This is a genomic window from Devosia sp. Micro-HW1 (assembly GCF_056341075.1).
In genome coordinates this window covers 2826549-2937975 of record NZ_CP094375.1, presented here as the reverse complement: position 1 = coordinate 2937975, position 111427 = coordinate 2826549, and the positions used below count along the sequence as shown (strand labels likewise).

Genomic DNA, 111427 nt, shown 5'->3' with positions numbered 1-111427 from the left:
ATTGTAGGAGCCGGTGAGGAGGCGCACCCCCAGGCCGCCGCCCGCGGCATTGGACAGTTCGGCGACGACGGCACCGATCAGCGAAATGGCGATGCCCACTTTCATCGAGGCGAAAAGGAAGGGCATGGCGGCGGGCCAGCGCAGTTTCCAGAACACCTGCCAGGGATTGGCGTCATAGGTGCGCATCAGGTCGAGCTGGATGTTCTCGGGCGAGCGCAGGCCCTTCACCATGCCGACGACCACGGGGAAGAAGGAAAGATACATCGAGATCAGCGCCTTGGGCACGAGGCCGGTGAGGCCCACCGCGCCCAAGCCCACCACCACCATGGGCGCCACGGCAAGAATGGGAATGGTCTGGCTGGCGATGATCCAGGGCATGAGCGAACGGTCGGAGGCATCATTGTGGATGATGGCGACAGCCAGCAGCACGCCGAGCACGGTGCCGAAGGCAAAGCCGAGCAGCGTCGCCGAAAGGGTGATCCAGCCATGATAGGCCAACGAGCGGCGCGAGGTCACCTCGAGGGCCACCGTGGCATTCCAGATTTCCGAGATCACCTGATGCGGCGCCGGCAGCACCGGCTTGTCCTGCGCCCAGGTCTGCTGTGCAAATTCCAGCAAGGGCACATCGACGAGATTGGCGCGCGTGTTGAGCGTATTCTGCCAGGGCGCGTTCATATGCACGGCCATGGCGTACCAGAAGACGAGGATGGCGAGGAGGATGGTGAGGACGGGGAGGACGCGGGTCATGCTGCCGCCCCAAGCACGATGTCCCCTTCTCCCCTTGAGGGAGAAGGCGCCCGAAGGGCGGATGAGGGGTATCCAACCGCCAGGGCGGGGTGCGTGGTGAGGCACCCCTCACCCGTCTCGCGCTGCGCGCGGTCCACCCTCTCTCTCAAGGGGAGAGGGGAAAAGCGGCGTGTGCCTCTGCTGCCCACTATACCGCCCCCTCGTCGTAAGAATGCCCGGCCCTCAGCCCATCGCGAACGCGGGCCGCGATCTCCAGAAACTCCGGGGTCTCGCGGATGTCGAGGGGACGCTCCTTGGGCAGTGTCGACTCGATCACGTCCGTCACCCTTCCCGGACGGGGCGACATGACCACGATGCGGGTCGAAAGATACACCGCCTCGGGGATCGAGTGCGTCACAAAGCAGATGGTCTTTTCCGTCCGCGCCCAGAGCTTGAGCAGCTCGGAATTGAGATGGTCGCGGACGATTTCGTCCAGCGCGCCGAAGGGTTCGTCCATCAGGAGGAGATCGGCGTCGAAGGCCAGGGCCCGCGCAATGGAGGCGCGCTGCTGCATGCCGCCCGAGAGTTGCCAGGGATATTTTTTCTCAAAACCCGAGAGATTGACCAGGTCCATGGTGCGCTTGATGCGCTCGGCCTGCTGCGCCTGCGAATAGCCCATGATTTCGAGCGGCAGCGCCACGTTCTTTTCGATGGTCCGCCAGGGATAGAGCGCCGCGGCCTGGAACACATAGCCATAGGCCCGGGCCTTGCGGGCCTCTTCGGCGGTCATGCCGTTGATGGTCAATGTGCCCGAGGTCGGCTTTTCGAGATCGGCAATGGTGCGCAGGAAGGTGGTCTTGCCGCAACCCGACGGGCCGATGAAGGAAACGAAATCGCCCTTGTTGATGGTGAGATTGACGTCCGAGAGCGCCACCACATCGCCATCGCCCGTGGGAAAGGTAAGGCCCAGATGCTCGGCACGGACGACGGCGGGGCCAGTGTCCTTTGAGAATGACGTTTCAATCACGGGTTCGGACACGGGCGCTCTGCCTCTCACATGCTTTTATCTGGCCGAGGGTAGCCGGAGCTTCCAACGCTCCCCCGGTTGCTGAATTTCTCGTTGCTTTGCCTTGCAAGCGGCGTGCCGAATGGACGGCGGCTGGCGTTTGCCCGCCCCGCGCCGTCCATGCCTCCCCACGCTGCCGCTTTCTTGGTCATGGTGCCCCAATCACACGCCGGTGGCCGGAATGCCCGACCGCTCAACCTTGCGCGGCGCCACGATTTCCTTCCACTGGCTGAGCGCCCGGTTCACAGGGTTTTTCGCTTCGCGGGCGACGAACTTGCCATGGCCGGGCTCGGCCTTCACTTCGTTCTCGACGATCGACACCTTGCCTCGCGAAAGCACGAAGCGCGGCAGGCCGGTGACTTCAAAGCCTTCAAAGACATTGTAGTCGATGACCGACTGCTGCGATTTCGCCGAAATGGTCTTTTGGCGCTTGGGGTCCCAGACCACGAGATCGGCATCGGCACCGACCATGACCGCACCCTTTTTCGGGTACATGTTGAGGATTTTGGCAATGTTGGTGGAGGTCACCGCCACGAATTCATTGGGCGTGAGGCGCCCGGTATTGACGCCTGCGGTCCACAGCACCGGCAGGCGATCCTCGAGCCCGCCCGTGCCATTGGGGATCTTGGCAAAGTTGCCGACGCCGAAGCGCTTCTGCTCACTGGTAAAGGCGCAGTGGTCGGTGGCGACGCAGGAGAGCGAGCCCGCCTGCAGCCCGGCCCAGAGCGAATCCTGATGGCTCTTGTTGCGGAAGGGCGGGGACATGACGCGGCGGGCGGCATGGTCCCAGTCCGGATTGAAATATTCGCTTTCATCCAGCGTCAGGTGCTGGATCAGCGGCTCGCCATAGACGCGCATGCCCTTCTGGCGGGCGCGGCGAATGGCTTCATGGGCCTGCTCGCAGCTCGTATGCACGACATAAAGCGGCACGCCCGCCATGTCGGCAATCATGATGGCGCGGTTGGTCGCCTCGCCCTCGACTTCCGGGGGACGGGAATAGGCATGGCCCTCTGGCCCGTTATTGCCTTCGGCCAGCAACTTTGCGGTCATGGCCGCGACAACATCACCATTTTCGGCATGGACCAGCGGCAGGGCGCCGAGCGCGGCGCAGCGCTGGAAGGACGCGAACATCTCGTCGTCATTGACCATCAGCGCGCCCTTATAGGCCATGAAATGCTTGAACGAGGTAATGCCCCGGTCGACCACATCGGCCATTTCATTGAAGACCTGCTCGCCCCACCAGGTGATGGCCATGTGGAAGGAGTAGTCGGTCGAGGCCTTGCCGGTCTTGTTGTCCCACATCTGCAGCGCCTCGAGCAGGCTCTGGTCGGGATTGGGCAGGCAGAAATCGACCACCATGGTCGTGCCCCCGGCCAGCGCCGCCCGCGTGCCGCTTTCGAAATCGTCGGCCGAATAGGTGCCCATGAAGGGCATTTCGAGATGGGTATGCGGGTCGATGCCGCCGGGCATGATCAGGCACCCCGTGGCGTCCAGCACTTCATCACCCGACAGGTTCCTGCCGATCTCAACGATGACATCGCCCTCGATTTTGACATCGGCTTCGTAGCTGAGATCGGCGGTGACAACGGTGCCGTTCTTGATGACTGTGCTCATGGTATTGTTCCCTCTAGTCCTGTGGCCCCCTCATCCGTCTCGCCCTGCGGGCGAGCCACCTTCTCCCCGAGAGGGAGAAGAACGGATCGTGCCTGATTGAGAAATTGAGCGCCGGCAGACGCGCGAACGCCTCTTGTTCCTCTCCCCCTCGGGGAGAGGGTGGCCGGAGCGAAGCGGAGGTCGGGTGAGGGGGATTTTTCGATCACCCCCATAATCAGTTCGCAAACCGTGTCGCGATGATTGAGGACGTCGTCGTTCCAGAAGCGCAGCACCGAATAGCCCTCAGAATTGAGAAAGGCCGTGCGCTGTTCATCCGCTGCATTCTCGGCGTGCTGCCCACCATCAAGCTCGACAATGAGCGCCGCCTCACGGCAGGCGAAGTCAGCGATGTAGGGACCCACCGGCATCTGCCGAACAAACTTCAGACCGCGCAGACCGCGATTGCGCAAGACATACCAGAGGCGGTTTTCGGCATCTGATGCGTTGCGGCGCAACTGACGGGGGCTGGTATTCACGGAGACACCCCCTCATCCGGCGCTACGCGCCACCTTCTCCCCGAGAGGGAGAAGAATGGTCCGGTGCTTGTTCCGGCACGGAGCCCAATTCCTCTCCCTCTCGGGGAGAGGGTGGATCGGCCAAAGGCCGAGACGGGTGAGGGGGTCTTACAAGACCTCGTCATGGCTACTCCACCACCTCCGCCGTCTCCACCACCGCGTGGAACAGCACATCGGCCCCGGCCGTCGCCCAGTCCTTGGAAATATCCTCGGCCTCGTTATGGCTGAGGCCATCGACGCAGGGGCACATGATCATCGTTGCCGGCGCCACCTTGGCTGCCCAGCAGGCGTCGTGGCCGGCGCCGGAAATGACGTTCATGTGGCTGTAGCCGAGCCGCTCGGCGGCGGCGCGGACGCGGCCCACCAGGGTCGGATCAAAGGTTACCGGGTCGAAATGGCCGATGGCCTCCACCGCGCAGCCGACACCGATCTCGGCACAAATTTCTGCCGCGCGCTTTTCGATCTCGGCGCGCATGCGGTTGAGTTTTTCGATATCGGGCGAGCGGATGTCGACGGTGAAGACGACCTTGGCGGGAAGCACATTGCGCGAATTGGGGGTGAACTTCACCTGACCCACGCCGCCCACGGCGCCCGGCTGGGCCGCCATCGCCACCTCCTGCACCATTTCCATGATGCGCGCCATGGCAAGGCCCGCATTGACCCGCATGGTCATGGGGGTCGAGCCGGTATGGGCTTCCTTGCCCGTCAAAGTGAATTCGAGCCACCACAGGCCCTGGCAGTGCGTCACCACACCGATCTGCTTGTCCTCGGCTTCAAGGATCGGGCCCTGCTCGATGTGATATTCGAAATAGGCGTGCATCTTGCGCGCGCCCACCTCTTCGTCGCCGACCCAGCCGATACGCTTTAGTTCATCGCCAAAAGTCTTGCCGTCCATGTCCTGGCGGGCATAGGCGTGCTCGATCGGGATGACCCCGGCGAAGACGCCCGAGGCCAGCATGGCCGGCGCAAAACGCGCGCCTTCCTCATTGGTCCAGTTGGTGACAACGATCGGGTGTTTGGTCTTGATGCCAAGGTCGTTGAGCGAGCGCACCACTTCGAGCCCGGCGAGGACGCCGAGCACGCCGTCATATTTCCCGCCCGTCGGCTGGGTATCGAGATGGCTGCCGACATAGACCGGCAGGGCATCGGGATCGGTGCCGGCGCGGGTCATGAACATGGTGCCCATCTTGTCGACGCCCATGGTGAGACCGGCCGCGTCGCACCAGCGCTGGAACAGTTCGCGGCCTTCCTTGTCGGCGTCGGTCAGGGTCTGGCGATTATTGCCGCCGGCCACGCCCGGGCCGATTTTCGCCATCTCCATCAGGCTCTCCCAGAGCCGATCGCCATTGATACGGAAATTTTCGCCGGGAGAGGTCATTTTCGGGCTCTTGATACTGGTCGGTCAGAGAAAAGACCCCGCCGTCGCGAAGCGAGGGCGGGGTCAATTATGTTACTTCACGCTCGGGAAGCTGAATTCCGCGCCGCCCTTGATGCCGGCGGGCCAGCGGGTGGTGACGGTTTTCAGCCTTGTATAGAAATGCACGCCTTCGGGTCCGTAGATGGAATGGTCGCCGAACAAGCTTCGCTTCCAGCCGCCGAAGGAATGGTAGGCCACCGGCACCGGGATGGGCACGTTGATGCCCACCATGCCCACTTCGATCTTGTCGGCAAATTCGCGGGCAGCGTCGCCGTCACGGGTGAAGATGGCCGTGCCATTGGCATATTCGTGGCCATGGATCAGATCGACCGCGTCCTTGAAGCTGTCGCGGCGGACCACAGAGAGCACCGGCCCGAAGATTTCCTCGCGGTAGATCTTCATGTCGGGCTCGACATTGTCGAACAAAGTGCCGCCGACATAATAGCCGTTCTCGTAGCCCTGGAGCTTGAAGCCGCGGCCATCGACGACCAGCTCGGCGCCCTGCTCCACCCCGGAGTCGATGTAGCCGAGGATCTTGTCGCGGTGCATTTTCGTGACCACAGGACCCATTTCGGCGTCCTTGTCGGTGGCCGGGCCGATTTTCAGCGATTCAACGCGGGGTTTCAGCTTGGCAACGAGTGCGTCGGCGGTGTCCTTGCCCACCGGTACGGCCACCGAAATGGCCATGCAGCGCTCGCCGGCCGAACCATAGCCGGCGCCCATCAGCGCATCGGCCGCCTGGTCGAGATCGGCATCGGGCATGATGATCATATGGTTCTTGGCGCCGCCCAAAGCCTGCACCCGCTTACCGGCCTTGGTGCCGCGCTGGTAGACGTACTCGGCAATCGGGGTCGAGCCCACGAAGGAGACCGCCTTGATATCGGGATGGTCGAGAATGCCGTCGACCATTTCCTTGTCGCCATGGACGATGTTCAAGATGCCTTCGGGGAGGCCGGCTTCCATGAAGAGGTTCCAGGCCAGCATGGGCGCGGAGGGATCGCGTTCCGAGGGCTTGAGGATAAAGGCATTGCCGCAGGCAATGGCCGCCGGATACATCCACATCGGCACCATGGCCGGGAAGTTGAACGGGGTGATGCCGGCGACAACGCCGAGCGGCTGCCGGTCGGAATAGCTGTCGATGCTCGGGCCGACATTGCGCGAGAATTCGCCCTTCAGCAGTTGCGGAATGCCGCAGGCGAAATCCACGCAGTCGATGCCGCGCGCCACTTCGCCCAGCGCGTCGTCATGCACCTTGCCATGCTCTTTCGAAATCTCGCGGGCGAGATCGTCGGCATATTGATCGAGCAGCGCCTTGAACTTGAACATGACGCGGGCGCGCTTCATCGGCGTTGTATTGCCCCAGGCGACCTGCGCCTTGACGGCCGACGCGACCGCCGCGTTGAGCTCGTCCATGGTCGAGAGCGGCAGTTCGGCGCTCTGTTCGCCGGTGGCCGGATTGAAAACCGGGACGCGGCGGGTGGACGAGGAGACATAGCGCTTGCCGGCAACGGCATTTTCGATGACGTGCATCAGGGTTTCCCCTCCAATTCGGGAACGTTCATTCTAAATTCTATTCTATAGAATTTCCGTTCCATTTTAGTCCAGCGTCTTCAGAATGCCTGCCAGCTTGGTGACGATTTCGTCGATCTGGCTTTCCGAGATGATCAGCGGCGGGCTAAGCGCGATGATGTCGCCCGTGGTGCGGATAAGCAGGCCCTGCTCATAGGCCTGCAAAAAGGCCGAGAAGGCGCGCTTGGTGGGCTGGCCGTCGATCGGCTGCAGCTCGATGGCGCCGACAAGGCCGATATTCCTGACGTCGATGACATGCGGCAGGCCCTTCAAAGAATGCAGCGCCTCTTCCCACTTGGGCGCCAGCTCGGCGCCGCGGGTGAGCAGGCCCTCGTCCTTGTAGGTTTCGAGCGTGGCGAGACCGGCGGCCGAGGCCACCGGATTGCCCGAATAGGTATAGCCGTGGAAAAACTCGATCATGTGCTCGGGGCCAGCCATGAATGTGTCGTGGATCTCGGCCGAGACCATGACTGCGCCCATGGGAATGACCCCATTGGTCAGGCCCTTGGCCGTCACCATGATGTCGGGGACGACGCCGAAATAGTCGGCGCCGAACGGCGTGCCGAGGCGACCGTAGCCGGTGATCACTTCATCGAAAATCAGCAGGATGCCGTGCTTCTTGGTAATCTCGCGCAGGCGCTTCAAATAACCCGCGGGCGGGATCAGCACGCCGGTGGAGCCGGCCACCGGCTCGACGATGACGGCGGCAATGGTCGAGGCATCATGCAGTGTGACGATACGTTCGAGCTCGTCGGCCAGTTCGGTGCCATGTTCGGGCACGCCCTTGGAGAAGGCATTCTTGGCAAGGTTATGGGTATGCGGCATGTGGTCGACGCCTGATAGCAGCGTGCCGAACATTTTTCGGTTGGTGACGATGCCACCCACCGAAATACCGCCGAAATTGACGCCGTGATAGGCGCGTTCGCGACCGATAAGGCGGGTGCGCGAACCTTCGCCCTTCACCTTGTGATAGGCGAGGGCCACCTTGAGCGCGGTCTCGACCGATTCAGAACCGGAATTGGTGAAGAGCACATGATCGAGGCCATCAGGGGTGATGTCGACCAGCCGGTTGGCCAGCTCGAACGCCTTGGGATGGCCCATCTGGAAGGCGGGCGCATAGTCGAGTTCGGCCGCCTGCCTGGCGATCGCCTCGACGATTTTTGGGCGCGCATGGCCGGCATTGCAGCACCACAGACCCGCCGTGCCATCGAGCACCTGGCGGCCATCGGCGGTGGTGTAATGCATGTCCTTGGCCGCGACGAACATGCGCGGGCTCTTCTTGAACTGACGGTTTGCCGTAAAGGGCATCCAGAACGCGCTGAGATCGTTCGGCGCAACGTTGGATGAATTGGACACGAAACTCTCGCTCCCGATGTTTTTGCCCCGGTCCTCAATTGGCTCTTGACGGCGCGTCACGAACCCCGGAAATTTTGACCAGTTGGAAAAATGTTAGCATCCCTATACTTTCCCGCAAGGCGAAAATGGCCCCTCGAAAACTGAATGCCGCCGAACCCGCGCCGGGCATGGCCAAGCGCCAGCACAAGGCGGACGCCAGGAGCGCCACCAGCCATGCGCCGGCACGCCAGCGCCCGCTGACGCGGATCCAGAAGGAAAAGCAGGACATCATCCTCGAAGCCGCGCTCGAAGTGTTTTCGCTGCATGGCTTTCGCGGGGCGACCATCGACCAGATCGCGGAAGTGGCGGGGATGAGCAAACCCAACCTGCTCTACTATTTCCCGAAAAAGGAAGAGATCCACCGCCGGCTGATCTCGGAACTGCTGGTCAACTGGCTGGCGCCGCTGCGCGAATTCGACGAGACCGGCGATCCGTTCACCGAAATCCGCTCCTATATCCGCCGCAAGCTCGAAATGGCCCGCGATTTTCCGCGCGAAAGCCGGCTGTTCGCCAATGAGATGTTGCAGGGCGCGCCGCGCATCATCGAAATGATCGAAGTGGATCTGAAGACCCTGGTCGATGAAAAGGCCAAGGTGATGCTCACCTGGATGGACCAGGGGCGCCTCGCCCGCACCGATCCCTATCACCTGATCTTTTCCATCTGGGCCACCACCCAGCATTATGCCGATTTCGACGTGCAGGTCCGCGCGGTACTGGGAAAAGGCCGCAATGGCGAGGGGCGGTTCGAGGATGCCGCGCGGTATCTCGAGCAGTTGTTCATGCACGGGTTGACACCGAAGCCGAGGCCGGGGGCGAAGGGGTAGTCGCCCCACCCTTGTTTCCTCCCCACAAGCGGAGGGATTGAGGGTGGCGTGAACCCCGCGCGATGCGCCACCTTCGCCGCCCGCCACCCCACCGCCCGTCACCCCCACCGCCTGTCACCCTCGGGCTTGACCCGAGGGCTCTTCACTTGGCGATCTCCTCCCAGAGATCGCGCCAGTCAGGATTATTCTCCTCTATCAGCGCCTCTTTCCAGTGGCGGTACCAGCGCTTGAGCGACGTTTCCCGCTGGATGGCCATGCCGATCTCGCTAAACGCCTCATAATAAACCAGCCGCTTGATTTCATTGGCCTTGGTGTAACCCGCCACCAATCCTTCCCGATGTTCGTACACCCGGCGAACCAAATCATTGGTGACGCCAATATAGGTCCGCCCCCTCCGAATATCCGCCAGAATGTAGACAAATCCGCCCATCCCGACATCTTGAAGTACAGAGCCCTCGGGTCAAGCCCGAGGGTGACGTTCGGTGGGTGGGGGAGATATGTACCGGCAAGCTGAAATCGACATCATTGCGGGATCCAGCGCTAGAAGTGCCTCACTCCCCAATGCGGCCATGCGACTCGCACTGCGCCACAGCGCTCGCCGCGCCACGACGCATCCAGCGCCCACCGCGCTCCAAACACCCACCGCGCGTCACCCTCGGGCCTGACCCGAGGGCTCTTCACTTGGCGATCTCCTCCAAGAGAGCGCCGCTACCGTCCCGTGAAATCCATTTCGAAAAACACGTCTCGGCTGCTGGTGCCTTCAAATGCTGGTAGATCGCGTATCCAGGGATGTCGCTCCACTATTCCCGAGTCGATCCCGCGTTCGGCTTCTGTTGCCCTGACCTTTATCGACCGAGGCATCGGCCCACGGCCTGGCTCACCATAGAGAAGCTCCCTGATGGCCCCATCAGGGCTGACGATGACGAATGCAGGATGCAAATCAAGCTCACAGCTCCCGTCGAATTTAGAGAGATTTTGAACTGACTCTCTGAAGTCTTTTCCGCTCACGCAGCCAATAAACTGAAACCCATAAGTGCGCGTTGAAAACCAATTACTCCCCCTTCTTAACACAAACAGGGCATCCCCATTGGGCAAAGGAAAGTCTATAGCGTCACCCGCGACGTGGTACTGCGGTTCAGAAAAAGGGAGCAGCCAATCTATCACCGATACTTCCCAGACGGTGCTGCCTGCATAGCGTGAGCCGTCATACTCAAAGGTGACTTCTAGCTGATAACGACCACTACCGCTGATCGCGTAGGTCTACCAGAACCAACCAACGGCCAACAAGACGACAGCAAGAATTCCCGCCAGAATTCGCATGCCCCCGCCTCACCGTTCTCCGCCAGCCGACAGTCTTTCCGCCTGGCCGACAGCCCCGACCGTCCCCACGCGCCGCACCCCCACCTCCCCCGCGAAACAAAACGCCCCGCCTTCAAGCTCTTTCGCCTGATAGAGCGCCCTGTCCGCGAGCTTGAGCAGCGCCTCTGCGGGATGGTCCTGGCCCTTTTCGACTATGCCGAGGCTGATGCCGACGGAGACGGTGTGCCCCACGATATGCAGCGGGCGGCCGACGGTGGCGATGCAGTCGCGGGCCAGCTGGATCAGCGCCTTGCGCTGATCGCCGCGACGGGCGATGACCACGAATTCGTCGCCGCCGATGCGGGCGAGGAATTCGCCATCCCGCAGTTGCGAGGCCAGGCGCTTGCCCACGTCCACCAGCGCCAGGTCGCCGGCGTGGTGGCCGAACAGGTCATTGATGGGCTTGAAGCGGTCGAGGTCGAGCGCCAGGACCGAAAAGCGCTGTCCGGCTGCGACGCGCCGCGCCAGTTCGGCCTCGAAGGCGCGCAGGTTGGGGAGACCCGTCAGGTGATCACGCAGGGCCTGGCGCTGGGCTTCGCGGCGCTGGCTTTCGATGCGCCGGACATGGCGCAACATGAGCAGGAGACAGGCGAGGACGCCTGCGATCAGGGTCAGGATCAGCGGCACGCGCACCGGGGCATGGGTCTGCAACAGGACAAGGCCCGGCCGGTCAGAGGTCCAGACCAGAAACTGGCCGCCCCGCGGTCCGCTGAGCAGCGGAATGGATTGCGCATAGTCCTCGCGTGACGCCGCAGGCGCGATCCTGAGATCATGGAGCCCGGCTATGGCGCCAAGGGCCGCGACCGCCTCGGTCATGTCCTGGTCGGGAACATGGGGCAGGATATCGGCGATTTGCGCCGCCCGCGCCCGCTCGTCCGCCATGGACATGGCATCGGTGGTCGACATGACATGCATGACCGAAAGAAAAAGGGCGAGACCTGCCAGGAGCGCAAACACCACCGCGCCCAGCACCAGAAATCGGATGGGCCGAAGGGTCCCGGCCGGGTCGCCCTCCGGCAGGGACTGAATAAGCTCTGATCTGTTCAAGTGCGAGTGCCCCGCGTCCACCCCCATCTTTGCCCCCCAATGGTTGGCAAGAGGTTACGAGGCTTGGATTTTCCTATTCGCTGGCGGCCCGCTGCGCCATCAGGGCCAATGGCCGTCCCTCCGGATCGACCAAGAAGGCCATCCATTCCTCAAGCCCATCGTCATGGCGATGGATGAGCCGCGGCGCCTGGGTAAAGACGACGCCCCGCGCCAGCAGCGCGGCATGGGTGGCCTCGATGTCAGCCACGCGAAAATAGAGGATGGATTCGGGTCCGGTTTCCGAGGCCTGCTGCAGATAGAGCCTGAGGCCACCGAGATCGAAAAAGGCCATGCCGGGAAAGCCCATGATGAGCTTGAGGCCGAGCACGTCGCGATACCAGACGACGGCGCTGTCGATGTCGCGCACCGAGCGGGCGATCTGGCCCAGGGGCCCGAGCCCGATGGAATCGGTCATGTCGCACTCCTTTGTCCTGTTGCCACCCCAATGCTCATCGTCTCCCATCCCCTTCGTGGTGGGGCCCTGCCGTGCCGGATGCTCACACCGGTCCTTAACCCCGGATCGGGCATGGTTGGCGGACAATCAAAGGAAACGCCTCCCGTGCCCGACGTGCAAGCCCATTCGCTCAACCGCCGTGACTGGCTGTGGGTTCTGGCCATCTGGCTCGTCGCCATCGCGACGATGGTGGGCCGCAGCCTTTACGCCAATACCGGCGGCCCGCTGTTTCTCGATACCGATGATGCCATGCGCATGGTCGTGGCGCGCGATTTCCTGGCGGGCCAAGGCTGGTATGACCTCATCCAGCACCGGCTCAATACCCCCTTTGGCGCCGAAATCCACTGGTCTCGCCTGATCGACCTGCCGCTGGCGGGCCTGCTCTATGGCGCAGGGCTATTCGTCGAGCCGCACATGGCGCTGACCATAACCGGCACCATCTGGCCGCTGCTGCTGCTCTTCGTGCTGCTCTGGCTCAGTGCCAGGGTGACGCTGGAACTGGTGGGGCGCGAGGGCCTGCTGCCGGCGCTGGTCCTGCCCGTGCTCAGCCCCGCCGTGCTGGCCGAATTCACGCCCGGACGCGTGGACCACCACAATGTCATCATCCTCCTGACGCTGGCGACGCTGCTGGCCAGTCTCGTCGCCCTGCGCCGGCCCATCGGGGCGTGGCTGGCGGGGTTTCTGGCGGCCACGGCTCTGGCCGTGGCCCTCGAGGCCGCGCCGCTGGTGGTCGCGGCCGTGCTGGCCTTTGGCCTTGCCTATGTGGCCGATCCGGCGCGCAAGGCCAATCTGGCCCGTTTCGGCCTGGCGCTGGCCGGGGGGCTCGTGCTGCACCTGGGCCTCGCCCGGCCGCCCGCACGCTGGCTGGAGGCGGCCTGCGACATGCTCTCGCCGGTCTATGTGCTGGCCGGATGCGCCGTTGCCGCCGCCTACCTCGTGGTCTTTGCGCTGCCCGCGCCACGCCGCGCCTTAATCCGCCTGGTCCTTCTCGGCGTGCTGGGCGCCTTGGCCGCCGGGAGCGTCGCCCTCGCCTATCCGCAATGCTTGGCCGGGCCCTATGGCGAACTCGACCCATGGCTGCAGGACAACTGGATCGCCGCCATTGTCGAGGCCAAGCCGTGGCACGTGTCGCTGTTCGAGCTGCCGGTCTACTCCATCGTCGTCGGCCTGCCGGTCTTTCTCGGCCTCATTGCGGCGGGCCTCGCCTTCTGGAAAACGCCGGAAAGGCGACTGGGCTGGCTCACCCTGATCGTGTTCCTGGTCTGCGCCACCCTCGTCATGCTCACCCAGGTGCGGGGCGCGCGGCTGGCCGTATTACCCACCATTCCGGCCGCGGCCTGGCTGATCATCGCGGCGCGCAATCGCTATCTCAGGCATAAGGGGGTGGTGCAGGTGCTGGGCCTCGCTGGCGCCTGGCTGGCCTTTTCCGGCGTCATCATGAGCCTTGTGGTGAGCTATGCACTGACGCTGCTGCCCGAGGGGCGCGCGCAGGTGGTGAGCGAGGCGCGGGCGAGCAAATTGCCATGCCTTGTCCCGGAGAGCTTTGCCGGGCTCAACACGCTGCCCGAGGCTCGGATCATGTCGCCCATCGACCTCGGCTCGCACCTGTTGCTCGAAACCGGCCATGCGGTGGTGGCCGCGCCCTATCATCGCAACGAGGATGGGGTGCTGGACGCCTTCCGCTTCTTCAACCGTTCATCCGAGGAGGCCAGGGCCATGGCCGGGAACCGCGGCCTGACGCTGCTGGTCACCTGTCCCGCCATGCCCGAAATGCGCGGACCGGGCGTTCGGGAACCCGATACGGTGCTGAGCCTGCTCGCAGCAGGCACCCCGCCCGACTGGCTCCAGCCCATTCCCAATGAGGGACCGCTGCAGGTCTTTGCGATCAAACCCTAGGCGCGCAGGCCCAGTTCACGGCGCAACTTCTTGCTGAGTTTTGCCGCCACCAGCCGGTGCGCCTCGGTCATATAGGCCCGCACATCGTCCTCGGAGAGCGGGCTTTCGTGCGAAATCGCCACCCAGCCGGCCCGGGCGAAATAGGGGGCGGGCCGGATGCCCTGCATTTCGGTCATCAGGTCATAGGCCATGTCGGAGACCTTGAGCCAGATCTCGCCCGGATCAGCATCGAGCAGGCAGAAGATTTTTCCGCCGACCTTGGCGACCGAATCGTTGCGCCACTGACGCACCAAAGTCGCCGCCGGAAGCGTGCTTACGAAGGCTTCGAACTGCGGGCGGTGCATGATCGGCAGATAGGTCATTGATAATGCTAACAGTGTGCTAACGAATTGGGCGCCCCGGTCTTCCCGGAGCGCCCTGTTGCTCGCATGCCTTTGTCGTTACTGCGCGGCGACACCGAGGCCGATCGGGCAGCTGACGCCGGTCCCGGCCAGCCCGCAATAGCCATTGGGATTCTTGGCCAGATACTGCTGGTGATAGGTCTCGGCATAGTAGAAGGGACCAGCTTCGCCAATCTCCGTGGTGATCGGGCCCAGGCCACGGCGGCTGAGGGCCGACTGGTAGGCGTCGCGGCTTTTCGCAACGATTTCAGCCTGTTGCGGCGTCGTCGTATAGATGGCCGAGCGGTATTGCGTACCCACATCATTGCCCTGCCGCATGCCCTGGGTCGGATCGTGTTCCTCCCAGAAACTCTTCAGCAGCGTCTCGAGCGGGATCACCTTGGGGTCGTAGACGACCTTGACCGCCTCGGTATGGCCGGTGTGGCCCGAACAGACCTCTTCATAGGTCGGGTTGGGCGTGTGGCCACCCTGGTAGCCCACCGCGGTCACGGAAACGCCGGGCAGCGTCCAGAACAGCCGCTCAGCCCCCCAGAAGCAGCCAAGACCGAAATAGATCGTCTCGCTACCCTCGGCATAGGGACCCTTGAGCGGCGCGCCATTGACGAAATGCTCATTGGCGACAGGCATTTGAGTGGAGCGCCCGGGCAGTGCCTCAGCAGCGCTGGGGATGGTGGTCGGCTTTTGACGGAAGAACATGTGTTGCTCCTTTCAGCCCATTATTCGCAGGCAAAGCGGCAAAAGTTACGGCGCAGCCGCCGTTTCAGATCTGTTCCTGACGCAGGAACCGTTCACGGCGCGGGCGGCGCCCCATCAGCGCCAGCATGATCCCGGGCACGCCCAGAACGGCAAAGGCCGGGTAGGTCAGGAGGGACGTCAAGGCCACCGAAAGCAGGTCGGCAAAGAACCGGCTTGCGAAAAAGCCGGTGACAGCATCGAGGCTTCCCGGGTCCAGTTGCGTCCAGGCCTGGCCAAGGCTGGTGAAGACAAGCGTGTTGGCCGCCAAGGACTTGGTGCCGTCCACGACAAGAAAAATCAGCGCCAGGCCAATCAACCAGGTGCCCAATATTCGCAAGACCAGCCGCATTCACATTCCCTGTGCTTGTCCCGGATCAATCGAGCGGGCCCATGGTTCGTTCCATGCCAAGCAGGTCCGGTTGTGCCATGGGGCGCGCTCGCTTCACAAGATGGCGGGCAAGGATAAATCGTGCCGTTTCGGGGTCGCACAAAACATTCGGTATGGAGCCAAAGTGATCCCTTGCGCCCGCGGCCTTGATGGGTATATTGCGCCTCGCTCGCAGCGGCCCCCTCGGGAGCCGCGATCCCGGCCTTCCAGACCGGGCATGATGCGATGCGGAGAGGTGGCCGAGTGGTCGAAGGCGCACGCCTGGAAAGTGTGTAGGCGGGGAACCGTCTCAAGGGTTCGAATCCCTTTCTCTCCGCCATTCCCAAGCCATTGATATTGCTAGGGTAAAATCCGACTCAAAGGGCGGATGACAACACCCCGTCACACCGGGGCGTGTTTGTGCCTTGCTTAGGTTCACTTCATCCTTGATGCACCGGCGAGGTCCGGTTTTCCTGTTCCGAAAAATCGGTGCCGGTCGACCTGATTGATCGCCTTGGCAGTTCGGACATCCGAAGAGTATTGCGCACGTGCAATACCCTGCCCTATGGCCGAAAGTGACATTTACGAAGAAGACTTTACCCCCGTCGACCTTAACGCGCGGGCCAAACCGCTTCCCGGGGCGCCGGACTTTCTTGAAAAAGAGGTCCTGGTGGGTAGTTACGTTCCGAAGCGGCCGATCCCTGCTGGCATCCGCCGTCTCGGCTCAACTATCATGGCTTCCATGACAATCACCATTCGCATTGCTGCCGAAGCGGATATTCCCGCGATCTTTGAGGTTCGCACCAGTGTGCGGGATCACCATCTATCGGTCGAGCAAATGGCCGAGATGGGTATCACGCATGAGACGATCCGTGGGAACTTTGATCCTCCTCTAACGTCACGCTATGGCAGCAGCACTCCCGGTGCGGCGGAAGTCGGCGCTGGCTTTGAGGCGCTCGCCGTCACGCCAGCACATCTGGAACGATCCCTGATTCCAGTCCCATTGCGGCATCGGGCCAAGCAAGATGCCCATGGCCGTGAGGTCGGTGACAACCTTGGGTTGAAGCCGGCTTTCGATGTGAAGCGTGTAGTCGTCTTCGAGTGGCAACATCCGTGGCGCGTCCGACGCCGCCTGCGGGTCCATGCCGAAATCGAGGATGTGGACCAGCATCTGCGCCACCGTGGCGTAGACATTGCCGGGCGTGCCCAGGGAAAGCCACGGCTTGCCGTTCCGGAGCACGAAGGTATTGCCCAAGATATTGCGCATACGGGCGCCGAGGACGCGGAAATTGGAGAAATGGGCGCGCATCGATGTCTGCTCGTGCGAACCCATCATGAAGACGCCGTCCACCGCCATACCAGGAATGCCGCCGGACTGGATGGTGTTCATCATCTGGATCCAGTTGCCGTCGGCATCAACGATGGAGATCTCGCAAGAGCCGACCGGCGGTTTGCGACTGGCACTGTTCCAGCCGCTCGCGGCGATAGCGACGCGGCCGCGTGTGAGGCGGACATGGTCGGTCAGGTCGACATGCGGGCGGCTCGCGGCGATCAGCCTTGCCTGCTGTGCGTGATAGGCCGGATCTATCAGCACCGCGGCAGCGTCGCCGGCCACGACGGGATCATGCAGGAAGCCGCAGGCCTGTTCGGCGAGGCGCAGCGCATGGGCCATGGTGAAGAGATAGTCGGCTCCGAATGGCTCCATCTGGGCGATGCCAGCGTGGTCGAGTATCCCCAGCACCATGGCGCAGAAAGCACCCTGCCGCTCGGGCGGCGCCAGACCGACGATTTCGTAGCCCCGGTGGGTAAAGCGCAACGGGATCTGCCAGCGCGGCGGATTGGCCCTGAGGTGATCGAGGCGGACGGGCCAGCCGAGATCGTTGCCCGCCGCTATAAAGGCCTTCGCCCAGCCGCCGGTGGTGAAATAGTCCGGACCTTCGGCCGAAAGCCGCTTCATGGTTTCGGCCATGGCCGGGTTGCGCACCACCTTGCCCACGGGGGTCAGGTAACCCTGGGGCATGAACACGGCGCGGCCGGATTCGAAATAGGTGCAGAAGGGCGCGGCAAAGACGTTGACGCCATATTCGAATGAGGAGACGGGGTGCCCCTCTTCGGCCCAGTACACGGCCGGTGCACAAAGTTCGGACCAGGTCTTGCTCCCGTAACGCTCGTGCAACGCCTTGAGGCCCGGCATGAAACCGGGGATGGCTGCCTGGGGACCCGGTGCACCCTCACGAGCCCAGCCACCCACTCCATTGATGGGGCGGAAAGGCGGCAGGTCCGGCGCCAGCGTACCCAGGGCATTGAGCTGGTGGGCTTCTCCTGCATTGCCATCCCAATAGAGACAGGAAACCATACCGGCATGGCTGGTCAGGTGGGGCTCGACCACGGCCTGCACGAGGGCGGCAGAAATGGCCGCATCGGCTGCATTGCCGCCCGAAGCGAGCACACCGATGGCCGCTTCGGTGACGATCGGATTGCCCGTGCTGACCACGGCACTCCCTTCGGCCAGGGGTTTGGGGCCCTGGTCGGCGATATACTTCCCGAGCTCGCGCATGCTTATTCCCGTGGTTCCATGGCGTCACGCAACCCGTCGCCCAGAAAGTTGACGGCCAGGACGGTGCAGAGGATCATCAGGCCCGGCGGAATGGCGAGCCAAGGCGCCTGCGACAGCCAGGACGACGCACTGTTGAGCAAATTTCCCCAGGTCGGCACCGGCGGCTGGATGCCGAAACCAAGGAAGGAGAGCGCCGATTCCAGCATGATGGCGCTGCCCACCGCCAGGGTTGAAGCCACGGTGATCGGCCCGATGGCATTGGGCAGGATATGGCGGAACATCAGCCTTGGCCCGCTGGCGCCGAGCGCCCTTGCAGCCTCGACGAATTCGCGTTCGCGCAGAGCCATGAACTGACTGCGCACCAGGCGCGCCGTGCCCATCCAGATCAGAATGCCGACAATGGCGACCAGCAGCGGCGGGCTCGGCCGGAACAGGCCCGAAAGCAGCAGCACCAGCGGCAGCGTCGGGATCGACATCATCACGTCGGTGAAACGCATCAGGGCGACGTCGGGGATGCCACGGTAGAAGCCCGATATCGCGCCCACCAGCGTTCCGACAATGCCCGCGATCATGGCGCCGGCCAGGCCCACTGCGAGAGACACCCGGCCACCGTGCAGGAGGCGCGTCAACGCGTCCCGGCCCAGTTCGTCCGTTCCGAGCCAGTGTTCGGCCGACATCGGACCGGGCATGCCGAGCAGTTCAAAATCCTGATAGTCGTAGGAATAGGGCGAGATCATCGGCCCGATGGTCACAGCTATGCCGAGCACCACCAGGAAGACCGCACCGATAACGGCGAGACGGCGCTTAAGGAAGCGGCGCAGGACGCGACGCCAGTAGGTTTGCGGCGGCGCCTCGGCAATGAGGACATCTTGGGCCGTGGCATCAGTCATAGCGGATCCTCGGATCGAGCGCCGCGTAGCAGAGATCGGCGACGATGTTGGCGACGACGATGGCGAGCGATCCCATCATCATCAGGCCCATCAGCATGGGATAGTCGCGGCCGTCCATGCTTTCCATGAAGAGCCGACCTATGCCGGGCCAGGCAAAGACCGTCTCGGTGATGACGGCGCCCGAAATGATGGTTACGAAGTCGACTGCAATCACCGTCACCGCAGGGATCATGGCGTTGCGCAGGGCATGCAGGAACAGCACGGCGCGCTCACTGCGCCCCTTGGCATAGGCGGTACGGATATAGTCCTGGTTGAGGACGTCGATCATGCCCGACCGGATGAAGCGGCTCCAGCTGGCTACTGTCGCCAGCGACAGCACCGCCGCGGGCATGATGATATGGCGCAGCCGGTCGATGAACGAGCCATCGCCGATGGACTGGTAGCCGGCGGACGGTAGCCAGCCAAGCTTCACGCTGAACAGGAGTTGCAGCAGCAAGGCGAGCCAGAAGACGGGGGTCGAGATACCGGCAAAGCTCAATACGGTCACGGTGCCGTCGAGCTTGGTGCCCCGGCGGGCGGCGCTGATGATGCCGACGGGCACTGCGATCAGCAGTGAGACCAGCATGGCAAGCCCGCCCAGTTGCAAAGTCGGTCCCAGACGCAGCACGATCTCGTCGAGAACCGGGCGGCCAGTGCGGATCGAATAACCCCAGTCGCCGACCAGGATGGCCTTGAGCCAGAGGAAATACTGTACGGGAACGGGCTGGTCGAGGCCATAGCGGGCGGCGATCTGCGCCAGCGCTTCCTTACTGACGGAAGGATTTTCGGCATAGATGTCAAGCGGGCCACCCGGCGCCAACTGGATAATGACGAACAGAATGACCGAAATGCCCAACAAAAGCGGTATGGCGCCGAGCAGACGGCGAATGACGTAACCTAGGCTCATCTTGCTCCTTGGGGGCTCGGAGCCACCGGCCCTGTCGAAACAGGGCCGGCCAGCAGTTCAAGAGTCTTTGTCGAGCACTCAGCTCTCAAGATACCATTCCTTGGTGTCCACGAAATTGGTCATGTTGGTGGGGTTGGGAATGAAGTTCTTGAGCTCGACGGGTTTGGCGATGACCGAGACGCCGCCGGTGAGGGCGATGGCAGGCAGGTCTTCGGCGATGATTTTCTGCATCTCGGAAGCGGCGGCCTTGCGTTCGGCCTGGTCCAGCGTGTTTTCGAGGCGGGCGAACACTTCGTCGAGCGCAGGGTTGGAGTAGCCCTGACCGTTATTCTCGCCTTCGGTGCCGTAGAAGATCGAGTAGACCGGATCGGCCGAAGTGATCCAGCGACCATAGATCAGATCATAGCCGCCAGTGTAGCGGGCTTCGCGGTAAGCGACGCCGGTCTTGTTGTCGGCGGTGGCCTCGACGCCAATTTCCTTCAGCTGGGCAATGATCACCTGCTGCACATTTTCGTCGTCGGCGCGACCGGCCTGGACCACGAAATTGAAGCTCAGGCGCTTGCCATCTTTTTCGCGGATGCCATCGCCACCCTTGGTGTACCCGGCTTCGTCGAGGAGTGCATTGGCCGCGGCGACGTCATAGGCATATTCGGGGGTCGCATCGTCGTAGAGGTCGAAGATCGGCAGGACCAGCGACTTGATCGGGGTCGGGAAGCCGCCCTGGACACGGATCAGCGTCTCGCGGTTGATGGCATGGGCCACGGCCTTGCGGACCGCGATATCGGTCAGCAGTTCATTGCGGAAGTTGAAGTCGAGGTGCCCCCAGCTCAGCTGCGGACCGACAACGATCTCGAGACCTTCCACGCCTTCAAGCTGCGAGGCGCGGCCATAGGGCACCGACACGGCCATGTCGAGTTCGCCGCTCTGGAGCTGGGTGATCAGAGTGTTGCTGTCGGTGACGATGCGGAACACCAGGCGATCAAGGTAAGGCAGGGCGTCGCCATTCTCGGCAGTGCGCCAATAGTCGGTATTCTTGTCGAGCACGACATACTGGCCCCGCACGAATTCGGCGACCTTGAACGGGCCGGTGCCAACAGGTGTCTCGTTATAGGACGAGGTGTTCAGGTCGGTGCCTTCGAGCAGGTGCTTGGGCATAATGCCGAAGGTGAACAGGGTCGAGGCAAAGTTCGGCTTCACCGTGTTGTAGTTGCAGACCACCGTGTAGTCGTCGGGCAGGTCGATGCTGTCGATATCCTGGGTGCCGTCCTTGGATTCGGCGATGAAGGCCGGATCCTTGACTGCTTCCCAGGTGAACTTGACGTCAGCCGAGGTGAAAGGGGCTCCATCGTGCCACTTCACGTTCTCCTGCAGATGATAGGTGATGGTCATCCTGGAGCCGTCCTCGGACAGGACAATGCCGCCATTGTCGAGGGTCGGGACTTCCTTGGCGAGTACCGGCACGTAGCGCGCGTCCTGGTCAGGGGCGATCAGCCCTTCGATGACCGTGTGCTGGGCATCGGCGAGGAAGCCGGTGGAATAGGTATTCATGGTGTCGAGCTCATAAGTGAGACCGACATTGAGGGTGCCGCCGGCCTGCTGGGCCATGGTTGGCAGCACGCGCATGGTGGCAAAGGCCGTGGTGCCGGCGAGGATGCCCTGCAAGACGACGCGGCGCGATAGTTTGATAGTCATGTTTTCCCTTCCTTGATCTGCAAAAAGCTCAGTCGACGTGCCGGTTTTCCGGTCTTCAGTAACCCAGGCTGCGATCGACGACGTGCGGTATCGGCTCGTCGTTCTCGAAGCGTCGGATGTTTGCGGCCATTTCCTTGACGGCCATATGCTGATGCGTCGGCGCCGCCACATGCGGGGACAGCCGGACCTTGTTGTGGCGCCAGAGCGGGTCTTCCGAGGGCAGGGGCTCGATGCGGAACACGTCGAGCGCCGCGCCACTGAGCTTGCCGCTGTCGAGTGCGGCAATGAGATCCGCATCGACCACGTGACCGCCGCGCGCGCCATTGATGAAGAACGCGCCGTCGGCCAGTGCGTCGATGAGCCGTGTACCCACCACGTCCGCGGTCTCTGCGGTCAGGGGCAAGAGGTTGACGAGGATATCTGCGTCGCGCACGGCGTCGAGGATCGTCTCGGGGCCGGCAAAAGTGGTGGCGCCGGGGATTTCGTGTTTCGATCGTGCCCAGACGCGGGTTTCAAAGCCGAAACGCACAAAGTGCTCGGCGACGGGGCGACCAAGCGCGCCCGCGCCCAGCACCGTCACTTTGCGCTCATTGGCGAGCTTTTCGGGCTGCGGCGTCCATTCGCCCCTGGCCTGCAGATCGGCATAGAGGAAAAGGTTGCGGTGCCAAGCCAGCGCCTGCGCCAGGACCCATTCGGCCATGCCCAGGGCCAGTCCGTCGTCTACGAGGCGAACGATGGGGAGGTCATCGGGCACCTCGCCGCTGGCGAGCAGATGCTCGATGCCGGCATTGAGACTGAGGACCAGCTTGAGGCCCGGAACCGCGCGTATGACACCGGGCAGCGGGCGGCCGACGACGATGTACGGAACGTCACTGTCGCCCGCCTTGGGCTGTTCGGTCAGCACCTCGAAATCCGGCAATTCCGCACGGAAAAGTTGGGCTAAATGTTCAGGATTTCCGCGCGATGCGATGAATATGCGTTTCATGACAGGGAGCATGATGCGCCAAGCTCGCCTCATGCAATGGCCAAAAAAATTCAAATTCCACGCACTTCAACTCATGGAAACACCGTTATGGACGAAAAACCAGGAAGCACGCGCCAGGTGTGGCGCGTGCTTGCACAGGGTGCTTGCGAAATGGGCAGAAGGGGTTCAGGCAGCCGGGTTGGCGAGGTCGAGTTCGTGAGCGCGAATGCAGGCGACGCGGTGCCCGTTGTCCATTGCTTCGAGCTCCGGCACGATCTCGGCACATGGTGCGATGGCGTAGGGGCAGCGGGTGCGGAACACGCATCCCGAGGGCGGATTGATGGGGCTCGGGAGATCACCCTTGAGCGTGATGCGTTCGCGCCGCACCGTCGGATCGGGGACCGGCGCCGCGTCGAGCAGCGCGCGCGTATAGGGATGGCGGGGTCGCTCGTAGAGATCTGCCGCCGTTCCCATTTCCATGACCTTGCCCAGATAGAGCACGATGACCCGGTCACAGAGAAATTCGATCACCGACAGGTCATGCCCAATGAACAGCAGCGACAGGCCCAGCTCCTTGCGCAGGTCCTGCAGCAGATTGATGATTTGTGCCTGGATCGACACGTCGAGGGCCGAAACTGGCTCGTCGGCGACGATGAATTCAGGGTTGACCGCCAGCGCCCGGGCAATGCCGATGCGCTGGCGCTGCCCGCCGGAAAACTCATGCGGAAAACGCGCTGAAGCGCTGCGCGGCAGTCCAACCTTTTCGAGCAGGTCGCCGATGCGCTGTTCACGATCCTTGCGGGTGCCGATGCCATGCAGCATCAGCGCCTCGCCCAGGATCTGGCCCACACTCATGCGCGGATTGAGACTGGCATAGGGATCCTGGAAAATGATCTGCATGCGGCTACGGAGCGATTTGAGCTCCTTGGCCGGCATGGCGGTAACATCCTGGCCATCGAGCAGGACCTTGCCCGAGGTGGGCTCGACAAGCCGCAGCACGGCGCGGCCGAGTGTCGTCTTGCCGGACCCCGATTCCCCAACAAGGCCGACGACCTCACCCTTGCCCACGGTGAATGAAGCACCGTCAAGCGCCTTGAGCGTCACGCCTTCCTTGAACAGCGTCTTGCCGATTGGATAGTGGACCTTGAGGTCTTCGACGACGAGGAGCGGCTCAGCCATGAAGTTCGTTCCAGCGAATGCAGCGCGCCCGATGTTCGGGAACGACAGTCAAAAGGGGTGGCACGGCAGCGCGGCATTCCGGGATCACCCAGGCGCAGCGCGGGTTGAAATCGCACCCCTTGGGCGGATTGCGTGGATCCACCACGCTACCGGAAATGGTCTGGAGTCGCAGCTCCTGGCCGCGGCTGCGAGCGGCATGATCAACCACAGGCAGGCTGTTGAGCAAGCCGCGTGTATAGGGATGGCTGGGTCGGGCGAACAGTTCGCGCACCGGCGCGGTCTCGACGATGCGGCCGCCATACATGACGGCAACGCGATCAGCGACTTCGGCCACCACCCCCAGATTGTGGGTGATGAAGAGGATGCCCATGCCGATCTCGCGCTGGAGGCGCCGCATGAGTTCAAGGATCTGCAGCTGCACTGTGACGTCGAGTGCCGTGGTCGGCTCGTCGGCGATCAGGAGAGCAGGATTGCAGGCCAGCGCCATGGCAATCATGACGCGCTGCCGCATGCCGCCTGACATTTGGTGCGGATAGATTTCGGCACGGCGCTCCGGCTCAGGAATTTCGACCAGCGCCAGCATTTCGACGGCGCGGGCCCAGGCCTGCTTGCGCGTCAGGTTCTGGTGGAGGCGCGCGGCCTCGGCGATCTGGGCCCCGACCTTCTGGGTGGGGTTGAGCGAGGTCATCGGCTCCTGGAAGATCATGCCGATTTCATTGCCGCGAATGGCGCGCATGGCGTTTTCTGGCTGCTTGACGAGGTCGATGACCTGGCCGGCGCGGGTTCGGAACAGCATTTCGCCGTCGGCAATGGCGCCGATGCCCTTGGGAATGAGCCGCATGACGGACAGGCTGGTGACGGACTTGCCCGAGCCACTTTCGCCGACAAGGGCAACGGTCTCGCCCTGCCCGATGGTGAGATCGACGCCTTTGACAGCGCGGACAATACCAGTTTCGGTGGAGAACTCGGTGACAAGACCGCGGATATCGAGCAGTGGAGTGGTCTGATCCGTCATGGGTGGAGTTGCCCTGCTCTTTCCATTTCCTCGGCGATCCAGGCGAGCGGCACGTGACCGTAGCTCAGGAGACTGTCGTGGAAGCTGAGCGTGTCGCCCTTCCAGCGCTGGCGCAAGGTCTTGATGCCTTCGACGCCCAACCAGTACATGAGGCGCGAGCCCGGTAGCATGGAGTTGCGTACGACTTCGCCCTCGACGCGCGCAGCGGCAAAGCCGGCCTCGCGATAGAAATCCATGGCCTCTTGGAGGCTCCAATCTCCGAGGTGCAGCTTGATGTCGACCAGAACACTGGCGGCATTGCGACGTTCGAACTGCTTGAGGAGGAGTATTTCCTCGGGCGTGTAAAAGTCGGGAACCTCCATCAGCAGATCTTCGACATAGCACGCCCAGCCTTCGATCAGCGTGCCCGACCCCAGGAAGGCAAGGCCCAGCGCGCAATCGGTGCCGGCAATGCGGGCAATGCGCGAGGCGGCCATGCGAGCGCGGGTATTCTGCGTGTGGTGGCCGATGCTGCCGTGATGGACCGAATGGATGGCTTTCACCATCGCGGTATTGTTGCCGCGAAGGAACGCCTGTTCATCCTCGCCGGGCGGGGTGACCCAATAAACGCTACCGGCGCCGGGATTGAGGCCAGGCGGCGAGCGATAAAAGAGGAAGTAGAGCGGTTGGCTGATCTTGCGGAAGCACGGGGCCATCCAGCGATAGTCGAGATCGTATTCCTGCGCCGGGGTGACGAGTTCGGCGCCTTGGGCAACCGCTTGCACGTCCCAATCCATATAGCTGTCAAAGACGGCTTCGGGATCTGCGGGGTGGATGTCGGCGAGGCCGGCGATGATTTGCTCGGGGGTGCGGGACGGATCGATGGCGCGCGCCATCTCCTCCATCTCGTCGCCCATGCGGCGATAGGCGGCTTCCGCCATCGCCACCGCGACGCGCGGAGACATGGGAAGGCCGTGGATTTCGGCCATAAGCTGGGCGAGATAGGCCTCGCCACAGGCCGGATCGGCGTCGGGCCGAGTGTCAAGCGCGGCGGCGAAGGCTTCGAAGGCGTCAGCGGCCTGGCGTGCGGGTTCGGCCCAGTCGTCGGCGAATTCGTCGTGGAGTTTTATGTCGGTGCGCAGGAACCCGGCCATGGCCGTGGCCTCCTTTCGCGCCCGTTTTACCCAACCCTGCGGAGCCGGCACGCCATCGAGGCGTTCTGTGGCGGCGCGCAGAAAACCGGCAATGCCGTTGAGCCGTGCGATCAATGCCGCGTGGCGGATGGGCATGGACTGCGGCAAGAGCAGCGAAATGATCGAAAACGCCGCCTCGCCCGAATACCAGGCGGGGTTGTGAAGCCGGGGCCGCGTTTCGGCAGCAAGCCGCTGCATGCGCAGTTCGGCCAGCATCATGCGCCGGTCGAGCCTGTGGCCGAGATTTTCTGGCTCGCGGCTGGCTTCGAGACGCGCGAGGAGACCGTCGATTTCGGCGATTTCTTCGGCAAGCGTATCAGGACCGACTGGCGGCAGCTCGGCATCATGAGACGTATCGCCCATGAACGTCGCATCGACGGGCCTAAAACGCCAGTGATGGGCGAGGAAGTCGTCGACCACCGCTGGGTCGTATTGAGCCGTCATGCGCGTTTGCCCGGCAAATCCACCCAGCGGCGCTCGAAGTGCGCCCTGATGACCGCATCCACGATCTCCTGGCTCTTGGCGCCGTCAAAGAAGGTGCATTCCTGCGGACGATCTTCGAGGATTTCATCCACGAAGTGGCGGACGAGATTGCGATAATAGAGTTCCGGCCAGGGCGTATTGAGCGTCGTACCCGGGGGCAGCGCCGCGGGGCCGACGTCATATGGGATGAATTCGACGGCTTCTGCCTTGGCGATCTTGAGCGTTTCGGCAGTGCCGAATTCCGAGATCAGGCGAGCCACGGCGGCACCCTTGGAGCCATAGACGCGGATTTCGACCCCGGGATAGTTGCCGACGGCGACATAGGAGGTCTGGAGGAGACCCTGGGCGCCGTTGGCATATTCGACCAGCGCCACGGCGCCGTCTTCGACCTTGATCTTTTGCAGGCCCACTTCACCGCGAACGATACGCTCGGGGATGAAATTCTTCATGGTCGAGGCGACCGAGCCGAACTCGCCGCCGAGCCAGCGCATCAGGTCGATGAGGTGCGAACCATAGCCGACGATGGAGGCGGGGATCAGGGAATTGCGATCGACGCCCGGCGTAATCTGGCGCAACGGTTCCTGGGGGTCGAGCCATTGCGAATTCTGCTCGAAGCCGTGGATATGGAAGACCTCGCCGAGTGTGCCGTCATCGATCCACTTCTTGATCTGCCTGATGGCCGGCGAATAGCGGAAAGTGAACCCAAGCTTGGTGCGAACGCCCTTGGCATCCGCCCTGGCGGCCGCATCGAAAGCTGGCGCCGCCTCAGTGTGGAGCGGCTTTTCCGATAGCACATGCTTGCCGCCTTCGATGGCGAGGAGGCTCAGCGGCAGGTGCGTATGGGTCGGGGTGCAGACATCGACCATCTGCACATCCGGATCCGCGATCAGTTTTTCCGGATCGGTATAGACCTTTTTCGCGCCGTACTTCTCGCCCATCGCCTTGGCGCGGGCTGGGTCGAGATCGCACACGGCGATCAGGTCGACGCGCTCATGTGCCTTGTAGCCGGGAAGGTGTGCCTTGTCGGCCCAGGTATGCGCGCCGATGAGGCCGACGCCGAGCTTGGTGGTCATGGCAGGGTCTTTCCGATCTCGGCCGCGTAGGCCTCGAGTTCATCGTAATTGTGGAAGCCGAGCTGGCGCTTGCCGTCTTCGATTTCGTAGATCATGCCGACCATCTTTTCGTTGAGACGGGTATCGGCGCCGGCCTTTTTGCCAAACTCGATAAGCTTGCCGGCAAAGGCGCGGGTTTCGGAGGGGCGTTTGCGGTAAACGATATCCCACCAGATGCCCGAGCCCTTCTTCTTGAAATTGTGGGTCGGCTTGTTGTCCTGGTCTTTTTTGAGGAGCCAGATGGCGTGGTCGATATTGGCGAGGAGCTTCTTGGTGTCCTCCGCTGTCTTCACGCGGTAATTGGCAGGATCGAAGAAGTCGAAGGCCTGGATGTCGATCTTGTTGGCATCGGCGATTTCGAGCGCTTCCTTGACGACGGCACCGGCGAGACGGGCGTAGCGCTCGACCCCGAGCGTGTCGCGGATCTTGGCATCGGCGAGAGCCGAGAACACCACTTGGGCGGAATAGACTTCCTTGGCCCAGATCTGACCCCAGATGCGGTCCGAATACTGGACTTCGGTCAGCGCCGTGAGCGCGTCGCCGATCTGCTTGAGGCGCGGCGTCGTCTCGCCGCTCAGTTCGCCCAGCTGGATCGGCCCTTCATGCACGAACTCGATATATCCGGGGTCGACCAGCGCGCCGCCATAGTTGGGAATGGAGCCGATGACGATGTCCTTGCCCGGAAGTCCGGCTTCATCGAGCAGCGTGATCATGTCGGGCTCATTGAAGCCGTTCTGATAAGAGACGACGGCGCTGTCGGGCGTGAGCAGCGGCACGATCTGCCTGAGCGCGTCGAGCGTGTGCTGCGACTTGGTGGCGATGAGCACGACGCCGAGGTCACCCGAAAGCTGGTCGGGCGTTGCCGCCTTCACCTTGACCTTGAGATCTCCACGGACGCCATCGATGGTCATGCCATTGGCGTTGAGGGCGTCGACATGTTCTTTCCAGCGATCGACGAGGAGCACATCGTGGCCGGCTTGGGTCATATAGGCGCCGGCCAGACCGCCGATGGCGCCGGCACCGATAATGGTGAATTTCATGGGGCCCTGACCTTCTAGTTAGTTGGCGACTTGCGGGAACATCGAGAGGCTCTCGGGCGAGTTCGCGTAGGAATAAAGCGCCTTGATGAAAGCGGGGCGCTCGGCGTCCGTCACGCGTTCGCGCACCTTGCGGACGATCTCGTTGCCGGCCCAGTACGAGGAGATGAAGGGGCCGCGGAACGGATGGGCGGCCATCCGCAGGCGACCCTGCACCCAGGCTTCCTGGCCCATGGCGGTGGTGCGCAGGTAGTTGGCGACATCCTCGCGCGGCACCCCTTCCACCATCAGCATCCAGGCGGCGCTGGTCTGGGCGGCGGAGCGGACGCGGCGCAGTTCGATGTGGATGGCGTCATCGTCGTCCTCGACGAAATCGATGAGGTGCACGCCCTGGTCGCCGATACCTTCCTGCACGCAGCCGGTGATGGCGTCGGTCGTGATGAGCAGCGCGTCGGCCGCGGCTTCGCCGGCGTCGACGGCGGCCTTGGTCGAGAGGAGCTGGGTCGAGTGACCGGGATAGACTTCGTGGCAAACCAGATGCTTGAGCGCAGCACGCGTGAAGCTCAAATCGAAATTGAGGTCCATCTTGCCTTCGTTGAAGGAGCAGCGGGCGGTGTAGAACATGCCGCGAACCGGGTTGAGGACCATGTCATAGTCTCCGGTATCGAAGATCATGGCATCGGTCTTGGCCTTGGCCTTGGTCATCAGTTCGCGGAACACTGTCTCGACCTGTTCGGCCGGCACGGCGCGCGCTTCTTCCCAGGCCGCGACGCGTTCGCCGAGCGAGCCATTGACGAAACCGGAACGTTTGAGGACCGCATCCAGCTTGGCGCGGGCGTCTTCGATAACGGCAGCATCTTCCCGGCCGGCGGGGGCACCAACGAGCTGGGTGACCTTTTCTTCAAAGCTGGGGCTCGCCCCGGCCAGCATCTTGGTGGCGGTACGAACCGAGCGAATCATGCCTTCGAGGAAGACTTTGCGCGGACCGGACGGCAGGGCGGCAGCTTGCTTCTCAAGGGTATCGAGATCAGACTTGATGGTTTCAACGTCATTGTAGGCGCGCGCCGGTATGCTGTCGCCACCGAGATAGATCGGAACGAGACCCTCCCCTCCGAGGAGGCTTTTGTCAGCAGGCTGGCGCCGCTCATAGGCATCGATGCCCATGGTAATGGAAGTGAGGGCGCGACCAATCTCGAAGGAATTCATGGGTTTGGGCTCAGTGTTCGAAAATGGCGTCGGGATTGCGGAAAGACTTGAATTCCAGCGCATTTCCCGAGGGATCGAGCAGGAAGAAGGTCCCTTGCTCGCCCGGCTCACCTTCGAAGCGGATCTTGGGCTCCATGACGAAGGGATAAGAGGCGCCGCGCAGGCGATCGATCAGGCCATTCCAGGTGTCCCAGGGCAGGACCGCACCGAAATGGTGCAGTGGTACCATGTCATCGCCAACCTTGGACTTGGCCGCCGGCTTGGGGTCCGAATTCAGGTGAGCGGAAAGCTGGTGGCCGAAAAAGTCGAAATCGATCCAGTTCTCGGCCTCGCGACCCACCTTGCAGCCGATGACATCGCCATAAAAGTGTCGGGTGCTTTCCTTGTCTCTAACGGCGAAGGCCATGTGAAATGGGATCATTTGATGGGTCCAGAAGGTCAGGGATGAGTGGTGGCTTATGTGCGTCTTTTGAAAATGCTATCTGCTTGGCGTCTCGCTTCAAGGCGCATAAAGATCGCCCTTGCATGACTCTATGGAATGATAATCCGTGAAACGACGCGTTCTCCCCTCTCTCAACGCATTAAGAACCTTCGAAGCTGTCGCGCGACACAATTCCTTCACACGCGCAGCCGAGGAGCTGAACGTGACCCAGAGCGCGGCCAGTCGCCTGGTGCACAGCCTCGAGGAATATCTTGAAGTGCCGCTCTTCACGCGGCGCAGCCGGCGCATCCAGCTCACCGACCAGGGCATGTATTACAGCCGCCTGGTCAGCCGTTCGCTCGACCTGATCGAAGCCGGGACGGTCGAGCTTATGTCGTCGAAGGCAGGCAAGGGCACGCTGTCGGTGGGCATGTTGCCGACTTTCGGCACGCGCTGGCTATTGCCGCGCCTGCCATCGTTTCAGGCGCTCTACCCCGATGTCTCGGTTAATGTCGTGTCCAGCGATGGCGAGCTCGATTTTACCCGGGAGCGCATCGACATTGCCATTCGCTTCGGCCATGGCCAGTGGTCGGAGGCGCTGATTGACCCGCTGATGAGCGAGGAAATCCAGGTCGTCTGCGCCCCCGCGCTGCTCGCCGGCCGGCCGCCGCTGACGCATCCCACCCAGCTCGCCGACTATCGCCTGATCGACCATTCGACGCGGCCTGACAGTTGGGAATACTGGTTCCGCTCCATCGGCTCCGACCTGCCCGAAATCAACTGGGGACCGAGGTTGGAGCACTTTTTCATGATTATCGAGGCAGCCAAGGCCGGCCTCGGAATGGCGCTGATGCCGACCTTCCTGATCGAAGAGGAAATGAAGCAGGGCCAGCTTGTATCGCCTTTTCCCGGGCGCATCGCTGGTCCGGGCGCCTACTACATGGTGACGCCGCAGACCAAGGCCGGCCTGCCGCGTGTCATGGCATTCCGGCAATGGGTGCTGGACCAGCTGAAGTAGCAGGGCCTCCGAACCGGAACCGTCAACGCCTGGGATAGCGGTGTCTGAGCACGTCATAAACCGATCGTATGCCGTGGTCGGTTCCGCCCACGGGGCGACCCGGACGGGCCTCGGGCGCCCAAGCCATGATGTCGAGGTGCACCCATGCCCTCGCCTTCTCGACAAAGCGCCTGAGGAACAGTGCGGCGGTAATGGAACCGGCAAAGCCGCCAGTGCCGGCATTGTTAACGTCAGCAATCATCGAACTCATCATGGCGTCATAAGGGGACCACAGCGGCATCTGCCAAAGCGGGTCGTCCACCTTGATGCCGGAGGCCATCAGATCGCGGGCCAGATCATCGTCGGTCGAATAGAGTGCGGGCAATTCCGGCCCCAGTGCCACGCGCGCCGCTCCGGTCAGCGTGGCCATGTCCAGCAGCAGTTCCGGGCTCTCTTCATCGGCCAGGGCGAGAGCGTCGGCTAGGATCAAACGGCCCTCCGCATCGGTATTGCCGATCTCCACGGTCAGTCCCTTGCGCGACGTCAGCACATCTCCGGGCCGGAAGCTGTCGCTGGCGATGGCATTTTCCACGATCGGGATCAGGACGCGCAGCCGTACGGGCAGGCCGGCCGAGATGATCGCATGGGCAAGGCCGAGAACATTGGCGGCGCCACCCATATCCTTCTTCATCAGCAACATGCCGGCCGCCGTCTTTATATCGAGGCCGCCGGTATCGAAGGTGACACCTTTGCCGACCAGGGTAATCTTGGGGTCGGTTTCCTTGCCCCAGGCCAGATCCATCAAGCGGGGAGGCTGGCTGGCGGCCCTGCCAACGGCATGGATCATCGGGAAATTGGCGCCCAGCAGATCGCTACCGACCACGGCCTTGCAGGTCATGCCGCGGGCCCGCGCAAAGTCGCGGATCGCCGCGTCAAAGGCGTCGGGACCAAGGTCATTGGCCGGCGTGTTTATGAGATCGCGCGCCAGGACGGCAGCTTCCACCAGAATGTCGGCTTCTGCACAGTCGCCCCCATTTGGGGCGACGATCCGGGGTGCCGTCTCGGCGGAGCGGTATCGATCGAAGCGATAGGCCCCCAGCCGAAAGCCGATCGTGGCGAGTTGAGCATCGCCATAGGCGCCTTCCAGGTGATAGTCGCCATCGGGCAGTTTTGCCCCGGCTAGTCCCAGGACCAAAGGAGTACGATCGTCGGCATTGCCCGCGCCAAACAGCTGTCCGACCACTGTGCCATCCGGTCCGGGCAGCGCCAGCATCTGCCCGCGCTTGCCGGTAAACCCATTGGCCTTTGCCCAGGCGGCGGATGCGGTGGACAGGCCGGCAGCGGCAACCAATCCTTCCTCGACGACGACAATGGGAATGGTGCTTGGGACTGTCATGGAACCTCCGAGAGACGTCGGAGGCTAGGCACGTGAGAATGGGGTCACAACCGCATAAAAACTCCTTGTGACAGGACCCTGGGTTAAGGCAAGCCGAACTCCTGCCAATACGAAGGTAACTATCCAACGATCAACTTGGCGCGCCCATCATCCCGTTGAGCTGTAGCTGGCGTGAGGCGCATCAACGGGATGAATAGGCGCTGCGCCTTTCCCGCTCCTGCTCGGTTCGAAGCGGGAAGACCAGCCGACATGGCTGCCCCGTGCGAAATTGCGCGCCCAGGCGTGCGGCAGGCTCACCTGATCGGCGATCAAGGGCAAGGGAGACCTTCTCGATGGGCACGCTTACCATTGTTGCGCGCCATTCGGCACGCGTTTGGCGACGCGCCCAGTTCGCAGATGGGCTTTGCAAGCGGCCCGCTGATCAGGCGTCGACCGCTGGCCTGCGAGGAGTGGCGACGCCAGACCGGGTCCGGCGCCGCCAGGCGGCTAGTGCAGCAGTTTTTCCTTCTGGGCCGCAAATTCTTCATCTGTCAGCACACCGGATTCGTGCAGTTGCGCGAGCTCCTTGAGCTGTTCCATGGCCTCCATCGACATGCCGCTGGCTTCCTGCGCGGCAGGAGGTGGCTGGGTCACGTAGACCGGGGCCGCCGGCGGTGGCGTGGGAGCGGGAGCGGGTTCGGGGGTCGGCTTGGGCCCATAGCCCTGCATCTTGGCGACCCCACCCGAAACGGCGGTTGCGGTACCGGCGATCACGGCCGTCCTGGCCATGGTCCCGATCAGTCCGGGGCGCCCTACTCGTCTAATCATGGTCTATCTCCTTGCTCACGGTTCGGGCCGAACACGGCGCGAACCGTTACTCGTGTCTAATCCGCCAAGGAGCGGCTCCTTCCGCCTAAGAAAGTCGCAGCTGACATTGTCAATCTGAACCAGGATTGGGACGGCAGTGGGGCCATCCCCGAGACGTGATCGGCCGGCCTAGCCCAGCATCAGGTGGCGGATCTGGGTATAATCGATCAGTGACTGCATGGAGAGATCGGAGCCATAACCTGAATTCTTCATGCCCCCATGGGGCATTTCGGTGGCCATGACGCCGTGGGTATTGATCCAGGTGACGCCATATTCGAGCGCATTGGCGAGCTCCATCGCCGTCTCGGTCTTCTGCGACCAGACCGAGGACCCCAGCCCATATTCGGACGCATTGGCCCAGTCGAGCGCCTGGCTGTTGTCGTCAAAGGGCGTGATGGAAAGCACCGGGCCAAACACTTCCTTTTGCACGATCTCGGCCTCGATGGGCGCGGCGACCAGGGTGGGGGCAAAGAAGAAGCCCTCGGGCTCGGCGGCCTTGCCCTGCATGACATCGTAGCCGCTCGCCCGGGCGCGGGAGACGAATCCGTCGACGCGCTCCTGCTGACGGGCGCTGATTACCGGGCCGAATTCGACGTCGTCGCGCTCGGGCTTTCCATAGACCAGCGCGCCGATCATGGCTTCGAGCCTGTCGGTCAGGGGCTGCACCACGTCGCGATGGGCCAAGATCCGGCAGGCCGCGGTGCAGTCCTGTCCGGCATTGTAAAAGCTTGCCTCGCGCAGGGTATCGACCAGCTTGTCGAGGTCGGCATCGGCGCAGACGATCACCGGCGCCTTGCCGCCGAGTTCGAGATGGGTGCGCTTGATCATCGGGCCGGCGGCGGCCTGCAGCACGGCTCGGCCCGTACGGACATCGCCGGTCAGCGAAATCATCCGCACCAGGTCATGCGAGACGAGGGCATGGCCGACATCCGGACCATTGCCGGTGACAACGTTGACGACACCGGCGGGCAGGATTTCGGCAAATATCTCGCTGAGCGCCAACAGGCTCAGCGGCGTCAGTTCCGAGGGTTTTATGACCACGGCATTGCCCGCCGCAATGGCCGGCGCGATCTTCCAGGCGGCCATCAGCAGCGGATAGTTCCAGGGCGCGATCTGAGCAATGACGCCTATTGGGTCACGGCGCACAAGGCTGGTGCGGCCCGCGCCGCGATAATTGCCAGCGGCCGGGGCGGGCACGTTGCGCACCGCCGTGCCGTAGAATCGGAAGACATCGGCGACATTGGCCAGCTCGCCCGAGCGGGCAAAGCGCAGGGGCTTGCCGGCATTTTTCGACTCGATGCCAGCCAGCGTTTCGGCCCTCGCCTCGATGGCGTCGGCAATGGCGAGGAGGGCGGCGCTGCGCTCGCGCGGGGCGCGCTTCGACCAATCCTTGTAGGCCGTATTTGCTGCCTGCACCGCCTGATCGATCTGGCTGGGGCTGGCCGAGGGCACTTCGGCAAGGGGCTTGCCCAGGGCCGGCTCGAAGGCGGTTTCGGGCTTGCCCTCGCCATGGACGAAAGTGCCATTGATGAAGAGACGGGTCGAAAAACTGCTCATGCTGCGGTCTCCGCGCCCGGTGCCGGCATATATGTGGCGCGCGCTGCTTCTCCCAGATAATGCCAGAAGGCCAGATCATGCCGGCGCTGCGCGGGCTGCCATTCGGGATGCCATTGCACGGCAAAGACCGGGGCCGGCGTCGATGTCGCGGCGACCGCCTCGACCACCCCTTCAGGACCGGTGGCATTGATCACGAGGTCTTCGGCCAGCCGCTCTATCGTCTGGAAGTGAACACTGTTTACCGTGAGGCTGTCGGCCTCGGTGAACCGGTGCAGAATGCCATTGGCGACAACCTTTACGGGGTGGGAAAACCCAAACATTTCCTCCCGCGACACATCGGCCGGCGCATGGTGGACGTCGGGGCCGATGCTGGCGCGCAGATCCTTCAGCGTGCCACCCAGAGCCACATTGATTTCCTGCAGGCCCCGGCAGATGCCGAAGACCGGCTTGGCTGCCGTGATGGCGGCGCGGATCAGCGCCTGCCCGAACGCGTCACGACCGTCATCGGTCGGCACCTCGCCGGGCCGGTCCGACCCATAGCGATGCGGGGCGATGTTGGAATTGCTGCCGGTGAGCAGGATGGCATCAAGATGGGCCACGATGGCGGGCGCATTTTCGGGCGACTGGTTGGTCGGCACGATCAACGGCACGGCTTCGGCAAACTGCTCCACGGCCTCGAGGTAACGGTGTTTGACCGCCTGGGCCGGCTCGCCCTCAACCTCGCGGCCACAGGCGATTACCCCGATAACCGGCCGGTTCCGGCGCGATTGCGACCTGGTTTCCGGCATTTGCCACCCCTCCCCTTCCCGTTTCCCGCCCGCTCCTGCTAGGCTAAAGTCATGTCACAGAAAAAGGGCGACGGACAGGCATGAGTTCCGCAACGACCGTAAACGAAGACATCGTCAGCTGGCTGGCGGACAATCCCCAAATCGAAGTGCTGCATACCGCCGTCTGCGATCTCAACGGGATCATGCGCGGCAAACGCATCCCCATCGACCAGGCCCGGCGCATTGCCGACAACGGCATTCGCATGCCGCTCTCGATTGTCGGCGTGGATGTGTGGGGCGAAGACATCGTGGGCAACCCGATGGTCTACAAGAGTGGCGATATCGACGGCATCTGCAGCCCCACCGGGCGTGGCGCCCTGCCCATCAACTGGACCACGCGGCCCAGCGCCATGATCCCGCTCTGGATGTTCGAGGATGCGCGCACGCCGTTTCTGGGCGATCCGCGCCAGGCGCTGGCCCATGTGCTGAGGCGCTATGCCGAGCACGGACTCGAGCCGGTCGTGGCGACGGAACTCGAATTCTACCTGGTCGACCCGAACGCCGATTCGGCCCAGCCGCCGATCTCGCCCTATACCGGCAAGAGGCTCGATTCCGACGCCATCCTCTCGCTCGACGAATTGGAGGATTTCGGCGAGTTCTTTCGCGACGTCTATCTCCAATGCGCGCAGCAGAATGTGCCTGCCGACACGGCCGTGGCGGAAAACGGCATCGGGCAATTCGAGATCAACCTGCTCCATACCAACGGGCTCAAGGCGGCCGACGACGCCGTGCTGTTCAAGCGCATCGTCAAGGGCGTGGCGCGCAAGCACAATCTGGTCGCCACTTTCATGGCCAAGCCCTATGGTGCCCGTTCGGGCAATGGCTTTCACGTGCATTTCAGTCTCAATGACGCGGCGGGCAACAATGTCTTCGACGATGGCACGGAAAGCGGCTCGGATGTGATGCATCACGCCGTGGGTGGCCTGCTCTCGGGCATGGCCGAGACGACGCTGCTGTTTGCCCCGCATTTCAATTCCTACCGGCGTCTGCGGCCCGACACCCATGCGCCCAGCGCGGTTTCCTGGGGCTATGAGAACCGCACCACGGCGGTGCGCATTCCGGGCGGCAACAACAGGGCGCGGCGCATCGAACATCGCGTGGCGGGGGCCGATGCCAATCCCTATCTGGTGCTGGCCGGCATTCTCGGCGCCGCTCTTGTCGGCATCGAGGACCAGGTCAAGCCGCCCAAGCCCTTCAAGGGCCGCGCCTATTCGGAACGCCTGCCCAAGCTGCCGGCCGACTGGGCTTCGGCGGTGAACGCCTTTGAGGATGGCCACATGGTGCCGCGCATTTTCGACGAAACGCTCCATTCCCTGTTCGTGGCCTGCAAGAGGCAGGAAATTGCCGGCTTTGCCTCGCAGGTCACCGATCTTGAATTTTCAGCCTATCTCGAGGTGGTGTGATGGCCGAAACGCCCAATGCCGGATCGCCCTATCCGCCCAGCTACTACGCCGCTTCGCGAAACATCGTCCGCACGCCAGAAGTGCTGCAAGGCTATGCCGAGGCCGACATCTGCGTGGTCGGCGCCGGCTATACCGGCCTCTCGGCCGCCATCAGCCTGGCCGAGCATGGCTACAAGGTGGTGGTCGTGGAAGCGGCCGAGGTCGGCTGGGGGGCTTCGGGTCGCAATGGCGGGCAGGTGGTGAACGGGCTCAATGCGAGCCTGGGCACGATCGAGCGCCGCTATGGCGCCGCAACGGCCAATTTCGTCGGCAGCCTTTTGCAGGAAGGCGCCGGCATCATCTATGACCGGATAGAGCGCTATGGCATCCAGTGCGATCTCAAGCGCGGCAATATCTACGCTGCCTACACGCCCAAACATATGGAGGAACTGGAGGCCAAGAAGGCGCTCTGGGCCCGCCATGGCATGCATGACCATGAACTGCTCGACAAGGCACAGATCCGCCAGCATATCGGCTCGGACGTCTATGAGGGCGGCATGATCGACCGCTCGGGCGCCCATATGCACCCGCTCAATCTCACCCTGGGCGAGGCGGCAGCACTCGAAAGCCTGGGCGGCGTCATCTATGAACGCTCGCCCGTGACCAGGGTCGAGCAGGATAGCGCCGGGGCCACCGTCCATACCGAAAAGGGGCGGGTGCGCGCCAATACGGCCATTGTCTGCGGCAATGCCTATCTGGGCAATGTCGTACCGGAGCTCACCTCGCGGGTGATGCCGGTCTCGACCCAGATGATGGCCACCGAACCGCTGGGCGAGGACCTCGCCCGGGCCCTCTTGCCGACAGACATGTGCGTCGAGGATGTGCGCTACATCCTCGACTATTTCCGCCTCTCGGCCGACCACCGGCTGATCTTTGGCGGCGGCGTGGTCTATGGCGGCACCGACCCGGACGATGTCGTGGCGAAGCTCAGGCCCAATCTCGAAAAGGTCTATCCGCAGCTCCGGGACGTCAGGATTGACTATGCCTGGAGCGGCAATTTTGCCCTCTCCTTCTCGCGCGTGCCGCAGATGGGGCGCCTTGGGAACAACGTCTATTTCGCCCATGGCTATTCGGGTCACGGCGTCACCGGCTCGCACCTGTTCGGCCGCATCCTCGGCGAAGCGGTGCGGGGCGACATGAGCCGCTTCGATACATTTGCGAGCCTGCCCTGGATCCCCTTTCCCGGCGGGCGCATGTTCCGCGCGCAATATTCAACGCTGGGATCGTGGTGGTATGCGCTGAAGGACCGCCTGGGGATTTAGCACCGGCGCGTCGGTGATCACCAGCCCGGCACCTCCCAAGGTAGCGGCGCCCTGCGCGCAGCGACATTGAGGGTGACGGGTTGGCTTACCCACATACGCGGCTCCGCCCTCGGGCTTGACCCGAGGGCCGCTCTCACCGTGCACCAACTTTGCATCTGAAACGCTCGGGCCGGCCCTCGGGTCGAGCCCGAGGGCGGTACGGTGTATTTTTTCGCTTCGTAGCCTGAACCGCCAACCCTCACACAGCCCCATTGACACCTCGATTTAGTGTGTTAGGTTAGTAGCACACTATATAGGCAAGACACATGGATGACTTTCATACCAGCCAGCCGATATTCGTGCAGATCCGGCAGCGGCTGATCGAGATGATCCTCAAGCGTCAGGTCAATGAGGGCGATGCTCTGCCCTCGGTGCGCCAGATTGCTGCAGACCTCTCGGTCAATCCACTGACGGTCACCAGGGCCTTCGAAGCGCTCGTCGATATCGGTGTGGTGGAGAAACGCAGGGGACTGGGAATGTTCGTGACATCAGGTGCGCGGGCGGGGCTTCTGGCCCATGAGCGCGAGAAATTCTTAAAGGAAGACTGGCCGCGCATCGCGGCGCAGATCAAGGCGCTGGACCTGGACCTCAAGGACCTGGTCGAGAAAGACACCAAGCTTGAAGGGCAGACAAAATGAGCGAGCTTTCCCTTTCCACCGACCCCATCGTTTCGGCCCGCGGCCTTTCCAAGTCCTTCGGCGGCAAGCAGATCCTGCACAATCTCGATTTCGACATTCCGGCGGGGCGGATCTACGGGCTGATCGGCCACAATGGCGCGGGCAAGACCACGACGCTCAATGCCATGCTGGGGCTGACGAGCTATGAAGGCACGATCAGGGTGCTCGGCGAAGACCCGTTCGCGAAACGTGCCCAGCTGATGGAAAATGTCGCCTTCATTTCCGACGTGGCGAGCCTGCCGCGTTTTCTCAGGGTGCGCGAGCTGTTTGCGCTCCTCACCAATATTCATCCCAATTTCAGCCAGGACAAGGCGCGGCAATTCCTCGAGGGTACCGACATCAGGCCCGAGATGAAGATCCGCACGCTCTCGAAAGGCATGATCGCCCAGTTGCATCTGGCCGTGGTCATGGCCATTGACGCCAAGCTCCTGGTGCTCGACGAGCCGACCCTTGGGCTCGACATCACCTACCGCAAGCGCTTCTACAGGCGCCTCCTCGAAGACTACATGACCGAGGAGCGCACGCTGATCATCACCACCCACCAGGTGGACGAGATCGAGTTCATGTTGTCCGACATCGTGTTCATCCGCGACGGGTCGCTGATCCTGCATATGCAGATGGAAACGGTGAGCGAGAAATTTTCGCAGCTTGTGGCCGATACGCCCGAGGCGCAGGCCCAGGCCCGCGCGCTCAATCCGGTCTATGAGGAAACCCGTTTCGGCCAGACCGTGTTCATCTTCGATGGCGTCGAACGGGAAAGACTCGAGCCGCTGGGCCGGGTCTCCACGCCTACCATTTCCGATCTTTTCGTGGCGCTGATGCAGCGGCCCACGGCCAATCCGGAGACCGCCCGATGAAGGCCTTCTTCGCCCTTGTGCACCGCGAGTTCATCGAACATCGCGGCGCCTTCTTCATCGCGCCGCTGGTACTGGTGGGCGTGGTCTTTGCGCTGACGCTCCTCGCCTTCGGCGTCGACCGGCTCGACACGCGCATGACCGGCCAGTTGTCCTTCGTGATGCCCACCTGGGTCTTCGAAGCCGGCTTTGCGGGCCTGGCCAGCGCCTGGCTCGCCTATCTGGGCTTCGTGCTGTTCTTCTACTGCGCCGATGGCTTTGCCGCCGACAAGCGCAACAATGCCATGCTGTTCTGGAAGAGCATGCCGGTCACCGACTTCAAGGTGCTGCTGAGCAAGTTGACGGCGGCTCTCACCATCCTGCCCGGCGCCGTCTTTGGCGTCGCGCTGGTGAGCCTCTCCATCCTGTTCGGCGTGACCTATGTCACCGCCATGATCGCCGGCCTCGGCACGCCGGAACTGCTCGGGGCGATTGTCGGCATTTTCGGGCAGATGGCCTTGGTCTTCCTCGTGGTGCTGGTCTGCGGGCTCCTGTGGTATCTGCCCTATATGGCGCTGGTCGGGGCCATGGGCAGCATGGTCGGCCGGTGGGCCATTCCGCTGGCGCTGCTGCTGCCCACCGTGGTGTCGGCGCTTGAATGGGTGACCCTGGGAGGGCTTCACCCCTTCTCCACCCATACCTGGAATTTCCTGACCTATCGCTCCACCCTGCCGGTTTCAGAAGCCCATCTCGACCGGGTCTTCGAAGGTCAGGAGCCGTTCAACTCGACGCTGTTCATCACCGACTTCCTGCAGAAGTTCGATTGGCTGCAGGTCGGCATCGGCGCGGTCTTTGCCGTGGTGGTGCTGTACCTGGCCGCCGAATACCGCCGGCGGGCCCCGGCCAACTGATCGCCCAATCCCATGCAAAGCCTCCGCCGCCGCATCCTCAATGGGTGCGGCGGTTTTCTCTTGGGTCGGCGCATGCTAGAGGCCCAGCACCGATCCGGCGCGAGCAAGTCATGACCCTGCCCACCATTGTCAGTTTCTGGCACGGCCCCCTGAGCTGGCTCGAAGTGCTGTGCATCACCGCCTTCCGCAGGCGCGGCCATCCGGTCCATGTCTATTCTTATGAACCCATGGAAACGCTGCCCGAGGGCTCCGAATGGCGCGATGCGCGGCACGTGCTGCCGCGCGAAAAGCTGGTTTTCTACAAGGGCAAGGGCACGCCGGGCGTGTTCTCGGACCACTTCCGCTATGCGGTGCTGCGCATGAGCCTCGGTGTCTATGCCGATCTCGACGTCTACTGCGTCAAGCCCATCGAGGGGCCGCCCGACTACCTCTTCGCCTGGGAGCGGCCCGGCTCGGTCAATGGCGCGGTGCTGCATATCCCGGCGCATGCGCCGTTGCTCGACGATCTCATCGCCATTTTCGAAAAGACTAAAAGGCCGCTCCTCGAACCGCACCTGCCGCCGATGCGGCGCATGGAAGTGGCAATCCGCAGGCTGGTCGGCGACCGGGTAACGCCCGAGCATATGCAATATGGTGCCACCGGCCCGATGGCCCTGACCCACTATGTCGCCGCCCATGGCCTCAACGGCCAAGTTCGCCCTGCGGCGACCTTCTATCCCGTCCCCTATGAGGGCATACCGGCACTGATGAAGGCGGGATCGAGCCTTGAAACAGCGGTGACGCCGGAAACGCTGGGCATTCACCTCTGGCGCAGCCAACTGACCGATCGCGGCCGCGCCGGCCTGCCGCTACCGGAGACGGGCAGTGCGCTGGCCGCCCTCTGCGCCGCCGAAGGACTGGATCCCGGTTCTGTCCGTTAGCGGGCGAGCCGCAGGCGCTTGAGCCAGCGACGCTTCCAGCGGTGGCGGGCAAAGCGGTAAAAGAGGTCATTGGTCATGACGTGGCGGTAGAGCCGCGCAAAGGCCACGGCCTGGAACAGGCCAACCAGCACGCCCCAGGGCTTGCTCTTGCCGGTATAGTGCAGGATGGCTGGGTCGAAACATTCATGCGAAGCGCGGGCGTGGATGGTGTTCCAGCGCCAGGGCAGTTTCAGCCAGCGGCCCCTGAAGATCAGGTTGAGCAGATCCTGGTCATAATAGATGCGCTGCATGACGCCGGAGGCGAGATAGGCCTCCATGCGGCCGATAATATCGGCCTCGCGCCACTGCTGGAGATCAATCACCACCATGCCGGCATTGAAGTAGTAGTCGGCCATATTGAAGAGGTCGGCATTGCCGCGCAAATCCTTGCCGCCGGTAATAATGTCGCCGATCGTGTCGCGCACCGCGGCGATGGCATTGCCTTCGAGATCAAGGTCGAAGAGCCAGGCCACGTCATCGCGCACCAGCATGTCGCAGTCGAGATAGAGGATGCGCTCCACGTCGGGACCGACCAGGCGGTCGATCATCAGCCTTGCATAGACGATGTTGGAGAGCCGCTTGTTCTCCGGCATGCGCGCGGCAATGTCGCGGAACATTTCGGACTGGTCGAGATCGTACCAGAAGAGTTTGACCGGGAATTCGTCGGCAATGGCGGCGAGATCGGCCTTGTGCTCGTCGGTCAGCGTCCGGTGACAGAGGTGAAATACCAGCTCCTCGCGCCGATGCGTGAACAGGCACACCGAACGCATGGTGGCAAAGGCCGGCGCCCAGAAATTGTCGTCAAAGGTCAAAGCAATATGCATGGCCATTTCTGCGCCCCCGCTCCGGTCTGCCGCACCCCTGCGGAGCCGGACGGGCTCGCTTTTTCATGCCCGAGGGCCAGCGTCAACACTCATTCGGTCGCACTGACACCGGCGGGCAGTTCGGCCAGATCGTCCCCCTCGACCATGCCGGCCAGCAGCGAATAGACCAGATCGGTGTCACCGAAGATCTCGTCGGGATTGATGAGGTCATGCGGCAGGTGATTGGAGAATTCGATTGCCCGCACCACCACGTCCTGTCCGTTCTCGCGCCAGCTGTCGACCAGACGCCGGGTCAGCTCGTTGCTGACGGCAAAATCGGCCTCGTTGAGCAGCACCGAGATCGCCTCGGCGGAAGGCGGAATGGTTTCGGCATCGAGCATGACCGAATAGCCCAGCCGCATGATCTCGGCCAGGGTATGGGTCGATGGGCGGGGGGAGGGAAAAGCAGGGGCCACCTCGGTCGAGGGGGCGAGCGGATTGATCCAGAACACCATATCCGGCAGCGACAATACCAGGTTGATGGCGGCATGGGTGGCCCAGGGCGGGATGACATAGGGCCCGAGGAAGGGCGAGACGGGAATGGCCTCGGCGACATCGGCGCGGTTCTGCGCCGCCCAGGTGGTGGTGGTCCCGCCCGCCGAAAGCCCAACCACGATAATCCGCTCACCCAGCCCGCCGGCCAGATCGACGGCGCCATTGGCAAGGTCGACAAGATGCTCGGCCGTCAGCTCGGTCAGCGACAGCGTATCGGGATCGGCCTCGCCATGGCCGTACATGCGCGGCAGATAGACATTGTAGCCGAGCTGGTAAATGCCCTGGGCCAGAGCCTCGCCCTGGGCCGGACAAGAGGTGAGGCCATGGAAAAACACGACGGCAATGGCGGTCTTGCTTCCGTGACCCTGCAATTGCGAAAAGCAGCGTTCATGCAGGCCCAGCGTCTCTTCCTGGGCATGCACGGCCTCGGCCATGGCCACGGCCTCCTCATAAGTGCTGGCCGGCGTTGTCGGGGATGGCCGCGTCGTCAGCCCCTCCACTGGGACCGGCTTGAGCGTCAGATAGGCAAAGCCTGCCGCCAGCGCCACGGCAAGAACGACAGTGAGGCCAGCGGCCAGCCAGCGCACTCGGCTCCAGAAGGGTGATTCCTGGCTGCGCACGAAGAGCTTGGCGGCGCCGGTCGGACTGAGCGAGGACAGGCTCCATGCGCCAAAGAATCCCAGCAGACCCATGCAGATCGTCGCCGGAAATCCCGTGGTCATGACCCCGAGGATGGTGACCCACAAGATGCTGTCGAACCCGCCCTGGGGCATATAGGCCGGAGCCCAGATGCGCCCGGCCAGTTCGTCTAGGGTGAGGATGACGGGATAGGCGAGGATGGTTGCCAGCACGCCGGCCCCGGCGCCGGCCAGGGGTTTGACCCGCGACCAGTTGGGCATCAGCACCAGCCAGACCAGCCAACCACAGAAGAAGGCACCGGCGAAGTAGACCGTCCAGGGTATGGCGCCGGTCTGGTCAAATCCCGCTCCGCCGATGCGGAAGCCGAGCAGCGGCACGAGGGCCAGCACAGTCAGGGCGAAGGCCAGCCCCGCCAGTACGGTCCAGAGAAAGTAGGGCGTATTGCGGGCGGATTGGGCTTGTTCCACGAGCGTCATGCTGAGGCACCATGTTTCGGGTGGGCGTCATGGAGCGCAGCCCGTAAGGACGGCACCCTCGGTGTCGGGCCAGCGAAGCGGTCCTGGCGCCGTAGCGGCCCGCCGGCCTGCCGTTTGTAGGCCTGGCTCATGTCACGGCTGCGCTCCCCCGGTGGGCGCGGCCGCAACCATGTCCAGCAGCACGGGATAGACCACTTCGGTATTGGCGTCGGCCTGACGCGGATCGACGATATCGTGGGGCAGGCCCAGCTCTTCGGGCAGCATGCGGTAGTCGGGTATGGCACCTTCGCGCTGCCAGTTGGCGGCCAGCGCCTGGGCCTGTGGATTGCTGATCGAGCGGTCCGCGCCGTTGAGCAGCATGCCCAGATGCGTCGCCGCGGCCGGTCCCACGCCTGCGGCGTCGGAGACGATAATGCCAAGGCGCATGACCTGGCCTAGAGCCTGCGTGGCAAAGCGCGGATAGGCATAGTCCATGGGCGGGCTGGCATAGGGGTGGCTCGGATCCCACCACATCATCATGTTGGGCAGGATGAGCAGCAGGTTGGTGCCGGCGCGCACCGCCCAGCCGGGAAGGCCACCGGGCGAGAGGAAGGGCGCCGTTGAGACCGCGCTGGCAATATCGGCGTCGAACTGGCCGTGATAGGCGGTGATCGTGCCCCCGGCCGAAAGGCCCAGTACCACGACATCGTCGCCCAGGCCATGCGCCATGGCCGTCGCCGTTTTGGCGGTGGTGACGAAATCCTCGGCGGTGACATCTGCCAGCGCCAGGGTCAGCGGATCGGCCGCGCCATGGCCAGGCAGGCGCGGCACCAGCACATTGTAGCCCTGGTCGAACAACAGCGGCGCCAGTTCCTCGGCCTGGGCCGGGCAATTGGTCAGGCCATGGTAGAAGATGACCACCCGCTCGACCTTGCGCCCATGGGTGAGAAGGCTGCTCTTGCAGCGGGGATTGAGATCCATACCCGCCTCCTCGGCCTCAATCCGGGCGAAAGCGGCCATGGCCTCGTCGTGCGTGGTGGCTGGCGCCGGGAAAGACGACGCTTCGAGCGCCCGGACCGGCAGGAAGGTGAGAAGGACAAAGCTCAGCATCAGCAGCAGCACGAAGCCGATGACGATATAGCTCAGGATGCGGATGATGCGGCCCGCCAACGACGGCTTACGCCGCACGCCATCGGCCGAGACGGGAGAAGTCCAACCTTCGATGGCACCGGCAATGATCCCGGCCACCGCCAGCAGCAGGCAGGCGGCAAAGCCGGTGGTGACGAGGGCCAGGAGTGATGTGAGCAGTGTTTGCACAACCCGCGCGAAGAAGGCGGTGGCTTCGGAGCCGGCCTGCCAGTCGGCCTGGAAAAACTCGGCAATGAGCAGCACGACGGGATAGGACAGGCAGGCGACGATGACGCCGGCGACGCCTCCCCGACGGATGGAATTGCCACCCGGCCTGGCGGGCAGCAGCGCCCAGACCAACCAGCCCATGGCAAAGACACCACTGAACAGCGTCGCCGCGGTGAGACCGCCCCCGTCGCTGGCGGCATTCCAGCGCACATCGACGCCGGCCAGGGGCGCAACGCCCAGTGCCACCAGTGCCAGGAAAAGGCCGGCGAACAGACTGTGATACCAGGGGCGGCGAAGTTCGGGACCGGAGACGTCTACACTCATCATGCCACCCATTTTAGGACGCAACCGAGACTGCTCGGGGGACGATAGAACCGCCCGAAAAGCCTGTCCCCACCCATCTGTGCCTATCGCGGCCACCCAAAAAGCGTCCGGCCGCAACCGTTTCGCGTCGCGTGCATTCTCTTACTTGCGAATGACTTGCAATTGCACTACCTCTGTCACCACCCCATCTGGAGTTGTTCATGCGCCGCCGCCTTGTTACCGCCCTTCTGATTGCCACACCGCTTGCGCTTGCCCTGCCGGCAAGTGCGCAGGACCGGATCAAGGCGGTCACCAGTTTCACCATCCTGGCCGATATGGCGGCCAATGTGGCGGGGGATGCGGCGGATGTGGTTTCGATCACCAAGCCCGGCGCCGAAATCCACAATTACCAGCCGACCCCGGGGGACCTGGTCGCGGCGCAGGACGCCGATCTGATCCTCTGGAACGGGCTCAATCTCGAGCAGTGGTTTGCACAGTTCCTCGACAATCTCCCCGACGTGCCCAGCGCTGTCCTGACCAGGGGGATCGAGCCGATCGGCATTGGTGAAGGCCCCTATGAGGGCAAGCCCAATCCCCATGCCTGGATGTCGCCCAGCGATGCGCTGGTCTATGTCGAGAATATCCGCGCCGCCTTCGTTGCCGCAGACCCGGCCAATGAAGGGACCTACAACGCCAATGCGGAAGCCTATTCGGCCCAGATCACCGCCACGGTGGAGCCGATCCGCGCAGCGCTGGCCGCCATTCCCGAGGAGCGGCGCTGGCTGGTCACCTCGGAGGGTGCCTTCTCCTATCTCGCCCGCGATTTCGGCCTCAGGGAACTCTATCTCTGGCCGATCAATGCCGACCAGCAGGGCACGCCCCGGCAGGTGCGCAATGTGATCGACGCCGTGCGCGAGAACCAGATCCCGGCCATCTTCTCGGAATCGACGATTTCCTCCAAGCCCGCCGAGCAGGTGGCGCGGGAAACCGGCATCACCTATGGCGGCGTGCTCTATGTGGACTCGCTCTCGGAGGCCGACGGTCCGGTTCCCACCTATCTCGACCTGCTTGAGGTCACCACCAGCACGATTGTCGCGGGTCTGGCGCCATGACCGTCCAACCGGGCCTTGTCGTTGACGACATCACCGTGGCCTATCGCAATGGCACGACGGCGCTCAAGCATGCCAGCTTCGTCGCCCCGCGCGGCTCGATCACCGCTCTCGTGGGCGTCAACGGCGCCGGCAAGTCGACCATTTTCAAGGCCATTATGGGTTTTGTGCCGCTCGTCTCGGGCGAGATCACCATTCTCGGCCAGGCCGGCCGGCAGGCGCAACGGCAGAACAGAATAGCCTATGTGCCCCAATCCGAGGACGTCGACTGGAACTTTCCCGTGCTGGTCGAGGACGTGGTGATGATGGGGCGCTTCGGGCATATGAACATGCTGCGCATCCCCCGTCCTATCGACCACGACAAGGTCGCGGCCGCGCTCGCCCGCGTCAACATGACGGACTTTTCCAAGCGCCAGATCGGCGAATTGTCGGGCGGGCAGAAGAAGCGCGTCTTTCTCGCCCGCGCCCTGGCGCAGGAGGGCGAGGTGATCCTTCTCGACGAGCCCTTTACCGGCGTCGACGTCAAGACCGAGGATGCCATCATCGCCCTGCTCCGGGCGCTGCGCGACGAGGGCAAGGTGATCCTCGTTTCCACCCACAATCTGGGTTCCGTGCCCGAATTCTGCGATCGTACCGTCCTGGTCAAGGGCACGGTTCTGGCGGCTGGCCCGACATCGGACGTGTTCACCCGCGAAAAGCTGGAAGAGGCCTTTGGCGGCGTGCTCCGGCATTTCGTGCTTTCGGGCCCGGGCCTGCATGCCGACGACGATCCGCGGCACCTCTCTGTCCTCACCGATGACGAGCGCCCGCTGGTGTTCTACGGCGAGGAGGGAAGGGAAACCCAGCAGAACCGCCGGGAGGACAATCCCTGATGGAGATCCTGCTCGAGCCCTTCGGCTATAATTACATGGTCAATGCCATGTGGGTCTCGGCCCTGGTGGGCGGCGTCTGTGCCCTTCTTTCGGCCTATCTGATGCTCAAGGGCTGGTCGCTGATCGGCGACGCCCTCTCCCACTCCATCGTCCCGGGCGTCGCCGGCGCCTATATGCTGGGCCTGCCCTTTTCACTGGGCGCCTTCATCTCGGGCGGCCTTGCTGCCGGGGCCATGCTGTTCCTCAGCCAGCGCACAAAGCTGAAGGAAGACGCCGTCATCGGCCTCATCTTCACGGGCTTTTTCGGCCTCGGACTGTTCATGGTCTCGGTGTCGCCGAGCTCTGTCGACGTCCAGTCGATCGTCCTTGGCAATATTCTCGCCATCACCCCGGAGGACACGCTGCAACTGGTCATCATCTCGGTAGTGACACTTGTTGTCATGCTGGTGATCTGGAAGGACCTGATGGTCACCTTTTTCGATGAAAGCCATGCAAGATCGATCGGCCTGCGGACCACATGGCTCAAGGCGATCTTCTTCACGCTGCTGAGCGCGGCAACCGTCGCGGCCATGCAGACCGTGGGCGCCTTCCTCGTCATCGCCATGGTCGTCACCCCCGGCGCCACGGCCTATCTGCTGACCGACCGCTTTGCGCGCCTTATCCTCATCGCCATCGCCTTGGGGGTCCTGACCTCCTTCATTGGCGCGTATCTGAGCTATTTCCTGGATGGCGCCACCGGCGGCATCATCGTGGTGCTGCAGACCATGGTCTTCCTGCTCGCCTTTGTCTTTGCCCCCAAGCATGGCTGGCTCGCCGCCCGCCGCCGCGTCGCCGAGGAGACCGCATGATGGACGGCGTTTCGCTATGGCAATGGCTGGCATGGCCCTTCCAGTTCCCCTTCATGGTGCAGGCCATGGTCATCGCGGTGCTGGTCGCGGTGCCCACGGCCCTGCTCTCGTGCTTTCTCGTGCTCAAGGGCTGGTCGCTGATGGGTGACGCCATCTCCCATGCCGTGCTGCCGGGCGTCGTCATCGCCTATATTGTGGGCCTGCCGCTGGGCCTCGGCGCCTTCATTGCCGGCATGGTCTGCGCGCTGTCGGTGGGGTTCCTCAAGGAAAATTCCCGCATCAAGGAAGACACGGTCATGGGCGTGGTGTTTGCCGGGCTGTTTGGCCTCGGCATCGTGCTCTACACGGCCATCACCACGGATGTGCATCTGGACCACATCCTCTTCGGCAACATGCTGGGCGCCAGCGCTGACGACATCCTGCTGGCCCTCACCATTGCCGCCCTGGTCGTGGGCGTGGTCCTGGCCAGGTGGCGTGACCTGATGCTGTTCATCTTCGATCCGCAGCAGGCCGGCGCCATGGGTCTCAATACCCGTCTCTTGCATTATGGGCTGCTGGCACTGATTTCCCTGACCATTGTGGGCGCGTTGCAGGCCGTGGGCATCGTCCTGGTCATCGCCCTTCTCATCGCGCCCGGCGCCATCGCCTTCCTCATCACGCGCCGATTTGGCGTGATGCTGTTTGTGGCGACCGGCGTCTCCGTGGGATGCAGCCTGGTCGGGGTCTATCTCAGCTTCTTCCTCGACAGCGCTCCGGCCCCTACTATCGTGCTGTTGATGAGCGTCTCGTTTATCGTCGCCTTCGTCCTGACGCAGCGGCGGACCGTGGCGGCGGTCTAGGGCTAGCCACCTTATCCCCGTCGCCCCGCCGCACCGCAAACTGGCCCCAGCAAAACCCTGGAGCCTTTCATGACCGAGACAGCCCGCCTTTCCCTGCCCTTCATCATGGCCGGGCAGGCCCTCAAGCACATAACCCACAATGACGCCCTCAACCGGCTCGACGCGCTGGTGCAGCCGGTGGTGGAAAGCGCCGCGCTCACCACTCCACCCCTGACCCCGCTGCCGGGCGAAGCCTGGATCGTCCCAGTGGGCGCAACCGGCGCCTGGGCCGGGCATACGAACGAAATCGCCGCCTGGCAGGACGGCGCCTGGTCCTACCATGATCCGGCCGAGGGCTGGCAGGTGTTTGAGCGGGCCAGTGATACGCTGCGCATTTTTTCCGGTACGGACTGGGTCATCGTTGCGGCCACCGGTTCGGGCCTGCCGCAACTGGGCATCAATGCCAGCGCCGACGGCACCAATCGCCTTTCGGTATCGGCGGCCGCGACACTGCTCAACCATGCCGGTTCCGGGCATCAGCTCAAGCTCAACAAGGCAGCCAGCAGCGACACGGCGAGCCTGCTGTTCCAGTCGAACTGGTCGGGCCGGGCCGAGATGGGCCTCATGGGCGACAGCAATTGGCGCATCAAGGTGAGCCCCGACGGCGCGGCGTGGACCGATGCCGTGACCCTTGATGCCAGCACCGCCACCATGACCGTGGCAGGCATCCTGCGGCCCGCAGGCGACAACACCCACACCCTGGGCGCCAGTGGCGCGCGCTGGTCTTCCGTGTGGTCGGCAACCGGCACGATCCAGACGTCCGATCTGAGACACAAGACAGAAGTCACGACCAGCGATCTCGGCCTCGATTTCATCCGCCTGCTGGAGCCGGTCCGTTTCCAGTGGCAGGGTGGAGATGCCCGGCGGCATTATGGTCTCATTGCCCAGCAGGTGGCTGAAGTGGCGGCACGGCTCATGGTGGATTTCGGCGGCCACGTGCTGGCCGACCCCGACGATGCCGACAGCCAGCAGGCCCTGCGCTATGACCAGTTCATCGCCCCGCTGGTAAAAGCCGTGCAGGAACTGGCGGAACGCGTGGAAGCGCTGGAGGAGCGCTGAACCGCGTTTTCCGTCTGACGATGTCGATTGCTGAAGCCGCCATTCGTCACAGAGGTGGCAGGCCGGGAAACCGTCTGCCAGCTCAGGCGTTTGCGAGACAATGACAAGGAGAAAGCCCATGCCCTATATCGATGGAATGGTCACCGCCGTGCCCAGGGCCAATCGTCAGGCCTATATCGACCATGCCAGCAAGGCGGCCGACCTGCTCAAGAGCTGGGGCGCCACGCGGGTCGTGGAAAACTGGGGCGAAGACGTGCCCCACGGGCAGAACAACGACTTTTACGGCGCTGTGCAGGCCAAGGATGACGAAGTCGTGGTGTTTTCCTGGATCGAATATCCCGACAAGGCCACGCGCGACGCGGCAATGCAGAAGATGATGGCCCCAGAGGCCATGGCCGAATTCGGAGACATGCCCTTCGACGGCCGCCGCATGATTTTTGGCGGGTTCGAGACGCTGTTTTCGAAGTAGGACTTCCCGCGCACCTAGCGCGACGCCCTTCCTTGACGGGGAGGGCTGGGGAGGCGTGTTTCAGGAGCATCCGGCATGTCGTAGCACTCCCGCCCACCTCCCCTGCCAAGGGGGAGGTGCAGGCCGGCGGAATGGTTCGGCACGTTTAGCGCGGCGCCCTCTTGGCGAGGATGCGCTGCAGGGTGCGGCGATGCATATTGAGGCGGCGCGCCGTCTCGGAAACATTGCGGTCGCACAATTCGTAGACGCGCTGGATATGCTCCCAGCGTACCCGATCGGCCGACATCGGGTTTTCCGGCGGCTCGGGCTTATCCTCGCCGGTGGCGAGAAGCGCATTGATCACATCATCGGCATCGGCGGGTTTGCTGAGGTAATCCATGGCGCCCAGCTTCACCGCGGTCACGGCGGTGGCGATATTGCCATAGCCGGTGAGGACCACGGCGCGGGCATCGGCCCGCTTCTGGTGCAGGGCCGAGACCACATCCAGCCCATTGCCGTCTTCGAGTCGCAGATCGACCACGGCATAGGCGGGCGGGCGCTCGAGCACCGCTGCGAGGCCTTCGGCAACCGATCCGGCCACGCGCACTTCAAAGCCCCGCCGCGCCATGGCGCGTTCAAGGCGGCTCAGGAAAGCTGCGTCGTCATCGACAAGCAAGATGCTTGGATCGGCAGCCAGAAGGTCTTCGATCGTATCCATGGCCTCTCCAATATGCCTTTGCGCACAATCCGTCAAAACCCAGCGATGGCATTAGGCCAGTGCGCTGCGCGGCCAGGTGACGCGGACCCTCGCATGGCCGGTGGGTTCGGCATTGTCGAAAGTGAGGCGCGCGCCCGTTCGTTCCAGCAGCGTCTTGGCGATGAAGATGCCAAGGCCCAATCCCCCCGGCTGATGCGCATCGCTGCCGCCCGGATCGCGCGGGCGGCTCGTGAGATAGGGCTCGCCCAGCCGGGCAATGAGTTCGGGCGCAAAGCCCTTGCCGTCATCGACGATGGAAACGCTGATCGTCTGCGGGTCCCAGCTCGATTCAATGCGCACCGTCTGGGCCGCGAAATCGGTGGCATTCTCGATGATATTGCCCAGCCCATAGAGCAGGCCAACACTGCGCGGAAAGACCGGCGGGGGACCGGATGTATTGGCCGCATCGAAGAGGATGACCTTGCCGCGCCCTTCATGGGGACGCGCGACTTCGTCGAGAATGTCGGTCAGCGGCGCCTCGGCAAAGAGATCGGCCGGTTCGCTGCCCAGATTGCGCAGCTTGGCGAGGATGGCCCGGCAGCGCGCCGCCTGGGCGATGATCAGTTCCACGTCTTCAGCCAGGGCCGAATTCTTCTCCACCTCGGCCCGCATTTCCTTGGCGGCCAGGGCAATGGTGGAGAGCGGCGTGCCCAGTTCATGCGCCGCCGCGGCGGCAAGCCCGTCGAGGGCAGACAGCTGCTCGCGCCGCGACAAGGCCAGTTCGGTGGCCGCCAGCGCGTCGGCAATCTGGCGGGCGTCATGGGCGACACGATTGGTATAGGCCGAGATGAAGACGACGCCGCAGATGATCGAGACCCAGATGCCGATGACATAGATGCGGTTGAACAGGATGCGTTCGCCCGGCTCCCAGGGCAGAGGCAGATGCATGACCGCCAGCACCGAGGCGATCATGGCGGCGAGCAGCGCCACGAGAAAGGCCTGACGCTGCGGCAGCGACGTGGCCGACACCGAAACCGGCGCCAGCAGCAGCAGCGCGAAGGGGTTTTCAAGCCCGCCCGTCAGCGCCAGCAGCCCGCCCAGCTGGCACAGGTCGAAGGCCAGTTGCAGGGCGGCAACCCGGGAGGAGAGGCGATAATGGGGATCAAAGCGCAGCGTGAGGCCGATATTGAGCCCCGCCGAGAGCCCGATCAGCATCAGGCACGCCATCAATGGCAATGGGAAGCCAAGGCCCCAATTGACGAAGAGAACACCGATGGTCTGGCCGATCACCGCCAGCCAGCGCAGCAGGACCAGGGTCTGCAGCCGGAGCGGACGCCAATGCGCTGGCAGGGGCAGGCTAGTCGAGGTTTCGGCGTTCATGCCGGGCTCCATGGGCGTATGCGGCAGACTTCAACTGTGGCGCATAGGTAGGCTCGCGCCTCATTTCAAGCGCAAAAAATCGACAGGCACATGCTTGATCCTGACGTTGGGCGGGCCATCTGAGACTCATCGTGACTGGGAGTCGAAACACAATGACCACTGCAATCATCAAACCTCAATGGTCGCCTTTGACCATAGCCCTCATGGTTCTGGGCTTCATCATCTTCTGGCCCCTGGGTCTGGCCGTCCTCGGCTACATCCTGTGGGGTGAAAAGTTCGGCGGCTCTGCGGAGCAGGCTCAACGCTACTGGAACAAGGGATGCTCTTTCGTGCGCAGCAATACCAAAACCAACGGCTTTGGCCGTACCGGCTTCACCCAATCGTCCGGCAATGCCGCCTTTGACGAATACCGCGCAGAACAGCTCAAGCGCCTCGAGGAAGAACGCGCCCGTCTCGACGCCGAGGTAGACGCCTTCCACGAATACATGGCCAACCTCAACAAGGCCAAGGATCGTGAAGAGTTCGATCGCTTCATGAACGAGCATCGCGGCAATCGCCAGGGTTTTGGCGACAAGCCCAACGACCAGAACAACTGGGGCAATAACGGCCAGTAACGGCCGGCCCCCAGGCCTTCCCTGCCTCCAACGGCAAACTGGCGCCCTGCAAGGGGCGCCTTTTTCGTTGGGATCGCTTGCCTCACGCACCCCACCCTTGATCCCTCCCCACAAGGGGGAGGGGGACGATGAACACTGACGTCGCGGCCCTGCGCATCCCTTCCCTTGATGGGGAGGGAACGAGGGTGGGGTGAGCGGTCGGGGCCAGGGTCACGGTTTCGTTTCGGCAACGGAAACGCCCTTCGGGCCGAGCCCGAATCCCCTATAATGAGCTCCATGTTTTCTTTCCTGCGCCAGCGCACACTCACGCCCCCCTCGGCGACCCAGATCGAGATTGACGGCGTGGCGGTGCGCATTGCCGTCAAGGTCAGCGCGCGGGCGCGCAGCTTCCGCCTGTCGCTGCCGGCCTCGGGCCCGCTGCTGACCCTGCCGGACGGCGCACGCTGGGCCGACGCCGAGGCGTTCCTGCACCGCCACCGCCACTGGCTGGCAGCCCGCCTGCCGCGAGCGGCGCAGGCACAGCGCCTCGAAGCGGGCGCAACCATTCCCCTGCGCGGCGTTCCGCACCTTGTCGTAGCGACCGGGGCGCTGCGGGGTCGGGTGGCCATCGCCCATACGCCCGATGGCCCGATCCTGCGCGTGCCGGGCGATGACGCCCACCAGCCGCGTCGCCTCTATGACTGGCTCAAGAAGGAAGCGCTGGACGAACTCACCGCCCGGAGCGCACACCACGCCGCGCGGCTGGGTGTCACCGTCAGGCAGGTGCGGCTCAGAAGCCAGTCAAGCCGCTGGGGGTCCTGCTCGTCCACGGGCAATATCAACTACAACTGGCGGCTGATCCTGGCGCCGTCGCATGTGCTCGACTATGTCGCCGCCCATGAAGTGGCGCATCTGGTCGAGATGAACCATTCCGACGCCTTCTGGGCGACAGTCGAGCGGACCCTGCCCGATATGGGGCGAGGCAAAGCGTGGCTAAAAGCACACGGTCGCGAACTGATGGCGTGGCAGGCGCCCGGCGTGGAGGGTTAGGGCCGCTCCTGCCCCGATCCTGCCGCAATCGCCGCGGTATCAGGAACGCATGCGTCACCTCGTTGCCCTTATCGCTGTTCTGTTCACCTTTGCCACCGTCACGGGCACGACGGTCGCGCACGCGCATCGCTATGTCTCCACCCCTATCGTGGTGCTCAACCACGTGGACGAGGAGAACAGGGCGATCCCCGTCGTGGTGGAAATCCAGCGCGGGCAGATCGATCTCGGCGCCGGCATCATGATGCCCTTTGCCGGGCATCACGCCATTGGCGTCACCGCGCCCGCTCTGCCGGTGCCGCCCGCCAATGCGGCGCCCGAACCGGCCCTCCATGCCGCTGGCACATCCTGGACCGGCACCTTGCTGCTGCGCCCGCCCATAAGCGCCTGAGCCTTTCAGAAAAAGCCATAAAACAAGCTCAGCGCCCAATTGGGCCAAGGATGAATTCATGTCTATCGTTCTCGACGCGACCCTGTCGCGCCGCACTGTTCTGGCTGGCCTGTCCAGCCTTGCCGCCCTGGCTCTGGCCGGCTGCTCGACCACCGGCACGCCGCGCGTGTCCAGTGCCGCCGCCCCGGTCCGACCAACCATTCCGGCCGAGATTCTGGCGCTCTATGCCGCCCGCCCGGAAGAGGAATATCCGGTTCCCGCGGCCGACATCTCCCAGATGGACCCGATCTACTGGCGCCAGGAAGTCGACAATGTCACCGGCCAGCCCGAAGGCCGGGTGGTGGTCGATACAGCCAATTACTTCCTCTATTTCACCATGCCCAATGGACGGGCCATGCGCTATGGCGTGGGCCTGGGGCGTGCCGGCTTTGAATGGAGCGGCGAGGGTCACATTGCCTATAAGCGCAAGTGGCCGGTCTGGACCCCGCCGGCGGAGATGATCACCCGCCAGCCGGAGCTGGAAATGTATCGCCATGGCCAGCCGCCTGGCCTGCTCAATGCCCTGGGCGCCCGGGCGCTCTATATCCACCAGGGCAATCGCGACACGCTCTACCGCATCCATGGCACCATGGACGTGGCGACCATCGGCCATGCCGTGTCCTCGGGCTGCGTGCGGCTGCTGTTCCAGGACGTCATGGATCTCTATGACCGCGTCCCCAATGGCGCGAAGATCGTGGTGCTGTAGCCAGCCCCGACGCACCTGAAAAGCCCCGGCACGTGCCGGGGCTTTTTTATTTGACCGGGACGCAGCAGGACACGACATGTCCCTCGGCCACGGCCCCGTCCTGGGGCTCGACCCGAGGACCACTCCCACCATCCACGATGCAGTGGGAGGCCCCCGGATCAAGTCCGGGGGCGGTTCCTGTACCGGGTCAGATCCACCAGTGTCATCCCGGCCAAGGCCGGGATCTCAGGCTGGGCCCCGGCTTTCGCGGGGGTGAGAGACGGCTTGGCAGACTGAAACCCTATCCTATCCGCCGCGCAGCTCCGTCCCCGGGCTCACCCCGAGGACCAATTCCAGCATTCGCGATGTGGCGACAGGCCCTCGGATCAAGTCCGAGGGCGGCGTGGTGGATGAACGATCCGCAAGGCCCTCCGTACCCACGGCGTCATCCCGGCGAATGCCGGGATCCATGTAGGAATTTCGAGGCACACTCCGGGCCTGAAACCACTGCCGTCTGGCAAACGGACCAGGGAGTAGCGCATAAACAAAAAGCCCCGGGATCGCTCCCGGGGCTTTTCATGACCTAGCGTCCAGCGCCTAGTTCTGTTCGCCGCCGAAGATCAGGTCCATCAGGGTGCGCTGACGCTGGGGTTCCTGGTAGACCTGCTGGGGTTGCGCCTGGACCTGACCGGGCGGGATGATCTGGCCCTGCGGAACCGCCTGCTGGGTCGCAGGAGCGCTGGGCACCCAGACCTGCTGGCCAGTGGCAGGATCGACGATCAGCACCATGGGCAGACCGGTTTCGGGATCGATCGGCGCCTGATTGGCGAAACCGGCATTGGGGTCCTGCTGCAGCGGGAAGCCGGTGACCGGATCGATGGCCTGGCCATTGGCGTCATATTGAACGATCTGGCCCTGGTCGATCGGCATGCCGGTATTGGGATCGATCTGCTGGACCGGCAGGCCGGTGGCCGGATCGATCTGCTGCTGGATCGGCATTCCGGTGGCCGGGTCGATCTGCTGGATGGGCTGGCCCGTGGCCGGATCGATCGTGGTGCCGAGCGGCGCGGTGGCCGTCTGCTGGCCGCCGATGGGGGTCAGACCCTGCATCGGCATGCCGGTGGCCGGATCGATGGCCACGATCTGGCCGGTGGCCGGATCGGTCGTGGTCTGGACCGGCTGGCCGGTGCCGCCATCGACATATTGCACCTGCGGCTGGCCGGTCACCGGATCGATCACCGGCAGGCCGGTATTGGGATCGACAAGCTGCTGGGCGATGAGCTGGCCAGCATAGGAGCCGCCCGGAATGGGGGCGGGCGAGCGGCCTTCATGGGCCTTGGTCATGAACTCGGACCAGATGGTGGCCGGCACATTGCCGCCCGACAGCGTGGTCTTGGTGTCATTGTCATTGCCCAGCCACACGCCTGTCACCATGGACGAAGTATAGCCCACAAAGAGCGCGTCGCGGGCGTTCTGGCTGGTACCGGTCTTGCCGCCGAAATCCCAGCCACCCAGATTGGCGCCACGGCCCGTGCCCACCTCGACGGCGGTCTTGAGCATGTCGTTCATTTCGGAGAGCACGTTGGGATCGATCACCCGGCCGGGGCCGGCCGTCGAGGCTTCGTAGAGGACGTTGCCCTCGACATCGGAAATCTTGGTGATGACATTTGGAATGACGCCATTGCCGCCATTGGCGAAGGGGGCATAGGCGCTGGTCAGCTCCAGGAGGTTCACTTCCTGCGTGCCAAGGGCGATCGAGGGCACGGGCGTGAGGTTAGAGGAAATGCCCATGCGCATGGCCACTTCGACCACCTTTTCGGGGGTCACGTCGATGGCGAGGCGCCCGGCAATGGTGTTGAGCGAATAGGCCAGGCCCTGGCGCAGCGTCACCGTGCCGGCATATTTGCCATTGGCATTGCGCGGACTCCAGCCATTGTAGTCAAACTGGGCGTCCTCGGCCAGGGTATCGGGCGTATAGCCCTTTTCCATGGCAGCGAGATAGACAAAGGGCTTGAAGGTCGAGCCGGGCTGGCGCTTGGCGGTCACCGCGCGATTGTACTGGCTGGCCTGGTAGTCGACGCCGCCCACCATGGCGCGCACGGTGCCGTCGACATCCATGGCCACCAGCGCGCCCTGGCTGAAGCCGCGCTTGGGGCCCTCATTGGCCACCTGTTCCTTGACGATGAACTCGGCGTCCTTCTGCATCTTGTAGTCGATCGTGGTCTGCACCACGACGTCGCTCTTAATGTCGCCGATATAGGCGGTCATCAGGCTTTCGACCCAGTCGGCGACATAGGATTCCGAGCCCGCCACCACGGTGCGCACCGTCTGGTTGGGGTCGATGCGCGCCGCATTCGCTTCCTCGGCAGAGATATAGCCTTCCTGCGCCATGGCATTGAGCACGAGGCGCTGGCGCTCCTTGGCGACGTCAGGATTGGTCTTGGGATTATAGGCGGACGGCGCGGGCAGGATGCCCACCAGCATGGCCGACTGGCCAAGCGAGAGATTGCGGGCCGAGACACCGAAATAGGTCTGGGCCGCCGCCTCGATGCCATAGGCCCCGGCGCCGAAATAGACGCGGTTCATGTAGAGTTCGAGGATTTCTTCCTTGGTGAAATTCTGTTCGAGCCAGACCGCGAGAATGGCCTCCTGCACCTTGCGACCGAGGGTCTGGTCGGGCGTGAGGAAGAGGTTCTTGGCCACCTGCTGGGTCAGGGTCGAGGCGCCGCGCGTGACTTCGCGCGCCTGCACCGATTCCACCGCCACGGCCAGCAGACCGATGGGGTCGACGCCGAAATGGCTCATGAAGCGCCGGTCTTCCGAGGCGATGAAGGCCGCCGGCACATATTGGGGCAATTCGCGGAAGGTCACGGCTTCGCCGCCGGTCTGGCCGCGATTGGAAATGAGGCTCCCATCGGCCGCGAGAATGCGGATATTGGGCGGACGCTCGGGAATGGCCCAGGTATTGGATGCGGGCAGCTGGGCGCCGTAGTAGACGACGACGGCAATGGCGGCGAGTCCACCCCAGAGGCAGGCGACAAAGCCCCACCAAAGCAGGCCCATGAGAAAGCCGCCCGAACGCGAGCGGCGCTTTTTCGGGCGTGCGACTTCGGCCTTGCCCTTGCGTTGTGGTTTCCTGGCCTTGGGTGGCTTGCCGCCGCCCCCGCCACCGCTCCGGCCCTCGGGACGCACGTCATCGACCGAGAAGGCCATGGTCTGGCCCATCATGGTCGGCTCGACGCGCTCACCCTTGCCCGCCGCACGGGCCTGGGGCTTGTTCTGGCGGTCCTTGGAGGCGCCAACGCGGTCATCGGCCGAAATGCGAAAATCCATCAGGCAAACCTAAGCGGAAAAGGGATCCAAGCTGCTTTTACCCTGTTCGCCCAGTTAGGGAAACACATGGTCACCGGGAGGTTAAGATCGACCCAAACGTCTCACTCTGCCCAAGAGCACTCAGCAGCACATGGACAATGCTTCTCAGGGGCAAATGTGGCCGGTTTATGGGGGGAAATGCAGGTTTTGCGTCGCTGTGACAGCTTGGACACACCCCGCCTGGGCAAGGGTGGCAAGAACCCGTTCAGCCGTCTGCCGGTGCACCGCGTCGCGATCGACCCCGGCCGCATCCACAAAGAGATCATCAAGACCCTCTGGCACGCCATGGGCGGGCCGGTCGAGGAAGGTATAGTGGCCGACCGAAGGCCCGATATCCATCAGGGCAAAGCGCGGATTTTGGGCCATGAGCCAGTCGGCGCCGATGTCTGCCGGGGCCTCTTCATCCGCACCGCCCGAGATCAGCAGGGTCGGCACGGTGATCGCACTCAGGCTTTTCGGGGCAAAGGCGCGCACAGGCGGCGGCGGGGCGATGGCCACGATGGCGCGCACCCGTCTGTCCGAGAAATCCGCGTCCTGGCGCGCCCAGCTCTGCTGAAAAGCGCGTGATCGGTCCAGCAGATCGGGAATGTGGCGCGCGGCATCGGGCATTTCCCGGGGTCCCTGCGCCGGCACGCCCGCCGCAGCCGCCCAATCGGCATATCGCGCCATGCTGCCGCGCGCGCCCGCCAGTGCCAGCACGGCATAGCAGCCCAGCGAAAAGCCGATGGCGGACACGCGCGGCAGATCGAGCCGCCCGGCCAGCGGCCCTGCCGCGGCGAGGTGGGTCAGCAGGTTGGAGAGATCCGTCGCGCGCTCCCACCAACAGAGGAAGCCCTCCGGGCGATAGGCTTGGCTGGCGGTATTGCCATGATGGTGGGCGGCAATGGCAACCTGGCCTGAGGCGGCCATGGCCCGGGCCAGCCAGGCAAGGCTTTGCGGCGAACCGCCTGTGCCATGCGAAAGCAGAATAACGGGCAGGGCATTGCCGGGGACGAGGACGGCATCGCGCAGGACCGGACCCGGCTCAAACACCTGCCCGAGGCGCGACACGGGTTCACCTGTTCCGGCGGCCGCAGGATACCACGCTGTCCATGCGACGGGCCTTGGCCCGGCATTGTCCCAATCGCGGCGCGATCCGTCCGCGAACAGCCCATCCCTGATGCCGATCTGTGTCATTGGCTTCTCCAGGGCGACACCATCGCCCGCTGGGGCCCAGAATTTCAAGCGTCACGCGGCTGATCCACGCCATGCCTTGCCTCGGCCGCAAATCACGGCGACAAGCACCCCATGCGTCACGCCCGCCTCTCGCTTATCGCCCTTTTCGCCGGTTTTCTGCTCGCGGCCCCGCCCGCACAGGCCGATGTGGTGCGGGACGCCGTCAATGACGCCATTGCCGCCTTTTCGGCGGTGCGCGGGCAGCTTCCGGCAGAGATGATGGGCGTCGATGTCGCCGCCTTCGGAAATGCCCTCAGCGCGGGGCGGTTTGCCTCCGGCCATTGGGGCGGCGAGGTCATGGTCGACCTCTACCGCAGCACGAGCGCCGGGGGAGACTGCGCGCGCTTTGCCGCCTATGTGGACCTGCCGCCCCGCGATGGTTCGGTGCGCCTCACTCTCTGCCCGCAGTTTTCCGCGGAAGGCACGCCCGCCCTGCGGCGGCTGACCATCCTGCATGAAATGGTCCATGTTGTGGCCGGACCCGACGAATGCCGGGCCATGGCCTTTGCCGCGCAGATCGAGATCCTTGCCACCGGCACGCAGACGCCGGTCGGGCGCTACTGGCAAGCCAATGGCTGCGACCGCTCGGGGTTCAGCCTGCCTTAGCGCCAGCCGAGACCCGGCGCCACATGCTTCAGAATGCTCTCGATGACATGGGCATTGTAGTCGACGCCCAGCTGATTGGGCACGGTCAGGAGCAGCGTATCGGCCTCGGCAATGGCTTCGTCCTGCCTGAGGTCCTCGATCAGCTTGTCGGGCTCGGCCGTGTAGCCACGGCCAAAGACAGCGCGCTTTTCGGGCTCGATATAGCCGAACTGGTCTTCTTCCGGGCGGCCCGAGCCGAAATACATGCGGTCCTGGTCATTGACGAGCGCAAAGATCGAGCGGCTCACCGAGACGCGCGGCGTCCGCGTATGCCCCGCTTCCTTCCAGGCAGCGCGGTAGGCGCGAATCTGCTCGGCCTGCTGGACATGGAAGGGTTTTCCCGACTCATCAAATTTGAGCGTCGAGGATTGCAGGTTCAGGCCCAGCTGGGCCGCCCATACGGCGGTCGCGTCGCTGGCAGCACCCCACCAGATGCGCTCGAGCAGCCCTTCTGAATAGGGTTCGAGCCGCAGCATGCCGGGCGGATTGGGAAACATGGGGCGTGGATTGGGCTGGGCAAAGCCCTGGCCGGTGATCGCCTTCAGGAAGATTTCGGCATTCAGGCGCGCCATATCGGCATCGCTCTGACCTTCTGCCGGCTGATAGCCGAAATAGCGCCAGCCATCCACGACCTGTTCGGGCGAGCCGCGCGAAATGCCCAATTGCAGGCGCCCCCCGGCAATCAGGTCCGCTGCGCCGGCATCCTCGGCCATGTAGAGCGGGTTCTCGTAGCGCATGTCGATGACCGCGGTGCCCAGCTCGATTGTCTTGGTTTTTGCCCCGGCGGCAGCGAGCAGCGGGAAGGGCGAGGCGAGCTGGCGGGCAAAGTGATGGACGCGGAAATAGGCGCCATCAGCGCCCAGTTCCTCGGCCGCCACGGCCAGGTCGATCGATTGCAGCAGCGCATCGGCAGCGCTGCGGGTCCCCGAATTGGGCGCGGGGCTCCAATGGCCAAAGGACAGGAAACCGATCTTCTTCATGGCGGACCTCGTTACTCTTGTGCCGAGCAATCTATGTGGTTTGCCCGCAAGGAAAAAGCCAGAGCCCGGTAACGGATTGATCTTGATCCTCGAACGGGTGACCCTCGGCCTATGGAAACAAAAACCAGAAGGCCGGCATCGCGGATGCCGGCCTTCTCTATTTGTCCCCTTGAGCGCCTTGCCACTTGCGCACGGCTCAGACGTCCAGGTTGGAAACGTTCAGCGCATTGTCCTGAATAAAATCGCGGCGCGGTTCGACCAGGTCACCCATGAGGGCGGTGAAAATCTGGTCGGCCTCGTCGGTCTGGCCCATTTCAACGCGCAGCAGCGTACGCGCATTGGGGTCAAGCGTGGTTTCCCAGAGCTGCTCGGCATTCATTTCGCCAAGGCCTTTATAGCGCTGCAGCGAGACACCCTTGCGGCCGGCATCGGTGACGGCCTTGAACAGGCTCGCCGGACCATAGATGGGAATCGTCTCGCCCTTGCGGGTCAGCGTCGGCACACCGCCAAACAGCTCGTCGAGCCGCCCGGCCAACTGCCGCAGCTTGCGCGCGTCAGCGCTCTGGAGGAGGGCCCGGTCGATATAATGCGTCTCGGTGACACCGCGCACGGTGCGCGAGAAGGCCAGCGCGTCCTCGTCGTTGACTTCACCAGTCCAGCCGCGTTCCAGCTCGTCGGAAATGCGGTCGAGACGGTTGGCGACGCGCTTGAGTGTTTCGGCGCTCTTTTGCGGATCGGCCATGCCATCGACATCGAGCCCACCCACAATCGCCGCCTGTTCCACAAGGTTGCGGTTGTAACGGGTGTTGAGATTGTTGATGGCATTCACGATGTCGCGCGCCTGCTGCAGGATGGACATGAGGTCCGCCCCGGCATGTTCGGCGCCGTCACGGGTCTTGAACACCGCGTCCTCGAGGCCCCCTTCAAGCAGGTAGTCCTCCAGCGCCCGCTCGTCCTTGAGATAGAGCTCGGAGCGGCCGCGCGTGGCTTTGTAGAGCGGCGGCTGGGCGATGTAGATATGCCCGCGCTCGATCAGTTCGCGCGTCTGCCGATAGAAGAAGGTGAGCAGCAGCGTGCGGATATGGGCGCCGTCGACGTCGGCGTCGGTCATGATGATGATCTTGTGGTATCTGAGCTTGTCCGGGTTGAACTCTTCCCGGCCAATGCCTGTGCCCAGAGCCGTGATCAACGTGCCGACCTGGTCCGACGAGATCATGCGGTCAAAGCGCGCGCGTTCCACATTGAGGATCTTGCCGCGAAGTGGCAGCACCGCCTGGTTGGAGCGGTCGCGGCCCTGCTTGGCGGAGCCGCCGGCCGAGTCACCCTCGACGATGAAGATTTCGCTCTTGGCCGGATCGCGTTCCTGGCAGTCGGCGAGCTTGCCGGGGAGCGAGGAGATTTCCAGGGCCCCCTTGCGGCGCGTCAGCTCGCGCGCCTTGCGCGCCGCCTCGCGGGCGGCAGCGGCTTCCACCACCTTGCCGACAATGGTCTTGGCCTCGTTCGGATGCTCCTCGAACCACTGACCGAGCTTTTCGTTGACGATGTTCTCGACCACCGGACGGACTTCGGACGAGACCAGCTTGTCCTTGGTCTGGGACGAGAATTTGGGGTCCGGCACCTTGACCGAGAGCACGCAGGTGAGGCCCTCGCGGGTGTCATCGCCCGAGAGCTCGACCTTTTCCTTCTTGGCAATGCCCGAAGAGGCCGCGTAGCCCGTCACCTGGCGCGTCAGGGCGCCGCGCAGGCCGGCGAGGTGCGTGCCGCCATCGCGCTGCGGGATGTTGTTGGTAAAGCACAGCACGTTTTCGTGGTAACTGTCGTTCCACTGCAGCGCCACTTCGACGGTGATGCCGTCCTTTTCCGAGCGCATGACGATCGGCGTCTCGATGACCGGCGCCTTGGACTTGTCGAGATACCTCACAAAGGCTTCGAGGCCGCCCTCGTAGTAGAGCTCCACCTCGACCGGTTCGGGATGGCGATGGTCGCGCAGGTGGATGCGGACACCCGAATTCAGAAAGGCCAGTTCGCGCAGGCGGTGTTCGAGCGTCTTGAAGTCGAACTCCACCATAGTGAAGGTATCGGTCGAGGGCAGGAAGGTGATTTCCGAGCCCGAGCGGCCTTCATAGGTGCCGGGCTGCTTGTTCTCGACATAGGTGCCGATCACTTTGAGCGGGGCATCGGCCACGCCATGGGTGAAGCTCATCTCGTGGATCTGGCCGTCGCGGCGGATATTGAGCTTCAGATACACCGAAAGGGCGTTGACCACCGAAACGCCCACGCCATGCAGGCCACCGGACACTTTGTAGGAATTCTGGTCGAATTTGCCGCCGGCATGGAGCTGGGTCATGATGACCTCGGCCGCCGAAACGCCTTCCGAGGCGTGAATACCGGTGGGAATGCCGCGACCATTGTCGTTGACCGAGATCGAACCGTCGGCATTGAGCGTCACCGTCACGAGGTCGGCATGCCCGGCCAGGGCTTCGTCGATGGCATTGTCGACGACTTCATAGACCATGTGATGCAGGCCTGAGCCGTCGTCGGTATCCCCGATATACATGCCCGGGCGCTTGCGCACGGCATCGAGGCCCTTGAGCACCTTGATGCTGTCGGCGCCATATTCACTCGGGGTCGGATTTTCGCTGTCGCTCATGGGGTCCGAATCAGTCGATTTCACGTGGGAATTGTTCTAGCGGAACGGGGCTGGAACCCCAAGGATTTTGCCGGTTTTCGTGGCTTTTGCTGGGCATAAGAACCCCCACCCTTGATCCCTCCCCACAAGGGGGAGGGAGACGATGAACACTGGCGACTGATGCCTGCGCCTCCCTCCCCTTGAGGGGGAGGGATTGAGGGTGGGGTGATCCGCTTACCCCACCGCCAGTCGCCCATCCCGCACGCCGATCCGCTGCGCCCGGTCTTCCAGCGCTTCGAACAGCACCGTATCGGTGCCGGTGAGGAAGCACTGGGTTTCCAGCCCGTCGAGGGCCGCAAAAAGCGCCCGCCGCCGGTCGGGGTCGAGATGGGCGGCAATCTCGTCGAGAAGCAGGAAAGGCACGATGCTGGTTCTGAGGCGCACCAGGCGCGCGTGGGCCAGGATCAGCCCAATGAGCAGCGCCTTCTGTTCCCCGGTCGAACCCAAAGCCGCCGGCATGGATTTCTGGGCATGGAGCACATCGAGGTCGACCCGGTGTGGACCAGATATGGTGCGTCCAGCCGCCCGATCAAGTCCGCGTGCCGCGTGCCAGCGTTGCGCCAGCAGGGATTCGAGCTCGGCCGAGGTGGTCGCGCCCGCCCCATCCTCGAAGAGCGGCGTCAGCGACAGCAGCGCCGCCGGGAAGGAGCCGTCATCCAGACTTTCGGCGATCAGCGCCTGAAGATGCTGGAGACTGTCGGTGCGATTGAGGTGGATCGAGGCACCCAGCTCGGCCATCTGCGCCTCCACGGCCGAAAGCCAGCGCATATCGCCACCCTCTTCGAGCAGCTTGTTGCGCTGCCGCATGGCCTTTTCATAATCGGAGACGGCCGCGGAATGGCTGGGGATGAGCGTCGTCACCAGCCGGTCAAGAAACCGTCGGCGCTCCCCTGCCGGGCCCGAAAACAGGCCATCCATGGCCGGGGTCAGCCAGAGCACGCGCAGGTAGTCGCTCATGGCCTCTATCGAGCGCGCATTGGCGCCATTGATGCGCACCCGCCGCCCGCCATCGGGCTGGGCCCCGGTGCCGATATCGGAGGGGCCGTCCGCGGTCTCGATGGTCGCCGCCACCGCCCAGGGCAGGTCCGACCCCCGCGCCTGCAGCGTGTCAAAGCTCGCGCCCCTCAGCCCCCTGCCGGGCGAGAGCACCGACACGGCTTCGAGCAGATTGGTCTTGCCCGAGCCGTTGGGACCGGTCAGCACCACATGGCGCTCGTCCAGATCGAGAGCGGCCGACGCATAATTGCGAAAGGCGGTGAGGCGGAGGCGGGAGATGTGGCGGATCATTTTTTGCACCCGCGAACGAAAGACCCCCTCACCCGCCGCTTTGCGGCGACCTTTCCTCCCAGGGAGAGGTGGGCGCCTGAGGCTGTCGCGGAGCGACACCTCTCCCTTTGGGGGAGAGGTCGGCCCGTAGGGCCGGGTGAGGGGGCCTTCACTTCACTCGTCAGCAGAAATCACACACGCATCGGCATCAGCACGTAGAGCGCGCTGGATTCGCCTTCTTCCTTCACCAGGGTCGGCGAATTGGCGTCGTTGAACAGGAAAACGGCGCTTTCCGAACGGATCTGGGTGATGATGTCGAGCAGGTACCGGGCGTTGAAGCCGATTTCGAACCCGTCGGTCTCGAAGTCGACAGCCACTTCCTCGCTGGCGGTGCCATGATCGGGATTGGTCACCGAAAGTTCGAGCAGGCCGTCGCGGGCCTGGAGCTTGACGGCCTTGCCGCCGCGGTCGGAGGCAATGGTGGAGACGCGGTCGACGGCGATGGCGAAGCCGGCCTTGTCGACCAGCATCTGCTTGTCGTTGTTCTTGGGGGTCACCCGGTCGTAGTCGGGGAAGGTCCCCTCGATCAGCTTGGAGAGCAGCACGACCGGGCCGACGGTGAAGCGGATCTTGGTGTCGGAAACTTCGACCTTCACATCGCCATCGACGCCATCGAGCAGCTTCTGGACCTCGCCGACGGTCTTCTTCGGCACGATGATGCCGCTCATGCCTTCCGCGCCTGATGGCGCGGCGATTTCGGCGCGGGCCATGCGGTGGCCATCAGTGGCCACGGCGCGGAACAGCGAACCCGACTGCGAGTTTTCGACGGCATGGAAATAGATGCCGTTGAGATAGTAGCGGGTCTCTTCGTTGGAGATGGCAAACTGGGTGCGCTCGATCAGCTCGCGCAGCGAGGCGGCGGCAATGTCGAATTCATGCGCGAAGGCGCCGGATTTCAGATCCGGGAAGCTTTCGGGCGAGAGGCAGGCCAGGTTGAAGCGCGAGCGGCCGGAGGTGAGAACCATGTTCTCGCCGCCATCGGTTTCGAGGCGCACTTCGGCGCCGTCGCTGAGCTTGCGCACGATTTCGTAAAGCGTATGGGCCGGCACGGTGGTCGAGCCCGGCGTCGAAACCATGGCCGGCACGCTCTCGGTCACCTCGATATCGAGGTCGGTCGCGCGCAGTTCGACGCGGTCATCGCTGGCCTTGAACAGCACATTGGCCAGGATCGGATAGGTATTGCGACGCTCGACCACGCGATGCACATGGCTCAGCGACTTGAGCAGATGATTGCGTTCGAGCGTGACTTTCATGGGATCGTCTTCCTGGACCTACGCAGCAGCAAAAACCCGGCACAGCCGGGCTTCGGACGTTTACAGTTTCACAAGGAATTGGCAAGGCCAGCGGACTTCTGGTCGCACCCAAGCTGTGGAATCAGCTTTGAAAATGCACCGTGATGTCGAAGCGCTCGGCAGGACCGGCACCCAGCTCCTCCAGACCCTCGAAGGGGAGGCAGCTGGCAATGGCCCGGACAACCGATTGCATCAGCACCGGATACTGACCGGCCGTCCGCTCGCTCTGCGGTTCAAGGTAGGGATCGCCATCGAGGGTCCCGTCGCCGAAAAAGGCCAGGCCCACAGAAATGGACTTGTCCGCATAGCCGGGGGGCAGGCTCCAGCAGGCGAGCAATTGCTCCTGCACGGAGACGACAATGGCCAGATTTTGCTCGGCCAATTGCGCGGGCGTGAGTTCCTCGATGGCCGTTGTAGCGACCGGGAAGAGCAGCGGAAGAAGAAAGAGTACGAAGCGAACCATGCACAGTCCCTGCCCGGCGGATCGGGTCAGATTAAGGCACCTTTGGGACTACGCACAGGTCCTGTCCTGCTTGTGACCGCGATATCCACGGCGGTGACAGGAGTGCCAATGGGGCGACAGGCACTCACCGCGACTGCTCATCGCCTCCCTCCCCCTTGTGGGGAGGGAATGAGGGTGGGGGCGGTCGATCTGTGCGCCTGAGGCACGGCAGAGCGAGCATCGAGGGTTCGCGCCCTGCGCGTAGCTCTCCGGGCGTAAGGTCCTAAAATCGCTCCACTGGAGCGATTTTGCGCGAAGCGCCGGCCCTTACTCCTCCAGCATGCGCTTCAGGAGTTCGATTTCCTGGCCCAGCTCCATATCGTCCTTGATCATCTGCTCGACCTTGCGGACAGAATGCAGGACCGTGGTGTGGTCACGACCACCGAAGCGACGGCCGATTTCGGGCAGCGAGCGCGATGTCAGCGCCTTGGCCAAGTACATGGCGATCTGGCGAGGGCGCACCACGTCGCGCGAGCGGCGAGCCGAGAGCAGTTCGTTGCGCGGCACCTTGTAGTGTCGGCTGACGATCTTGAGAATGTCCTCGATGCGAACGCGCTTGGCGTCACGGGCGCGGATCAGGTCGGCCAGGGTCTTTTCGGCCAGCGGCACGGTGACCAGCTCGCCGGTCAGCTGGTAGGCAGCGACGAGGCGATTGACGGCGCCATCGAGGTCACGCCCATGGCTGATGACCGAGCGGGCGATGTAATCGACCACGGGCGAGGGGAAATGCAGGCCGAAGCGGGCGCTGGCCTGGTCGGCGCGGCGCTGGACGATGTCGCGGCGCAGGTCCTGGTCGAACGAGGTGATCGGGACCACAAGGCCACCGGACAGGCGCGAGCGCACACGCTCGTCGAGCATTTCGAGATCGCGCGGCGGCGCATCGCCGGCCACCACGACCTGCTTGGCCCCGGTGAGCAGCGCACCCAGCGTGTGGCCGAACTCGGTGGCCGACTTGCCCTGCAGGAACTGCATGTCGTCGATCAGCAGCAGATCGACCCGACGGAGCCATTCCTTGAAGCCGAGCGCGCTCTGGCGCTGCACGGCGGTGATGAAATGGTACATGAAGTGGTCGGCCGTCAGATAGACGATGTTCTTGGACGGGTCGGCCTGGCTCACCGCATGGGCAATGCCATTGAGCAGGTGAGACTTACCAAGGCCTACGGTCGAATGGATATAGACCGGGTTGAAGGTCACGGCATTGTTGATGGCGGCGCTGGCGATCTGTTTGGCAACGCCGAAGGCCATTTCATTGGCACCGCCGGCCACGAAGGTGTCGAAGGTCATGCGTGGGTCGATGGCGCTGCCATTGAGGGCGTCCCCGGACTTGGCATTGTCGCGCACGAGGCGCGGGGTCGCAGGGGTGGCGAGCGGGGCAGGCGCTGCCTGCTGGGCGGCGGGCGCCTCGGGCGCCACTTCAGCCACCGGAGCAAGGCGGGGACGAGCCTGGCCATTGACGCGCATGGTCACCTGAAGGCGCGCGGCCTCGGGAATGTCATTGCGGAAGGCTTCGACGATGCGGTCGGCGTAGTTCGACTGGACCCAGGAGCACAGGAAGCGGGTCGGCGCCGAGAGGTGGACGAGGTCGTCGACGATTTCTTCGAGCTCAAGACGGGCAAACCACGAGGTAAAGACGTCTTCGCCGACAGCGGCCTTGAGGCGCGCACGCACGCGGACCCAGAGATCGCGGTGATCGGGAGAGCTGACGTCGGGAGTGGCCATGACAGGGGTGCCGCCTTTGCTGGAAGTTTGGGAGGAAGGAGAATTGGCATTGGTCCAATCATCCCTTCCCGCGGTCGCCTGTCGCATCATCGTCTCTTGCCCCATGTTTTGCCGCCATCCAGCCCGCAAAGCCGGATAAGCCCCTGATCTGTTTGATGTGTCCTTCCGGGTCCCTGATGGCCCGGTTTATCTGGACACGGCTTCGCCCCTGCCTCCGCTCGCGCGGACACACTTGTTCGTCCCGGCAGCCGCAAGGCCGCCGCTTTCCTATTACCTTTTCACTAGAACCCGACTGCCCCAGCCGATGGTCGAATGAACGTTGCCAACTCACATTGACTGGTTGCCGCAAGGACAACCAAACCCAAATACTTGGCTGAAATCTCCGGCAGAAGTGCCGGAACTGCCCCAAACCCAACCTCCAAACCGGAAGCCGGCTGGTGGTTCGAGAGGGTCATTCCACCCCTCTTTTTCCCCGCCAGCCAGATCACCTTAGAGGCCAGAAATTGGACCAGCAAGCCGTGAATCGATGAAAAAGGGTCTTGACTCGGAAGTGGGTTTTTAGGGACCGCTCGGGCTCCAAAAACAAGGTCCGGCAAGAGCCTGTGACTCCACGCAGATTCGAATGCTTAGCTCGCATCGAGAGGTTAAAATAATATTTCACCTGCTCGTGATCGAGACCTTCGCAACCGCTTTCACGACCTTGTCACAAGGTCTTCAAGCCCCTGGTAAGCCCCGATAAATCCGGGGCTTTCCGTCACCGTCCTTTTTGCCTCCCACTGTCACCGTCACGTCACATGACGACTGTGTGGCGAAAATCCTTACCTGGCTACCATACAACAAAAAGGGCTCCTCACGGAGCCCAGATTGGTGCAGATCGGCAGGGTTTTCGCAGAGGCCTGCCTTGGCCGAAATCAGACGGCCAGAGACTTCACGCGGCTGTTGAGGCGCGAGACCTTGCGCGATGCCAGATTGGCATGGACAATGCCCTTGCCCGCTGCGCGGTGGATCTCGGGCTCGGCAGCCTTGAGCGCGGCGAAGGCGGTGGCGTGATCACCGGCGGTGATCGCTTCCTCGACCTTGCGAATGAAAGTGCGCACGCGGCTACGACGCGACTTGTTGACCGCGGTGCGGGCAGCAATCTTGCGGGTGGCCTTCTTGGCTGACGGCGTATTGGCCATTTGGTCCTCTTGAGCGTCCACCGGACCCACGCTGGCGCTATGCGCCACAGGCATCCGGCATGAAAATGAAATCGGCGGCTTTCGCCAGCCGCCAAGTTGGGCGGTCTATAGGGGATCGGGCGGGGGCCGTCAACTGGATTCAGGACTAAGGTGGCAGTGCCGGGCTCAGTCCTTACCATGCACGCGATGCCGTCCTCGGGCGTGACCCGAGGACCACTCACCACCCGTGCGATCGTCGCTTTAGGCCCTCGGGTCACGCCCGAGGGCGGCCCGGTGCTTGTGGCGACTAATGCGCCTTCTGGCACACGGGACAGTAAAACGTCGAGCGTCCCGATTGCACGATGCGTTTGACCACCCCCTTGCACAGCGGGGTCGGGCAGGGATCGCCCTCGCGGTCATAGACGGCAAAATTGTGCTGAAAGTAACCCGCACCCTCGACGCTGCGGAAATCGCGGATGGTCGAGCCTCCCACTTCGATGGCCGCGGTCAGCACTTCGCGCACCGCATAGGCCAGGTCATCCAGCGCCTTTTTCGGCTTTCCCGCCTTGGTCACCAGCGTCCGCGCCTCCACCGTGGGCAGGATATGGGCGCGGTGCAAAGCCTCGGCCACATAGATATTGCCCAGCCCCGCCACGACCCGCTGATCCAGCAGGGCCGCCTTGATCGGCGCCTTCTTGCCCTCAAAGGCCGATGCCATCTGTTGGGCCGAAAACTCATTGCCCAGTGGCTCCGGCCCCAGCCCCTGAAGATAGGGGCTTTCGCCCACATCGTCATAGAGGTCGACAAAGCCAAAACGCCGCGGGTCGGCATAGATCAGATGGCTCCTGCCGTGCGTGGGATGGGACAGGGCCCAGACCATGTGGTCGTGCTTGGGCTCGGTGCCCGGCTCGTAATAGCGGGGCGGCTTGTCGATACCGTGCTCGGCAAAGCGCCAGGAACCGGTCATGCCCAGATGGCTGAGCAGGGTCTTCCCGTTCGACAATTCAATAAGCAGGTATTTGGCCCGCCGCCCGACATGCGTCACACGCTGTCCTTCCAGCGCCGGTTTGAGGCCAGCGGGAAAGGGAAAGCGCAAATCCTTGCGGTTGAGGGTGACACTTTCGATCGTCGCCCCTTCAAGCCAGGGGGCCAGGCCCCGGCGCACCGTCTCCACCTCGGGCAATTCGGGCATGCAATCTCCTTCACCCTGTGCGGCTTTGTGCCATGGGCATTTTCTGACGCCTTATATATGGTGCGCCAGAATTTTGACGATGGCTAACGAGGCCTCCCATGACCCAGTCCAGCGAAACCACCCATTTCGGCGAACGCACCGTCGCCATGGAAGACAAGCAGGGCCTGGTCAATCAGGTGTTCCATGACGTGGCCGACCGCTACGACCTTATGAACGACCTGATGAGCGTGGGTGTGCACCGCCTCTGGAAGGACGCCATGGTCAACGAACTGGCGCCGCCCAAGGCCGGGAACCGCCCCTATCGGGTGCTCGACATGGCCGGGGGGACCGGGGACATCGGCGAGCGCATCGTCAACGCCTCGCTCGGCTATGCCGAAGTGGTGGTTTCGGACATCAATGCCGACATGCTGCGCGTCGGGGCCGAGCGAGCGAAGTCCTGGCGCTATCCGGGCCAGGCCGAGTTCGTCGAGGCCAATGCCGAAGAGCTGCCTTTCCCCGACAACAGCTTTGACGCCTATACGATTGCCTTCGGCATCCGCAATGTGCCGCGCGTGCAAAAAGCATTGGACGAGGCCCACAGGGTGCTGAAGCGCGGGGGGCGCATCCTCGTTCTCGAATTTTCGCAGGTCGATGTGCCGGGCTTCGACGCGGTCTATCGCGCCTATTCCGATGCGGTCATCCCGCCCATGGGCCGCGTGGTGACCGGCGACGCGCAGCCCTATCAATATTTCATCGAGTCGATCCGCAAATTCCCGGCCCCGCCCGAATTCACCGCCTTGCTGGACAAGGCCGGGTTCAGGCGCACGAAATTCCAGAGTTTTACCGGCAATATCGCGACACTGTTTTCGGGCTGGAAGCTCTAGTCCATGGCGCTTGGCTCTACATTCCGCCTCTTCCATGCCGGCTGGGTGCTGGCGCGCGAAGGCGCCTTTTCGGTCCTTCCGGCAGAATCGCTGCCGCCGATGATGAAGTTCGGCGTCTCCATGGCGCGGCTGGTCGAGCGCCGCGACGTGCGCAAGACCGGCAGCATCGAGCGGCTCAATGCGGCGCTCCACAAGCTGGGGCCCAGCTATGTGAAGTTCGGCCAGACCCTGGCCACCCGCCCCGACATTGTCGGCGTGCAGGCCGCCGCCGACCTCTCGGGCCTGCAGGACCGGATGCCCCCGTTCGATCCGAAACTGGTGCCTGGCATTCTCGATGCGGCTCTGGGCCCCAAGGCCGCCCAGCTCACCGAAATCAGCGAGCCGGTTGCCGCCGCCTCCATCGCCCAGGTGCACAAGGCAAAGCTGCGCGTGCCGGGCGAGTTGCCCCGGAATGTCGCGGTCAAGGTGCTGCGCCCCGGCGTTGCCGAGCGCTTCCACGCCGATACCGACAGCCTCTATGCCGGCGCGCGTCTCGCCGAAGCCCTTTCGCCCTCCAGTCGGCGCCTCAGGCCAACCGAGGTGGTGCGCACGCTCGACCATTCCATGCGGCTCGAACTGGACCTGCGGCTCGAGGCTGCCGCCATTTCGGAAATGGCCGAGAACATCAGACAGGACGAGGGCTTCGTCATTCCCGATGTCCATTGGGACCAGGTGGCGCAGAATGTACTGACCACGACCTGGATGAACGGCATTCCGATCCGCGACCATGCCGCCATCGATGCGGCCGGGGTCGACCGCAAGGCGCTGGCCGCAAAACTGCTCCAGAGTTTCCTGCGCCATGCCATCCGCGACGGCTATTTCCATGCCGACATGCATCCGGGCAATCTCTTCGCCGATCCGCGAACCGGCGACGTCATCGCCGTCGATTTCGGCATTATGGGCCGCATCGGCAAGTTCGAACGCCGGTTCCTGGCCGACATTCTCTACGGCTTCATCACCCGCAATTATCGCCTCGTGGCGCAGCGCCATTTCGACATCGGCTATGTGCCGGCGCATCAGTCGGTCGACGACTTTACCCTGGCCATCCGCTCGATCGGCGAGCCGCTGCATGGCCGCACCGCGGCCGACATATCCATGGCCAAGGTTCTGGGCCAGCTCTTCACCATTACCGATCTCTTCGACATGCAGACGCGGCCCGAACTGGTGCTGCTGCAGAAGAGCATGGTGCTGGTCGAAGGCGTGGCACGCAATCTCGATCCCGATCTCGATATCTGGACGGTGGCCGAGCCTGTGGTGGGCGAGTGGATCCGGCGCGAAGAGGGGCCGGTGGGCCGCATCGAGGACCTGGTTGGCCATGTCTCGCGCATGAGCGAGGCCCTGGGCCGTGTGCCGACCCTGCTGGCCCAGGCGGAACTCACCATGGCCGAGCATCGCGCCATGATGGCCCGGCCCCGGGACGGGCTGATGCGCGGCGCCGCGCTGGCTTTGCTCGGAGCCTCCTTCGTTCTCGTGGTCGTGCTGATCGTGCGGCTGCTGTCGGGCAGCTGAAATTGGGCAGAGCCTGGTGCTTGCCGGGCAGCGCCTGGCGACCATATTGTGCGCCATCGGGTGGTCCCTGCGCCGCCCACCAAGGGAGAAGCGGAATGAGCGTCAAACTTCTGGGCAAGTTCGCAGCGACTGCGCTGCTGGCCGCCGGCCTGGCCGGCTGTATCGACGTCAATATCGAGGTGGCCATAACCAGCCCCACCACGGCCAAGGCAACCATGACCCAGGTCATGGGCGCCGATGTCTATGCCATGGTCAAGATGAGCGCCGAAGGCGAGGCCGCCTCCGAAGACAGTTTCTGCGCCGAGGGCGAACTGACAGAAAATGCCGATGGCAGCGCCACCTGCACCATTGTCGAGGAAGGCGCCTTTGCCGATCTCGATCTGGGCCAGGACGAGGGCGGCATGACCTTTACCGAAGTGAGCCCGGGCATCATCCGCGTCGCCCTGCCGACCGCGGACATGCAGGCCGAGCTGGGCGCAGAAGACGATATGGACGAGGAAACCCGCCAGATGGTCGAGGCCTTCTTCGAGGGCCGCACCATGACCATCGTCATTTCAGGCGCCGAAATCATCGAGAGCAACATGACCGTTTCGGCCGACAAGACCGCGGCCGAGCAGGTCATTCCGCTGCTCGACCTGATCAATGGCGCTGCCGACCTGCCCGAAGAAATCTACGCGGTGGTCCGCGCACCGTGACCATCCGCATTGAACTCAAATGGCTCGCCCATGGGGCGGGCCTGCCCCTGCCGCGCCAGCAGACTGCCGGTGCGGCGGGTCTCGACCTGGCAGCGGCCATCGCCGACGGTGACGTGCTGGCCATTGCCCCGGGCGACTATGCCATGGTCCCGACCGGGCTCAGCATTGCCCTGCCGGAAGGCTATGAAGCGCAGATCCGGCCGCGCTCGGGCCTTGCGGCCAAGCATGGCGTGACGGTCCTCAATTCCCCCGGCACGGTGGACGCGGACTATCGCGGCGAGGTCAAGGTCATGCTGATCAATCACGGCAAGATGGATTTCGAAATCCGCCGTGGCGAGCGGATTGCGCAGATGGTGGTGGCGCGTGTCGACGCTGTTGAACTGGTGGAAGTGGAGGAACTCGATGCGACCGAGCGTGGGACTGGCGGTCACGGGTCGACTGGCCGCTAGCAGTCTGGCCTTCATGGCGATGGCGATGCCAGTCCTCGCCGGGGACCGGGCGCTCATCGACTATGTCGGCTTTTCCGAGGACTTTCGCTATTTCGCCTTCGAGGAATTCGGCATCCAGGATGGGTCAGGCTTTGCCTATTCCAACCTCTATGTCGTGGATCTCGCCAGCGACAGCTGGGTCGTGGGCACGCCCATCCGCTTTCAGGCCGAGAGCGAGGACACCACGCTCCAGTCGGTGCGAGACACCGTGGCCGAGGGGGCCGAAGGGCATTTCGCCGAGTTCGGCATTCATGTCCCGGTCGAATTCGTCGCCATGATCGGCGATGGCGTCCCCGATACCGATGCCAGGGCCCTCAATTTCGGCGCCCCGGCCTATGCGCCGGGTTCGGTTTCGGGCGACTACACCATCACCCTCTCGACCTTCGACACGACGGCGACCAGCCCCTGTGCCGACTGGTTCGGAATCGCGCCGCAGGGCTATGAGCTCAGCATTTCCGACAGCGGCAGCACGCGCCTCGTGCATCGCGATCAGAACCTGCCACGTTCGCGCGGCTGCCCGACCGACTACCGGATCCACTCGGTGGTCATGCCCTTTGGCGGTACGACGCTGACCAATGCGGTAGCCATCATCTCGGTCTATCCCGGGGGCTTCGAAGGCCCCGACCGGCGATTCCTGGCGGTTCCCCTTGGCCTCTGACGTCACGCTCGGGCCGGACGAGACGAGGCGCTATGCGCGCCATCTCGTGCTCAAGGGTTTTGGCGGGGCAGCCCAGCAGAAGCTCAAGGCGGCACGCATCCTCGTCGTCGGCGCGGGCGGCCTCGGCAGTCCGGCCATCGCCTATCTGGCGGCCGCCGGAATAGGTCGGCTCGGCATTGTCGATGCCGACACGGTATCGCTTTCCAACCTGCAAAGGCAGGTCATCCACAGCACCGCCGGAGTGGGCGAGAGCAAGGCGGCGAGCGCGGGCAGTTTTGCCGGGGCGCTCAATCCGCATGTCGCACTGGACCTCCATGCCGAGGCGCTCTTGGATGCCAATGCGGAACGGCTGATCCACGATGCCGATGTCATCCTCGACGGCACCGACAATCTCGCCACGCGCCGCCTCGTCGCCGCCACGGCCGAGCGCCTCGGAAAACCGCTGGTCTCGGGGGCGGTGTCGATGTTTTCGGGCCAGGTGACCGTCTTCGCGCCGCATCTGGGCGGGCCGAGGCACGCCGCGCTCTACCCCGATCAAGCCAGCGACGACGCCCTGCCCTCCTGCGAGGCCAATGGCATTATCGGCCCCGTCACCGGCGTCGTCGGCACGCTGATGGCCATGGAGGCCATCAAGCTGATCACCGGCATCGGTGAACCGCTGATCGGCCGGCTGCTGGTCTACGACGCGCGCGACGCGCGGTTTTCGGAACTGGCCTACTAGCCACCGCGCAACCTTCCGCCTGCCTCCACGGTTGCGGGACAAACCAGACCGAGGAGTTCCCGATGACCGACTATGACGTGACCATGGACGAGCTCGAAACGCTGGCGCTCTTCACCGAACCCGGCCAGCCCGAGGACGTCGATCCGCAACATTTCGCCAAACTGCTGTCGATGGCGCTGCTGGAGCAGAAGGAGGGCGGACCAGTCCTGACCGAGTCCGGCCGTGATTGCCTTACCTGCAACGGCAAGGATCCGGGGCCGGCGCCGGCTTTCTAATTCACGCACCGAGCCGCCTGCTCTTTCGTCATCACCCCGACGAGCCGGCTCATGACAATGAACTGAGGCTCAGGGTAAATGAGCCGAACTAGGCGTCCGGGTGCTTGAACACCAGGGCCGCATTGGTCCCGCCGAAGCCGAAGGAGTTGGAGAGCACATAGCCCAGGTCCACGTCATCGCGACGCTGGCGCAGGATGGGCATGTCGGCAAAGGCCGGGTCGAGTGTCTCGATATTGGCGCTTTCGGCGATGAAGCGGTGCTTCATCATCAGGATCGAATAGATCGCCTCATGCACGCCCGTGGCACCCTGGCTGTGGCCGGTCAGCGACTTGGTGGCCGAGATCGGCGGACACTTGTCTTCGTTGCCGAAGACGGCGCGAAGGGCCTCGATTTCCTTGAGGTCGCCCACTGGGGTCGAGGTGGCGTGCGGGTTGATATAGTCGATCGGCGCCTTGATGTTTTTCAGCGCCATGCGCATGCAGCGCTCGGCGCCTTCGCCCGAGGGGGCGACCATGTCGAGGCCGTCAGAAGACGCGCCATAGCCCACCAGCTCCGCCCAGATTTTTGCGCCGCGCGCCTTGGCGTGCTCCAGTTCCTCCAGCACCAGCACCCCAGCGCCGCCGGCAATGACGAAGCCATCGCGATTGGCGTCATAGGCGCGGCTCGCCTTTTCGGGCGTGGCGTTAAAATCCGAACTCATCGCGCCCATGGCGTCGAAGAGGTTGGACAGGGTCCAGTCGAGATCCTCGTGGCCGCCGGCAAAGACGATGTCCTGCTTGCCCAGCATGATCTGCTCCATGGCATTGCCGATGCAATGCTTGGAGGTCGCGCAGGCGGCCGTGATCGTATAGTTGATGCCCTTGATGGCAAAGGACGTGGCCAGCGTCGCCGAGGCGGTCGACCCCATGGCCTTGGGCACGGCCAGCGGCCCGATGCGCTTGGGCGAGGTGTTCTTGCGGGTGATATCAGCTGCCTCGACGATGGTGCGGGTCGAAGCGCCGCCCGAACCCATCACAATGCCGGTCATGGGGTTGGAAATGTCGCTCTCCTCAAGCCCCGCATCGGCAATGGCCTGCTGCATGGCGAGATAGTTCCAGGCGGCGCCCTTGCCCATGAAGCGGGTCACGCGACGGTCGAGCACTTCAAAGGGATCGAGGCGCGGGTCGCCCTTGACCTGGCTGCGGAAGCCCAGCTCGGCATAATCCTCGGCAAAGACAATGCCCGGCGTGGCCGTGCGCAGGCTCGCGGTCACCTCATCGAGGGTGTTGCCGATGGGGGAAATGATACCCATGCCGGTCACGACAACTCGTCTCATTTCATCCTCGCATTTGGTCTAGTGGTCCGGTCGCCCTGGGGGCAGGCGCCGATCTTATATAGTGTCGTTCGGGCCGGTATTAAGGCCGGTCAGGCGCCCTGCTCAGCCTTCATCTGGGCATCGGTGAACAGACCAACGCGCAGGTTGTCCGCTTCATAGATCACCTTTCCGTCAGCCTTGACCCAGCCATCGGCGATGCCGAGGGTCAGGCGGCCCTTCATGACGCGCTTGAGATCAATGCCGTATTCGACGAGCTTGACGTCATCGGTCACCTGGCCGGTGAACTTGATCTCGCCACCGAGCGCGCGGCCGCGGCCAGGCTGGCCGATCCAGGACAGGAAAAAGCCGGTCATCTGCCAGATGGCGTCGAGCCCGAGGCATCCGGGCATGACCGGATCGCCGATGAAGTGGCACTTGAAGAACCACAGGTCCGGATTCACATCGAGTTCAGCGCGCACCAGACCCTTGCCATGGGCGCCGCCGGTTTCCTGAATATCGGTGATGCGATCGAACATCAGCATGGGCGGTGCCGGCAGGCGCGCATCGCCCTGGCCCGGAAGCTCACCGCGGCCATGAGCCAGCAGTTCCTCAAGATTAAATGCGTGTTGCCGATCGGCCATGGACGGTCCCCGCTCTCGCTCAAGCCCCGTCTCGTATAGAGGAGGCGGGATAGGGTCAAGCCAACCTTAGGGTTAAGCCCGGCCTGGTCGCGCCGTGCGCTTGTCTCGCAGCGCACTCGCCAGTATAAGAAATCTCACATCTGGACCCTGACGACGAGACCTACTGGCCCTATGCCTGATCGCGACATTGCCGCCCGGCCACTGCCGTCCCGCAAGCCCTGCCTCACCGCTGTCCTGCGGATGGCCGGATTGCGCCCGACACGGCAACGCGTGGCGCTGGCCGAATTGCTGTTTGGCGGTCCGCACCGGCATGTCAGCGCCGAGCAGCTGCATGGCGAGGCCGGCACGGCCAATGTGAATGTCTCGCTCGCTACAATCTACAATACGCTGCATCAGTTCCACGAAGCGGGCCTCTTGCGCGAAGTTGCCATCGATGCCTCGCGCTCCTATTTCGACACCGACACGTCCGACCATCATCACTTCTACGTCGAAGACGAGCAGCGCATGATCGACATTCCGGCCGACTCCGTGGAGTTCAAGGCCCTGCCCAAGCCGCCCGAGGGCATGGAAGTGGCCCATGTCGACGTGGTCATCCGCGTCCGCAAGACGCCGGTCTGACTCTTTGCCCTTGAGGCACCTCGTCATCCCCATCACCGCGCCGCCCTCGGGCTTCACCCGAGGGCCAGCATCCGCGCGCACGTCGCCAGTGTGGTGCACTCGAGAATAGTCCTTGGGTCAAGCCCGAGGACGGTGCCGTGGGCGATGTTCACCCATGCTCAGTGAAAAATCCCGACAGCCAGTTCGGCCCAGACAAGGGCGGCAACAAGCGCCACGCCGCCCATAGCCAGCCAGCGCTGCAGCGGCCTGCGCAGCAGGCGCGTCACCAGTTCAAAGCCGAGGCCGACGGTCGCCAGGAGCACTACCGCCGCGAGGAAGTCGCCCGGGCCCCAATTGACCTCAGCAGTCAGCTGCATCGCCAGGAGCGGCAGCAACAGAGCAAGTCCGGCCAGGCTCCAGTAGCCGATCCGCCATTTCTGTGACTGTTCCATCGCAAACCTCGCAACATATCGTTGCCGCAGTATAGCTGAAAATCAGGTCGGGCGCGCCCCCTCAGAGCTTGCCGAAAGCCACGCCGCGCCAGCCCCAGCCGTTTTCATGGGCCAGTGCGATCAACGGGTCTTTGATTTCAGCAGTCTTGAAGCGGTATTCATAGACCTTGCCCCAGCCTGACAGGTCTTCCTTGAAGGCATAGGCGGTGCCGAAGCTCACTTCCATCTTCTGGCCGCGGAAAGCCTCGGCACTGAGCGAGAGGCTCGGCACGCCGGCGCGCCACTCCACCGACCATTCCTGGTCGAGGGCACGGACCTCGCCCTTTTCGGCGTCGAACTTCATCAGCACCTTGAAGACCTTGGTGAGGCTGGCCTTGGCAAAGATCTCGTACCAGCGCGCATCGACGATCTTCCATTCTGCGACCAGGTCGACGCCTTCGGGCGCGCCATCGCGAATGCGGTAGGGCGCGGTCTCGCGGTTGGCGTCCAGCATGGCCTGCCGTAGCGCCTGTGTCGGTTGCCGCGCCACTCGGTCGGGCGCCGCCTTGGTGCCAGTCAACCAGTCGAACAGTCCCATCTCCCATCCCTCCCCAGGGCAATTTCGCGTGCTGCCGGTGACAGCGGCGGCGTCATCGACCATATTGCACGTCCTGTGAAACCTGCTGCAAGGGTGGCTGATGCCCGAAAAGGTCAATCTCAAAGCCTATTTCGAGCGAATCGGCTTTGCCGGTTCCATTGCCCCGACTGCAGTGACGCTGGACCTGCTCCACGCACTGCATCCCGCCGTCATTCCCTTTGAAAATCTCACGCCCCTGATGGGCGATCCGGTCGCCCTCGACCAGCCCAGCCTTGAAAAGAAGCTGCTGCTGGAGCGGCGCGGCGGCTATTGCTTTGAGCACAACCTGCTGTTCATGCGCGTGCTCGCCGATCTCGACTTCGTGGTGCGGCCGTTGCTCGCCCGCGTGGTCTGGACCAACCCCGATGGCGCGTCACAACCGCCGTCCCACCTGCTGCTGCTGGTCGAGATCAACGGCCAGAATTACATTGCCGATGTGGGTTTTGGGGGGCTGACCCTCACCACGCCATTGCGTCTGCGCGCCGATGTGGATCAGGCGACACCGCACGAAACCTTCCGCCTCATGGGCGGCGATCCGGACTGGGTGCTCGAAGTGCAGATCGGCGAGGAGTGGAAGCCGGTCTATGTCTTCACGCTCGATGCCGTCAGCGATGCTGACATCGCCCCGATCAATCTGAAGATCGCCACGGACCCGGCATCCCCCTTCACTTCGGAGCTGCGCGTTGCCCTGGCGCCCAGCGGCCGGCGCCTCAAGCTTCACAATACCACCTTTTCCATCCAGCCCGCCGATGGCGAGAAGAGCCAGCGCCAGATCACCTCGATCGAAGACATGCGCGCCGTGCTGACCGGCGAATTCGGGCTGATCCTGCCCAATGACGAACGGCTGGAGCCGGCGCTGGCAAAGCTCCTGCCCCCGGCACCGCTCCAGCCACCCCCGCCTGAACCGCCGACCGAGTAGGCCATGGCCCCCGTAACCGTTCCCCCGGACAAGCTCTTCGAGTTTGCCACGTTCGAGGCCTTTTACGACTGGCTCAAAGCCAATCACGACACCGCCGACGAGGCCTGGATCCGCATCTTCAAGAAGAGTAGCGGCAGGCCCACGATCACACCCGTCGAAGCCATTGACGCGGTGCTCTGCTGGGGCTGGATCGACGCGATCAAGAAGAGCTGGGACGAGGAAAGTTTTGTCCAGCGCTATTGCCCGCGCCGCGCCAAATCGGTGTGGAGCCAGATCAATCGCGACAATGTCGCCCGCCTTTCGGAACAGGGCCTGATGACCGAACATGGTCTCGTCCATGTCGAGACCGCCAAAAAGGACGGGCGCTGGGACGCCGCCTACAAGACCACGCAGGAGGCACCGCCCGACCTGCTTTCCGCCATTGCCGCCAGTCCGGCGGCACAGCAGGCCTATGACAGGCTCTCCTCGCAGAACCGATTTGCCCTGACCTTCCGCACCATTTCACTCAAGACAGAGGCGGCCCGCAAAAGGAAGATCGAGACCTTTGTCGCCATGCTCGAACGCGGCGAGACCATTTACCCGCAAAAGGCCAAGCCATGAGCGAGGACAGGGCGACCCTCTGGGGCGTTTTTCTGCGCGGCATCAATCTGGGCAAGCGGCAGATGAAGATGGCGGAGCTCAAGGCCTGTCTTGAGGCTGCCGGCTTTGCCGAGGTGAAAACCGTTCTGGCCAGCGGCAATGTGCGCCTCTCCGGCGCCGGGACGGAAGCCGAGGTCAAGGCGAAGCTCGAAAAGGCCATTTCCGATGCCTTCGACTACAGGGTTCTTGTGGTCCTGCGCTCGGGCGACGAGCTCGATGCCATGCTCAGGAACAATCCCTTCGGCGCCCTCGACCCCGAGGCCGATCTTACCCGCCATATCCTGATGTTCGATTCTGACCTGCCCGAGGGTATCGCCATCGAAAGCCGGCCGGGCGATACCGAAATCCTGCGGATCGACGCACGCGACATCTATATTGCCGCCTATAAGCAACCCAATGGGCGCTACACCGAGCATGTGGAAGAGGTGCTCAAGCCGCTTTACCAAAAGCTTGGCAAAGGTAGCCTCGACACCATGCGCAACTGGAACACGATCGAGAAGATTCTGAAATGATCACCGTCTTCGGCTCCACCAATCTTGACCAGATCGGCACCGTCTCCCGCCTGCCCAAGCCGGGCGAAACCGTGGCCGGCGGCACCTTTTCCATGGCACCCGGCGGCAAGGGCGCCAATCAGGCTTTGGCGGCGCGCCGGGCCGGCGCCGCGGTGCGCCATGTTTCGGCGGCGGGCGACGATGCCTTTGCCAATCTGGCGCTGGACCTGCTCAAGGAGGGTGGAGTCGATCTTTCGCATATGCGCAAGGCCGAGGCGGCGACCGGCATTGCCATGATCTTCGTCGATGCCGCGGGCGAGAATGTCATCGCCATCCTGCCCGGCGCCAATGGCACGGTCAGCGCCGATGACGCCGAGCGCGGCCTTGCCTCCCTGACACCCCGCGATACGGTACTGGTGCAGCAGGAAGTGCCGCAGGACGCCACCCGCAAGGCACTGGAGATCGCCCGCGAAAAGGGCGCCCGCTCCATTCTCAATACCGCGCCCTTCCTCCCCGACACGGCAAAGCTGGCGCCGCTGGCCGACATCGTCGTCGCCAATGAAACCGAATTCTCGCTGCTGACCGGCCGCCCCATCGACCAGCTCGACATGGCCATGCAGGACTGGGTCAACCAGACCGGCCGCACCATAGTGGTCACCCTGGGGCCCGATGGCGCCCGCGCCCGGACGCCCGATGGCCCCATCGCCGTGCCAGCCCACAAGGTGAAGCCGGTCGACACGGTCGGCGCCGGCGACACTTTCTGCGGCTATCTCGCGGCCGGGCTCGATGCCGGCTACAGCCTCGAAACCGCCTTGCGCCGCGCTGCCGTGGCCGGCAGTCTTGCCTGCCTCAAACCCGGCGCCCAGCCGGCTATTCCGATGAAGGGCGAGGTCGACGCCATCATTGGGTGACAAAGGTGGGACGAGGGACTGATCACTGCCTCTCGCCCCTTTCGTCATTGCCGGGCTTGTCCCGGCAATCCATCTCCCCTCAGGCATGGACCACCGGGACCAGCCCGGCGGTGACGATGGAGAGACGGCGACATTCAAATGGCGCGTCGCATGCTGTAAGCTGACGGCGCTGCCAGCTTGGGAGGAAGCCGTCATGCCGCTGTTTCTCGCCACCCTGTTGATGAAGGGCGAAAATGTCGCCCGCTTCCGCGCCCTGCCCAAGGAGGAGCAGGATGCGGTCGACAACAAGGGGCTGCCGGAATGGGCGGCATGGGAAACGCGCCATGCCGCCGCCATCGTCAACAAGGGCGGCATGGTGGGCAAGACCACCCGCATCTCCCGCGATGGCACCATTGCCCCCGCCGTCAACGACTTTTGCGGCTATGTCATCGTCGAGGCCGAAACCGCCGAGGCCGCCGCGGCGCTGTTCGCCGACCACCCCCATATCGTCACCTTTCCGGGCGACGCCGTGGAAGTCATGCCCTTCGTCGCCGGTCCGGACCTCTAGGACACGGCTGTCACTGTCTGTGTGGCCATTTCACGCGCCCACGGCCGCAAAACGCTCCCGATAGGCGCTGGCCGACAGGCCCGTCACCTTCTGGAACACCCGGCGGAAGGCCGAAGCATCCTTGTAGCCGACATTCCAGGCGATGCGCTCGACGCTATCCCGGCTGAATTCGAGCTTTTCGCGCGCCTGGCCGATGCGCAAGGCCTGCAAATATTCGGTGGGTTTCATGCCGGTCGCCTTCTGGAAGCGCCTGAGGAAGGTCCGCTGTTCAAGCCCCGCCCGTTCGGCCAGCGCGATGACATTGATCTCCTCGCCCGAATGGGCCTGCAGCCAGTGCTGGACCTTGAGCACGGCCGTATCACCATGGTTGAGGCGCGGCGCGAAGGTCGAGTAATTGCGCTGCTCGCGCCCCGAGGGATCGACCAGCAGGAACTTTGCCGCATCGGCCATGACCGTGGGGCCCAGCACGCGGTGGATCAGCCGCAGCCCCAGATCGGTCCAGGCCAGCATGCCCCCGGCGGTGATGATGTCGCCATCCTCCACCACGATGTCGCTGGGCGTCATGGCCACGTGCGGAAACATCGCCTGGAACGTCTCGGCATAGAGCCAGTGCGTCGTCGCCCGCCGCCCGTCGAGCAGGCCCGTATGCCCCAGCATGAAGGCGCCGCCGCAGATCGAGGCGAGGGTCGCGCCCCGCTCGTGCCGCTCGCGCAGCCAGGGCACGAAGGCGCTGACCTCTGCTTCTGTCAGCGGATCGGCCAGCCGGCCGGGTATGACCACATAGTCCGGCTGCCCGTCGGCCTCCGGTGCGCTGTCGAAGACGCGCACGAAGCCCGTCTCGCCCAGCCGCCAGTGGCTCGTGCGGATGCGCACCGGGCCGCCATGCTGGGCGGCGTATTGGTTGCCGACCTCGAAAGCATCGGTCAGTCCATGCACCGAGGCCATGGCGCAGCCGGGGTAAAGCATTAGCCCAATTTCGGTGTACCTGAAGACCTGGGTCATCTTTGTCACTTCCGGACCTGACAATGTCACTTGCAGCAATCGTCGCCTGCCTTGGGCAAGCATAGGCTCTCCTCATCAAGGCAAACAAGGGTTTGCCCAACATAGGAGACCTGAAATGACCAAGACCATCGTTCTCGTGCACGGCGCCTGGCTGAACAGCCTTTCCTTTGAACACGTCAAGGCCCGCTATGAGGCCAAGGGCTATACTGTCATCGTGCCCGACTGGCCGTTCGACAATCGCAGCCCCGCCGAGCTGCGCGCCAATCCGGACCCCAAGCTCGCCAGGAGCGGCCAGCGGGACATCATCGCCCACTATGAAAACATCATCCGGGCCCTGCCGGAAAAGCCGATCCTGATCGGTCACTCCGCCGGCGGCGTCTTCGTGCAGCACCTGCTGGAACGCGGCTTTGGCGTTGCCGGTGTCGCCGTCAATCCAGCCCCCACACCGGGCGTGCCCCTTGGACCCCATGCCATCGTCTCGGCCCTGCCGGTCCTTGGTGACCTCTTCAGCCGCGGCAAGATCAAGCATATGTCGCTCAAGTTCTTCCGCACCCGTTTCGCCCAGACCATTCCCGCCGATCTGGTCGAGGCCGAATATGAACGCTATGTCGTCCCCACGGCCGGCCTCGTCTACTGGGATGGCATTATCAACCCGATCAAGATCGATTTTGCCGGCCAGACCAGAGCCCCGCTCCTCCTGATCGGTGGCGGCAAGGATCTCATCGCCGATGCGTCGATGACCCGCGCCATCTACAAGAAGCAGTCCAAGGCCAAGGCCCTGACCGAGCTCAAGATCTATGAGGACCGCTCGCACTGGACGCTGGGCGACGCTGGCTGGGAAGAGGTGGCCGACTATGCCCTCAACTGGGCGGTCGAGCATGCCACTGACCGGGGGGATCTCAAGCTGGTTGCCTGAGGCGCAACCTTCAGGAAACACAAAGCGGGCCAATGGCCCGCTTTTTTTATTCCGGCATGCGCCCCACCTCGCCCATCATGCCGCGCTGCCGCAGCGACGCTCGCCACAGTTTCTTGCGGGCTTCGGGCAGTTCGAGATGGCGATAGCGCCCGCCGGAAAATTTTGGCCAATCCAGCGCGACGCCCGCGCGCACCATTTCCGCAGCGAGATCACGCCCATCGGGCAGGAAACACTGCGCCACCAGCCGGTCATAGGACAGTTCCGGCTTGATCTGCGCGGTCACCACCTGCCCCTTGCACAGCTTGACCAGCGCCCATTTCGCCTGCTGCCCATAGGGGTGATCGAGTTCAGGCGCATCGATGCCGGCCAGGCGAATATGGGTCTTGCCGATGACAATGGTGTCGCCATCGATCACCCAGCAGGTGCCACGGAGCAGGGTTTCGACGGGCGGGATACTGGCCTGCACCGTCCGCGTCACCACGACCCGCATTTCTCGCGGCAGTTGCGGCGACGGCGGGGGCGACGCCAGTCGCGGTGCCGACCGGGATTGCGGCGAAAACAGTGCCCTCAGGATGCGCAATAGCCCCATGCCGTCCCCCTGTCCCGCCCCGTGCAGCAGAGGACCAGAGTGGCGCAGATCGCACGCGCGTAAAAGAGCCTCTTGCTCCCGTGGTTGCAGGAGCGTTTCATGGCGATCATCGCTCACGGGGAGGAGAGCCATGTACATCAAGACCGTCTCACCATCGCAGGCCACGGGCCAGACGGCCGAAATCTATGCAGCCGAGATTGCATCCATGGGCCGGGTCATGGAGGCGACCGAGTGCTGGTCGGCGCGTCCCGACATGCTGGTGCCGGTAGAATCCCTGCTCCACCAGATGCGGGACAATTTTTCCCTCGGACTGCTCAACTTCCGGCTCATCACCTTCGTCGCGGCCCAATATGTCCCGTCGAGCTATTGCTCGCATGTCTATTTCAAGGCGCTCTCCGGCATGATCGGCCGCGAGCAGGCGCTGGCAGTCCAGCGCGACTATCGCGCGGCCGGACTCAGTGCGCAGCAGGTTGAAATGCTGGCCTATGCCGAGCAGATCACCCGCGACGCCTCCCGCATCGACCAGGGCCATATCGATCGACTGCGCGAAGTGGGCTTCAGCGATCTCAATATTGCCGACATCGCCCTGGCGGCCTCTTTCCGCAATTTCCTCAGCCGCTATTTCGACGCCGTGGGCGCCAGGGCGGAGCCGGATTTCCTCGACCCCGATCCAGCCATACGCGACAGCCTTGCCGTTGGCAGCCGCTGACCCTGGCGTACGGGCCTCTGCAATCCCGCGCAATTTGTCGCCTGCGCAAAAGGCCAGGAGCGCGCGATCCAGGTTCGCGACCAAAAACAAAAAAGCGGGTCCTTCGACCCGCTTCTTCAATTCCAGAAATCCGGCTTGTAGCCCGATTGCTCTTGCCTGGCCCGATTACTTGGGCGCCAGGACCATGACCATCTGCCGGCCTTCCGAGCGCGGCTGGCTTTCGACCTTGGCGATGGCTTCGGTCTGTTCCTTGACCTTGATCAGCAGCTGCATGCCCAGATCCTGGTGTGCCATTTCGCGGCCACGGAAGCGCATGGTCACCTTGACCCGGTCACCGTCGTCGAGGAACCGTTGCACAGCCTTCATCTTGGTCTCGTAATCATGCGTGTCGATATTCGGACGCATCTGGACTTCCTTGACCTCGATCACCTTCTGCTTCTTGCGCGTCTCGGCCGCCTTCTTCTGGGCGGCGTACTTGTAGCGCCCCAGATCGAGCATCTTGGCGACAGGCGGCTGCGAATTGGCAGCGATCAGGACGAGGTCGAGCCCCTGCTCCTGCGCTTCGGCCAGGGCATCGCGGGTGCGAACAATGCCGCGGTTTTCACCCTCGGCATCGATAAGCTGGACGTCGGGGCTGGTGATATCCTCGTTGGCAAGCGGCCCATCTTTCTGGGGCGCAACGGGTCTCATGGGACGGCGAATGGCAAGCTTTCCTTGTGCTGATGATGCCAGGGGGTGAATTTGGCCCTAAAATCGTGGTAGCGGCTCAATAAGTCAACTGCCGGAACCACCGAAATTCGGCATGTTGCGCCCGGGCTACGCACCCCTGCTCTCACCTAGAAAGACTTCGCTCGCCTCATGGGTTCCATCCACTCCTCCTTCCTCTCCGTCGGCCAGGGCGAAGACGCGCGACCCATTGCCATGGAACAGCGTCCCGGCGATGCCCCGGGCCTCTTCTGGCTCAATGGCTTCCGCTCGGTGATGAGCGGCGCCAAGGCCCTGTGCCTCGATGCCCTGGGCGCCGAAAAGGGCCTTGAAGTCACCCGCTTCGACTATTCCGGCCATGGGCTGTCCGGCGGTGATTTCGATAGCGGGACGATCAGCCGCTGGCTCGAGGAGGCCGAGGCGGTCTTTGCCCATACTCATGGAGCGCAGATCGTCTGCGGTTCGTCCATGGGCGGATGGCTGGCCCTCCTGCTGGCCCGGCGGCAACTGGCCAGGGGCCGTCCGCTTCGGGGACTCGTCCTTATTGCCCCGGCCACCGACGCGACGACCCGCATTGCTGCCCGCATGACCCCCGACCAGCAGCGCGACCTCGAAACCAAGGGCTATTACGAGCGGGCAAGCGCCTATGGTGACGGGCTCTACCGCTATACGCGCCGTCTCATCGAAGACGGGGCACATCACCTGCTCTTCGGCTCGGTCATCGAAACCGGCTGCCCGGTGCATATCCTCCAGGGTGGCCAGGACCCGGACGTGCAACCCGAACACGCCCAGAAGCTGCTCACCCATATCCTCCACGATCCGGTGACCTATACGCTGATCCCCGACGGCGACCACAGGTTGAGCCGAGAAGAGGATCTTGCGCGGTTGCGGGACGCGGTGCTGGGGATGATGTGAGTTCCCATACTTCACCCAACCCTCATTCCCTCCCCATCAAGGGGAGGGGAGCGCAAGCCTCAATCGCCAGTGTCCATCGTCTCCCTTGTGGGGAGGGACCAAGGGTGGGGGTCAGCGCCGCGGTGCAGCGGCAACAGGACCCGCAGCGCCAATGTGACACAGGCTTACCGCGTCTCGAGGCGGGTTTTCTGGGCGCCCTCGGCATCGAAATTGTCCGGTGCCAGCCAGCGTTCATATTCGGCGCGCAACGCTGGCCATTCGCCATCTACCATCGAGAACCAGGCGGTGTCGCGGCTTTCGCCCTTGAGGATCATGTCCTGCCGGAACACGCCCTCGTGGCGGAAGCCGAAGCGCGTCGCCGCCGCCTTGGATGGCTCATTGCGGTCATTGCATTTCCATTCGAAGCGCCGATAGCCCAGATCGTCGAAGGCATGGCGGGCGAAGAGGTAGAGCGCTTCGGTCGCCATGCGCGTGCGCGCCATGGGCAGGCCCCAATAGACCCCGCCGATTTCGATCGAGCCATGCTCGGGGCGAATGCGCATCCAGCCCTGCTGTCCCAGCGCGCGGTCGCTGGCCCTCTCGATGATGGCCACATAGCGGGTGTCGCTGCTCCAGTCATTGGACGCGGCACGCGCCTCCATCTCGGCCAGCGTCTCGGGCGCGGTGCTGAACAGCCAGCGATAGCGCTCGGCGCCGCCCGCCATGGCCGACACCGCAAAGAGATCGGCGGCGTGTTTTGCCGACAGCGGTTCGAGCCGCACATACCGGCCCTCCAGCACGACCGGTTGCGGGGTGAATTTGGCAGGCTGGGGAGTCATCGTTCGCTTTCGAGAATCTGTGCAAGGCCGGCGCGGTAGTCGGGATAGAGCAGCTCGATGCCGAGCGCCGCCTTGATCGCCCGGTTCGAGACGCGCTTGTTGTCGCGATAGAAACTGCGCTGCATCGGCGTCATCTCGGCGGTTTCATAGGGAAGGTCCTCCGGCACCGGCAGGCCGATCATCTGTGCTGCATATTCGATGACATCCTGGGGCGGGGCCGGCGCGTCATCGGCCAGGTTGAAGGTGCCATCGAGCCTTGCTTCGGCCGCCAGCGCCGTCACCCGTGCAATATCCTCGACATGGATGCGGTTGAAGACCTGACCCGGCTTGATCACCCGCCTGGCCGTGCCCTCGCGCAGCTTGTCGAAGGTCGACCGACCCGGCCCGTAGATGCCGGCGAGCCGCAGGATCGTCAGCGGCAGGCCGCGCGCGGCGGCAAAATCACGCCATTCCTGTTCGGCCAGCACCCGCCGGTCAGAGCGCATGTTGCGCGGCACCAGCGGCGCGCTTTCGTCGATCCAGTCGCCGCCGAAATCGCCATAGACCCCGACCGTCGAATAGTAGCAGAGCCATTCGAGCTGCGGCGCCGTCGCCAGCACATCGCGGAAATGGCGCAGCGCCGGATCGCCATTTTCATCGGGCGCAATGGACTGGATGACATGCGTTGTCGTCCGGAGCGCCTCAGCCACCGCATCCGATTTCGCACTTCCATCGAAAAGCAGCGTCTCGAGTGAACAGCCTGCCAACAAATTGGCCTTCTCGACGCTGCGGACGCTGCCTCCGATCCGGACCGACGGATCGCGCTGCCGGAGTGCCCTGGCGCTGGCCTGTGACGAAAACCCCAGCCCGAAAAAGAACGCCTGCATCATACCGCCCCAACCCATTCGTCGCGCACCGAGCTATCGCTTTCCCGCGCCAGTCTGTCCAGCCGCATGGCTTCGGCCCGGTCAGGATCGAGCCGCCGCAGGGCCCAGATGGCGGCGCCGCGCACCACGGGCTCGGGATCATCGAGCCGTTCGAGCACGGACGGCACCAGGTCCTGGTCGCCGGAATTGCCAATGCCGATCAAGACATTGCGCAGGAAGCGCGCGACGCCGATGCGCTTGACCGGCGAGCCGGCAAAGAGCGCTCGGAAGCTGTCGTCGTCCATTTGCACAAGGTCCGCCAGGGCCGGCCGCTCCTGTTCCGGGCGGCTTCGGAGCTTGGCCTCGCGGCTGACATTGGCAAACTTGTTCCATGGACAGACTGCCAGACAATCGTCACAGCCATAGATGCGGTTGGCCATTGGCCGACGGAATTCGCGCGGAATTTGTCCTTTATGTTCAACGGAATAATAGGCCAGGCACTTGCGGGCATCGAGCTGGAACGGCGCAGGGAATGCATTGGTGGGGCAGATATCAAGGCATTTCGTGCAGGACCCGCAGCTTTCCGCATGCGGTTCGTCCACCGGCAGTTCGGCCGATGTCAGGATGGCGCCCAGAAACAGCCAGGAGCCGAAATCGCGGCTGACGAGCACCGAATGCTTGCCCTGCCAGCCGAGGCCCGCCGCTTCGGCCAGCGGCTTTTCCATCAGCGGCGCGGTATCGACGAACACCTTTACGTCGGCGCCCGAGCGCCGGGCCAGCAGCCCGGCCAACTCCTTGAGGCGTCCCTTGATGATGTCGTGATAGTCGCGATTGCGGGCATAGGCTGAGATATTGCCGACGGTTTTTTCCGCGAGCAGCGCCATCGGGTCGGTGGCAGGTCCATAATTGACCCCTAGCAGGATCACCGACCGCGCGCCGTCCCACAGCTTTTGTGGATCGCCCCGCCGTTCCTCGGTCTCGGCCATCCACTCCATGTCGGCATGCCAGCCTTCGGTCAGGGCATGGGCCAGCTTTTCCGGCAGGTCCGGCCGCGCATCGGCGCGCGTAATGCCAAAGGCGTCAAAGCCCAGCGCTTGGGCGCGGGCCTTGAGTTCGGCAACAAGCTTTTCGGCGTCATGGTGGACCATGGCCCGCAGATAGGCCTAAAAATCGAGGTCCGCATAGCCCTTGGAGGGCGGCATGGCGGTGACGCGATCGTTGAGGAGGGTCCGGAAGGCGGGGCGGGACTTGATGCGGGAATACCAGTCGCGGGTTTCCAGGGGCACCTTGGCCCAATCGATATCGCCCATATAGTCGAGGGTCGAGACATGGGCGGCCAGGGCGAAATCAGCGAGGCTCATCTCCTCGCCACCGACCCAGTTCCGGCTCGCCAGCAGGTAATTGAAGTAGAGCAGGTGCTCGACGAAATTGGCCTTGGCCGCGCGCAGCACCGAGGGTTCCGGCGTAGCGCCGCGCTGGTCACGCTTGGCGATCTTTTCCTCGATCAGGTAGCGGGTCACCTCGTCATTGAGCTTGACCAGGGCCCATTCCACCAGGCGCCACATCTCCGCCCGCGCCATCGGATCGGCCGGGATCAGCCCACCCACGGCATCGGGTGTGTAGAGATCTTCCACGGCATGGACCGTCGCCAGCATGCCCACCACGGCCTGCTCGGTATCGGTGAAGAGAATGGGCAGGGTTGCGGCGGGATTGATCTCGAGAAATGCCTCCTCGCGCAGCCAGGGCTTGATCTCCTCAAGGTCGAGCGGCACCCCGTATTCGGCGCACATCAGCCGGACGAGGCGCGAGGCTGGATCGAGGGGATGGTGCACGAGGCTGGGCATGAACTGACGCTCTGAAATGTTGCGGATTTGCCTTGCCTGCACCTGCCTTGGCGCTCTGGGCGAACACGGCTAAGAGTGCCAGGCAAAGGGCGACCCAATGAAAACGAGTTAGGGGATCAAATGAACGCCGATCAAGGTCTTTTTGTGCCGCTGGTCCTGGGAATTCTCGAAGGCCTTACCGAATTCCTTCCGGTCAGCTCCACCGGGCACCTGCTGCTGGCAGGCCACTTCTTCGGACTCGAACAGCCCGCTACCTTTATCGTCCTCATCCAGCTCGGCGCCATCCTGGCCGTCGTCACCGTCTATTTTGCCAAGATCGGCATGCTGATCCGCGACGCCTTCACCGGCAAGGCCTATGCTTGGCAGTTCGCGCTCTCGGTCATTCTCGCCTGCCTGCCGGCGGTGGTTGCCGGCGTGCTGCTGCGCGAATTCATCCAGGGCGCGCTCTGGGAGTCAGCGACGCTGATCTGCATCAGCCTGCTTGTGGGCGGCATTATCCTGCTGATTGTCGACCGATTGCCGCTCAAGCCCCAATATGACGACATCTACCATTTCCCCTGGAGCCTGGCGCTGATCATTGGCCTGTTCCAGATGATCTCGCTGATCCCGGGCGTGTCACGGTCCGGCTCAACCGTGGTCGGGGGCATGCTGTTTGGCGCCTCTAAGCGGGCCGCCGCAGAGTTCACCTTCTTCATCGCCTTGCCGATCATGGTGGGCGCCTTCGGCTACGATCTCTACAAGAGCCGCGACCTGATCGACGCGTCCATTGCGCTGGATGTCGCCATCGGCTTCGCCGCGGCCTTCGTCGTGGCCGCGCTGGTGGTGCGTTACCTGCTCGATTTCGTCTCCCGCTATGGCTTTGCGCCTTTCGCCTGGTGGCGCATCCTGGTGGGTGGTGCGGGCCTGATCGCCATATTTGCATTCGGCTTCTAGACAAAAAAGCCCCGGCATGCCGGGGCTTTTTCTTGCCAATCAGGCCCTTGTCAGGCCGGGTCCTTGCCCCGATAGGTCGAGGGGAAGGTAAAGAAATTGCCCGGGATTTCCACGTCCTTCTGCACATCGTAGAGCGACATGGTCAGTTCCGAGCCATTGGGCTCGACCAGCGTCCACTGCGACAGGTCCTTGGTCTCGGTGTCGAAAATCATCGACACCTGAACCGTGCCGGCCACGGTATTGTCGACGACAGTGATGCTGACATAGCCATCGGTGGTGGTGATATCGACCACATTGGCATTGAGCAGATTGATCTGTTCACCCAGGAACTGCCTGAGCGGGATCGAGTCCTGCGGATAGGCGTAATAGGTCTCTTCGCGGCGATCGATGACATAGAAGCCGCGCCCGACCGAGACGATTTCCTCGCGGCTGGGCGGCGCATAACGGAAGGCAATCTTGTTGGGACGCTCGAGGAAGAACGTGCCCTCCTGCCGTCCGCCACCGCTGTCAATCTGGAGGAAGCGCCCGACCATGGTGCGGATGGCCGTATTGTGCGCATTGATGTCGTTGATGAGCTGCTGCTCCTCGGGGGTGAGGGCGCGGCTCTGCGCCAGCGCCGGCAGCGCGGGCGAAAGGGCGGCGGCAAGTCCGAGCAACAATGCGGTGCGGCGAATCATCGGTACAAGTTCCTCGCGGGTCTTTTGTTTCAACCTAACCTAGCCAGCAATTGCGGCAACAGCGGGAAAGTTCCATTGTCGCTAGCGAAGTCGTTACCGTAGGCGGGGGCCTTTGGACAATGCGCTGCGGACTTGTCATTTTGGGTCTGTCTCTGATGTCACTGCCGGCATTTGCCGCCTTGCCGCCACACTATCAGCGCCAAAATGAACTCATCGCCATCATCGCTCATGTGGTCGAGGAATTCGGCATCAGCCGCCCGATTGAGTCCATTCTCATGAAGGGCGAGGACTTCTACGAGGTGAGAGGCGGCGACTGCCGGGTGGAGGTCATGATCGTCGATATGCCACCGGCCGCAGACGCCGAGCCAACCAGCGGGCCGCGCCAGTTCGGGGTGGAGTCGGGTCCGCTGGTGTGCAAGCCGTAAGGCCTGGGTGCCGCGCCGCCCGCCACGGATGTTCACGTTTTCGGGCGCTGATCACATTCGCGGAACGGGGCCGGGTGCACACCGTTGGCCCAGCATGACCGGACAATAAGGTCCGGCCCTCTAGGAGGAGTTTCGTCATGCAAGACCGCGACAACCAGAGAGACCTCGACCAGAATAAGACTGACCAGCAGTTTGACCGCAACCGCCAGGGTAACCAGGGCGGCGAGCAATCGGGTCAGAACCAGCAGGGTCAGCAGGGCGGCCAGCAAAACCGCCAGAACGACCAGAAGTCCGACGACATGAATCGTCAGGGCGGCATGGGCGGCCAACAGTCCGACCAGCAGAACCGTCAGGGCGAGCAGTTCCGCCAGGGTCAGCAGGACGATGAGTTTAGCGACAACCAGCAGAACGACCAGCGCCCCAGCCAGAACAACGACAATCAATATCGCTGATCGACACCTTGCCTTGGGCGGCAGCGGGATTGCCCGCATGCCGCCTCAGGCGATTGGGGAACCCAGACAATGCGCCTAGATCTGCACGATCTGCTGCCCCTGTGGCAGCGCAAATTCCCTGACCGCGTCAACCAGCCCGTAGTCGACGGCCCTGGCCGGCGGGATGTAGATTTCACTATGCCGGCGGGCCAGCAGAATATCGGCGGGAATCCGGCTCCGCTCACGCAGGATGTTGTCCGTACGATCATCGTCCGCCAGTGCCGCATCCAGCGTTGATTGCAGCCGCCGCGCCGTCAGGCCATCGGACTGTCCCATCGTGGTGGGATGGATCATGAACATCGCATGGGTCGAACAATAGCGCTGCTGCGCCGCCAGGAACACCGAGACCGCAATCGATCCTACCGAGCCAGTATTGTAGATAACCAGTTCGAGGGGCAGCGCGCGGATATGGTTGTAGAGATAGACCCCATCCGCGACATAGCCGCCGTTCGAACTGAACGCGAGATGGACGGTGCCCACCCCGCCATTGACCGCCGTGTTCAGCGCCCCCGCCAGGCGTCCGACCCCATTGGGCTCAATCGGGCCGGTAAATCCGAAATAGGCAATCTTGCTGTCAGCCATGCGTATCTCCCTCAGGAGCAAACGAGCGTCCCGCGAAATGGATGCGCGACAACGTGAGGGTGCGTGACACACCCTGTGACACTCCAAACATACCCCATTACCGATCTCCCCTAGGGCCTGCCCCGAGGGCCAGTTGCCACACAAGCTGACCATGTGCCGGTGGCGAGGGGTCCTCGGGTCAAGCCCGAGAACGGCACCACGTCAGGAACTCCGCCAGACTTATCCCCGCTCCCAAAATCTCCCCCATAATCCTCCCATCAGCCGGATGGAGATGGGGTTGCAACGATCAACCGTCCGGCGACAGTCGGGGCATCCTGAATCGTTACGGGGTGCGGGTCCGGGGATGGGTCGGGGCAGCAATGCCTCCCCTAGTGAAACCCTTCGCCCTGTCCCGAAGGGCCAATCGCTCCAGTGGAGCGATTGGAAGGAAGAAGGCCAATGCGAGCTATGCTCGCTTGGCTCATCGGCCGGAAATCCCGATGCTCCGAGGCGCCCCGCGTCTCATTACTTATTCACTCAAGGGACGAAGGGCGTCTCGGGGCTCCATCATCCTGTGCAACCGCGGTGCCTCCGGGCCGGGCGGCGCGTACCCATGCCCGATGCATGCCGGACAAAAGCAACGCCGCCGGCACCAGGATGGCACCGGCGGCGAATGGCAGGAAGGCAAGCCCGCGTGGAAGGCTCAGTAGCCGTCAGCGTTATTACCAACGAGGATTTCGCGCTTGCCGGCATGGTTGGCGGGACTGATCACCCCTTCGCGCTCCATGCGCTCGATCAGGGTCGCGGCCTTGTTGTAGCCGACGCCCAGGCGGCGCTGGATATAGGAGGTCGAGGCCTTCTTGTCGGACAGGACGATGTGGACAGCCTTGTCGTAGAGCTCGTCGCCCGTACCGCCGCCGGTGTCGCCCATGGCGTCGGCGGAGATTTCCCCGTCCTCGTCGTCCTCGGTGATGTTGTCGAGATAGTCAGGCGAGCCCTGGCTCTTGAGATGATTGACCACCGCTTCCACCTCGGCGTCCGAAACAAAGGCGCCATGCAGGCGCTTGGTGCGCCCGCCCGAGGCCATGTAGAGCATGTCGCCATTGCCCAGGAGCTGTTCGGCGCCCTGCTCGCCCAGGATGGTGCGCGAGTCGATCTTGCTCGTCACCATGAAGGAAATGCGGGTAGGGAAGTTGGCCTTGATCGTGCCGGTGATGACGTCGACGGACGGGCGCTGGGTTGCGGTGACGATATGGATGCCGGCGGCGCGGGCCATCTGGGCGAGGCGCTGGATGGCGCCTTCGATATCCTTGCCGGCCACCATCATCAGGTCGGCCATTTCGTCGACGATGACCACGATATAGGGAAGCGGCGCGAGATCGAACTCTTCGCTCTCATAGATGGCCTCGCCGGTTTCACGGTCGAAGCCGGTCTGCACGGTGCGGCTGATGGTGCGGCCTTCCTTGGCTGCTTCCGAGACGCGCTGGTTGAAGCCGTCGATGTTTCTGACACCGATCTTGCTCATCTTGCGATAGCGGTCTTCCATCTCGCGCACCGCCCATTTGAGCGCCACGACCGCCTTTTGCGGGTCGGTGACGACGGGCGTCAGCAGGTGCGGAATACCGTCATAGATCGACAGTTCGAGCATTTTCGGGTCGATCATGATCATGCGGCACTGCTCCGGCGTCATCTGGTAGAGCAGCGAGAGAATGAAGGTGTTTATACCCACCGACTTGCCCGAGCCGGTGGTGCCGGCGATGAGCAGATGCGGCATGCGCGCGAGATCGGCGATAACCGGCTCGCCGCCAATGGTTTTGCCCAGGCAGATCGGCAGCTTGCCCTTCATCTTCTCGAAATCGGAGCTCGCCAGCATTTCGCGGAAGTAAACGGTTTCGCGGTTCTGATTGGGCAGTTCGATACCGATGGCATTGCGGCCTGGCACCACGGCGACACGGGCCGAGATGGCACTCATGGAACGGGCAATATCGTCGGCCAGCGAAATGACGCGCGATGACTTGATGCCGGGGGCCGGCTCGAGTTCGAACAGGGTCACCACCGGGCCGGGGCGGACATTGATGATGTCACCCTTGACGCCAAAATCACCCAGAACCGCCTCAAGCTGGCGCGCCATTTCCTCGAGCCGCTCGGGCGCATGCTCGGGGGACGGGCCACCGCGACGCGGTTCGGCCAGAAGGCTCAGCTCGGGCAGTTCAAAGCCATGCGGTTCGTCGAGCAGCGAGCCCTGGGCCTCGCGGAAGACGCGCTGGCCCTGGGCAGGACGGGGCGCGGGCGCAGTGACGCGCGGCGCGGCCGGATCGACCGGATGAAAGCGCGAGTCGCCCCGCTGGGTGCGGGCAGGAGCCGGCGCGTCGGGCACGAAGGGTATGGCATCGTCTTCCGGCTCGTCGGGATAGTCGATGACCGTGTCGTCATAGTCTGGCTGTGCCTTGATGCGGGCCGTCGGCTCGAAACTGGGCTCGACGAATGCGGCGGGGGCATGGATGCGCCGCTGCGGCGCGGCAGCAACGGCCGGCTCCCGGTCGACGACGACTTCGGGGGTACGGCGGCCGCTCATCGACGGCTCCGTATCGTGGTCAAAGCCGACATCGTCTTCGGCGGCACGCCGGGCGGCATGCTCGGCCTTGGCACGGCGGAAGGCGGTGCGCATCGAATAGCCCATATGGACGACGGCACCCATGGCCACTTCGACGATCGGATTGGGCTCCCGATCATCGGCCTCGGCGGCCGACTTGCGCGCGGCGGAAGCCTTTTGCGGCTTGGACGGAATGGAGGTCCCGAGACCCATGGCGATCCAGAACAGCGCCAAAGCCGGCGCCGCCAGGATGATGGCAAACAGGGTCGAGGTGATGGCCTGCGGCTCGCTGCCGGCGATCATGCCAGCCAGATTGGCAAACAGCATGCCGCAAAGACCGCCCAGCCCGGTCGGCAGGGGCCAGCTTTCGGGCATGGCGACGAACGAGAAGACGCCGGCAAACAGCACGACCGCACCCAGCCACGAGACGAGCCGCAGGCCGGGACGGGTGACGATGTGGCGGCGGGCCATGGCCCAACCCCAAAGGGCCAGCGGCACGACCATGACGAGGCCTGCAAGGCCCAGGAACTGGAAGGTCAGGTCGGCGATGACAGCGCCCGGGAAACCCAGCCAGTTGGCCGCGGTCTTGCCGGTGGCCAGCGACAACGACGGATCATCGACCGACCAGGATGCCAGGGAGAGCAACAGGACGGCGCAGAGACCCAGAATCAGCAGCCCCGCCACGCGCAGCGGAATGCGGATGGCAATCGCTGGCGGCGGCACCGGGGCGCTGGCCGAACGCGTGGAAACGCGCGGCGCACGGGCTGGCAGGGTGCGGACTTCGTCGAGAGTTGGGACGGGATGGCTGGGCATGGACACGCATTACTCGTTGTCGGCCCGCAAACCATCAGCGTGGGCCGTAATGCCTGCATGCTAACGGTGTGTGGTTAATCGCGTGCTAACCATCAAAACTTCGCCGGGCACCGACTGGCCCGGGAGTGCGGCTCATGTTGTTTGCGAGTGGGAAGCCTCTGTGGCGGGCCAGAGAGGACACGAGCCGCACGCCCTGGCCAGCCCCGCGGGGCAGCACATGGATGGCACATGCATCCGGGGCACGGGAATTGGGCGGCCCGAAGGCCGCCCAACCAGCCTAGTTGTAGGCGCGTTCGCCGTGGGTGGAGACGTCGAGGCCGTCGCTTTCGGCGGCTTCGGACACCTTTGCGCCACCAAACAGCGCCTTGACGATCAGCATGGCGACGAGAGCCACGACACCCGACCAGACGATGGCGATGACCACACCGGTGAGCTGGATCATGAACTGGCCACCGATCGAATAGGCAGCCGCGTCACCCAGCGGGTAACCGCCAAAGCCCGGAGCGGCCACAATGGCGGTGCCGAGGGCGCCGACAATACCGCCAACGCCGTGGATGCCGAACACGTCGAGGCTGTCGTCATACTTGAGCAGCGGCTTGAGATTGACCACAGCCCAGAGGCAGACCACGCCGGCGACGGCGCCGAGCACGATGGCGCCACCGACACCGGCAAAGCCGGCGGCCGGGGTAATGGCGACGAGACCGGCAACGGCACCGGATACCGCACCCAGAGCCGAAGCATGACCACGGGTTATCCTTTCGCCCAGCGCCCAGGCCAGGGCACCGGCGGCCGGAGCTAGGACGGTGTTGATCAGGGCAACGGCCGTGAGGGCATTGGCTTCGAGGTTGGAGCCGGCATTGAACCCGAACCAGCCGAACCACAGCAGGCCGGCGCCGATATAAGTCAGGACCAGGTTATGGGGCGGGATCGGTTCCTTCATGTAGTTGGAACGCGCGCCGAGCACCAGGGCAGCCACGAGAGCGGCGACACCAGAATTGATGTGAACCACCGTGCCGCCGGCAAAGTCATAGGCGCCCATGCCGAAGAGCAGGCCAGGGCCCGACCAGACCATGTGGGCCATGGGGATGTAGGAGAAGGTGAACCAGATGGCCAGGAACGCCATCAGCGCGCCAAACTTCATACGCTCGGCAATGCCGCCGACGATGAGGGTCGAGGTGATGCAGGCAAAGGTCAGCTGGAAGACGACGAAGACCATTTCGGGCAGCTCGAAGCCTGCCGAGAAGGTTGCCGCGCGGCTGTCGAGCGTGACGCCCGAGAGGAAGAACTTCGAGAAGTCGCCGATAAAGGCCGAGAGCCCCCCTTCAGTCGGGCCGGCGAAGGCCAGCGAATAGCCATAGGCCACCCACAGAATGGCAATCATCGAGAAGCCGAGGAAGACCTGGGTCAGAACGCTCAGTACGTTCTTGGCGCGGACGAGGCCGCCATAGAACAGGGCGAGGCCCGGTATGGTCATGACAATGACGACCATGGTCGAGACTAGCATCCAGGCGACGTCGCCCTTGTCGACGACGGCAGCGGCTTCTTCGACCACCTCGGCGGCTGCAGCAACGCCGGCTGCGGCGTCCTGTGCCAGGGCCGGCAGAGCCATGAATAGGGAGGCCAGCGTCGCACCCCCAAGAACTTTTGACATTTTCATTGTTGTTGTCTCCGGAAATGGGATGCGGGTCACAGCGCCGAAGCGCCGGTCTCACCGGTGCGAATGCGGGTCACGGCCAACAGGTCGAGCACGAAGATCTTGCCGTCGCCAATGCGGCCGGTTTGGGCTGCGTCGCGGATGACGGTGCTCACCTGATCGGCCAGGCCATCATCGACCGCGATCTCGACCTTTAGCTTGGGCAGGAAATGCACCGCGTATTCAGTGCCGCGATAGATTTCCGAGTGACCTTTCTGCCGGCCGTAGCCCTTGACCTCGGTGACGGTCATACCGTGCACATCGAGCGAGTTGAGCGCCTGCCGGACCTCTTCGAGCCGTGACGGCTTGATAATGGCAACCACCAGTTTCATCTGACCCCCTTTGACGCCCTGTCGGCGCGTTGGAACGGTCAATGCACACTCAAGCTGCATGCCAAATAGGCTGCTGCGAAATTTCGCAGCATTTACAATTGTTTAATTGTCTGCCGCGCAAAGCGACTCGGAATTGGGCAGAAACCTGCCCAAAAACTGCGCATAATCTAGCGACGACGCTCAAATCATGTGCAACCTGGCAGGGGTGTGCAGTCCGCGCGTTTGCGAGTGGGAAGCCTCTGTGGCGGGCCAAGAGGGACGCGGGCTGCACGCCGCTGACAGGCGGCGGGCGGCCGGACCCCTGAGGGCCCGACCGCCGCGAGGCGCTACTTGAACTCGGGATAGGCTTCGATGCCGATTTCGGCCTTGTCGAGACCCAGATCTTCGTCCTCGGCGCTGGGGCGCAGACCCATGGCGGCCTTGAGGATGAACCAGACCGCAAAGCTGACCACGAAGGTAAAGGCACCCACGATCAGGATCGAGATCAGCTGACCGCCGAGATTGGCGTCGCCATTGGTAAAGACCACGGCGATGGTGCCCCAGATGCCGGCGAAGAGGTGAACCGGAATGGCGCCAACCACGTCGTCGATCTTGAGCCTGTCGAGCAGCGGAACCGCGAAGACCACGATCACGCCACCGACGGCACCGATCAGCGAGGCCGTGCCCAGACCCGGGGTCAGCGGTTCGGCCGTAACCGAGACGAGGCCGGCCAGCGCGCCATTGATGACAAAGGTCAGGTCGAACTTCTTGTAGAGGATACCCGAGAGGATAAGGGCAGCCAGGGCACCGCCGACGGCGCCGGCATTGGTGTTGGCCATGATGCGGCCGACATCGGAAATGTCACCGACCGAACCCATGGCCAGCTGGGAGGCACCATTGAAGCCGAACCAGCCGAACCACAGGACGAACATGCCCAGCGTGGCCAGCGGCATGTTCGAGCCCGGCATGGCATTGACCGAACCGTCGGCATTGTACTTGCCACGGCGCGCGCCGAGCAGGATGGCACCAGCGAGAGCGGCCCAGCCGCCTACCGAGTGCACGACGGTTGAACCGGCAAAGTCGAGGAAGCCAAACTGGCTGTCGAGGAAGCCGCCACCCCACTTCCAGGAGGCCTGGATGGGGTAGATGAAACCGGTCAGCACGACGGTGAAGAGGAGGAAGGGCACCAGCTTGATGCGTTCAGCCAGCGTGCCCGAAACGATCGAGGCGGCGGTGGCGCAGAACATCACCTGGAAGAAAAAGTCGGCGCTGGTAGCGGCATAGGAAAGGTCAGCGACCTCGCCGGCACCGACGCCAACGGCTTCGAGAATGGCAATGCTGAAGGCGCCGAGATATCCCCCGGTTTCGTCAGCCCCAATCGACCAGGCACCGAGCGGATACATCAGGTTATAGCCGATGACATAGTACATGAGGCAGGCGATGGCGAAGAGCGCGATGTTCTTCAAAAGCTGCATCGAGGTATTCTTGGAGCGCACCATGCCGGCCTCGACCATGGCGAAACCCGGCGCCATGAAGAAGACCAGGATGCCGCCCAGGAGCATCAGCAGCGAATTGAGGATGAACACCACGTCGGCAGACACGCCTTCGCTGACGGCGGCAGCGGCCTCGACAGCTTCAGCGGGAGCGGTTGCGTCCTGACCGAAGGCCGGAAGGGCGAACAGGAGCGATGCCAGCGCAACGCTGCCCGCGACCTTTAGGGGAGTCTTGAACCCTGTCATTATCTTTCTTCTCCTGAAATCGGGACTCAGAGCGCCGAGGCGCCGGTTTCACCGGTGCGGATGCGGGTGACTGCGAGCAGGTCGAGCACGAAGATCTTGCCGTCGCCGATGCGGCCGGTCTGAGCGGCGTCGCGGATGGCTGCACTCACCTGGTCGGCAATGGCGTCGTCGACGGCGATCTCAACCTTGAGCTTGGGCAGGAAATGCACGGCATATTCGGTGCCGCGATAGATCTCGGAATGACCCTTCTGCCGGCCATAGCCCTTGACCTCGGTCACGGTCATGCCGTGCACGTCGAGGGAATTGAGCGCCTGGCGCACCTCCTCGAGCCGCGATGGTTTGATGATTGCAACCACCAGTTTCATGCTTGCCCCTTTCTGCCTTGGGTGTTCGATGCCTAATAGGACTCAAGAGCCGTGCCAAACTCGCGAAACGGACAGGAAAACCTGTGAATTCAACCCTCTAGCATCTTCGGCTGGAGCAGCATCCTTTGTGGCAAGGCTGTGGCATCTCGCAAATTGCCTACTGTTTGATCATTGATATGGCTCATTATCATTATTGATACTTTTTTATGCACACCGCCGCGGCAATGACGCACTTGCCTCGCGCGGGGCGCGGACGGACAATGCGGACAAGGAGATAGCCATGCCCAAAGCCCATGCAGAGCAGCACGATGTGATCATTGTCGGGGGTGGCCCTGTCGGCCTGACGCTGGCGCTCGCGCTCAGCCAGTCCGCCCCGGGCATCCGCGTGGCGCTGGTCGACCGCCGACCACTGAGCGTGCCGCGGGACAACCGCGCTTCGGCCATTGCCGCCGGGGTGCGACGGATTTTCGAAGCGCTTGGCGTGTGGGCGCCCATGGCCGCGCAGAGCCAGGCCATAGCAGCCATGAACATCACCGATTCGGGCCATGGCGACCTGGCCCGGCCGCTCTTCCTGCGCTTTGACGGCGACGTTTCGCCCGGCGAACCCTTTGCCCATATGGTGCCGAACCAGGCCAGCGGGGCGGCCCTGATGGCCGCCGTCGGGGACAGGATCGCCGTCATCGCCCCTGCCGAAATCACGGGCTGGTCGGCGGATGAGACCTTTGGCCAGCTTACGCTGGCGGATGGGAAGGTGCTGAAGGCCCCCCTGATCGTTGCGGCTGATGGTGCGCAGTCGAGCCTGCGCCAGCGGGCCGGCATTGATACCTTCGGCCATGACTATGGCCAGACGGGCCTGGTCGCGACCATTGCCCATGACCTGCCCCATGAGGGCGTCGCCTACGAGCATTTCCGCCCCGCCGGCCCCTTTGCCAGCCTGCCCCTGCCCGGCAACCGTTCTTCGCTGGTCTGGACCGAAACCGCCGCAGCGGCGCCGCGTTTTCTCGCCATGCCGGCGGAAGAACTGGCGCTCGAGATCGAGGCGGTGATGGGGTCGACGCTCGGGCGGGTAACGCTCGAAGACAAGCTGATGGGCTTTCCGCTACGCCTGCAGCTGGCCAAGAGTTTTGTTGGCCCGCGCCTGGCGCTGATCGGCGATGCCGCCCATGTGGTGCACCCGATTGCCGGGCAAGGCCTCAATCTGGGCCTCAAGGATGTGGCGGCACTGGCCGAGGTCGTGGTGGACGCCATGCGCCTGGGCCTCGACCACGGCGCCGCCGACGTGCTTGCGCGCTACCAGAGCTGGCGCCGCCTCGACACCGCCTCCATGGCCATGGTGACCGACGGGATGAACCGGCTCTTCTCCAATGACGTGGCGCCGGTCCGCGCCCTCCGGGATTTCGGCCTTGGTCTCGTCGATCGGGCCGGCCCGATCAAATCCACCCTGATCCGTGCCGCCTCCGGCGTGGGCGGCGGGGCTCCAAAACTCCTCAGCGGCATGCCGATCTGAAGACAATAAGCGGGCGGCGCCCGACGGGGATAAATCCGCTAGCGCTGATGGCGCTGGATTTCCTCGGGATCGAGATTGCGCGCCTCATCGAGGCTCAAGAGCGGCACGCCCTTGCGGATGGGAAAGGCCAGACGCGCCGCCACCGAGATCAGCTCGGATGTGTCGGCGGACAGGATGAGGCGGGTCTTGGTCAGCGGACAGACCAGCATTTCAAGGGTCTGGGGCGCCACGACATGGCGCGGATCGGGTTGCGCCTCCACCATCAGTTGAGCGGAGCCGCGCCGTCCGAACCACCGCGCGCCATTTCGTATTCGGTCATGGCGATCAGCGTCTCGGCGCGCGCTTCCAGCGTGGGGGCTTCGAGCAGGACCTGCTTTTCGGCGGCCCCATAGGGGGACACCATGCAGCAAAAGTTGACCAGGTCCGCAGTGCCGGTCGATTCGATCTCTTCCCAGTTGAGTTCGAAATTGGCGAATTCGGCATAGTCACGCATCATCTTGACGAAGCGGGCGCGATCCACCTCGTCTTCGCCGTGATTGCGCGAAAAATCCGCCTCGTAGCCCTCGGCCGAGATGACGCATTGGCGATAGGGCGTCAGCACGGTCAGTTCGTGCATCAGGCGGAAGCGGGTCACCCCTTCGAGGATGATGAAATAGCGCCCGTCGCCGCTTTCCTCGAAATGGGTAAGGCGCCCCAGGCACCCCACCTTCTGCAGCGGCGCACGACCCTTGGGGCTTTCCTCGCTGGTGTCTTCGGGCTGGATCAGCCCGATCAGCCGGTCACCGCGCAGGGCGGCATCGACCATTTCGATATAGCGCGGCTCGAAGACGTTGAGCGGTCGATGCGAAAACGGCAGCAGCAATGCCCCGCTCAGCGGGAATACCGGAACGGATTTGGGCAGCTCGGCGGGGCTCGTCGGACGCTTGGGCATCAATCGTCCTTAGGAGAAGAGCACGGCCGAAAGCAGGCGCCGGCCCTTGATCGTGGCCGGATCCTTGGGACCCCAGGCCTCGAAGAATTCCAGCAGCTTCTTGCGGGCCGCAGCCTCGTTCCAGTCGCGGTCGCGCTTGAAGCTGGCGACCAGCGCCTCGGCCGCCTCGATCCGCTTGCCCTCGGCATTGAGCACAACGGCCAGGTCAATGCGGGCCTGATGATTGTCCTGATCGGCGGCAATGGCCGCTTCCAGCGTCGCCGCTTCCGAGAGGCCTGCAGCTTCGCCCTTGAGGCGGATGGCATTGGCCAGGGCCAGATAGGCGTCACCCTTGCGCTGGTCCTCGGGGACCATGTCGAGTGTAGCGGTGGCCTGCTCGGTTTCTCCGGCCGCCATATAGACGCCGGCAAGCCCGATCAGGGCTTCGGCATTGTCGGGGACATGCTGGAGGATCTGGCCATAGATCTGGGCGGCCTGGCCCAGTTCACCGGCAGCCTCGGCTTGCCTGGCAATATCGAGGGCATCGGCGATCTGGGCCTCGAGCGAATCGGCCTGGGGCGCCGCGGCCGGGGCACCGGAAATGACCTTCTCGGCAAAGCGGCGCACTTCACCCTCGGGCATGGCGCCCATGAAGCCATCGACCGGGCGGCCGCCGGCAAAGGCGAAGACAGCCGGAATCGACTGCACGCCAAGCTGGCCGGCAATGTGGGGGTGCTCGTCAATGTTGATCTTGACCAGCTTGATGGCGCCCGCCTTCTCGGTCACGACCTTTTCAATCGCCGGGCCCAGCTGGCGGCAGGGACCGCACCAGGGCGCCCAGAAATCCACCAGGACCGGAACCTCGAGCGAGGCGTCGATCACGTCGGCCTTGAAGGCGGCATCGCTGCCATCACGGATCAGATCTGCGGGAGCCGGGGAGGCGCTGGGCGCGCCATCGAAGGACAAGGTCATGATTTTCAACTCTTCAAGGGCAGAAAAAACGCAGTATTGGCGGTCTTTTTGCGCCCGGTGATGGGGCTGTGGCAACCCCTCTTTCCACAGGCTTGATGGAAGATGACACTTCCGCGAAAAAACCGGGTTGCATTCGGATCGGCGATTGGGCATATAGCGCCCGTCGCCGCACTTACAAGTGCCGGTGGCGTGGAGCGCGGGTGTAGCTCAGGGGTAGAGCATAACCTTGCCAAGGTTAGGGTCGTGGGTTCGAATCCCATCGCCCGCTCCAATTACCAAGGTGTCGCAAGCCTTGGTGCAAAGGGTCCTTCGGGACCCTTTTTGCTTTTCTGGCTTTCCACATTCCCGTCAAAACCGGACTGCGCTGCAGTCAGGCCAATGCGCCGGCCGGCCGCTGGCCTCCGGTTGACGGTGCTGGACGGACCCCGGGGCGGCTAGCGCCCCATGAGAACAAATATACGAGACGCATACCGCCCCGGGGCGCCGGTTTTTGGAACTGACCGGCGGCGGGGGATCGCTCGTCCCGTCGCGGCCGGACTGGAACCTGTGGGACAGGCAAAAGCCCCACCCGGCTCACCCGGCCACTGTTCGCCTGCAGGCCGCCGTGCCAGGTGATAGGGAGAGTATGAGGCAGGTTCTGGGGGCGGGGATAAGCCAGGTTGCACGGGAGGTGGATTGCCCGGCTAAACCGGGACAATGACGGGGTGTGAGGACCGGTCTCGCGACGTCCTTCACCATCCGGCTTGTCCGAGTGGTCCATGCGGCAGCACCCACCGCGCGTCACCCTCGGCCTTGAGCCGAGGACTCTTTACTTGACGATGTTGCCCCAGAAATTGCGCCATTCCGATTGTGTCGCCCCATGACGCTGTTGCCGAATCCCGAAGTACAGGGCCCTCGGCTCAAGGCCGAGGGTGACGTCCGGTGGGGGGGGATGAGGAGGAATCCAGTTAGTCCGGAAGCGACCCCATTGCTGTTGATGAGGCATTGCAGCACGTCGCTGCCATGCGGACCACCGCTGGTGGTCGCGCGTACGCGATGCGACACCCTCCCCCTCGCGGGGAGGGATGGGGAGGGGGGTGTTGGACACGGGCCAGCAGTGTGTGGCGCACCCCCACCCATCCTCCCCCGTCAAGGGGGAGGTGCCGCATCCAGTTTGCCGAACTGACCCGTCGTGTCACCACCAGCGCGGCAGCCTCGCTGCCGAATGAGATCCCGATACCTGCGCCCCGTCACCACCGGGCCTGTCCCGGTGGTCCATGGATTGCCGGGACAAGCCCGGCAATGACGATGAACAGAAGGCCGAGAGGAAACCCGACCGCAGCGTCACCATCGGTGGCCACGTTTCATTGCACCACGCTCGATCTGACTCCCTCCCCCTCGCGGGGAGGGTTGGGGTGGGGGGCTGAGGAGCAGGGCGTCAACATCTGCCTCTCAGTGCGCCGCGCACCCACCCAACCTCCCCCCTGCCTCCGGAAGGGGTGCATTGCGCCCGCCGCAGCGGCAGCGAAGCTGCAAAACCTCCCCTCCTCATTCTTCAGGGGGGCTTTTGCAACAAGTGCAGAGCCCTCGGCTCAAGGCCGAGGGTGACGTCCGGTGGGGGGGGGAAATGAGGAGGGATCCGGTTAGTCCGGAGGCGACCCCGTTACGGTCGTGCAGAGCTGGTTTTTTGTATTTCTGAAAGCTGCCCTTTACCGTCTTACCGACAGCCGCGGCAACGCGTCCTTTTACTGACGTCTAGGCCAAGTTTTCGGCTCCACAAAGCCGCCATTGCCGCCCGTTGAATAGATTGCCTAGTAAGCAATTTCCCGTCTTAATGATTGCGGGGGATTACGATGGCGCAGACTGAAGACAAGCAGGAGTTCTCCGTCGCATACGACGGTACCTCTCGAGTTGACGACCACACAATTGATGTTGAGACCTTAGCGCCGGCGCTCCTTGCTATGGGCCGGCTTATTCGAGAAGCCAACACGCAGTTCAACGGTAAGGAGTCGACGGCGAAGGTGCTGGTTGTCTCTGACTTCGAGCACAAGTGCTTCAACGTCAACTTTGAGGTCGTCCTCCAGATATATGAGCAGATTCAGACGCTGCTTGGAGACGACGGCGTCAAATCGGCGAAGGACCTCCTGGAGTGGATCGGCCTCATAGGAACGCCGGTAGTCGGCGCATTGTCCCTGCTTGGCTTCCTCAAGTGGCGAGCGGGCAGAGAGATTATCCAGAAGACCACCGACACCGACAAGGGCATCGTTACGGTCCAAGTGAAAGGCGAGGGCAACTCTGTCCAGATCACGAACAACGTGCTTCACCTATCGGAAAACGTCGCCGCGCTTAAAGCCGTCCGCGATGCTTTGAGTCCTGTCGGCAAGGACGGCTTTGACAACGTCAAAGTCCGGCTGGGAGACAAGGTCGTATCAATGATCGATCAACCCGACGTTGACGCCATCGTTAATTCCGCAGCCGTCGGAATTTCCGAACAGCAAGCGCCCGACGAAACACCACCTGACCCAACACCTAAGGATGCTTGGCTCAGCGTCTACTCACCTGTCTTCGATGAATCCGCCGCGCAGTGGCGCTTCAAGCTCGGCACTGATGTCATTTACGCTGACATTTCCGAAACGACGATAGCCGCAGACGCCTTGGCGCGTGGCGGGGCTAGTCCGAATGATGCTTACAACGTGAAATTGGAGATCACAGAACCGTCAGGGAGTGGGCGCGCTCACTACAAAATTCTGGATGTTCTGCGCTTCGTTCCCGCATCGCCGGCTCTTCAACAAACCAGCTTAGACCTACAGCCGCCAGCGAAAAAGCCGAGGAGGCGAACCGGCAGGTCGCGTTAGATCAAGTCCATCGCCTGTATGTCGGCCTTTAAGCAGACCTACGAGACCTTTGCGGTCTGTATGTGGTCAACTAGCGAACGTTTGCTCATTTGCCAGCTGACCTTGAAACCCACCAGTCCCCTATCCACCCCTATCCAGCCAAACAAAACACCCTCGGGCAGGGCCCGAGGGTGAGGATTTTGAGCGGGACCAGGCACCGCCACCGAGCTGCGCTATGGCCAAGGGGCCAAGCTGCGCTACCTCCCCCGGCAGGGGGAGGTAACGACTGAGGCAGCTACCGGATGGCATTGCCTTCGGCATTGAAAATGTGGGCCTTCTGTGGATCGACATAGGCCGAGATGGCGGCGCCGATTTCCACGCGGCTCTGGCCTTCGAGGACGATGGTGAGCGCCTGGCCATCCCTGGCGGTGGCATAGACCACGGTCTGGCCGCCGAGGTTTTCCACGAGGTCCACTGTCAGTTCGGCGAATTTGACGCCAGAGCCTTCGGTGATGGTGATGTGCTCGGGACGGATGCCGAGCGTGGTGGCACCGGTCACGTCCCGCCCGAGGTGGAGGGCGACGCCGCCGGTCTTGAGGGCACCGTTTTCGACGCTCGTGGTCATGAAATTCATCTTGGGCGAGCCGATGAAGCCGGCCACGAAGAGATTGCGCGGATTGTTGTAGAGCTCGAGCGGCGCGCCGGCCTGCTCGATGACGCCGGAGCGCAGCACCACGATCTTGTCGGCCATGGTCATGGCCTCGACCTGGTCGTGGGTCACGTAGATCATGGTGTTTCCAAGATCATTGTGCAGCTTGGCGATCTCGACGCGCATGGCAACGCGCAGTTCGGCATCGAGGTTGGACAGGGGCTCGTCGAAGAGGAAGATCTTCGGTTCGCGCACGATGGCGCGGCCGATGGCGACGCGCTGGCGCTGGCCGCCCGAGAGCTGCTTGGGCTTGCGCTTCAGGAGCGGCTCGATCTTGAGGATTTCGGCGGCCCGCTGCACGCGCTGGGCGATCTCGGCCTTGGGCATGCGGGCGGTTTCGAGACCGAAGGCCAGGTTCTGGTAGACCGACATATGCGGATAGAGCGCATAGGACTGGAACACCATGGCGATGCCGCGATGGGCGGCCGGCACTTCGTTCATGCGCTGGCCGTCGATCAGGAGGTCACCCCCGGTGATCGGCTCAAGCCCGGCAATCATGCGCAAAAGGGTGGACTTGCCGCAGCCCGAGGGGCCGACAAAGACGGTGAAATCGCCCGGCTCGATGGTGAGGTCCACGCCGTGGATCACCTGCACATCGCCATAGGCCTTCTTGATCTGTCGCAACTGGATGGAGGTTGCCATGGTCTTGTCTCCTGGCGCTTCTAGCGGAACTCGGCCGGCACCCAGCTCTGGTAGAGCGGGTGTTCGGGGCCGAGCGGCAGCACGACTTCGGTATGGGTGGACGAGGAGTGGTAGAAGGCGGTGACCAGTTCCAGCGCCCGACGGCTGTCGGTGCTGGAGACGGGCAGTTCGCCCTTGCCGAAAATGGCATCGTGGTACCGGGCCATCTGGGTCTGGAAGCGGGAGGGTACGTCGTGCCAATTGGCCAGCAGCGCGTCGATCCTGCCCTTGATCTCGTCATTGCGCGGCAGGATCTTCCAGATCTCCTTGCCCGGATTATAGGGGGCGTGGTCGCTCTCGATGGTGACATTCTCGAATTGCAGGCGAATGCGGGTGATCTCGTCCACCGAGCCGAGCGTGGCGGTGAGGCTGGCCAGGGCGCCGGACTTCATTTCGAGCGAGGCGGA

General features: G+C 63.5%; 108 protein-coding genes and 2 tRNA genes (2 of these 110 only partly in view). 43 read left to right on the top strand and 67 right to left on the bottom strand.

Features of this window, described 5'->3' with window-relative positions:
- The 7 genes from MQW79_RS14120 to aptA form a co-directional block, all read right to left on the bottom strand.
- Positions 1 to 747 carry the 5' portion of an ABC transporter permease gene (locus MQW79_RS14120; RefSeq protein WP_476585104.1) on the bottom strand. It extends 120 nt beyond the left edge of the window, so 747 of the gene's 867 nt are visible here — the first part of the coding sequence; its start codon is at positions 745 to 747; its stop codon lies beyond the left edge, outside the window.
- Between the two features lie 187 nt (positions 748 to 934).
- Entirely contained in the window at positions 935 to 1765 is an 831-nt protein-coding gene (locus MQW79_RS14115) for an ABC transporter ATP-binding protein (protein WP_476585103.1), read from the bottom strand.
- Between the two features lie 189 nt (positions 1766 to 1954).
- A complete protein-coding gene (hydA, locus tag MQW79_RS14110) occupies positions 1955 to 3406 on the bottom strand; it encodes a dihydropyrimidinase (RefSeq protein ID WP_476585102.1) in 1452 nt (483 codons plus the stop codon).
- Complete coding sequence (locus tag MQW79_RS14105) at positions 3403 to 3921, bottom strand: endonuclease domain-containing protein (RefSeq protein WP_476585101.1); 519 nt, start codon at positions 3919 to 3921, stop codon at positions 3403 to 3405. Before MQW79_RS14105 ends, hydA begins: the two co-directional genes overlap by 4 nt.
- A gap of 166 nt (positions 3922 to 4087) precedes the next feature.
- Positions 4088 to 5338 (bottom strand): Zn-dependent hydrolase, encoded by a 1251-nt coding sequence (locus MQW79_RS14100; protein WP_476585100.1) that lies wholly within the window; start codon positions 5336 to 5338, stop codon positions 4088 to 4090.
- Between the two features lie 72 nt (positions 5339 to 5410).
- On the bottom strand, positions 5411 to 6907 hold the full coding sequence (locus MQW79_RS14095; protein ID WP_476585099.1) for a CoA-acylating methylmalonate-semialdehyde dehydrogenase: 1497 nt from the start codon (positions 6905 to 6907) through the stop codon (positions 5411 to 5413).
- A gap of 66 nt (positions 6908 to 6973) precedes the next feature.
- Entirely contained in the window at positions 6974 to 8302 is a 1329-nt protein-coding gene (aptA, locus tag MQW79_RS14090; protein WP_476585098.1) for an omega-aminotransferase AptA, read from the bottom strand.
- Between the two features lie 167 nt (positions 8303 to 8469).
- Between aptA and MQW79_RS14085 the strand changes: the two genes are divergently transcribed.
- Complete coding sequence (locus MQW79_RS14085; protein WP_476588241.1) at positions 8470 to 9165, top strand: TetR family transcriptional regulator C-terminal domain-containing protein; 696 nt, start codon at positions 8470 to 8472, stop codon at positions 9163 to 9165.
- A 142-nt stretch (positions 9166 to 9307) separates the two neighbouring features.
- On the opposite strand, the gene MQW79_RS14080 is transcribed toward MQW79_RS14085, so the two are convergent.
- The 3 genes from MQW79_RS14080 to MQW79_RS14070 all read right to left on the bottom strand — a co-directional run bounded on the left by MQW79_RS14080 (position 9308) and on the right by MQW79_RS14070 (position 12025).
- Positions 9308 to 9595, bottom strand: coding sequence for a GIY-YIG nuclease family protein (locus MQW79_RS14080; protein WP_476585097.1), 288 nt, complete (start codon positions 9593 to 9595; stop codon positions 9308 to 9310).
- 899 nt (positions 9596 to 10494) lie between these two features.
- Positions 10495 to 11571 (bottom strand): diguanylate cyclase domain-containing protein, encoded by a 1077-nt coding sequence (locus MQW79_RS14075; protein ID WP_476585096.1) that lies wholly within the window; start codon positions 11569 to 11571, stop codon positions 10495 to 10497.
- 73 nt (positions 11572 to 11644) lie between these two features.
- Entirely contained in the window at positions 11645 to 12025 is a 381-nt protein-coding gene (locus MQW79_RS14070; RefSeq protein ID WP_476585095.1) for a VOC family protein, read from the bottom strand.
- Between the two features lie 144 nt (positions 12026 to 12169).
- Between MQW79_RS14070 and MQW79_RS14065 the strand changes: the two genes are divergently transcribed.
- On the top strand, positions 12170 to 13960 hold the full coding sequence (locus tag MQW79_RS14065) for a hypothetical protein (protein ID WP_476585094.1): 1791 nt from the start codon (positions 12170 to 12172) through the stop codon (positions 13958 to 13960).
- Here the strand turns inward: MQW79_RS14065 and MQW79_RS14060 are convergent.
- The 3 genes from MQW79_RS14060 to MQW79_RS14050 form a co-directional block, all read right to left on the bottom strand.
- On the bottom strand, positions 13957 to 14322 hold the full coding sequence (locus tag MQW79_RS14060; protein ID WP_476585093.1) for an MmcQ/YjbR family DNA-binding protein: 366 nt from the start codon (positions 14320 to 14322) through the stop codon (positions 13957 to 13959). The two genes, MQW79_RS14065 and MQW79_RS14060, sit on opposite strands and share 4 nt — an antisense overlap.
- A 78-nt stretch (positions 14323 to 14400) precedes the next feature.
- A complete protein-coding gene (gene msrA, locus MQW79_RS14055; RefSeq protein WP_476585092.1) occupies positions 14401 to 15057 on the bottom strand; it encodes a peptide-methionine (S)-S-oxide reductase MsrA in 657 nt (218 codons plus the stop codon).
- Positions 15058 to 15121: 64 nt separating this feature from the next.
- Positions 15122 to 15445, bottom strand: a complete 324-nt coding sequence (locus MQW79_RS14050) for a hypothetical protein (RefSeq protein WP_476585091.1) — start codon at positions 15443 to 15445, stop codon at positions 15122 to 15124.
- A gap of 268 nt (positions 15446 to 15713) precedes the next feature.
- Between MQW79_RS14050 and MQW79_RS14045 the strand changes: the two genes are divergently transcribed.
- Positions 15714 to 15803, top strand: a tRNA-Ser gene (locus tag MQW79_RS14045).
- Between the two features lie 558 nt (positions 15804 to 16361).
- Here MQW79_RS14045 and MQW79_RS14040 read toward each other — a convergent pair.
- The 12 genes from MQW79_RS14040 to MQW79_RS13985 all read right to left on the bottom strand — a co-directional run bounded on the left by MQW79_RS14040 (position 16362) and on the right by MQW79_RS13985 (position 30137).
- On the bottom strand, positions 16362 to 18020 hold the full coding sequence (locus tag MQW79_RS14040; protein WP_476585090.1) for a gamma-glutamyltransferase: 1659 nt from the start codon (positions 18018 to 18020) through the stop codon (positions 16362 to 16364).
- A 2-nt stretch (positions 18021 to 18022) separates the two neighbouring features.
- Complete coding sequence (locus tag MQW79_RS14035; RefSeq protein ID WP_476585089.1) at positions 18023 to 18910, bottom strand: ABC transporter permease; 888 nt, start codon at positions 18908 to 18910, stop codon at positions 18023 to 18025.
- Positions 18903 to 19856 carry an ABC transporter permease gene (locus MQW79_RS14030; protein WP_476585088.1) on the bottom strand — a complete coding sequence of 318 codons (954 nt, stop codon included), beginning with the start codon at positions 19854 to 19856 and terminating at the stop codon, positions 18903 to 18905. The genes MQW79_RS14035 and MQW79_RS14030 overlap by 8 nt, the downstream gene beginning before the upstream one ends.
- Before the next feature lie 78 nt (positions 19857 to 19934).
- On the bottom strand, positions 19935 to 21548 hold the full coding sequence (locus MQW79_RS14025) for a peptide ABC transporter substrate-binding protein (protein ID WP_476585087.1): 1614 nt from the start codon (positions 21546 to 21548) through the stop codon (positions 19935 to 19937).
- A gap of 55 nt (positions 21549 to 21603) precedes the next feature.
- The gene (locus MQW79_RS14020) at positions 21604 to 22452 is read right to left on the bottom strand and encodes a 2-hydroxyacid dehydrogenase (RefSeq protein ID WP_476585086.1); all 849 of its coding nucleotides are present in this window, start codon (positions 22450 to 22452) and stop codon (positions 21604 to 21606) included.
- 246 nt (positions 22453 to 22698) lie between these two features.
- Positions 22699 to 23691 (bottom strand): ABC transporter ATP-binding protein, encoded by a 993-nt coding sequence (locus tag MQW79_RS14015; RefSeq protein ID WP_476585085.1) that lies wholly within the window; start codon positions 23689 to 23691, stop codon positions 22699 to 22701.
- Positions 23684 to 24706: an ABC transporter ATP-binding protein gene (locus MQW79_RS14010; RefSeq protein WP_476585084.1), complete on the bottom strand. Its 1023-nt coding sequence runs from the start codon at positions 24704 to 24706 to the stop codon at positions 23684 to 23686. The genes MQW79_RS14015 and MQW79_RS14010 overlap by 8 nt, the downstream gene beginning before the upstream one ends.
- Positions 24703 to 26322: a DUF885 family protein gene (locus MQW79_RS14005; protein WP_476585083.1), complete on the bottom strand. Its 1620-nt coding sequence runs from the start codon at positions 26320 to 26322 to the stop codon at positions 24703 to 24705. Before MQW79_RS14005 ends, MQW79_RS14010 begins: the two co-directional genes overlap by 4 nt.
- On the bottom strand, positions 26319 to 27434 hold the full coding sequence (locus MQW79_RS14000; protein WP_476585082.1) for a Gfo/Idh/MocA family protein: 1116 nt from the start codon (positions 27432 to 27434) through the stop codon (positions 26319 to 26321). Before MQW79_RS14000 ends, MQW79_RS14005 begins: the two co-directional genes overlap by 4 nt.
- Positions 27431 to 28513 carry a ketopantoate reductase family protein gene (locus MQW79_RS13995; RefSeq protein WP_476585081.1) on the bottom strand — a complete coding sequence of 361 codons (1083 nt, stop codon included), beginning with the start codon at positions 28511 to 28513 and terminating at the stop codon, positions 27431 to 27433. Before MQW79_RS13995 ends, MQW79_RS14000 begins: the two co-directional genes overlap by 4 nt.
- An 18-nt stretch (positions 28514 to 28531) precedes the next feature.
- The gene (locus MQW79_RS13990; RefSeq protein ID WP_476585080.1) at positions 28532 to 29716 is read right to left on the bottom strand and encodes a hypothetical protein; all 1185 of its coding nucleotides are present in this window, start codon (positions 29714 to 29716) and stop codon (positions 28532 to 28534) included.
- 10 nt (positions 29717 to 29726) lie between these two features.
- Entirely contained in the window at positions 29727 to 30137 is a 411-nt protein-coding gene (locus MQW79_RS13985; RefSeq protein ID WP_476585079.1) for a VOC family protein, read from the bottom strand.
- Positions 30138 to 30264: 127 nt separating this feature from the next.
- Between MQW79_RS13985 and gcvA the strand changes: the two genes are divergently transcribed.
- A complete protein-coding gene (gene gcvA / locus MQW79_RS13980) occupies positions 30265 to 31155 on the top strand; it encodes a transcriptional regulator GcvA (protein WP_476585078.1) in 891 nt (296 codons plus the stop codon).
- A gap of 22 nt (positions 31156 to 31177) precedes the next feature.
- On the opposite strand, the gene MQW79_RS13975 is transcribed toward gcvA, so the two are convergent.
- From MQW79_RS13975 to MQW79_RS13960, 4 genes are all read right to left on the bottom strand, one after another.
- A complete protein-coding gene (locus tag MQW79_RS13975; protein ID WP_476585077.1) occupies positions 31178 to 32530 on the bottom strand; it encodes a leucyl aminopeptidase family protein in 1353 nt (450 codons plus the stop codon).
- 486 nt (positions 32531 to 33016) lie between these two features.
- Positions 33017 to 33337 carry an SHOCT domain-containing protein gene (locus MQW79_RS13970; protein ID WP_476585076.1) on the bottom strand — a complete coding sequence of 107 codons (321 nt, stop codon included), beginning with the start codon at positions 33335 to 33337 and terminating at the stop codon, positions 33017 to 33019.
- 168 nt (positions 33338 to 33505) lie between these two features.
- On the bottom strand, positions 33506 to 34933 hold the full coding sequence (locus MQW79_RS13965) for an aminobutyraldehyde dehydrogenase (protein ID WP_476585075.1): 1428 nt from the start codon (positions 34931 to 34933) through the stop codon (positions 33506 to 33508).
- On the bottom strand, positions 34930 to 35721 hold the full coding sequence (locus MQW79_RS13960; RefSeq protein ID WP_476585074.1) for a gamma-glutamyl-gamma-aminobutyrate hydrolase family protein: 792 nt from the start codon (positions 35719 to 35721) through the stop codon (positions 34930 to 34932). Before MQW79_RS13960 ends, MQW79_RS13965 begins: the two co-directional genes overlap by 4 nt.
- An 80-nt stretch (positions 35722 to 35801) precedes the next feature.
- On the opposite strand from MQW79_RS13960, the gene MQW79_RS13955 reads away from it, so the two are divergent.
- From MQW79_RS13955 to MQW79_RS13930, 6 genes are all read left to right on the top strand, one after another.
- Complete coding sequence (locus tag MQW79_RS13955) at positions 35802 to 37163, top strand: glutamine synthetase family protein (protein WP_476585073.1); 1362 nt, start codon at positions 35802 to 35804, stop codon at positions 37161 to 37163.
- On the top strand, positions 37163 to 38464 hold the full coding sequence (locus MQW79_RS13950) for an NAD(P)/FAD-dependent oxidoreductase (RefSeq protein ID WP_476585072.1): 1302 nt from the start codon (positions 37163 to 37165) through the stop codon (positions 38462 to 38464). The genes MQW79_RS13955 and MQW79_RS13950 overlap by 1 nt, the downstream gene beginning before the upstream one ends.
- A gap of 305 nt (positions 38465 to 38769) precedes the next feature.
- Positions 38770 to 39141, top strand: coding sequence for a GntR family transcriptional regulator (locus MQW79_RS13945; protein WP_476585071.1), 372 nt, complete (start codon positions 38770 to 38772; stop codon positions 39139 to 39141).
- Positions 39138 to 40037 carry an ABC transporter ATP-binding protein gene (locus MQW79_RS13940; protein WP_476585070.1) on the top strand — a complete coding sequence of 300 codons (900 nt, stop codon included), beginning with the start codon at positions 39138 to 39140 and terminating at the stop codon, positions 40035 to 40037. The genes MQW79_RS13945 and MQW79_RS13940 overlap by 4 nt, the downstream gene beginning before the upstream one ends.
- Complete coding sequence (locus tag MQW79_RS13935) at positions 40034 to 40924, top strand: hypothetical protein (protein WP_476585069.1); 891 nt, start codon at positions 40034 to 40036, stop codon at positions 40922 to 40924. The genes MQW79_RS13940 and MQW79_RS13935 overlap by 4 nt, the downstream gene beginning before the upstream one ends.
- Before the next feature lie 110 nt (positions 40925 to 41034).
- A complete protein-coding gene (locus tag MQW79_RS13930) occupies positions 41035 to 41844 on the top strand; it encodes a glycosyltransferase family 32 protein (RefSeq protein WP_476585068.1) in 810 nt (269 codons plus the stop codon).
- Here MQW79_RS13930 and MQW79_RS13925 read toward each other — a convergent pair.
- From MQW79_RS13925 to MQW79_RS13915, 3 genes are all read right to left on the bottom strand, one after another.
- Positions 41841 to 42713 carry a glycosyltransferase family 8 protein gene (locus MQW79_RS13925; RefSeq protein WP_476585067.1) on the bottom strand — a complete coding sequence of 291 codons (873 nt, stop codon included), beginning with the start codon at positions 42711 to 42713 and terminating at the stop codon, positions 41841 to 41843. The genes MQW79_RS13930 and MQW79_RS13925 overlap by 4 nt on opposite strands.
- A gap of 83 nt (positions 42714 to 42796) precedes the next feature.
- Entirely contained in the window at positions 42797 to 44356 is a 1560-nt protein-coding gene (locus MQW79_RS13920; protein WP_476585066.1) for an alpha/beta hydrolase, read from the bottom strand.
- A 132-nt stretch (positions 44357 to 44488) separates the two neighbouring features.
- Positions 44489 to 46015, bottom strand: a complete 1527-nt coding sequence (locus tag MQW79_RS13915) for an alpha/beta hydrolase (protein ID WP_476585065.1) — start codon at positions 46013 to 46015, stop codon at positions 44489 to 44491.
- Positions 46016 to 46215: 200 nt separating this feature from the next.
- Here MQW79_RS13915 and MQW79_RS13910 point away from each other — a divergent pair, with 200 nt between their 5' ends.
- From MQW79_RS13910 to MQW79_RS13885, 6 genes are all read left to right on the top strand, one after another.
- The gene (locus MQW79_RS13910; protein WP_476585064.1) at positions 46216 to 47106 is read left to right on the top strand and encodes a metal ABC transporter substrate-binding protein; all 891 of its coding nucleotides are present in this window, start codon (positions 46216 to 46218) and stop codon (positions 47104 to 47106) included.
- Positions 47103 to 47975, top strand: a complete 873-nt coding sequence (locus tag MQW79_RS13905) for a manganese/iron ABC transporter ATP-binding protein (protein WP_476585063.1) — start codon at positions 47103 to 47105, stop codon at positions 47973 to 47975. Before MQW79_RS13910 ends, MQW79_RS13905 begins: the two co-directional genes overlap by 4 nt.
- The gene (locus tag MQW79_RS13900; RefSeq protein ID WP_476585062.1) at positions 47975 to 48823 is read left to right on the top strand and encodes a metal ABC transporter permease; all 849 of its coding nucleotides are present in this window, start codon (positions 47975 to 47977) and stop codon (positions 48821 to 48823) included. Before MQW79_RS13905 ends, MQW79_RS13900 begins: the two co-directional genes overlap by 1 nt.
- On the top strand, positions 48820 to 49662 hold the full coding sequence (locus MQW79_RS13895) for a metal ABC transporter permease (RefSeq protein ID WP_476585061.1): 843 nt from the start codon (positions 48820 to 48822) through the stop codon (positions 49660 to 49662). Before MQW79_RS13900 ends, MQW79_RS13895 begins: the two co-directional genes overlap by 4 nt.
- Positions 49663 to 49731: 69 nt before the next feature.
- On the top strand, positions 49732 to 50760 hold the full coding sequence (locus tag MQW79_RS13890; RefSeq protein ID WP_476585060.1) for a DUF2793 domain-containing protein: 1029 nt from the start codon (positions 49732 to 49734) through the stop codon (positions 50758 to 50760).
- A 118-nt stretch (positions 50761 to 50878) separates the two neighbouring features.
- Positions 50879 to 51229, top strand: coding sequence for a DUF1428 domain-containing protein (locus MQW79_RS13885; RefSeq protein ID WP_476585059.1), 351 nt, complete (start codon positions 50879 to 50881; stop codon positions 51227 to 51229).
- Positions 51230 to 51374: 145 nt separating this feature from the next.
- Here MQW79_RS13885 and MQW79_RS13880 read toward each other — a convergent pair whose 3' ends face one another.
- The gene (locus MQW79_RS13880; RefSeq protein WP_476585058.1) at positions 51375 to 51926 is read right to left on the bottom strand and encodes an ActR/PrrA/RegA family redox response regulator transcription factor; all 552 of its coding nucleotides are present in this window, start codon (positions 51924 to 51926) and stop codon (positions 51375 to 51377) included.
- Positions 51927 to 51977: 51 nt separating this feature from the next.
- Positions 51978 to 53285, bottom strand: coding sequence for an ActS/PrrB/RegB family redox-sensitive histidine kinase (locus tag MQW79_RS13875; RefSeq protein WP_476585057.1), 1308 nt, complete (start codon positions 53283 to 53285; stop codon positions 51978 to 51980).
- Positions 53286 to 53437: 152 nt separating this feature from the next.
- Between MQW79_RS13875 and MQW79_RS13870 the strand changes: the two genes are divergently transcribed.
- The 4 genes from MQW79_RS13870 (at position 53438) to MQW79_RS13855 (ending at position 56061) form a co-directional block, all read left to right on the top strand.
- The gene (locus tag MQW79_RS13870) at positions 53438 to 53899 is read left to right on the top strand and encodes a DUF2852 domain-containing protein (protein ID WP_476585056.1); all 462 of its coding nucleotides are present in this window, start codon (positions 53438 to 53440) and stop codon (positions 53897 to 53899) included.
- A gap of 276 nt (positions 53900 to 54175) precedes the next feature.
- Positions 54176 to 54928, top strand: a complete 753-nt coding sequence (locus tag MQW79_RS13865) for a M48 family metallopeptidase (RefSeq protein ID WP_476585055.1) — start codon at positions 54176 to 54178, stop codon at positions 54926 to 54928.
- A 49-nt stretch (positions 54929 to 54977) separates the two neighbouring features.
- Positions 54978 to 55316 carry a hypothetical protein gene (locus MQW79_RS13860; protein ID WP_476585054.1) on the top strand — a complete coding sequence of 113 codons (339 nt, stop codon included), beginning with the start codon at positions 54978 to 54980 and terminating at the stop codon, positions 55314 to 55316.
- A gap of 58 nt (positions 55317 to 55374) precedes the next feature.
- Positions 55375 to 56061: a L,D-transpeptidase gene (locus tag MQW79_RS13855; RefSeq protein WP_476585053.1), complete on the top strand. Its 687-nt coding sequence runs from the start codon at positions 55375 to 55377 to the stop codon at positions 56059 to 56061.
- Positions 56062 to 56637: 576 nt separating this feature from the next.
- Here MQW79_RS13855 and MQW79_RS13850 read toward each other — a convergent pair.
- On the bottom strand, positions 56638 to 59373 hold the full coding sequence (locus MQW79_RS13850; RefSeq protein WP_476585052.1) for a transglycosylase domain-containing protein: 2736 nt from the start codon (positions 59371 to 59373) through the stop codon (positions 56638 to 56640).
- A gap of 165 nt (positions 59374 to 59538) precedes the next feature.
- Positions 59539 to 60588, bottom strand: a complete 1050-nt coding sequence (locus MQW79_RS13845; protein ID WP_476585051.1) for an alpha/beta hydrolase family protein — start codon at positions 60586 to 60588, stop codon at positions 59539 to 59541.
- 111 nt (positions 60589 to 60699) lie between these two features.
- On the opposite strand from MQW79_RS13845, the gene MQW79_RS13840 reads away from it, so the two are divergent.
- Positions 60700 to 61233, top strand: coding sequence for a hypothetical protein (locus tag MQW79_RS13840; RefSeq protein ID WP_476585050.1), 534 nt, complete (start codon positions 60700 to 60702; stop codon positions 61231 to 61233).
- Here MQW79_RS13840 and MQW79_RS13835 read toward each other — a convergent pair.
- From MQW79_RS13835 to mutM, 8 genes are all read right to left on the bottom strand, one after another.
- Positions 61230 to 62252: an LLM class flavin-dependent oxidoreductase gene (locus MQW79_RS13835; RefSeq protein ID WP_476585049.1), complete on the bottom strand. Its 1023-nt coding sequence runs from the start codon at positions 62250 to 62252 to the stop codon at positions 61230 to 61232. The genes MQW79_RS13840 and MQW79_RS13835 overlap by 4 nt on opposite strands.
- A 196-nt stretch (positions 62253 to 62448) precedes the next feature.
- Complete coding sequence (gyrB, locus tag MQW79_RS13830) at positions 62449 to 64902, bottom strand: DNA topoisomerase (ATP-hydrolyzing) subunit B (protein WP_476585048.1); 2454 nt, start codon at positions 64900 to 64902, stop codon at positions 62449 to 62451.
- A gap of 213 nt (positions 64903 to 65115) precedes the next feature.
- Positions 65116 to 66228, bottom strand: a complete 1113-nt coding sequence (gene recF, locus MQW79_RS13825; protein ID WP_476585047.1) for a DNA replication/repair protein RecF — start codon at positions 66226 to 66228, stop codon at positions 65116 to 65118.
- Between the two features lie 170 nt (positions 66229 to 66398).
- Positions 66399 to 67520 carry a DNA polymerase III subunit beta gene (dnaN, locus tag MQW79_RS13820; RefSeq protein WP_476585046.1) on the bottom strand — a complete coding sequence of 374 codons (1122 nt, stop codon included), beginning with the start codon at positions 67518 to 67520 and terminating at the stop codon, positions 66399 to 66401.
- A gap of 121 nt (positions 67521 to 67641) precedes the next feature.
- Positions 67642 to 68022, bottom strand: coding sequence for a hypothetical protein (locus tag MQW79_RS13815; protein WP_476585045.1), 381 nt, complete (start codon positions 68020 to 68022; stop codon positions 67642 to 67644).
- Between the two features lie 306 nt (positions 68023 to 68328).
- Complete coding sequence (gene dnaA / locus MQW79_RS13810) at positions 68329 to 69780, bottom strand: chromosomal replication initiator protein DnaA (RefSeq protein WP_476585044.1); 1452 nt, start codon at positions 69778 to 69780, stop codon at positions 68329 to 68331.
- Between the two features lie 911 nt (positions 69781 to 70691).
- Positions 70692 to 70958, bottom strand: a complete 267-nt coding sequence (gene rpsT / locus MQW79_RS13805) for a 30S ribosomal protein S20 (RefSeq protein WP_476585043.1) — start codon at positions 70956 to 70958, stop codon at positions 70692 to 70694.
- A 286-nt stretch (positions 70959 to 71244) separates the two neighbouring features.
- The gene (gene mutM, locus MQW79_RS13800) at positions 71245 to 72129 is read right to left on the bottom strand and encodes a bifunctional DNA-formamidopyrimidine glycosylase/DNA-(apurinic or apyrimidinic site) lyase (protein WP_476585042.1); all 885 of its coding nucleotides are present in this window, start codon (positions 72127 to 72129) and stop codon (positions 71245 to 71247) included.
- A 98-nt stretch (positions 72130 to 72227) separates the two neighbouring features.
- Here mutM and ubiE point away from each other — a divergent pair, with 98 nt between their 5' ends.
- The 7 genes from ubiE to MQW79_RS13765 all read left to right on the top strand — a co-directional run bounded on the left by ubiE (position 72228) and on the right by MQW79_RS13765 (position 77377).
- On the top strand, positions 72228 to 72992 hold the full coding sequence (gene ubiE / locus MQW79_RS13795; protein ID WP_476585041.1) for a bifunctional demethylmenaquinone methyltransferase/2-methoxy-6-polyprenyl-1,4-benzoquinol methylase UbiE: 765 nt from the start codon (positions 72228 to 72230) through the stop codon (positions 72990 to 72992).
- A 3-nt stretch (positions 72993 to 72995) separates the two neighbouring features.
- Positions 72996 to 74540: a 2-polyprenylphenol 6-hydroxylase gene (gene ubiB / locus MQW79_RS13790; protein ID WP_476585040.1), complete on the top strand. Its 1545-nt coding sequence runs from the start codon at positions 72996 to 72998 to the stop codon at positions 74538 to 74540.
- 95 nt (positions 74541 to 74635) lie between these two features.
- A complete protein-coding gene (locus MQW79_RS13785) occupies positions 74636 to 75235 on the top strand; it encodes a hypothetical protein (RefSeq protein ID WP_476585039.1) in 600 nt (199 codons plus the stop codon).
- Positions 75232 to 75684, top strand: coding sequence for a dUTP diphosphatase (gene dut, locus MQW79_RS13780; protein ID WP_476585038.1), 453 nt, complete (start codon positions 75232 to 75234; stop codon positions 75682 to 75684). Before MQW79_RS13785 ends, dut begins: the two co-directional genes overlap by 4 nt.
- Before the next feature lie 25 nt (positions 75685 to 75709).
- Positions 75710 to 76381 carry a DUF2259 domain-containing protein gene (locus MQW79_RS13775; RefSeq protein WP_476585037.1) on the top strand — a complete coding sequence of 224 codons (672 nt, stop codon included), beginning with the start codon at positions 75710 to 75712 and terminating at the stop codon, positions 76379 to 76381.
- On the top strand, positions 76371 to 77102 hold the full coding sequence (locus MQW79_RS13770; RefSeq protein WP_476585036.1) for a HesA/MoeB/ThiF family protein: 732 nt from the start codon (positions 76371 to 76373) through the stop codon (positions 77100 to 77102). Before MQW79_RS13775 ends, MQW79_RS13770 begins: the two co-directional genes overlap by 11 nt.
- Positions 77103 to 77164: 62 nt before the next feature.
- On the top strand, positions 77165 to 77377 hold the full coding sequence (locus MQW79_RS13765) for a hypothetical protein (protein ID WP_476585035.1): 213 nt from the start codon (positions 77165 to 77167) through the stop codon (positions 77375 to 77377).
- An 88-nt stretch (positions 77378 to 77465) separates the two neighbouring features.
- Here MQW79_RS13765 and fabB read toward each other — a convergent pair whose 3' ends face one another.
- Positions 77466 to 78692 (bottom strand): beta-ketoacyl-ACP synthase I, encoded by a 1227-nt coding sequence (gene fabB, locus MQW79_RS13760; protein ID WP_476585034.1) that lies wholly within the window; start codon positions 78690 to 78692, stop codon positions 77466 to 77468.
- Positions 78693 to 78781: 89 nt separating this feature from the next.
- Positions 78782 to 79312 carry a 3-hydroxyacyl-[acyl-carrier-protein] dehydratase FabA gene (gene fabA, locus MQW79_RS13755; protein ID WP_476585033.1) on the bottom strand — a complete coding sequence of 177 codons (531 nt, stop codon included), beginning with the start codon at positions 79310 to 79312 and terminating at the stop codon, positions 78782 to 78784.
- 171 nt (positions 79313 to 79483) lie between these two features.
- Between fabA and irrA the strand changes: the two genes are divergently transcribed.
- On the top strand, positions 79484 to 79930 hold the full coding sequence (gene irrA, locus MQW79_RS13750) for an iron response transcriptional regulator IrrA (RefSeq protein WP_476585032.1): 447 nt from the start codon (positions 79484 to 79486) through the stop codon (positions 79928 to 79930).
- Positions 79931 to 80088: 158 nt separating this feature from the next.
- Here the strand turns inward: irrA and MQW79_RS13745 are convergent, their stop codons facing one another.
- On the bottom strand, positions 80089 to 80361 hold the full coding sequence (locus MQW79_RS13745; protein ID WP_476585031.1) for a hypothetical protein: 273 nt from the start codon (positions 80359 to 80361) through the stop codon (positions 80089 to 80091).
- Between the two features lie 61 nt (positions 80362 to 80422).
- Positions 80423 to 80938: a hypothetical protein gene (locus tag MQW79_RS13740; RefSeq protein ID WP_476585030.1), complete on the bottom strand. Its 516-nt coding sequence runs from the start codon at positions 80936 to 80938 to the stop codon at positions 80423 to 80425.
- Between the two features lie 100 nt (positions 80939 to 81038).
- Between MQW79_RS13740 and MQW79_RS13735 the strand changes: the two genes are divergently transcribed.
- The 5 genes from MQW79_RS13735 to MQW79_RS13715 all read left to right on the top strand — a co-directional run bounded on the left by MQW79_RS13735 (position 81039) and on the right by MQW79_RS13715 (position 84484).
- The gene (locus tag MQW79_RS13735; RefSeq protein WP_476585029.1) at positions 81039 to 81896 is read left to right on the top strand and encodes an arylamine N-acetyltransferase family protein; all 858 of its coding nucleotides are present in this window, start codon (positions 81039 to 81041) and stop codon (positions 81894 to 81896) included.
- 3 nt (positions 81897 to 81899) lie between these two features.
- Positions 81900 to 82496 (top strand): YdeI/OmpD-associated family protein, encoded by a 597-nt coding sequence (locus MQW79_RS13730; protein ID WP_476585028.1) that lies wholly within the window; start codon positions 81900 to 81902, stop codon positions 82494 to 82496.
- Positions 82493 to 83047, top strand: a complete 555-nt coding sequence (locus MQW79_RS13725) for a DUF1697 domain-containing protein (RefSeq protein ID WP_476585027.1) — start codon at positions 82493 to 82495, stop codon at positions 83045 to 83047. The genes MQW79_RS13730 and MQW79_RS13725 overlap by 4 nt, the downstream gene beginning before the upstream one ends.
- Positions 83044 to 83937, top strand: a complete 894-nt coding sequence (locus tag MQW79_RS13720) for a ribokinase (protein ID WP_476585026.1) — start codon at positions 83044 to 83046, stop codon at positions 83935 to 83937. Before MQW79_RS13725 ends, MQW79_RS13720 begins: the two co-directional genes overlap by 4 nt.
- A gap of 193 nt (positions 83938 to 84130) precedes the next feature.
- Entirely contained in the window at positions 84131 to 84484 is a 354-nt protein-coding gene (locus tag MQW79_RS13715) for a hypothetical protein (RefSeq protein WP_476585025.1), read from the top strand.
- A gap of 30 nt (positions 84485 to 84514) precedes the next feature.
- On the opposite strand, the gene MQW79_RS13710 is transcribed toward MQW79_RS13715, so the two are convergent.
- Positions 84515 to 85486, bottom strand: a complete 972-nt coding sequence (locus MQW79_RS13710) for a GlxA family transcriptional regulator (protein ID WP_476585024.1) — start codon at positions 85484 to 85486, stop codon at positions 84515 to 84517.
- A 115-nt stretch (positions 85487 to 85601) separates the two neighbouring features.
- Here MQW79_RS13710 and MQW79_RS13705 point away from each other — a divergent pair, with 115 nt between their 5' ends.
- Positions 85602 to 86402: an alpha/beta hydrolase gene (locus MQW79_RS13705; RefSeq protein WP_476585023.1), complete on the top strand. Its 801-nt coding sequence runs from the start codon at positions 85602 to 85604 to the stop codon at positions 86400 to 86402.
- 46 nt (positions 86403 to 86448) lie between these two features.
- On the opposite strand, the gene MQW79_RS13700 is transcribed toward MQW79_RS13705, so the two are convergent.
- Positions 86449 to 86991, bottom strand: a complete 543-nt coding sequence (locus tag MQW79_RS13700) for a thermonuclease family protein (protein WP_476585022.1) — start codon at positions 86989 to 86991, stop codon at positions 86449 to 86451.
- Positions 86992 to 87121: 130 nt separating this feature from the next.
- Here MQW79_RS13700 and MQW79_RS13695 point away from each other — a divergent pair, with 130 nt between their 5' ends.
- Positions 87122 to 87700, top strand: a complete 579-nt coding sequence (locus MQW79_RS13695) for a carboxymuconolactone decarboxylase family protein (protein ID WP_476585021.1) — start codon at positions 87122 to 87124, stop codon at positions 87698 to 87700.
- Positions 87701 to 87865: 165 nt separating this feature from the next.
- Here MQW79_RS13695 and infC read toward each other — a convergent pair whose 3' ends face one another.
- Positions 87866 to 88402 (bottom strand): translation initiation factor IF-3, encoded by a 537-nt coding sequence (gene infC / locus MQW79_RS13690; protein ID WP_476588240.1) that lies wholly within the window; start codon positions 88400 to 88402, stop codon positions 87866 to 87868.
- Between the two features lie 156 nt (positions 88403 to 88558).
- On the opposite strand from infC, the gene MQW79_RS13685 reads away from it, so the two are divergent.
- Positions 88559 to 89320, top strand: coding sequence for an alpha/beta hydrolase (locus MQW79_RS13685; protein WP_476585020.1), 762 nt, complete (start codon positions 88559 to 88561; stop codon positions 89318 to 89320).
- A gap of 164 nt (positions 89321 to 89484) precedes the next feature.
- On the opposite strand, the gene MQW79_RS13680 is transcribed toward MQW79_RS13685, so the two are convergent.
- From MQW79_RS13680 to MQW79_RS13665, 4 genes are read right to left on the bottom strand one after another with little or no spacing between them, the layout of a single operon-like run.
- Entirely contained in the window at positions 89485 to 90138 is a 654-nt protein-coding gene (locus MQW79_RS13680; protein ID WP_476585019.1) for a GNAT family N-acetyltransferase, read from the bottom strand.
- A complete protein-coding gene (locus MQW79_RS13675; protein ID WP_476588239.1) occupies positions 90135 to 91004 on the bottom strand; it encodes an SDR family oxidoreductase in 870 nt (289 codons plus the stop codon). The genes MQW79_RS13680 and MQW79_RS13675 overlap by 4 nt, the downstream gene beginning before the upstream one ends.
- The gene (queG, locus tag MQW79_RS13670) at positions 91004 to 92131 is read right to left on the bottom strand and encodes a tRNA epoxyqueuosine(34) reductase QueG (protein WP_476585018.1); all 1128 of its coding nucleotides are present in this window, start codon (positions 92129 to 92131) and stop codon (positions 91004 to 91006) included. The genes MQW79_RS13675 and queG overlap by 1 nt, the downstream gene beginning before the upstream one ends.
- A gap of 15 nt (positions 92132 to 92146) precedes the next feature.
- On the bottom strand, positions 92147 to 92827 hold the full coding sequence (locus MQW79_RS13665; protein WP_476585017.1) for a glutathione S-transferase family protein: 681 nt from the start codon (positions 92825 to 92827) through the stop codon (positions 92147 to 92149).
- Between the two features lie 120 nt (positions 92828 to 92947).
- Between MQW79_RS13665 and MQW79_RS13660 the strand changes: the two genes are divergently transcribed.
- The gene (locus MQW79_RS13660) at positions 92948 to 93760 is read left to right on the top strand and encodes an undecaprenyl-diphosphate phosphatase (RefSeq protein ID WP_476585016.1); all 813 of its coding nucleotides are present in this window, start codon (positions 92948 to 92950) and stop codon (positions 93758 to 93760) included.
- Positions 93761 to 93810: 50 nt separating this feature from the next.
- Here MQW79_RS13660 and MQW79_RS13655 read toward each other — a convergent pair whose 3' ends face one another.
- Positions 93811 to 94437, bottom strand: a complete 627-nt coding sequence (locus MQW79_RS13655; protein ID WP_476585015.1) for a LolA family protein — start codon at positions 94435 to 94437, stop codon at positions 93811 to 93813.
- 155 nt (positions 94438 to 94592) lie between these two features.
- On the opposite strand from MQW79_RS13655, the gene MQW79_RS13650 reads away from it, so the two are divergent.
- The gene (locus tag MQW79_RS13650) at positions 94593 to 94862 is read left to right on the top strand and encodes a hypothetical protein (protein WP_476585014.1); all 270 of its coding nucleotides are present in this window, start codon (positions 94593 to 94595) and stop codon (positions 94860 to 94862) included.
- A gap of 137 nt (positions 94863 to 94999) precedes the next feature.
- Positions 95000 to 95314, top strand: coding sequence for a hypothetical protein (locus tag MQW79_RS13645; protein WP_476585013.1), 315 nt, complete (start codon positions 95000 to 95002; stop codon positions 95312 to 95314).
- 75 nt (positions 95315 to 95389) lie between these two features.
- Here the strand turns inward: MQW79_RS13645 and MQW79_RS13640 are convergent, their stop codons facing one another.
- From MQW79_RS13640 to MQW79_RS13615, 6 genes are all read right to left on the bottom strand, one after another.
- Positions 95390 to 95935, bottom strand: a complete 546-nt coding sequence (locus MQW79_RS13640) for an ATP-dependent Clp protease proteolytic subunit (protein WP_476585012.1) — start codon at positions 95933 to 95935, stop codon at positions 95390 to 95392.
- 682 nt (positions 95936 to 96617) lie between these two features.
- Positions 96618 to 99320 carry a DNA translocase FtsK gene (locus tag MQW79_RS13635; RefSeq protein ID WP_476588238.1) on the bottom strand — a complete coding sequence of 901 codons (2703 nt, stop codon included), beginning with the start codon at positions 99318 to 99320 and terminating at the stop codon, positions 96618 to 96620.
- A gap of 277 nt (positions 99321 to 99597) precedes the next feature.
- Complete coding sequence (locus tag MQW79_RS13630) at positions 99598 to 100977, bottom strand: ammonium transporter (protein ID WP_476585011.1); 1380 nt, start codon at positions 100975 to 100977, stop codon at positions 99598 to 99600.
- A 29-nt stretch (positions 100978 to 101006) separates the two neighbouring features.
- On the bottom strand, positions 101007 to 101345 hold the full coding sequence (locus MQW79_RS13625; protein WP_476585010.1) for a P-II family nitrogen regulator: 339 nt from the start codon (positions 101343 to 101345) through the stop codon (positions 101007 to 101009).
- A gap of 326 nt (positions 101346 to 101671) precedes the next feature.
- A complete protein-coding gene (locus tag MQW79_RS13620; RefSeq protein WP_476585009.1) occupies positions 101672 to 103063 on the bottom strand; it encodes an ammonium transporter family protein in 1392 nt (463 codons plus the stop codon).
- A 26-nt stretch (positions 103064 to 103089) separates the two neighbouring features.
- Positions 103090 to 103428 (bottom strand): P-II family nitrogen regulator, encoded by a 339-nt coding sequence (locus MQW79_RS13615; protein ID WP_476585008.1) that lies wholly within the window; start codon positions 103426 to 103428, stop codon positions 103090 to 103092.
- A 280-nt stretch (positions 103429 to 103708) separates the two neighbouring features.
- Here MQW79_RS13615 and MQW79_RS13610 point away from each other — a divergent pair, with 280 nt between their 5' ends.
- A complete protein-coding gene (locus tag MQW79_RS13610; protein ID WP_476585007.1) occupies positions 103709 to 104935 on the top strand; it encodes an FAD-dependent oxidoreductase in 1227 nt (408 codons plus the stop codon).
- 38 nt (positions 104936 to 104973) lie between these two features.
- Here the strand turns inward: MQW79_RS13610 and MQW79_RS13605 are convergent, their stop codons facing one another.
- Genes MQW79_RS13605 through MQW79_RS13595 form a run of 3 tightly spaced genes read right to left on the bottom strand, consistent with a single transcriptional unit; the run spans position 104974 to position 106817 of the window.
- On the bottom strand, positions 104974 to 105198 hold the full coding sequence (locus MQW79_RS13605) for a Trm112 family protein (RefSeq protein ID WP_476585006.1): 225 nt from the start codon (positions 105196 to 105198) through the stop codon (positions 104974 to 104976).
- The gene (locus MQW79_RS13600; RefSeq protein WP_476585005.1) at positions 105198 to 105866 is read right to left on the bottom strand and encodes an LON peptidase substrate-binding domain-containing protein; all 669 of its coding nucleotides are present in this window, start codon (positions 105864 to 105866) and stop codon (positions 105198 to 105200) included. The genes MQW79_RS13605 and MQW79_RS13600 overlap by 1 nt, the downstream gene beginning before the upstream one ends.
- A gap of 9 nt (positions 105867 to 105875) precedes the next feature.
- On the bottom strand, positions 105876 to 106817 hold the full coding sequence (locus tag MQW79_RS13595) for a tetratricopeptide repeat protein (RefSeq protein WP_476585004.1): 942 nt from the start codon (positions 106815 to 106817) through the stop codon (positions 105876 to 105878).
- Between the two features lie 196 nt (positions 106818 to 107013).
- Here MQW79_RS13595 and MQW79_RS13590 point away from each other — a divergent pair.
- A tRNA-Gly gene (locus MQW79_RS13590) sits at positions 107014 to 107088 on the top strand.
- Positions 107089 to 108649: 1561 nt separating this feature from the next.
- Positions 108650 to 109651 (top strand): LAPAL motif-containing putative phage structural protein, encoded by a 1002-nt coding sequence (locus MQW79_RS13585; RefSeq protein ID WP_476585003.1) that lies wholly within the window; start codon positions 108650 to 108652, stop codon positions 109649 to 109651.
- Positions 109652 to 109925: 274 nt separating this feature from the next.
- Here the strand turns inward: MQW79_RS13585 and MQW79_RS13580 are convergent, their stop codons facing one another.
- The gene (locus tag MQW79_RS13580) at positions 109926 to 110981 is read right to left on the bottom strand and encodes an ABC transporter ATP-binding protein (protein WP_476585002.1); all 1056 of its coding nucleotides are present in this window, start codon (positions 110979 to 110981) and stop codon (positions 109926 to 109928) included.
- 20 nt (positions 110982 to 111001) lie between these two features.
- Positions 111002 to 111427 carry the final stretch of a Gfo/Idh/MocA family protein gene (locus MQW79_RS13575; RefSeq protein WP_476585001.1) on the bottom strand. It continues 654 nt past the right edge of the window, so only the last 426 of its 1080 coding nucleotides appear in the window; its start codon lies beyond the right edge, outside the window; it ends in the stop codon at positions 111002 to 111004.

What these genes read in the sequence shown, in the direction of transcription:
- hydA (WP_476585102.1), bottom strand. Translation starts at nt 3,406, where the DNA reads ATGAGCACAGTCATCAAGAACGGCACCGTTGTCACCGCCGATCTCAGC.
- MQW79_RS14100 (WP_476585100.1), bottom strand. Translation starts at nt 5,338, where the DNA reads ATGACCTCTCCCGGCGAAAATTTCCGTATCAATGGCGATCGGCTCTGG.
- MQW79_RS14095 (WP_476585099.1), bottom strand. Translation starts at nt 6,907, where the DNA reads ATGCACGTCATCGAAAATGCCGTTGCCGGCAAGCGCTATGTCTCCTCG.
- MQW79_RS14085 (WP_476588241.1), top strand. Translation starts at nt 8,470, where the DNA reads ATGGCCAAGCGCCAGCACAAGGCGGACGCCAGGAGCGCCACCAGCCAT.
- MQW79_RS14080 (WP_476585097.1), bottom strand. Translation starts at nt 9,595, where the DNA reads ATGGGCGGATTTGTCTACATTCTGGCGGATATTCGGAGGGGGCGGACC.
- MQW79_RS14070 (WP_476585095.1), bottom strand. Translation starts at nt 12,025, where the DNA reads ATGACCGATTCCATCGGGCTCGGGCCCCTGGGCCAGATCGCCCGCTCG.
- MQW79_RS14060 (WP_476585093.1), bottom strand. Translation starts at nt 14,322, where the DNA reads ATGACCTATCTGCCGATCATGCACCGCCCGCAGTTCGAAGCCTTCGTA.
- msrA (WP_476585092.1), bottom strand. Translation starts at nt 15,057, where the DNA reads ATGTTCTTCCGTCAAAAGCCGACCACCATCCCCAGCGCTGCTGAGGCA.
- MQW79_RS14050 (WP_476585091.1), bottom strand. Translation starts at nt 15,445, where the DNA reads ATGCGGCTGGTCTTGCGAATATTGGGCACCTGGTTGATTGGCCTGGCG.
- MQW79_RS14040 (WP_476585090.1), bottom strand. Translation starts at nt 18,020, where the DNA reads ATGCGCGAGCTCGGGAAGTATATCGCCGACCAGGGCCCCAAACCCCTG.
- MQW79_RS14035 (WP_476585089.1), bottom strand. Translation starts at nt 18,910, where the DNA reads ATGACTGATGCCACGGCCCAAGATGTCCTCATTGCCGAGGCGCCGCCG.
- MQW79_RS14030 (WP_476585088.1), bottom strand. Translation starts at nt 19,856, where the DNA reads ATGAGCCTAGGTTACGTCATTCGCCGTCTGCTCGGCGCCATACCGCTT.
- MQW79_RS14025 (WP_476585087.1), bottom strand. Translation starts at nt 21,548, where the DNA reads ATGACTATCAAACTATCGCGCCGCGTCGTCTTGCAGGGCATCCTCGCC.
- MQW79_RS14015 (WP_476585085.1), bottom strand. Translation starts at nt 23,691, where the DNA reads ATGGCTGAGCCGCTCCTCGTCGTCGAAGACCTCAAGGTCCACTATCCA.
- MQW79_RS14010 (WP_476585084.1), bottom strand. Translation starts at nt 24,706, where the DNA reads ATGACGGATCAGACCACTCCACTGCTCGATATCCGCGGTCTTGTCACC.
- MQW79_RS14005 (WP_476585083.1), bottom strand. Translation starts at nt 26,322, where the DNA reads ATGACGGCTCAATACGACCCAGCGGTGGTCGACGACTTCCTCGCCCAT.
- MQW79_RS14000 (WP_476585082.1), bottom strand. Translation starts at nt 27,434, where the DNA reads ATGACCACCAAGCTCGGCGTCGGCCTCATCGGCGCGCATACCTGGGCC.
- MQW79_RS13995 (WP_476585081.1), bottom strand. Translation starts at nt 28,513, where the DNA reads ATGAAATTCACCATTATCGGTGCCGGCGCCATCGGCGGTCTGGCCGGC.
- MQW79_RS13990 (WP_476585080.1), bottom strand. Translation starts at nt 29,716, where the DNA reads ATGAATTCCTTCGAGATTGGTCGCGCCCTCACTTCCATTACCATGGGC.
- MQW79_RS13985 (WP_476585079.1), bottom strand. Translation starts at nt 30,137, where the DNA reads ATGATCCCATTTCACATGGCCTTCGCCGTTAGAGACAAGGAAAGCACC.
- MQW79_RS13975 (WP_476585077.1), bottom strand. Translation starts at nt 32,530, where the DNA reads ATGACAGTCCCAAGCACCATTCCCATTGTCGTCGTCGAGGAAGGATTG.
- MQW79_RS13970 (WP_476585076.1), bottom strand. Translation starts at nt 33,337, where the DNA reads ATGATTAGACGAGTAGGGCGCCCCGGACTGATCGGGACCATGGCCAGG.
- MQW79_RS13965 (WP_476585075.1), bottom strand. Translation starts at nt 34,933, where the DNA reads ATGAGCAGTTTTTCGACCCGTCTCTTCATCAATGGCACTTTCGTCCAT.
- MQW79_RS13960 (WP_476585074.1), bottom strand. Translation starts at nt 35,721, where the DNA reads ATGCCGGAAACCAGGTCGCAATCGCGCCGGAACCGGCCGGTTATCGGG.
- MQW79_RS13955 (WP_476585073.1), top strand. Translation starts at nt 35,802, where the DNA reads ATGAGTTCCGCAACGACCGTAAACGAAGACATCGTCAGCTGGCTGGCG.
- MQW79_RS13950 (WP_476585072.1), top strand. Translation starts at nt 37,163, where the DNA reads ATGGCCGAAACGCCCAATGCCGGATCGCCCTATCCGCCCAGCTACTAC.
- MQW79_RS13945 (WP_476585071.1), top strand. Translation starts at nt 38,770, where the DNA reads ATGGATGACTTTCATACCAGCCAGCCGATATTCGTGCAGATCCGGCAG.
- MQW79_RS13940 (WP_476585070.1), top strand. Translation starts at nt 39,138, where the DNA reads ATGAGCGAGCTTTCCCTTTCCACCGACCCCATCGTTTCGGCCCGCGGC.
- MQW79_RS13935 (WP_476585069.1), top strand. Translation starts at nt 40,034, where the DNA reads ATGAAGGCCTTCTTCGCCCTTGTGCACCGCGAGTTCATCGAACATCGC.
- MQW79_RS13930 (WP_476585068.1), top strand. Translation starts at nt 41,035, where the DNA reads ATGACCCTGCCCACCATTGTCAGTTTCTGGCACGGCCCCCTGAGCTGG.
- MQW79_RS13925 (WP_476585067.1), bottom strand. Translation starts at nt 42,713, where the DNA reads ATGGCCATGCATATTGCTTTGACCTTTGACGACAATTTCTGGGCGCCG.
- MQW79_RS13920 (WP_476585066.1), bottom strand. Translation starts at nt 44,356, where the DNA reads ATGACGCTCGTGGAACAAGCCCAATCCGCCCGCAATACGCCCTACTTT.
- MQW79_RS13915 (WP_476585065.1), bottom strand. Translation starts at nt 46,015, where the DNA reads ATGAGTGTAGACGTCTCCGGTCCCGAACTTCGCCGCCCCTGGTATCAC.
- MQW79_RS13910 (WP_476585064.1), top strand. Translation starts at nt 46,216, where the DNA reads ATGCGCCGCCGCCTTGTTACCGCCCTTCTGATTGCCACACCGCTTGCG.
- MQW79_RS13905 (WP_476585063.1), top strand. Translation starts at nt 47,103, where the DNA reads ATGACCGTCCAACCGGGCCTTGTCGTTGACGACATCACCGTGGCCTAT.
- MQW79_RS13900 (WP_476585062.1), top strand. Translation starts at nt 47,975, where the DNA reads ATGGAGATCCTGCTCGAGCCCTTCGGCTATAATTACATGGTCAATGCC.
- MQW79_RS13895 (WP_476585061.1), top strand. Translation starts at nt 48,820, where the DNA reads ATGATGGACGGCGTTTCGCTATGGCAATGGCTGGCATGGCCCTTCCAG.
- MQW79_RS13890 (WP_476585060.1), top strand. Translation starts at nt 49,732, where the DNA reads ATGACCGAGACAGCCCGCCTTTCCCTGCCCTTCATCATGGCCGGGCAG.
- MQW79_RS13885 (WP_476585059.1), top strand. Translation starts at nt 50,879, where the DNA reads ATGCCCTATATCGATGGAATGGTCACCGCCGTGCCCAGGGCCAATCGT.
- MQW79_RS13880 (WP_476585058.1), bottom strand. Translation starts at nt 51,926, where the DNA reads ATGGATACGATCGAAGACCTTCTGGCTGCCGATCCAAGCATCTTGCTT.
- MQW79_RS13875 (WP_476585057.1), bottom strand. Translation starts at nt 53,285, where the DNA reads ATGAACGCCGAAACCTCGACTAGCCTGCCCCTGCCAGCGCATTGGCGT.
- MQW79_RS13870 (WP_476585056.1), top strand. Translation starts at nt 53,438, where the DNA reads ATGACCACTGCAATCATCAAACCTCAATGGTCGCCTTTGACCATAGCC.
- MQW79_RS13865 (WP_476585055.1), top strand. Translation starts at nt 54,176, where the DNA reads ATGTTTTCTTTCCTGCGCCAGCGCACACTCACGCCCCCCTCGGCGACC.
- MQW79_RS13860 (WP_476585054.1), top strand. Translation starts at nt 54,978, where the DNA reads ATGCGTCACCTCGTTGCCCTTATCGCTGTTCTGTTCACCTTTGCCACC.
- MQW79_RS13855 (WP_476585053.1), top strand. Translation starts at nt 55,375, where the DNA reads ATGTCTATCGTTCTCGACGCGACCCTGTCGCGCCGCACTGTTCTGGCT.
- MQW79_RS13850 (WP_476585052.1), bottom strand. Translation starts at nt 59,373, where the DNA reads ATGGATTTTCGCATTTCGGCCGATGACCGCGTTGGCGCCTCCAAGGAC.
- MQW79_RS13845 (WP_476585051.1), bottom strand. Translation starts at nt 60,588, where the DNA reads ATGACACAGATCGGCATCAGGGATGGGCTGTTCGCGGACGGATCGCGC.
- MQW79_RS13840 (WP_476585050.1), top strand. Translation starts at nt 60,700, where the DNA reads ATGCGTCACGCCCGCCTCTCGCTTATCGCCCTTTTCGCCGGTTTTCTG.
- MQW79_RS13835 (WP_476585049.1), bottom strand. Translation starts at nt 62,252, where the DNA reads ATGAAGAAGATCGGTTTCCTGTCCTTTGGCCATTGGAGCCCCGCGCCC.
- gyrB (WP_476585048.1), bottom strand. Translation starts at nt 64,902, where the DNA reads ATGAGCGACAGCGAAAATCCGACCCCGAGTGAATATGGCGCCGACAGC.
- recF (WP_476585047.1), bottom strand. Translation starts at nt 66,228, where the DNA reads ATGATCCGCCACATCTCCCGCCTCCGCCTCACCGCCTTTCGCAATTAT.
- dnaN (WP_476585046.1), bottom strand. Translation starts at nt 67,520, where the DNA reads ATGAAAGTCACGCTCGAACGCAATCATCTGCTCAAGTCGCTGAGCCAT.
- MQW79_RS13815 (WP_476585045.1), bottom strand. Translation starts at nt 68,022, where the DNA reads ATGGTTCGCTTCGTACTCTTTCTTCTTCCGCTGCTCTTCCCGGTCGCT.
- dnaA (WP_476585044.1), bottom strand. Translation starts at nt 69,780, where the DNA reads ATGGCCACTCCCGACGTCAGCTCTCCCGATCACCGCGATCTCTGGGTC.
- rpsT (WP_476585043.1), bottom strand. Translation starts at nt 70,958, where the DNA reads ATGGCCAATACGCCGTCAGCCAAGAAGGCCACCCGCAAGATTGCTGCC.
- mutM (WP_476585042.1), bottom strand. Translation starts at nt 72,129, where the DNA reads ATGCCCGAATTGCCCGAGGTGGAGACGGTGCGCCGGGGCCTGGCCCCC.
- ubiE (WP_476585041.1), top strand. Translation starts at nt 72,228, where the DNA reads ATGACCCAGTCCAGCGAAACCACCCATTTCGGCGAACGCACCGTCGCC.
- ubiB (WP_476585040.1), top strand. Translation starts at nt 72,996, where the DNA reads ATGGCGCTTGGCTCTACATTCCGCCTCTTCCATGCCGGCTGGGTGCTG.
- MQW79_RS13785 (WP_476585039.1), top strand. Translation starts at nt 74,636, where the DNA reads ATGAGCGTCAAACTTCTGGGCAAGTTCGCAGCGACTGCGCTGCTGGCC.
- MQW79_RS13775 (WP_476585037.1), top strand. Translation starts at nt 75,710, where the DNA reads ATGCCAGTCCTCGCCGGGGACCGGGCGCTCATCGACTATGTCGGCTTT.
- MQW79_RS13765 (WP_476585035.1), top strand. Translation starts at nt 77,165, where the DNA reads ATGACCGACTATGACGTGACCATGGACGAGCTCGAAACGCTGGCGCTC.
- fabB (WP_476585034.1), bottom strand. Translation starts at nt 78,692, where the DNA reads ATGAGACGAGTTGTCGTGACCGGCATGGGTATCATTTCCCCCATCGGC.
- fabA (WP_476585033.1), bottom strand. Translation starts at nt 79,312, where the DNA reads ATGGCCGATCGGCAACACGCATTTAATCTTGAGGAACTGCTGGCTCAT.
- irrA (WP_476585032.1), top strand. Translation starts at nt 79,484, where the DNA reads ATGCCTGATCGCGACATTGCCGCCCGGCCACTGCCGTCCCGCAAGCCC.
- MQW79_RS13745 (WP_476585031.1), bottom strand. Translation starts at nt 80,361, where the DNA reads ATGGAACAGTCACAGAAATGGCGGATCGGCTACTGGAGCCTGGCCGGA.
- MQW79_RS13740 (WP_476585030.1), bottom strand. Translation starts at nt 80,938, where the DNA reads ATGGGACTGTTCGACTGGTTGACTGGCACCAAGGCGGCGCCCGACCGA.
- MQW79_RS13735 (WP_476585029.1), top strand. Translation starts at nt 81,039, where the DNA reads ATGCCCGAAAAGGTCAATCTCAAAGCCTATTTCGAGCGAATCGGCTTT.
- MQW79_RS13730 (WP_476585028.1), top strand. Translation starts at nt 81,900, where the DNA reads ATGGCCCCCGTAACCGTTCCCCCGGACAAGCTCTTCGAGTTTGCCACG.
- MQW79_RS13725 (WP_476585027.1), top strand. Translation starts at nt 82,493, where the DNA reads ATGAGCGAGGACAGGGCGACCCTCTGGGGCGTTTTTCTGCGCGGCATC.
- MQW79_RS13720 (WP_476585026.1), top strand. Translation starts at nt 83,044, where the DNA reads ATGATCACCGTCTTCGGCTCCACCAATCTTGACCAGATCGGCACCGTC.
- MQW79_RS13715 (WP_476585025.1), top strand. Translation starts at nt 84,131, where the DNA reads ATGCCGCTGTTTCTCGCCACCCTGTTGATGAAGGGCGAAAATGTCGCC.
- MQW79_RS13710 (WP_476585024.1), bottom strand. Translation starts at nt 85,486, where the DNA reads ATGACCCAGGTCTTCAGGTACACCGAAATTGGGCTAATGCTTTACCCC.
- MQW79_RS13705 (WP_476585023.1), top strand. Translation starts at nt 85,602, where the DNA reads ATGACCAAGACCATCGTTCTCGTGCACGGCGCCTGGCTGAACAGCCTT.
- MQW79_RS13700 (WP_476585022.1), bottom strand. Translation starts at nt 86,991, where the DNA reads ATGGGGCTATTGCGCATCCTGAGGGCACTGTTTTCGCCGCAATCCCGG.
- MQW79_RS13695 (WP_476585021.1), top strand. Translation starts at nt 87,122, where the DNA reads ATGTACATCAAGACCGTCTCACCATCGCAGGCCACGGGCCAGACGGCC.
- MQW79_RS13685 (WP_476585020.1), top strand. Translation starts at nt 88,559, where the DNA reads ATGGGTTCCATCCACTCCTCCTTCCTCTCCGTCGGCCAGGGCGAAGAC.
- MQW79_RS13680 (WP_476585019.1), bottom strand. Translation starts at nt 90,138, where the DNA reads ATGACTCCCCAGCCTGCCAAATTCACCCCGCAACCGGTCGTGCTGGAG.
- MQW79_RS13675 (WP_476588239.1), bottom strand. Translation starts at nt 91,004, where the DNA reads ATGCAGGCGTTCTTTTTCGGGCTGGGGTTTTCGTCACAGGCCAGCGCC.
- queG (WP_476585018.1), bottom strand. Translation starts at nt 92,131, where the DNA reads ATGGTCCACCATGACGCCGAAAAGCTTGTTGCCGAACTCAAGGCCCGC.
- MQW79_RS13665 (WP_476585017.1), bottom strand. Translation starts at nt 92,827, where the DNA reads ATGCCCAGCCTCGTGCACCATCCCCTCGATCCAGCCTCGCGCCTCGTC.
- MQW79_RS13660 (WP_476585016.1), top strand. Translation starts at nt 92,948, where the DNA reads ATGAACGCCGATCAAGGTCTTTTTGTGCCGCTGGTCCTGGGAATTCTC.
- MQW79_RS13655 (WP_476585015.1), bottom strand. Translation starts at nt 94,437, where the DNA reads ATGATTCGCCGCACCGCATTGTTGCTCGGACTTGCCGCCGCCCTTTCG.
- MQW79_RS13650 (WP_476585014.1), top strand. Translation starts at nt 94,593, where the DNA reads ATGTCACTGCCGGCATTTGCCGCCTTGCCGCCACACTATCAGCGCCAA.
- MQW79_RS13645 (WP_476585013.1), top strand. Translation starts at nt 95,000, where the DNA reads ATGCAAGACCGCGACAACCAGAGAGACCTCGACCAGAATAAGACTGAC.
- MQW79_RS13640 (WP_476585012.1), bottom strand. Translation starts at nt 95,935, where the DNA reads ATGGCTGACAGCAAGATTGCCTATTTCGGATTTACCGGCCCGATTGAG.
- MQW79_RS13635 (WP_476588238.1), bottom strand. Translation starts at nt 99,320, where the DNA reads ATGCCCAGCCATCCCGTCCCAACTCTCGACGAAGTCCGCACCCTGCCA.
- MQW79_RS13630 (WP_476585011.1), bottom strand. Translation starts at nt 100,977, where the DNA reads ATGAAAATGTCAAAAGTTCTTGGGGGTGCGACGCTGGCCTCCCTATTC.
- MQW79_RS13625 (WP_476585010.1), bottom strand. Translation starts at nt 101,345, where the DNA reads ATGAAACTGGTGGTTGCCATTATCAAGCCGTCACGGCTCGAAGAGGTC.
- MQW79_RS13620 (WP_476585009.1), bottom strand. Translation starts at nt 103,063, where the DNA reads ATGACAGGGTTCAAGACTCCCCTAAAGGTCGCGGGCAGCGTTGCGCTG.
- MQW79_RS13615 (WP_476585008.1), bottom strand. Translation starts at nt 103,428, where the DNA reads ATGAAACTGGTGGTTGCAATCATCAAACCATCGCGGCTCGAGGAGGTG.
- MQW79_RS13610 (WP_476585007.1), top strand. Translation starts at nt 103,709, where the DNA reads ATGCCCAAAGCCCATGCAGAGCAGCACGATGTGATCATTGTCGGGGGT.
- MQW79_RS13605 (WP_476585006.1), bottom strand. Translation starts at nt 105,198, where the DNA reads ATGGTGGAGGCGCAACCCGATCCGCGCCATGTCGTGGCGCCCCAGACC.
- MQW79_RS13600 (WP_476585005.1), bottom strand. Translation starts at nt 105,866, where the DNA reads ATGCCCAAGCGTCCGACGAGCCCCGCCGAGCTGCCCAAATCCGTTCCG.
- MQW79_RS13595 (WP_476585004.1), bottom strand. Translation starts at nt 106,817, where the DNA reads ATGACCTTGTCCTTCGATGGCGCGCCCAGCGCCTCCCCGGCTCCCGCA.
- MQW79_RS13585 (WP_476585003.1), top strand. Translation starts at nt 108,650, where the DNA reads ATGGCGCAGACTGAAGACAAGCAGGAGTTCTCCGTCGCATACGACGGT.
- MQW79_RS13580 (WP_476585002.1), bottom strand. Translation starts at nt 110,981, where the DNA reads ATGGCAACCTCCATCCAGTTGCGACAGATCAAGAAGGCCTATGGCGAT.